Consider the following 115,054-nt stretch of genomic DNA (forward strand, 5'->3'; position numbering starts at 1 on the left):
CTGCATCATGTAGTTGGAGCGCACGATGGTCGTGTTGCGCCCCACGTTGCCGCCGCCCACATAGCCTTTTTCCAGGATGGCAATGTTCTTGATGCCGTGGTTCTTGGCCAGGTAGTAGGCGGTGGCCAGGCCGTGGCCGCCGCCGCCTACGATGATGACGTCGTAGCTCTTCTTGGGCTCGGGGTCGCGCCAGGCGCGCTCCCAGCTCTTGTGCCCACCCATCGCATGCTTGAGCAGCGACCAGATGGAATACTTTTCTCCCGTGCGTTCGATCACTGCCATCGCTTACATCCGCATGCGTTTGGCTTCGGGGTCAAACGGCGGGTCCATCTGCAGGCGTGCCTTGCGGCGCTCGCCCAGGATTTCAATTTCCAGGTCGATGCCGTCCTTCACCAGTTCGGTAGGGATGTAGCCCTGGGCCAGCGACTGGTCCACAAAATGGCCATAGCCGCCGGAGGTCACCCAGCCCACCACCTTGCCATCGGCCCAGATCGGCTCGTCGCCCATCACATCGCAGTCCAGCGCGTCCACCACCATGAAGATGCGGGTCTTCTTGGGGCCTTCCGTTTTTTCCTTCAGGGCTGCGGCCTTGCCGATGAAGTCAGGCTTGTCGAGTTTCACAAAGCGCTCCAGGCCGGCCTCGAAAGGTCCGTAGATGGGGCGGAACTCGCGGTACCAGGTGCCGAAGTTTTTCTCCAGGCGCATGCACAGCAGTGCGCGCATGCCAAAGGGCTTGATGCCAAGGTCGGCACCGGCTTCCAGGATGCTTTCGTACAGGCGGCGCTGGTATTCAGGGGCCACCCAGATCTCGTAGCCCAGGTCGCCGGTGTAGGTGACGCGGTTGACCTTGGCTTGCACCGTGGCCACTTCCATCTCGCGGTAGTCCATGAACTTGAAGGACTCGCCCGAGACATCGTCATCGGTCAGGCGCTGCAGCAGTTCGCGCGACTTGGGGCCGGCAATCGACAGGCCAATGAGCTTCATGCCGTAGGGCGTGATGCGCACGGAGCCGTCCTTGGGCAGGTGCTGCTCGAACCAGCGCATGTGGTAGACCTGCGCCTGCGACGAGCCCCACATCATGTAGCGGTTGTCTTCGGCTTTGGCGATGGTGAAGTCGCCAATGATCTTGCCGTTCTGGTTGAGCATGGGCGTGAGCATCAGGCGGCCGGTCTTGGGCATGGTGTTGGTCATCACCTGCAGCAGCCAGGCTTCCGCCCCGGGTCCTACGATTTCGTATTTGGCGAAGTTGGCGATCTCGGTCACACCCACGCCATTGCGTACGTTCTTAACCTCGGCCTTGATGGGCTCGAAGTCATTGGAGCGGTGGAAGGACACGATGTCTTTTGCCTCTGAGCCCTTGGGAGCAAACCACAGGGGCGTCTCCATACCCCAGGAGTCGCCCATGACCGCGCCCTGTTCGATGAACTTGTCGTACAGCGGCGTGGTCTGCAGCGGGCGTGCTGCGGGCAGCTCTTCGTTGGGGAAGCGGATACGGAAGCGGCGCGAATAGTTCTCGCGTACCTTGGCATTGGTGTAGGTGCGGGTGGCCCAGTCGCCATAGCGCGCCACGTCCATGCCCCAGATGTCAAAGCCGGGGTCGCCGTCCACCATCCAGTTGGAGAGTGCCAGGCCCACGCCGCCGCCCTGGCTAAATCCAGCCATCACGCCGCAGGCGCTCCAGAAGTTGGTGCGGCCCTGCACCGGCCCCACCAGCGGGTTGCCGTCGGGTGCGAAGGTGAAGGGGCCGTTGATGACGCGCTTGATGCCTGCGTTCTCCAGCGTGGGGAAGTGTTTGAAGGCAATTTCCAGTGAGGGCGCGATGCGGTCCAGGTCGGGCTGCAGCAACTCCTGGCCAAAGCTCCAAGGTGTGTTCTTGGGGCTCCAGGGTTTGCCAGCCTGTTCGTACACGCCCAGCACCATGCCCTTGCCTTCTTGGCGCAGATAGCTCTCGGCACCGAAGTCGATGACGTGGCCGATTTCCTTGCCGGTGCTCTTGTTGAACTCCACCACTTCGGGGATGTCGTCGGTCACCAGGTACATGTGTTCCATGGCCAGCACCGGCAGCTCGATGCCCACCATGCGGCCCACCTCGCGCGCCCACAGGCCGCCGGCGTTGACCACGTGCTCGCACTCGATCACGCCCTTGTTGGTGATGACGCGCCAGTGGCCGTCGGGCTTTTGCTCCAGGCTCTCGACCTTGGTTTGCACTTCAATCGTTGCTCCCCCCAGTCGCGCGGCCTTGGCGTAGGCATAGGTGGTGCCGCTGGGGTCCAGGTGGCCTTCGTTGGGGTCGAGCAGTGCGCCCAGGAAATATTTTTCTTCGATGAAGGGGAAGTAATTCTTGGCTTCCTTGACCGAGATGATTTCGGTCTCCATGCCGAGATAGCGGCCACGGGCTACCGTCATCTTCAGGAATTCCATGCGCTCGGGCGTGTCGGCCAGCATGATGCCGGGTGACTTATGCAGGCCGCAGCTCTGGCCGGAGATGCGCTCCAACTCTTCGTACAAGGCCACGGTGTAGCTTTGCAGCATGGCCACATTGGGGTCACCGTTGAGGGTGTGAAAGCCTCCTGCCGCATGCCAGGTGGAGCCGGAGGTGAGCTGGTCACGCTCCAGCAACATCACATCACTCCAACCCTTTTTTGTCAGGTGGTACAGGACCGAGCATCCCACCACGCCGCCACCAATCACTACTACTTGTGCTGTCGTCTTCACGTTCTTGTCCTTGTCTGAAATTTAAAAATCGGTGGGCGCGCCGCCCTCGGCTTTGCGCCTGGCCACAAAGGCATCGAGCTCTTCTTCGATCGCCGGGTCCATGGCCGGGCGCTCGTAAGCGGCCAGCTCTTTTTGCCAGACCGCATTGGCCTTCTGGTAGGCGGTGGGGCTGCCGCCCTCGCTCCAGGTCTCGAAGTTGCGCCAGTCGGAAATGATGGGCGAGTAGAACGCGGTCTCGAAGCGCTCCAGCGTGTGCGCCGTGCCAAAGTAATGGCCGCCGGGCTCCACATCGCGGATGGCATCCAGACCCAGGGCGGCCGGGCTGGTGTCCAGGGGGGTGAGGAACTCGGCCACCATTTGCAGCAGGTCGCAGTCCAGCACAAATTTTTCAAAGGAAGCCGTCAGGCCACCTTCGAGCCAACCGGCGCTGTGCATGATGAAGTTGCCGCCGCCCTGCGTCAAAGCCCAGAGCGAGAACACCGACTCATAGGCCGCCTGTGCGTCCACTGTGTTGGCGGCGTTCACATTGCTGGTGCGGTAGGGCACGCCGTACTTGCGGCAGAGCTGGCCACCGGCCAGCACGGCCTTCATGTACTCGGGCGTGCCGAAAGCGGGGGCGCCGGTCTTCATGTCCACATTGCTGGTGAAGCCGCCGTACACCACCGGCGCGCCAGGGCGCACCAGCTGGGTGAAGGCAATGCCGGCCAGGGCTTCGGCGTTCTGCTGCACCAGGGCACCGGCAATGGTCACGGGCGCCATGGCACCGGCCAGGGTGAAGGGCGTGAGCATCACGATCTGGTTGCGTGAGGACATCTCCATGATGCCCTGCAGCATGGGCGTGTCCAGGCGCCGCGGCGAGTTGCTGTTGATGATGGTGAACAGCGAGGGCTCAGCCTCGAACTGCTCGTGGCTGATGCCACGCGCAATGCGGGCAATCTCCATGCCGTCGCGGTTGCGCTCCTTGCCCAGGGAGTAGGCGTGAAAAGGCTTGTCGGTCAGCTTGGCAATGTCGGAGAGGCAGTCCAGGTGGCGGATGCTGGCGTGCAGGTCCACCGGCTCCACCGGATAGCCACCGGTGCAGCTGATGATGTCATAGCGCTGGGCCAGCTTGACCAGGTTGCGGAAGTCCTGCTGGTTGCCTGCGCGCCGACCGCCTTGCATGTCCGAGCAATTGGGCGGGCTGGCCACCTGGGCGAATGCCAGGTTCTTGCCACCGATGCGGATGTTGCGCTCGGGGTTGCGCGCATGCAGGGTGAATTCGGAGGGGCAGGTCTTGATCGTCTCCATGATCATGTTGCGGTCAAAACGCACGCGCTCCACGCCGTCTTTCACATCGGCACCGGCTTTTTTCAGGATGGCGCGGGCGCCCTCGTGCATGAAGTCAATGCCCATTTCTTCGAGCACGGTAAGCGAGGCGTTGTGGATGGATTCCAGCTCGTCTTCGGAGACCACCGGCGAGGGTGGGAAGCGGTGCTTCAGCGAGCGGTATTGGGTGGTGGAGAGGGCTGCGCGAACGGTGCCACTGCCGCGGCCACCCCGTCTGCGGGGACCGGCGGTGCGGCCTGTAACTTCATCTGACATTATTGGAGGTCTCCAGTGGCTTTTGAAACATCAAAAAACATTATCTGGCCAAAGGATTGTGAGGCTCGGATGATGTTTTTACGGCCAACGAGTGAGTTTTAGTCATGCGGTTTTAGCCATGTGTCCTGCATGCTATCTGGCGCAGGCACATCAGGCGTAAGGCGTGCCGTCCTTGTGCACAAATTGCCAGCTGCCATTGGCCTGCAGCAAGGCCTTCAAATCATCGTCCGGGTACTGGCCTTCGTCACCCGGCGTGCGGTCTCCCACCTCCAGATACAGCACGCTGTCCGAGGTTTCATTCACAAGCTGGTGGCCGTTGCCGCTATCTGCCTTGAAGCCCGCGCACATTCCCGGTGCCAGTGGTGTGGCACCGGCATCCGTCATCAGGGTCGGGTGGCCTTGCAGGATGTAGACAAACTCGTCCTGCTTGCTGTGGCAATGGCGCAGCGCCGAGATGGCACCCGGTGCCAGGCGCGTGAGGTTCACGCCGAAGTTGGACAGGCCAAACACATCGCCCAGCGCGCGCTTCTCACGGCCGGCCATGCGCGCAGCAAAGGGCTCGGGGTAGTTCGAGGGCTTGGTGCGCAGCGGAGCATCCAGGGCGTGGAGGGCGATGGGGTGAGTGGTCGGTGCCATGGGTTTACATACCTTCACAACGTTGCAGTAGTCGCCATTGTCAGGGGCGGCGTTGTATTTGCAAGCCGCCTTGGCTTTGACTCTATCAAGGATCCCATGAAATACAGCATTGTTGTCGCCTCCCTGCTGCTGGCCTTTGGCGCTGCCAGCGCCTTCGCTCAAACCACCACCGCCAATACCGTCCAGCGCGATGTCAACCAGCAGACGCGCATTGAGACAGGCCTGAAGGATGGCAGCCTCAACACCCGGGAGGCTGGCCGCCTGGAGAAGGAACAAAGCCAGATCGAGCGGCTGCAGGCCAAGGACTTGAAGGACGGCCGGCTGACACCGCGCGAGCGGGCCCGGTTGCAGCGGGCGCAGAACAGGGCCAGCACGGACATTCAGCAAGCCGAGACCAACAAGGCAAAGGGCAACCCGGAGTCCGCGTCATCCCAGCGTTTGCAGGCCGATGTGCAACGCAATGTGAACCAGGAAAAACGTGTGGAGCAGGGCGTGCAGACGGGTACCCTGACCAACCGCGAAGTCGGCACGCTGGAGCGTGGCCAGGCCCACGTGGACCGCAAGGAGTCCCGGGCGGCGCGCGATGGCCATGTGGGCAAACTGGAGCAGGCCGGCATCCAGCACAAGGAAGGCCAGCAAAGCGATGTGATATTCGACAGGAAGCACAACGCCAAAAACCGCAAGGGTTAGCAGGGCGTCTCAGGGCTCAAGCCATGGCAATCCGGTTGCGGCCATTGGCTTTGGCCTGGTAAAGCGCCGCGTCAGCGCGCGCCAGAATGGAATCAAAGCTGTCTGCGGCGTGCGCGTTGGTGGCGATGCCGATGCTCACGGTGCAGACTGGCAAATCATGGGGCTGCGCACAGGATTCGCAAATGCGTTGTGCCACCATCTCGGCTTCCTGCTGTGAGGTTTGCGGCAGCAGGGCCAGGAATTCTTCACCCCCAAAGCGGCCGAGCTGGTCCTGTTGCCGCAGGGAGGCATTGATCTTTCCCACAAACGCCACCAGCACCAGGTCACCTTGCTGGTGACCATACAGGTCGTTGATGCGTTTGAAATGGTCCAGGTCCATCATCAACAAGGCCATGCTGTGGCCGTGGCGCTTGCAGCGTGAGAGTTCGCTGTCACACAGCTTGTGCATATGGCGCCGCGTCAGCGCGTTGGTGAGCGGGTCATGGATGGCCAGTTGCTCCATTTCGGTCAGCAACCTCTCGGTGGTCATGAGGATGGCGCTGATGGAGAACAGCAAAATGGCGAAGGCGAAACTCGTGATGTAGACCAGGTTTTGAGGCGATGTGCTCAGTGTGTTGTAGTCGGGCTGTTCGGTGAAGGTGGTCACGAAGCGCATCAGCTGAATCACCGCCGTGATGCCCAGCACACCAGCCGTCAGCATGTTGCCAAAGGTTCTGGCAGGCTGCTGCAGGATGAACCGTGCATGTTGGCCAAACAGGATGGCCATGGCGATATTGGAGGTGCGCAGCCGTCCCTGGTAGCTGGGCTCGACCACAGTGAACCAAAGCTCCAGCACCAGGGCCAGCAACAGCAATACGGCAAACGGGGCAGGCCTGGGCGCGACACCAAAGAACCGCTGCGTTCCCCGGTACCCGATGTAGAGACCCAACAGCAACAGGAAGACGCTGAAGGGAATGCTCAGCACATCGGGCAAGCTGCCGCGCGCAGCAAACAGGCTGCCTCCCACGCAAAAGATCAGCATGGCGACCGACCAATCACCCAGTCCCTGAATGGAGGTGGGGTATTTGCGCTGCAGGATATAGAACACCAGAGCCATCAGGCCACTCATGGAGCCTGACAGAATGATGACGGTGCGGGGATCGATCAGGTTCATGGTCCAAAGCCGTTGCAGCCACGCATTGGACCTGTGATTGAAGCGGCCGGATATCCCCCATACGGGTGATATCCGGCCCGGACGCCTATTCCACTTCGGCGATCATCTCGATTTCAACGCAGCAACCCATGGGGATTTGCGCCACGCCAAAAGCACTGCGTGCGTGCGCGCCCTTGGCACCAAACACCTGGCCTATGAGTTCGCTGCAACCGTTGGTGACCAGGTGCTGCTCGGTGAAGTCGCCGGTGGAGTTCACCAGGGACATGAGCTTGACGATGCGGGTCACGCGGTTGAGGTCGCCTACGGCGGCATGCAGCGTGCCCAGCAGGTCAATGGCGATGGCGCGGGCGGCCGCCTGGCCTTCGGCTGTGGTGGTGTTCTTGCCGAGTTGGCCCACCCAGGGCTTGCCGTCCTTCTTGGCCACGTGGCCGCTCAGGAAAACCAGCTTGCCGGTCTGAACAAAGGGAACATAGGCCGCAGCCGGAATGGCCACCGGGGGCAGGGTGATGCCGAGCTCAGCCAGCTTGTCGTAAACGCTCATGGTGTGTGTCCTTTAGTTGTTGGATTGCGATTGGGTTTGAGAGAGCCCGCCGGGCAGGGATTGGCTTTGCGACTGCAGTCCCGAGAGGCCTTGCGTTTGCGTTTGGCCAAGTGCCATGGCGGGCATGCCGGGCATGGCATTTTCGCCCACTGGTGCCACTGTCACCCCCACATGCAAGGTGTGGCTGGCGCCGCCGTGGATGACACCGCGCAGGGGAGACACATCGCCAAAGTCGCGGCCGGTGGCCACTGTCACGTAGTCTTCCCCAGGCGCATGCCAGCCCCAGCGGTTGTTGGTAGGGTCAAAGTCGACCCAGCGCGCACCCTCGGGCAGGTCGGGCAGGTAGACGCTGACCCAGGCGTGCGAAGCATCACTGCCTACCAGTCGCGGCTGGCCTGCAGGGGGATGGGTGAGCACATAGCCACTGACGTAGCGGGCGGGCAGGCCCAGGGTGCGCAGGCACGCGATCATGATGTGCGAGAAGTCCTGGCACACGCCCTTGCGCTGGGCCAGCGCCTGCAGTGCCGGGGTGTTGATCTGGGTGCTTTGGCTCTCGTAGCTGAAGCCTTCATGGATGCGCCGCGTCAGGTCTATGCAGGCGTCCAGCAACGAAGCACCGGGCGTGAAGCTGCTGCGCGCAAAGGTGGCGAACTCCATGTGGCGCGGCACAAAGGGCGATGGGTAGACAAACTCGGAAGCTGCATCAAAACGGTTGCCGGCCTGGTAGCGAAACAGCTCGCGCACTTTCTCCCAGGGCAGCGGGCTGCTGACCAAGGGGCTGGCCTGTGTGGCGATCAGGCTGTGCGCCACCACCTCCAGCACAGAATGGGGCACTTGCAGCGAAAAGAAGCAATGGGCGTTGCCAAACACGTCGCGCAGCTTGCGCATTTGCGAAGGCACCGGGTTGACATGCAGGCTGTGGTCCAGCACCTGTTGCGTGGTGTGCTCGCACGGCTCCATATAGGCCATGTGCTGCGCGGTCTCCACGGCCGGGCGGTAGTGGTAGCTGGTTTCGTGGGTGACTTGCAGCAGCATCAGGAGCCCAGGCTTTGCTTGGTCTCACCCGAGTGGGTGAAGTAGGTGGTGCTGATTTCGTCGGAGACGTTGAAGGCGCTGGCGCGCAGGGTGCGCAAGAGCTCCAGCAGGGTCACAGGCTCCAGCAGTTCGCCACTGCGCTCCCAGTCGCTGGAAAAGTCCCAGCTGTCGGGGGCCGGCACCTTGAGCGACAGCGGGCAGAGCACACCGGCCGGGCTGCCCGCCAGCTTGGCCAGACGCCCGCGCAAGGTATGGGCCACCCAGGCCAGGGAGCGCGGGTTGTCCAGGTCCAGCACCACCAGGTCGGTGAGGGCGGCAATGTCGCGGCTTTGCTGGTATTGGGCGCGGAAGGTGATGGTGCTGTCAAAAAGGTCCAGCATGGCCTCAAAACCGCCGTCGCTCTCCAGGGTGCCCAGCTCCAGCGCACGCTCAAGGGCACCGGCCAGAAAGGCCAGGCGCTCCACGTGGCGGCCTATGCTGAGCAGGCGCCAGCCATCGTCGCGCGTCATGCGGTCGGTCTGCGCACCGGTGATGGCGGCCAGGTAGTCGCTGCTGGTCTTGAGCACACGCAGCGCGGCAGCCACTGAAAAATCACCGCGCGCGGTGTGCTCGCGGCAGCGGCTGAAGAGTTCGTCCTCGCAGCGCACGATCATGCTCCAGTGCTCTTGCGACAGGCGCTCGCGCACGGTGGATGCAGCCATCTTGAGGGCACGCAGGCTGTAGCCCACGCTGGTGGCGCCGTCGGTAGCACCCATGCTGGCCACCAGGGAGCGCTCAAACACGCGGCGTGCTTGCACGGCCGAGGGCACGCCCGGCAACACCAGGGTGTTGTTCACCGCCATGTGGGACAGCCACTGCTGCAGCGGCACCGAGGTCTGGTGCTCGCCGCCCAGGCATTCCAGTGTCAGGCGCGCCAGCCGAACCGAGTTTTCGGCGCGCTCGGTGTAGCGGCCCAGCCAATACAGGTTTTCTGCCGCTCGGCTGGTGACCAGGCGCTTGCGTTTGGTAGGCAGGCTGGCCTGGTGGGCCAGGGTGAGCAGGGGGCTGGTGTCGACTGCGCTTTCGCTCAGGGCCCAGACGTCGGCACTGCTGCCGCCGCGCTGCATGGAGGCGATGTCCACACTGGCTCCGGCAACGCGCGCCAGGCCACCGGGCAACACGCGCCAGCGCGGCTTGCCATCGGGCCCCCGTCCGTCGGATACCGCAAACACGCGCAGCACGGTGGAGCGCAAAGCCATGCGGCCGGGCAGGGCGGCGCTGCCGGGCTGCCAGGTGGGCATTTGCGACAGTGGCAAATAGGCTTGCACCGTGTGTTCCTCGCCCTGGCGCAGGATGCGGCCGGCCCAGGCGTCGAGCTCCATGCGGCTCAGGTGGCGGGCAATCACCGGGTCAAACGACTCGTGGATGGAGGAGCCAGGGTAGGTGGGCTTGAGCGTGTGGTCTGCCATATAAGGCAGAACCTCTTTCATGGCGCTTTGCTCGCCGCACCACCAGGTGGCCAGGGCGGGGAGCTTCAGCTCTTCGCCCAACACGTGCCGGGCCAGGGCCGGCAAAAAGCCCAGCAGCGCGGGTGACTCCAGAAAGGCTGAACCCGGTGCATTGGCCACCAGCACATTGCCGGCGCGAATGGCTTGCAGCAGGCCCGGCACGCCCAGGGTGGAGTCGGCGCGCAGCTCCAGCGGGTCCATGTACTGGTCATCCACCCGCTTGAGCAGGCCGTGGATGGGTACCAGGCCCTGCAGGGTCTTGAGGAACAGGCGCTCGTCCCGCACGATCAGGTCGCTGCCTTCAACCAGCGTGAGGCCCAGGTAGCGAGCCAGGTAGGCGTGCTCGAAATAGGTTTCGTTGTAGGGGCCGGGCGTCATCAGGGCGATGTGGGCGTCGGCACCGGCCGGGCTCAGGGCCTTGAGGCTTTCCATCAGTGCGCGATAGGTTTCTGCCAGGCGCTGCACCGGCATGCTCTGGAAGGCCTGCGGGAACTGGCGCGACACGGTGAGCCGGTTCTCCAGCAGGTAGCCCAATCCTGAGGGCGCCTGCGTGCGCTGGCCTACCAGCCACCACAGGCCGTCAGGCCCACGCGAAATGTCAAAGGCCGCCACATGCAAATGCACGCCGCCAGCGGGCACCACGCCATGCATGCTGCGCAGATAGCCGGGATGGCCCTGTACCAGCGCGCCCGGCAGCAGGCCCCGCTTCAAAAAGTTTTGCGGACCATAGACATCTGCCAGCACGGCTTCGAGCAGGCGCACGCGCTGCAGCACACCGGCCTCGATCTGGGTCCAGCTCTTGGCATCGACGATGAGTGGAAACAGGTCCAGTGACCAGGGCCGCTGCGGCCCTTCCTGGTCGGCATAGACGTTGTAGGTGACGCCGTTGTCGCGGATCTGGCGCTGCAGGCTGGCAAAGCGCTGGTCCATCTCCTGCGCCGTTTGCGCATCCGACTGCGCAAAGAATTGCTGCCAGTGGCCGCTGAGCACAGCGCCGGGCGCCACGCCATCGGCGACAGTGCCATCGGGCGCGCCGGCCTGTCCGCGCAACTCATCGTAATGTCCCGTCTCCGGCGTACATTCGCGCGCCCGGGCCGCCATGCTGGTGGCAGTCCGCGCTGGTTGGGCAGAGGAGGAGTCAGTGATGGCGTTCAAGGGTCACAGTATGCCAGTGGCCTGCAGGCGCAAAAGCCTAATCCAGGGGAAGTGTGTCGAAGCTGGCGTACACGCCCTTGATCCAGCTCTTCACGCGCTGGCGCTCCAGCAGGCCCAGCGCATCGTCACCCGTCTTGGTGTTGATGGAGGCCCAGAAACTGGCGTTCTGGCGGTCAATCTTGCGCATGCTGGCTTCGTGCAACTGGGCCAGGCTGATCACCTGGGCACCCATCTCGCGCGCCTTTTTAAGGGCCGCCGAGTCATCGAGCTGGGAGAAGTCGGTGCCGCGGCCCAGGTTCTTCACCACGATGTAGTTGGGTCCATTGCCGTAGGTGTTGAGCAGGCGGCCCAGCAGGTCGACTGTGTCCTTGCCGGCATCGGCCAGGTGCCAGAAATTGACGGTAATGCCCATCTCGGCCATCAGGGGGATGAGTTCGGAATCGCGAATCCAGCGCGACAGGGGTGCCGCCGTTTGGGCTGCCAGATCGACGATCACGCTGGGAGTCTGGCCGTCTTCGGTGGGGGTTTCGAATTCGCCCACGATCAGGTCCAGGCCTTCATACGTGTCCACCACCACGGGGGATGCGTAGTCGGCATAAAAACGGGTGAAGGAGGTGTGCGAGCGGTCGGTGTCAAAGCCGGTGAAGGGCTGGCCCTTGTCAATGAAGTACTGGGCCAGTACACGTGCGGCAACCGATTTGCCGACGCCGCCTTTTTCGCCGCCTATGAAATTGAGAGAGGGCATGGGGATTCCTGTGAATGCGGGGTAAGTGGGAAGCTTGGTTGCGGTTAGCAAGCAAGTACCGTGCAAGGTTAACCGGAAATGGCGCCAGGTTTGACAGGGTGGAGCCTGCAATCCGATACTTCGATCGGCGCGGCTTTCGCGCTTCGTACACCCAGGCAGACACCATGACCCGATTGATGCACCCGCCCCATCTATTACGCAACGATTTGGGTGGCACTGCCGCCGCAGGCCCTGGTGTGGCTTTGCTGAGCCTCTTGCACCTGAGCGATGCCCATGTGATGGACAGCGTGTCGCCCGCGCGTTGCGAGTGGATTGAACTGCTGGCCCATGACCCCTACTGGGCTGGCCTGTTGCACATGCACCGGCCGTATGAGGCACTCACGCACTGGGCACTGGCCGCCCATGTGGAACGCCTGCGTCGCCATCCCCTGGCGCCCTGGAGCCAGCGGGCCTATGACATGGCCCTGTGCACGGGTGACAACATCGACAACGCCCAGGCCAATGAGCTGCAGGCCTTTGTAAGCATTCTGGGCGGAGGGCGCACCGCCTTGTCGGCCCATGGCGGTGTCCATGAACCGGGGCTGGAACTGGGCGAAGGTGCCTGGCCTTTCTGGTGCCCGGAGGCCGGGGTGCCCGATCTGTGGAAGCCCAAGGGTTATCCGGTGGTACCCGGCTTCGTGGCGCGCTCCAGTGCCGAAGTGCACTCGGCAGGACTGGGCTTTGCCTGGGCCAGCGTTCCCGGCAACCACGACGTGATGCGCCAGGGCACAGCCCTGCCCAACCCGGCCATTGAAGCCCTTGCCGTGGGGGGCCGCAAGGCCTTGGCCGGACCCGCAGGTTTTCGGCCCATCGACCCGCAGGCACTGTATGTGCAGCAACCCGAGCAGTTCTCCACCGGTGTGTCGCGGCCGATTGCCGCATCCGCCCAGCGCCGTGCGGTGGACTTGTGTGAATGGATGGCGGCCCACCGGCAGGCCGGTGCAATGGGTTTTGGCCCATCGCATGTGACCGAGGGACGTGCTGACACCTTTATTGACACCGAACATGTGCGCCTCATTCTGTTGGATACCAACCACCCCGCGGGGGACTACCAGGGCAGCATAGGCGCAGCGCAAATCGCCTGGCTGGAAGCGCGTCTGGCCGAAGTGGAGCAGCAGCCCGGGCGCATTGCCGTGCTGGCCAGCCACCACGGCTCGGTGTCCTTGGTCAACACCCTGGGCGCGGACCCGGAGCGCCTGCAGGGTCAGGCGCTGACTGAAGCCGTGCACCGCCATCCCTGTGTGGTGGCCTGGCTGGTGGGGCACCGTCACTTGCACCGGGTCACGCCGCATCCCCACCCGGATGCACGGGGGCGGGGCTTTTGGGAGATCACCACCGCATCCATCATGGACTGGCCCGCGCAGACCCGGGCGGTGGAAATCCTGCGCCACACTGACGGCCAACTGGAAATTGTCTGCACTCTGCAGGACCACCACGCGGAAGCCGGGAGTCTGGCCGCCTTGCATGCCGAACTGGCACTGCGCTTTGCCGGCAGCGCGGCCCCGTACATGCAGGGAGCGGCCCACGACGGCAATGTGCGCCTGCTGTTACCGCCGTGAAAGCCTCACGGTTTACAGTGCGGGGGAAACTGAAACCATAAGCAAAACACCCCCATGCCCTTCAAGCTCAAACGATCCAGCCGGCGCTTTCTGACCATACTGGCGGTGCTCCCGCTCACCGTGGTCCTGCTGGCCTGGATCTATATGCAGGGCATGGCGCATCTGGAGGGCCACCCGCGCAGCTTTTTGCAAAGCCTGCAGTGGGCCACTGAAACCATCACCACCACTGGCTACGGTGCCGATAGCGCCTGGAGCCATCCGGTCATGGCGCTGTATGTGGTGCTGGTGCAGTTTGCCGGGCAGTTCCTGATCTTTCTGGTGTTCCCCATGGTGATCCTGCCGTATTTTGAAGAGCAGTTTGAAGTGCGCCTGCAGCACCAACTGCCTGCCATGGATGGCAAGGTACTGTTCTACCGCTATGGCCCGGCCATTGAATCGCTGCTGGACGAATTCAAGAGCAAGGGCACACCCTTTGTCATCCTGGAGGAAGACATGGAAGTGGCGCGCAATCTGCGTGACCGTGGTTTCGATGTGGTGTTTGGCAAGCTGGCCGATGACCCCTCCGTACTGGCCAACGTAGCCAAGGCCAACGCGGTGGTCGCCAATGCGGATGACCATGCCAATGCCACGTTCACGATGGTGGTCAGGGAACAGGGCTTTGCCGGGCCACTGTATGCGCTGGCCGATGACCCGCTGTACCGCTACCCCATGATCCAGATTGGCGCGACCGAAGTGTTTACCCCGGCCCATGTGCTGGGCGCGGCCCTGGCCTCCCAGGCCAGTACCCGCATCAGCCCGCCCGCCGAGGGCATGCATTTGCTGGGTACCAAGATTGGCATGGCCGAGTTCCGGGTGCGCGCCGAAAGTCCGCTGGCCGGCAAGCAGTTGGGCGAACTGCGCCTGCGTGAGCGCCATGGTGTCACCCTGATTGGTCAGTGGCTGGGGGGTGTTTTCACCACCACCAAAGGCCCGCTGACCCGGGTGGAACCGGGGGCCATCCTGGTGGCGGTGGGTGCACACGCCAACCTGGAAGTGGTGGAACGCATGGCCATGCCCATACGTCGCGCCGGGCCGATTGTGCTGGCCGGTTTTGGTGCGGTGGGCCAGAAGGTGGTGGAAATGCTGCAGGATGCAGGTGAAACCGTCACCGTGATAGACCGCCTGCCTGCCCCTGGGGTGGATCTGGTGGGCAGCGTGCTGGAGCGTTCCACCCTGGATCGGGCCAAGCTGCGCGAGGCCAGCGCCGTGGTGCTGGCGCTCAGCGACGACAGTGAATCGGTATTTGCCACGGCAGTGGTGCGCGATTACGCGCCCCAGGTCCCGCTGATTGTGCGCGTACAGCGCACCCGCAACACCGCCCGCATCTACCGCTCTGGCGCGGACTTCGCCATTTCGGTGGGGCAGGTGGCCGGCCAGATTCTGGCCTTTCAGTTGCTGGGTGAGCAGGTGCTGCAGGTGGAAAGCCGCATCAAGTTCATACGCCAGCCCGCCGGTGCCCTGGTAGGCTGCCACCCCTGGCGCAGTGAAGAACTGGACCGCACCGGTGCCAAGGTGATTGCTGTGGAACGGGGCAGCGAGATCCTTGTGGAGTTCAAGGATGATTTCCGTGTGCATACGGAAGACGCATTGTTTGTATGCGGATCGCTCAATAGCCTGGAGCGCTACCAGCGCGCTTTCAGAACCTGAGCCGTATTGCCAGGCCATGGATAGATTTGTGATGGTGTCTGTACAGAAATTTTCGAAAAGTGTTCGAAATTGGACAAAGCAGCGCGGTCTCCAAGTTCATTAGAACCATAGTTGGCAAGCCGTGGCGAGTAATTGCCGTGTGCAAGTCCCAGGCAAGGCTGGGTTCATCAAACTTTTGCCAACGGAGAAGCGCAACGCTTACACACCCATGACCACCCTATACAAGTTTGCAAATTACACCTTTGATGCACATGCCGGCCTGGTTTTTGACGGGCAACCGGTACACCTTCCCCCCAAGGAGAAGGGCCTGCTGCAAGCCCTTCTGATGGCGCGCGGTCAAATCGTGCGCAAGGAAGACCTGATGGTCAAGGTCTGGGGAACCAACGAAACCTCTGATGAAAGCATTTCCCGCACCGTGTACCGCCTGCGTGTTGCCATGCAGTCATCCGGCGGGCCGGAGGTGGTGGAGACGGTTTACAACTCGGGCTTCCGGATCACCGCCGTCGTGCGGGAGGCCACCATGAAGGAGTCCTCTTCACTTAACGCACTGACCCATTCCCTGCGTCCCAATGCCATTGCCGCCCTGATCAGTGCACGCGAATTTTTGGCCAGGCAATCTGCCGGAGACATTGAAGCAGCCGCCAATGCGGTACGTTTGGCCATCAGCCTGGACCCCTCGTATTCCGCGGCTTGGTCCACACTGGCTGAAATTCGCGTCACCCAAGCCGTACGTTCGCTGCGCCCACCCCGTGAGGCCGGTTGGTTGGCGAAGGAGGCCGCACAGACGGCGCTCAACATCGATCCGCAGTCTGCCTCTGCCCTTGCCATCCTGGGTTGGGTGCGTGTGATGATTGACCAGGACAGCGAACGCGGCATGGACGATTTGGACCGCGCCATTGCCATTGACCCGGACTACTGGGTTGCCAACCTGCTGCGGGGCTGGGCCTTGCAGGCGGCCGGGCGGCTGGAGGAGTCGGTGGTCATGATGCGTCGCACGCTGGAACTCAATTCGGTCAGCCACGCGGTGAATTCCATACTGGCCTTGTATCTGATGTATGCGGGCAGGAACGCGGAAGCGCTGGAATTGGCTCTGGACCTGGCAAAGATATTCCCGACCGTGGATAACTCCCAGGGTATTGCATCCATCCTTGCCTCGGTCAACAGCATGCACGATGAAGCGGTGGCTTTCGGCATGGAGGCAGTGGAGTTGTCGCCCCATACCCCGCTCATGCAGTGCCCGTTGGCCTCGGCCCTGGCGTTTGCCGGTCGCCATGACGAAGCGCGCGTGGTGCTCAAGGCGATTGAAGAGTCCACCTTGCCGCAGCCCTCGGCAGGAATGGCACCGGCCTACCTGGCCTTGGGCGACCGTAGTCGGGCCATTGCCTTGCTGCAGGATGCCAGCGAGCGCGGCATTCCCCAGTTTGCCTGGACCCGCAACGACCCGCGTCTGGCTCCCCTGCACGGCGATCCGGTGGTAGAGCGCATCTGGGCCCGGATCTGGACTGCTCAGCACGCGATTGCCTGAATGATTGGCTATTGGCCGCAGGTACGCAGTTGCTAATTCAGATCCAGTGCAGTGGCGCTGGCCCGGATGTGCAGCCAGCGTTGCAAGGCTGAATCGAGCAGGCGCACGTTTCCTGTGGAATAGAACTGCGCTGGCGCGACGTCCTGTCGATTGCCACCGGGTTCAGGCAGGCCCCGCAACGTGTGCGCAGCCTCCAGCAGGCGGCGCGTTTGCCGTGCGACCGGGGCACCACCCTCGAGCAACACCGTCTGCCCACCCACCATGCTTTGAAGTTCTGGCGCTGCAAAGGCGTAATGTGTACAGCCCAGGACCAGCGTGTCCATCTCCCCAGGTGCCTGTCCGAAGCGGCCCATGGCCCTCGTGAAATCACTACACAACGCCAGGGTTCTGGTGGTGTCCGAGCGCTCAATTGCGTCCGCCAGACCATCGCAGGGCTGCAGCACAAAGGTGGCCTTGCCATGCAGGCTCTCCAGCAGCCGGGCAAACTTTTCACTGTTCAGGGTGGCGCGCGTGGCCATCACACCCACCACACCGGTCTGGCTGTTGGCAGCAGCCGGTTTGAGAGCCGGCTCAATCCCGATGATGGGGAGCATGGGGTAGACCGCGCGCAGGGTGTGGATGGCCGCTGCCGTGGCCGTGTTGCAGGCCACCACCAGTGCCTTGATGCCGTGGCTGGCGACAAAAAAGTCTGCAATGGCGTGGGAGCGCCTCAGCACATGCGCGTCATCGCGCTCGCCATAGGGGGCGTGGCCGTTGTCGGCCACATAGACAAATCGCTCCTGCGGCAATTCGGCCTGCAGGGCGCGCAGCACGCTCAGGCCACCCACACCGCTGTCAAAGACACCGATGGGGCGGTCCTGGGCTGCGGACAGCTTCAAGGGCTTAGCGGGAAGTGACCGGGATGTTCTTGAACTCGCCGGTGGCAATCTTCTTTTGCCATTCGGCGGGTCCCGTGATGTGGGCGCTGGTGCCGCCCGCATCCACGGCCACGGTGACGGGCATGTCCACCACGTCAAATTCGTAAATCGCTTCCATGCCCAGATCGGCAAAGCCCACGACCCGGGCCTGCTTGATGGCCTTGCTGACCAGGTAGGCGGCACCGCCCACGGCCATCAGGTAGGCGCTCTTGTGTTTCTTGATGGCTTCAATGGCTACGGGCCCGCGCTCGGCCTTGCCCACCATGGAAATCAGGCCGGTTTGCGACAGCATCATCTCGGTGAATCCATCCATGCGGGTGGCGGTGGTGGGGCCGGCAGGGCCCACGGCCTCGCCGGCCACCGGGTCCACCGGGCCCACGTAATAGATCACGCGGTTGGTGAAATCCACCGGCAGCTTTTCTCCCTTGGCCAACATGCCCTGGATGCGCTTGTGCGCAGCGTCGCGGCCGGTCAGCATTTTGCCGTTGAGCAGCAGGGTCTGGCCGGGCGTCCAACTGGCCACTTCTTCCTTGGTGAGGGTGTTGAGGTCGACCTTCTTGCTCTTCACATAGTCAGGCGTCCAGTTGACGTTGGGCCACAGGTCCAGGCTGGGCGGGTCTAGGTAGACCGGGCCCGAGCCATCCATCACAAAGTGGGCGTGGCGGGTGGCCGCGCAGTTGGGAATCATGGCCACGGGCTTGCTGGCCGCATGCGTGGGGTACATCTTGATCTTGATGTCCAGCACCGTGGTCAGGCCACCCAGGCCCTGGGCGCCAATGCCGAGGGCATTGACCTTCTCGAACAACTCCAGGCGCAGCTTCTCCACGTTGTCCAGCTCCGCGCCGGATTGGGCTTTGGCCTGCAACTGGTACATGTCCAGGTCGTCCATCAGGCTTTCCTTGGCCATGAGCACCGCCTTTTCAGCGGTGCCGCCAATGCCGATGCCCAGCATGCCGGGTGGGCACCAGCCCGCGCCCATGGTGGGCACGGTTTTGAGCACCCAGTCCACCACCGAGTCGCCGGGGTTGAGCATGATCATCTTGCTCTTGTTCTCGCTGCCGCCGCCCTTGGCCGCCACGGTCACTTCCACGGTGTTGCCGGGCACGATCTCGGTGAAGATCACCGCCGGGGTGTTGTCTTTGGTGTTCTTGCGCAGGAACTCGGGGTCGGCCACCACGCTGGCGCGCAGGGTGTTGTCGGGGTGGTTGTAGCCCTGGCGCACGCCTTCGTTGATGGCGTCGTCCAGCGAGCCGGTGAAGCCTTCCCAGCGCACGTCCATGCCCACTTTGAGGAACACGTTGACGATGCCGGTGTCCTGGCAGATCGGGCGGTGGCCGGTGGCGCTCATCTTGCTGTTGGTCAGGATCTGGGCGATGGCGTCCTTGGCCGCAGCGCTTTGCTCACGCTCGTAGGCGCGGGCCAGGTGGGCGATGTAATCTGCGGGGTGGTAATAGCTGATGTACTGCAGGGCTGCGGCAACGGATTCGATCAGGTCGGCCTGACGGATGGAGGTGGTCATATGCGGTGTGGCGGAAGTAGTTTGGGGAGTGTGGGCTTGATCCAGCGCACAAGTTTAGCCAATCCGCCCCACGGCCAACTGACAAGCGCCGTTGCACGCCCCATCAGTCAGTGATGTGTAAGTGCGCGGCACCAACATCCGCCCAGTTTTTGAATCAACCGAGGAGACTTCTAATATGACCGCAACCACCGCCGGCGAAAGCACGCCTACACAACTCACCACCTACCTGCCCAGCGCCGAGTTCGTCAAGAACGCCGCCATCCCCAGCATGGACGCTTACAACGCCCTGGTGAAGGAAGCCGAAACCGATTACGAAGGCTACTGGGGCCGCCTGGCCAAGGAACTGCTGAGCTGGAAAGTGCCTTTCACCCAGGTGCTGGACGAAAGCGATGCGCCTTTCTTCAAGTGGTTTGCCGACGGCAAGTTGAACGCCTCCTACAACTGCCTGGACCGCAATGTCGAAAAAGGCCTGGGCGACAAGACCGCCATCATTTTTGAAGCCGACGGCGGCGAAGTCACCAAGATCACCTACAAGGCCCTGCTCGACAAGGTCTGCAGAATAGCCAACGGCCTGCGCGCCATGGGTGTCAAAAAGGGTGACCGCGTGGTCATCTACATCTCCATGTCCATCGACGGCGTGGCTGCCATGCAGGCCTGCGCCCGTATCGGCGCCACCCACTCCGTGGTGTTCGGTGGCTTCTCGGCCCAGTCTTTGCGCGACCGTGTGGAAGACACGGGTGCTGTTGCCATCATCACCGCCGACCACCAGGTGCGCGGCGGCAAGTTGCTGCCCCTCAAGTCCATTGTGGACGAGGCCCTGATCCTGGGTGGTTGCGACTCCATCAAGAACGTGCTGGTCGTCAAGCGCAGCGGCTCCGAGATTGCCATGACCGCTGGCCGCGATACCTGGATGGACGATGTGGTCAAGGGCCAGTCCACCACCTGCGAGCCAGAGTGGGTCGAAGCTGAACACCCCCTGTTCCTGCTCTACACCTCCGGCTCCACCGGCAAGCCCAAGGGCGTGCAGCACTCCACCGGCGGCTATCTGCTCCATGCAGCGCTCACCACCAAGTGGACGTTTGACCTGAAGGCCGACGATGTGTTCTGGTGCACGGCCGACATCGGCTGGGTCACCGGCCACACCTACATCACCTATGGCCCCCTGGCTCTGGGCGGCACCGAGATCGTGTTTGAAGGCGTGCCCACCTACCCGGACGCCGGCCGTTTCTGGAAGATGATCCAGGACCACAAGTGCACCGTGTTCTACACCGCACCCACGGCCATCCGTTCGCTGATCAAGGCCGCTGAAGCCAAGGATTCCGTGCACCCCAAGAGCTATGACCTGAGTTCCTTGCGCCTGCTCGGCTCGGTGGGCGAGCCCATCAACCCTGCAGCCTGGGAGTGGTACTACAAGCACGTGGGCGGCAGCAAGTGCCCCATCGTGGACACCTTCTGGCAGACCGAAACCGGTGGCCACATGATCACCCCCATGCCTGGCGCGACACCCATGATTCCTGGCTCCTGCACGCTGCCCTTCCCGGGCATCCAGGCAGCCATCGTGGACGAGACCGGCAAGGACGTGCCCAATGGCCAAGGCGGCATTCTGGTCGTCAAGAAGCCATGGCCTTCCATGATCCGCAACATCTGGGGCGACCCCGAGCGCTTCAAGAAGAGCTACTACCCCGATGACTTCAAGGGCAAGTACTACCTGGCTGGCGACGGCGCCATCCGCGACGAGAAGACCGGCTACTTCACCATCACCGGCCGTATCGATGACGTGCTCAATGTGTCCGGCCACCGCATGGGCACCATGGAAATCGAATCGGCCCTGGTGAGCTGTACCGACCTGGTGGCCGAAGCCGCCGTGGTGGGCCGCCCTGACGACACCACCGGTGAAGCCGTGTGTGCCTTCGTGGTGCTCAAGCGCTCCCTGCCCATGGGTGACGAGGCCAAGGCGATTGCCAAGCAACTGCGCGACCACGTGGGCAAGGAAATCGGACCGATCGCCAAGCCCAAGGACATCCGCTTTGGCGAGAACCTGCCCAAGACCCGTTCCGGCAAGATCATGCGCCGCCTGTTGCGTTCCATCGCCAAGGGCGAGGCCATCACCCAGGACACCTCCACCCTGGAAAACCCGGCCATCCTGGATCAGCTGGGTCAGGCTTACTGATCTGGCTTGGCGCCCAAAAAAAAACCGCCCTTGGGCGGTTTTTTTGTGTCTGTTTGGGGACTGGCTTATTTGGTTTCAACAACCTGCGTGGGTGTCGGAATGGGGCAGTTCTTTTGCGACATGTGATTGGCCAGGTTGACCTTGCGGTTGTCGGCCGCAGCAATGGCCTCATTGGCATTCATGTAGGTGCCGACAATTGAAGGCCAAAACAGCAGACGGGCAATGTTGCCGCCGGTAACGCCCTTGGCGCCGTCCGCCTCTTTCTTCATTTTTTCGGCATCAGCGTATTCGTTTTGCAATTGGGAACAGGTAAGCCCGGTGTCGCCCGGTTTGATCGCCTGCACCACGGTGGGCGAGGCGCAAGCGCCCAGCAACAAGGTGCCAAACAGGCAAGCGGCAAGATGTGTTTTCATGAAAGGACTCCAGAAATGTGCTGGCTGGCAGCATCGAAACAATGGAAGAAATTCCCCCTGTGGGTGAATCGGGACAATGCCCTGTGGGCGGCATTGCTCGCTCTTTGGGGCGAGGGCTTGATTGTTTCGACGAAGCCTTTGTGATGACACTCTGAGTGTCAGACAACGGACATTTGGGAAGAGCTGGCTGCGGTCGAAGCTTGGCAGGCTGCAAGAGTGCAGGCCGCTGGTGAAGGCCTATTGGCTCAATATCCAAGCCACCAGCTTTTTGGCTTCGGCTTCGTTGACCTGCGGGTTGGAGGGCATCTTCACCACACCCCAGACGCCACCACCGCCCTGCATTACTTTGGTGGCCAAACGTGCAGGTGCTGCCTTGTCACCCCGGTATTTGGTGGCCACGTCCTTGAAGGCCGGGCCCACCACCTTGCGGTCCACGTTGTGGCAGCTCATGCAGTTCCTGGCTGTGGCCAGCGCCAGGTCTGCCAGCACGGGTAAGGGCGCCAGCGTGCACGCAGCAGCCAGCAACAGCGGGGCACTAAAGTGCTTCATCAATATCTCTGGATTGGATTACAGTCGGACAATCCATTTTAGGGATGGTGTGACACCTTGCACCAGTGCAGGGTGTCGTTATGGGAGCCAAAAATGTACTTTGTCGGTTTGGGTTTGATTCTGATGCTTTTGAAGTTTCTGGAAATCGGCCCGGTAGCCAGCCTCTCCTGGATCTGGGTGCTGTCGCCGTTCGCAATGGCTGTGGCCTGGTGGGCTTGGGCGGACGCTTCGGGCTATACCAAGAAGCGCGCCATGGAGCGTGAAAACGAACGCAAGAATGCCCGGATTCTCAAGAGCCGCGAGAACATCGGCACGCTGGGAAAATCCCGGAAGCGTTGATGCAAACAGCTGCTCGCGCTGGCTCCTCTGCCTGGGGCGTTTGAGCAAATCCCGGGCATCGCTTTACTGATGCGCAGTGCCGTCCGTGCACAATGGCGGACATGTTGATACACCCCGAAATTAATCCCGTTGCCCTGCAAATCGGTCCTGTGGCTGTGCACTGGTATGGCCTGACCTATCTGGTGGCCTTTGGGCTGTTCCTGTTGCTGGCCCGGCTGCGCCTCAAGCACCCGCCCTATGTCAGCCTGACAGGCGATCGCGCCTGGAGCTACAAGGACATCGAAGACTTTCTGTTCATCGGCGTCATGGGCGTCGTGCTGGGCGGGCGCATTGGATACTGCCTGTTTTACAAGCCCGGTTACTACGCCAGCCACCCTTTGGAGATTCTTGCGGTGTGGCAGGGCGGCATGAGCTTTCATGGCGGCATGCTGGGCGTGGTGGCCGCCATGGTGTGGTTTGCGTACTCCCGCAAAAAGCCGTTCTGGCAGGTGGCAGACTTTGTGGCGCCCTGTGTGCCCACGGGACTGGCTTCGGGGCGCGTGGGCAACTTTATCAATGGCGAGTTGTGGGGTCGTGTGGCCGATCCTTCGCTGCCCTGGGCCATGGTATTCCGGGGTGCAGGGGACGCGCCGCGCCATCCCTCACAGGTCTACCAGTTCCTGATGGAGGGCTTGCTGCTTTTCGTGCTGCTGTGGTGGTATGCGCGCACCGCTCCGCAGCAGGGGCGGGTGGCTGCAGCCTTCCTGGCTGGGTATGGGGTGTTCCGCTTTATTGCCGAATTTTTCCGTGAGCCCGATGCCCATCTGGGCCTGTTGTCCTTGGGTATGAGCATGGGGCAGTGGTTGTGCGTTCCCATGGTTCTGGGTGGCGCTGCACTGTGGCTGTATTTCGGAAAGCAGCCCGCTGCAAGCCAGGGGCGGTGATGGACGCAGGTATTTCGGTAGCGCGGCTGGGCGGCGTGGCCACGGTGACCTTGAACAATCCGGACAAGCTCAACGCCATGTCGCGCGCGATGTGGCGCGAACTCAAGACGGCTTTTGTAGCCCTTCAGGTCGATGCCGACGTACGCTGTGTGCTGGTGCGCGGAGCCGGGGTCCACTTTTGCGCCGGGGGTGACATTGCCGAGTACCCCGGCTTCCGCTTTGACGAAGCCGCCTTGCGCCGCTTTCACGAAGAAGAGGTCTGGGGCGCGCTGTCGGCCATGCTGGATTGCGATGTGCCCGTGCTGGCCCAGATCAGCGGCGTCTGCATGGGCGCCGGTGTGGAGATAGCCAGCGCCTGCGACCTGCGTCTGGCCAGTACTGCAGCCACCTTTGGCGCGCCCATTGCCCGCTTGGGCTTTCCCATGGCGCCACGCGAAGCGGCCCTGGTGAGTGCCGCCGTGGGGGAGATGACGGCGCGCGCCATGCTGCTGGCTGCCGAAGTGTTTGCGGCCGCGCACATGGCACAGCAGGGCTTTCTGACCCACGTCGTGCCCGAAGCCGAACTGGAGCAGGCCAGCCAGTCACTTGTGAGGCGCATTGCCGGACTGTCTCCACAGGCGGCCCGTTTGAACAAGCAAACCCTCAGTGCCCTGAAGCAGGGTGTTGCCATTGAGCAGCCATACGGCTATGCCAGTAGCCCCGAGCACAAAGAAGGCATTGCCGCCTTTATCGCCAAGCGAAAGCCCCAGTTTTAGACACGCCATGACCCAGCCGAAAAGCATGCCCCCTGCAACACCCAACGCCAACCTGTTTGCCGCCTTGCGCGGTGGCTTTCCATCTGACCTGCGGAACGTCGCCGTAGAAACCGATAGTGGCCTGTACTACAGCTGGCAGGACCTGCTGGATGCCACGGCCATGCTGGCCAACATGCTGGATTCACTGGACTTGCCTGCAGGCGCCCGCATCGCCGTGCAGGTGGAAAAGTCGGTGGAGGCACTGGTGCTGTACCTGGCGACGCTGCGGGCCGGGCTGGTGTTCCTGCCCTTGAATACGGCCTACCAGAGTGCCGAGATGGCCTATTTCATTGCGGATGCCCAGCCGTCCGTGGTGGTGTGCACTGGGCGCAACTTTGGCTGGGTCAGCAAGCTGGCTTTTACTGCGGGCACCGCCTATGTCTTTACCCTGAATGAGGACCGCACCGGCTCCCTATTGGAGCGTGCTGCCAGGTTTGGCCGTGAGCATGCGGTGGCGGTGCGTGCGCCGGATGACCTTGCCGCCATCATCTACACCAGTGGCACCACGGGACGCAGCAAGGGTGCCATGCTGTCACATGGCAATTTGCTGAGCAATGCACAGGTGCTGCAAAAGGCCTGGGGTTGGCGCAGCGAAGTGCAGGGCGGTGACGTGCTGGTGCATGCCTTGCCCATCTTCCATGTGCACGGTCTGTTTGTGGCTATCCACGGCGCACTGCTGAACGGCAGCAAGATGATCTGGCTGGGCAAATTCGACCCCAAAGCGGCGCTGCAGGCTTTTGCGCATGCCACGGTTTTCATGGGTGTGCCCACCCTGTATGTGCGCTTGCTGGGCGAAGGTGGCTGGGGGGCAGAGGCGGTGCGCAGCATGCGCCTTTTTGTCTCCGGCTCTGCGCCCATGCTCATCGAGACTTTTCTGGATTGGCAGGCGCGCTCTGGCCACACCATTCTGGAGCGCTACGGCATGAGCGAAACCATCATGCTCACCTCCAACCCCTACTTCTCCCTGGATGGGGAACGCCGGGGCGGCACCGTGGGCCCCGCCTTGCCCGGTGTGCAGCTGCGCGTGGTGGGTGACGATGGGCTGGCGCTTGCTCCGGGTGAAATTGGCGGCATTCAGGTCAAGGGCCCGGGTGTGTTTCAAGGCTACTGGAACATGCCAGAGAAGACGGCCGAAGAATTCACGGCTGACGGCTTTTTCAGGACGGGGGATGTGGGCCACATGGATGCCCAAGGCTATGTGACCATTGTCGGGCGCAGCAAGGACCTCATCATCAGCGGCGGCTACAACGTCTACCCGGCTGAAGTGGAGGGCTATATCAACGCACTGCCCGGGGTGGCCGAAAGTGCGGTGGTGGGCGTGCCGGACCCGGACTTTGGTGAGGTGGGCGTTGCCGTGGTGATTGCCAGGCGTGGTTCCCAACTCGACCCCCAGGGAATTCTTGCGGCACTGAAGGCCACCTTGGCCAACTTCAAGGTGCCCAAGCGTTGCCATGTAGTGGCGGAATTGCCACGTAACGCCATGGGCAAGGTGCAAAAAAATCAGCTGCGTGCGCGTTACCTGACAACGTGAGGTCCGGGCTCTCGTCGGCTTGCCAATTGGCATGTGCCTGAACAGAAGAGCCAGCTGCTTTCGGGCGTATTATTCCTGCAGGGACACATTTTCTTCCATCGCAGGAGAGCAGAAATGCACACAGCACAGGTCATCCTGAAAAATTCCAAACCGGATGTTGCTGCGCTTGTGACTCTTGCCTCCATTGCGCCCCAACTTGTCTTGGCGTTTGGTTCCGTCGGTGCGCTCAGGGACTGGGCACCGACACTGGGCCAGTTGTTCAGAGACGCCCATGTTGCGGGCTGTTCCACCGCAGGCGAAATATCCAATGACGGCGTCGACGTTGACGGGCTTGTGGTCACGGCACTGAGATTCGACGCCTCGCATGTGGTTCAGGTCAGCACCGAACTCCAAGGCATGGACGATTCGCAGGCGGCCGGGCGCAGGCTGGCAGAGGGTCTGGTGCGCCAGGGTCTGCAAGCCATTCTTGTATTTGGGCAGGGCGTGCAGATCAATGGCAGTGCCGTGTTGTCCGGCATGACCGGGGTCGTAGGCGCTGGTGTGCCGATTACGGGCGGACTCGCCGGTGATGGCGGCGCTTTTGTGCAAACCTGGGTGCTTGATGATCTGGGCGCAAGCAGCACGCGGCTGGTTTGCATAGGCCTTTACGGTGAGCATGTTCGCTTCTCGCATGGCTCCTTCGGCGGCTGGTCGCCGTTCGGCCCAGCCCGCAAGGTCACCCGCTGTGACCACAATATTTTGTATGAACTGGACGGCGAATCCGCACTGGCGGTTTACAAGCGCTACCTGGGCGAGCATGCCCAGGGCCTGCCGGCTTCGGGCCTGTTGTTCCCGTTCGCCATGCTGGGACAAGACCACCATGAATTGGGATTGATCCGCACCATCCTTGGAGTCAATGAAGCCGACGGAAGCCTGACGCTGGCTGGCGACATTGACGCAGACGGGTATCTCAAACTGATGCATGCGAGTACCGATGCACTGGTGGCCGGCGCCGAGACTGCAGCCGAATTGGCGCAAACCATGCATGGTGCTGCTGGCCAGGGCCTGGCCCTCCTGGTGAGTTGTGTTGGGCGCAAACTGGTGATGGGTGGCCGGGTGGACGAAGAGGTGGAAGCGGTTGCCGATGTTTTTGGCTCCGGCACCACGCTTGCCGGCTTTTATTCTTATGGTGAAATCAGTCCGCTCAGTGCAGCGGCTGACTGCAAATTGCACAACCAGACCATGACCATCACCTATTTGTCCGAAGCCCTGTGAAGCTGGCGATGCTCCCCTTATGCACAAGTTACTAGCGCGTCAGATCAAACACGGCCTGGGCATTGACCCGGCTCGGTTCGAAGCAGTGCAGCAGGAGTTGGCTCTGCTGACACAGTACTCGGGCCTGACGCCAGACGCCAGGAAGGTGCTGGGTTCGCTGGCAACCTTTGTGCAGAGGGTGGATGAAGCCTATTTGCAGAATGACCGGGATCTGGACCTCAAGACCAGAAGCCTGGAACTCAGCTCCGTAGAACTCACCCAAAGCAACACCAGGCTGCGGGAAGAGCTTGCCAGCCGAACCCGTGCCATTGACTCCCTGCGCACCACGGCGATCGGCCTGATGGAGTTTGTCGATCTGGATGAAACGGGGGTGATGGACGACAACCTGGAAAGCCTGTCCGCCCTCATGGGTGAACTGGTCCGGCAAAAGGACGAAAGCCAGAAGGACCTGCACGCCGCACTGACTGACCTGGCGCATCAGAAGTTTGCACTGGACCAGCATGCCATTGTCAGCATTACCGATGTGCACGGCACCATCACCTATGCCAATGACAAGTTCTGTCAGATCAGCGGCTATACGCGCCCGGAACTTGTGGGGCAGTCGCACCGTCTGATCAAGTCCGATGTGCATCACCGGTCTTTTTACGCTGACATGTGGTCCACCATTTTGGCGGGCCGTGTCTGGCACGGAGAGGTCTGCAACCGCAACAAGGCCGGTGACTTGTACTGGGTCAACTCCACCTTGGTGCCTCTGCGGGATGATGCCGGCAATCCCACGTTCTTCATTGCGATGCGGACCGACATCACCGAGCGCAAGCAGATGGAGTCCAGCATCAAGGCGGCCGAAGCGCGTTTGCGGCGAATTACCAATACCGTTCCGGGTGCCGTGTTCCAGTGGCAGGCGGGCGCTGATTACGACCGGTTCACCTTTGTCAGCCCACGCGTGCAGCAAGTGCTTGGACTGGGTGTGCAGGCCCTCAGGGAGGATGCGTCCCTGGTCATGCAGCAGGTGCTGGAGGCTGACAGGGTTGCCATCAAGGACGGCTTGCGTGAAGCCTTGCGGGTTGCCAGCGCCTGGCGCGGGGAGTACCGGGTGCGCCTGCCCAACGGATCGATCCGCTGGATCCGTGCCGAAATCAATCCGGACCCCGACCGTGCCGCCGATGGCGCCGCTGTGTTTACCGGCATCTGGCAGGACGTGACCGAACGCAAGGAGGCCGATGCCCGCTTGCGCGAGGTCACCGAGAACGTTCCTGTGGCCATATTCCAGTACTACCTGGATCCGGCCGGTTACTTTGTCATCCCCTTCATGAGCCACGCCATCCACTCCATTTGCGGAGCCAGTGCCGAAGACGTGATGCGCGATTCGCGCCTTTTGGGTTCCTGTGTCCATCCGGATGATCTGGACCGGTTTGTGGGCATCCTGGCACCCGCCAGCGCCGAGGCACAAGCCCAGTCCATCGATTTCAGAATGGTGCACCAAGTCAGTGGCCAGACGGTTTGGGTCCACGGGCAGGCGGACGCGCGCCAGCTGCCCAATGGCACCTGGGTTTGGAATGGATACTTCACCGATGTGACAGCGGCCAAGGAAATTGCGGTGGAATTGCAGCGGGCCAAGGACCAGGCAGTGGCTGCCAGCCTGGCCAAGTCCGATTTTCTGGCGAACATGAGCCATGAAATACGCACCCCCATGAACGGGGTACTGGGTATGGCCGACTTGTTGCTGGACACCCAACTCGATCCCGAGCAGAGCGAATATGTCAGCGTGGTCAAAAGCTCTGCCGATGCCTTGCTGCGGGTGATCAATGACATTCTCGACTTCTCCAAGATCGAGGCCGGCAAGTTGGTCATCGAGCATATTCCCTACTCGTTGGCGCAAACGCTGGAAGACACCGTCAAAGTGGTGGCGCTGCGCGCGCGGGACAAGGGCCTGGAAATGCTGTGCGATATCGAGCCCGATGTGCCTGCAACCGTGATGGGCGACCCCGGCCGGCTGCGGCAGGTTCTGGTGAACCTGATTGGCAATGCCATCAAGTTCACCAAAGTCGGGACCATTCTTGTGCGTGCAGCCCTGCAAAGCCATGATGCACAGGGTTGCCTGTTGCACCTGTCGGTGACCGATTCGGGCATAGGCATCGCACCCGACAAACTGGGCTCCATTTTTGAAGCCTTTTCCCAGGAGGACAGCTCCACCACCCGTCGCTTCGGTGGCACCGGCCTGGGGCTGACGATTTCCGCACGCTTGGTCGATGCCATGGGCGGTCAGATTTGGGTGGAGAGCGAGCTCGGTCGCGGAAGCGTCTTTCACTTCACCATGCGTGTGGGGCTGGACCGCAGCCAAGCCGTGCTGCCGGCGTCCCAGATTTCGTTCGCAGGCTTGCGAATGCTCGTGGTCGATGACCTGGAAGTTCACCGGGATGTTATTGCCCGTGGTCTCAAGGCGGTGGGGGTGGTGGTTCACACCGCCGCATCGGGTGCATTGGCGCTGGAATGGCTGGAGCGGGAGTCGCTCACGGGCCAGCCATGCGATTTGATCGTGCTGGATGCACTGATGCCGGAAATGGACGGGTTTGAGCTGGCACAACGTATCGCCGCCTTGCCGAACTGTGCCGGCATTCCCAGGGTGATGCTGTCAAGTACCGGCGTGCGTAGCGATGCCGAGCGGGCACGTGAAGTGGGCATCGCAGCCTATGTCTCCAAACCGGTTGCGAACGGTGAACTGCACCGGGTACTGGCACGCAGCCTTCACCTGTTGAATGCCGCCGAGCCCAACGGTGACAGACTCTCTTCAACCAGGGCGGAGCAACGCAAACTGGCCGTCCTGTTGGTGGAGGACAACCCGATCAACCAGAAGCTTGCCATCACGCTTTTGGCGCGCTGGGGCCACGTAGTGACGGTTGCAGAAAATGGCCAGTTGGCGGTGGAGTTGGTGTCCACGCAGGCCTTTGATGTGGTGCTGATGGACATGATGATGCCTGTCATGGACGGCCTGGAAGCGACGCACCTGATTCGCGCACTGCCGGGAGCGGGAGCCAGCGTTCCCATCGTTGCCATGACGGCCAATGCCATGGAATCGGACCGCGAGCGCTGCCTGGCTGCGGGCATGAATGACTATATTTCAAAGCCCATCAAGGCGCAGGAACTTCAGGAACTGCTTCAGACCGTCGGAATGGGGGCAGGTGGCGTCGGCGCAGGTGCCAAAGCAGCGTATTCAGCGCAGGCCATGGGCCCGGGGCATTCAGCTTTTGACTACGACGCCGGGCTGAAGGCAATGGACCAGGAAATTCTTGAAATCATAGGCCAGGCGTTTTTGGACCAGTGGCCCGACGACTGCCTGAAAATCCGGAGCCATCTGCAGGCGGGTGACGCAATGCCCGTTTTCCATACGGCGCATGCCCTCAAGGGAACGCTGGCGATGTTTGGCGCTGATCCTGCGAGCCATCTGGCAGCCCACTTGGAGGGATTGGCCCAGAGGGGCGACCTTGCAGTGGTTGGCTCACTGCTCGAGCCCTTCGTTGCCGAGGTCGATTGCCTGCGTGCCGCCTTGAAGCGCAGCCTTGCTGCGTGAGAGCTCGGTCGAACGCAAATCGGACTAAGATGGAAGCCTAGATAAAGGGTTAAAACCAGTGCCGCAACAAGTGCTTATCGTCGATGACACCGAGATCAACCTGATTCTTTTCGGCGCCCTGGTGAAGAAGCTTGATGACTGCCGGGCCCAGGTCTTTGACGACTCCCGAAAGGCCCTGGCTTGGGTCACCGACAACGTGCCCGACCTGATCATCGTGGACTACATGATGCCCGACCTGGATGGTCTGGAGTTCATCCGGCTGGTGCGTGACATGCCGGGCCACAAGCTGGTGCCCATTCTCATGATCACGGCCAATGATCAAAAGGAAATCCGTTACCGTGCGCTGGATCTGGGCGCCAATGACTTTCTGACCAAACCCATTGACAAGGTGGAATTCCTGGCACGCGCCCGCAATATGCTCAGTCTCAACCAGGCGCGCAAGCACATGGCCGACCACGCGTCCTGGCTGTCGGGTGAGGTGCGCAAGGCCACCCAGGAGATTGTGAAGCGTGAGCGCGAAACCGTGTACCGCCTGGCCAAAGCTGCCGAATACCGCGATCCGGAAACCGGCGCCCACATTTTGCGAATGGCCAATTACTCCATGCTGATTGCCCGTGAGCTGGGCTTGTCTGTGGATGACCAGCAGCTGATTCTGGAGGCCGCGCCTATGCACGATATCGGCAAGGTGGGCATTGCTGACAGCATCCTGCTCAAGCCCGGGCGGCTGACTGCGCAGGAGTTCGACGTCATGAAGCAGCATGCGATGTTCGGCTATGAGCTGCTGCATGGCAGCTCCTCCAAGCTGCTGCAGGCGGCGGCTGAAATTGCCAAGGGCCACCATGAGAAGTTTGATGGCAGTGGCTACCCGAATGGCATCAAGGGGGAGGCCATCCCGATATTCAGCCGCATCGTGGCGGTGGCGGATGTCTTTGACGCACTGACCTCGGAGCGACCCTACAAGAAGGCCTGGGAAGTTGAGACGGCGGTGGACTTCCTGAATCTCGGTGCGGGCTCCCATTTTGATCCCGCTTGCGTCAAGGCATTTTTGAACGCCTGGGATGATGTCGAGTTGGTGCGCAACAAATACCAGGAAGATCCCCTGCAGGCGATCGAGTTGTGAAGTAGGTGTATGGTGGTGGCTTGATTTGAATCAAGCCCTGTCATGAAGCGCAGGGCACACTACGCCCCATGTCTTTTGCTACCTTGGATGCCCCTGCCGCACGCCCCCTGACTTCAGCGGCGCCCATGGTCGGCTCCGCACCCTTGAAGCCTTTGGCGCCGCACAGCGCCGACGCCCTGCATTTGCTGGATGATGCGCAGGAATGGAGTGCGTTTAGCCGCCCTTCCAGCCAGGGTCAGGAATGCTGGGAGTCCAGCGTGGTGGTTGAGGGCATGCACTGTGCCGCCTGCAGCTTTACCGTGGAAGATGCCATTGCCGCCGTACCCGGTGTGTTGCAGGTTCAGGTGAGCGCTGGCAGTCACCGCGCCAAGGTGGTCTGGAATGCCGCACGGGTCCGGCCGTCTGAATGGATGCAGGCGATCCAGTCGCGTGGTTACAGAGCCGTGCCGGCCAATGATGTCTTCGCCAGTGAACGCCGCCGCCTGGATGCTCGCCGGGCGCTGTGGCGCTGGTTGGTGGCGGGCCTGTGCATGATGCAGGTGATGATGTATGCCTACCCGGCCTATATCGCCCACCGCGGAGACCTGTCCGCCGAGATGGAGCAATTGCTGCGCTGGGCCTCCTGGGTGCTGTCGCTGCCGGTGATGCTGTTTTCCTGCGGGATTTTTTTCAGCAACGCCTGGCGCGATCTGCGACGCGGCAGCATCAGCATGGATTTGCCGGTGGCCATCGGGATTGGCATCACCTTTGCGGTCAGCAGCCTGGGCACCTTTTCGCCGGCTGGTGTCTTTGGCCGCGAGGTCTACTTCGACTCGCTCACCATGTTTGTGTTTTTTCTGCTGACCGGGCGCTGGCTGGAGTTGCGCCTGCGTGACCGTACGGCCGGTTCCCTCGAAGCGCTGATGAACCGGCTGCCCGACAGTATGGAGCGCCTGAATGCGCAGGGCGTGTTTGAGCGCGTGGCGGTCAGGCGCCTGGCGGTGGGCGACCTGGTGCGCGTGCATCCCGGTGAAGCCTTTGCTGCCGATGGCCTGGTGGAAAAAGGCGAAACACAGGTTGATGAGGCCTTGCTTACCGGTGAGTCGCATGCGCTCAAGCGGGGGCCCGGTGATGCAGTGGTTGCAGGCAGCCACAACCTGAGTGCCACCGTGCAGGTGCGTGTGCAGGGTCTGGGTGAGCAAACCCGCTACGCCCAGATCGTGGCCCTGATGCAAAGTGCCTCCACGACCAAGCCAGGCAGCGCCGCCTTGGCCGACCGCCTGGCCAAGCCTTTTTTGATCGCCGTGCTGTTGGCTGCAGGGCTGTCTTGTTTGTGGTGGTGGCAGACCGACCCCGAGCGCGCCCTGATGGTGGCGGTTGCCGTGCTGGTGGTGACCTGCCCTTGTGCCTTGTCGCTGGCCACACCGGCTGCCATGTTGGCGGCTGCCGGCAATCTGGCGCGCCAGGGTGTGCTGGTGCGCAATCTGCAGGCCTTGCAGGCGCTGTCCGAGGTGGATGTAGTGGTCTTTGACAAGACCGGGACCTTGACCCAGGACGCCATGGCGGTCGGTGCCGTGAACGTCCGCGACGGCGTCCCGGTGGCTCTGGCGCTGCAGATGGCCGCGGCGCTTGCTGGGCAGTCGCTGCATCCCGTGTCCCGGGCCTTGGCGACAGCGGCCAAACTTCCGCTGTATGCAGCGCCGGCGTGGCTGTGTGCGGGTGTGAGCGAGACTGCAGGCCGTGGCATTGCGGGCTTGGCGCAACCAGCACAGGCCGCAGCTATGCAGGCGCGCAGCCTGCGCCTGGGGTCAGCCGATTTTTGTGGTCTGCCCCACCTGGCATCCGACACCTTGCGGGTCCATTTAAGTGATGAGGTGGGATGGCTGGCAACTTTTGAAGTGCGCGAAGAGCTGCGCCCCCAAGCGGCACAAACGGTTGCTGCACTCGGTCAGGCAGGTGTACGGGCCTGTTTGCTGTCGGGCGATGGTGCGGACTCGGTGGCACGCATTGCGGCCCAGGTCGGTATCAAGGACGCCCGCGGGGGCCGTTCCCCGGCTGACAAGCTGACGGCACTACGCGCGCTGCAGGCGCAAGGACACAAGGTGGCGATGGTGGGCGACGGGTTGAATGACGGACCAGTGCTCGCCGGTGCCCATGTGTCGTTTGCCATTGGCCAGGCGGTCCCGTTGGCGCAGGCGCAATCGGACTTCGTGGTGCAGGGCGATGGACTGATGGCAGTGGCACACGCGGTCGTGTTGGCGCGCAAGACGATGGCCGTGGTGCGCCAGAATCTGTGGTGGGCCTTGCTCTACAACGCCGCTTGCGTGCCTTTGGCAGTTATGGGCCTGCTGCCTGCGTGGTTGGCAGGCCTGGGGATGGCTTGCAGCTCCCTGGTGGTGGTGGCTAATGCCTTGCGGCTGACCGGTCGCGCGCAGGCACGTAAAGGAATTTGATGGATATCCTGTATTTATTGATCCCCCTGTCTGTGGTGCTGGTGTTTTTCATCATTGGCGGGCTCTGGTGGGCCATCGAAAGAGGGCAGTTTGAAGACATAGAACGTGAAGGCGAGCGCATCCTGAAAGATTCATGAAAGGCTCGGGCGAGGTTCGGTTGTATTCTCGGTAATTAACAGTGTTTCTTGTGGGGCTTTGATTTGTGTCAACCCCGTTTGTTGCTCCGCACAAGACACTCCAGTCAAAGTAATTCATCAAGAGGTAACTATGGCATTTGCAAATCAGAAAGCCGAGCTATACAACGATACTGTTGTTCGGCAATTCGCCGTAATGACGGTAGTGTGGGGGGTCGTTGGCATGCTGGTTGGCGTGATCATCGCCGCCCAGTTGGCTTGGCCCGAGCTCAATCTCGGTATCCCATGGCTCACCTACGGTCGCCTGCGTCCCCTGCACACCAATGCAGTGATTTTTGCCTTTGGTGGCTGCGGACTCTTCTCCACCTGCTACTACGTTGTGCAGCGCACCTGCCAGGTTCGCATTTTCAGCGACAAGCTGGCGGCGTTTACCTTCTGGGGCTGGCAGTTGGTCATCCTTCTGGCTGCCATTTCACTGCCTCTGGGTTACACCTCCGGCAAGGAGTACGCCGAGCTGGAGTGGCCCATTGACATCCTGATCACACTGGTCTGGGTGGCTTTTGCCGTGGTGTTCTTTGGCACGGTGGGTACCCGCAAGGTGCGCCACATTTACGTGGCCAACTGGTTCTACGGTGCCTTCATCCTGGCTGTTGCCTTGCTGCACCTGGTCAATAGTGCAGAAATCCCGGTGGGTGCCATGAAGTCCTACTCGGCCTATGCCGGTGTGCAGGATGCCATGGTGCAATGGTGGTACGGCCACAATGCTGTGGGCTTCTTCCTGACTGCAGGCTTCCTGGGCATGATGTACTACTTCATCCCCAAGCAAGCTGGGCGCCCTGTATACAGCTACCGCCTGTCCATCGTCCACTTCTGGGCGCTGATCTTCACCTACATGTGGGCGGGTCCTCACCACCTCCACTACACCGCCTTGCCTGACTGGACCCAGTCGGTTGGTATGGTGTTCTCCCTGATCCTGCTGGCTCCCAGCTGGGGCGGCATGATCAACGGCGTGATGACCCTGTCTGGCGCCTGGCACAAGCTGCGCGATGACCCCATCCTGCGCTTCCTGATCGTGTCCCTGTCCTTCTACGGCATGTCGACCTTTGAAGGCCCGATGATGTCCATCAAGACCGTCAACGCCCTGAGCCACTACACCGACTGGACCGTGGGCCACGTGCACTCTGGCGCCTTGGGCTGGGTGGGTCTGGTGACCATGGGTTCCATGTACTACCTGATTCCCAAGCTGTTTGGCCAAAAGCAGATGTACAGCCTGAAGGCTGTTGAAGTCCACTTCTGGACCGCCACCATCGGCATCGTGATCTACATCGCCGCGATGTGGATTGCCGGTGTGATGCAGGGCCTGATGTGGCGTGCCATCAACCCCGATGGAACGCTGACCTACACCTTTGTTGAAAGCGTGAAGGCCACCTATCCCTTCTATGTGCTGCGTCTGCTGGGCGGTCTGCTGTACCTGACCGGCATGATCATCATGCTGTGGAACACATTGATGACTGCCACCAAGGGCCGCGCTGTGAGCGTGGAAGTGCCAACCGCAGTTGCCCACGCTTGAAGGAAAAACACACTATGTCCAACAACCATTCCAGTTTGTCGCACGAGAAGATCGAGACAAACAACTTCCTGATGATCGTCCTGATTCTCATCGTGCTGCTGTTTGGCGGCCTGGTGGAAATCGTGCCCCTCTTCTTCCAGAAGTCCACGACCGAACCCATCAAGGGTGTGCAGCCCTACACCGCACTGCAGCTGGCAGGCCGTGATATCTACACCCGTGAAGGTTGCTACAACTGCCACTCGCAGATGATTCGCCCCTTCCGCGCCGAAACCCTGCGCTATGGCCACTACTCGGTGGCTGGCGAGTCGGTCTATGACCACCCGTTCCAGTGGGGCAGCAAGCGCACCGGCCCGGACCTGGCCCGTGTGGGAGCCAAGTACAGCGATGAATGGCATCGCATCCACCTGACCAATCCGCGTGATGTGGTGCCTGAGTCCAATATGCCTGCCTACCCATGGCTGGCCAAAAACATGGTGGACGCCGATGTCATGCCGGCCCACATGGCTGGTCTGCGCAAGGTCGGTGTGCCTTACACCGACGAGCAAATTGCCAAGTCGGTGGAAGAGGTCAAGGGCAAGACCGAACAGGAAGCCGTGATCGCTTACTTGCAGTCTTTGGGCTTGGCCCTGAAATAAGGCGCTGGAGACCGATATGGAATTCGACGTCAACACCTTGCGTGCCATCGCGACCCTGGTCAGCTTTGGCGCATTTATTGGAATTGTGTGGTGGGCTTGGTCCAAGCGGCGCTCCGATGACTTTTCTGAAGCCGCCAATTTGCCCTTTCAGCAAGACTGATACACACCAACAGGATTCATCATGAGTGACTTTACAAGTAATTTTTGGTCCGTTTATGTGGCCGGAATTGTCATTATCTCCATATCAGCATGTGCATTGCTGCTGTGGTTTAGCGGCAAGGCCCGGGCCATGACGGCCAGCGACAACACCACCGGACACGTGTGGGACGGCGACCTGCGTGAAATGAACAACCCCCTGCCACGCTGGTGGGTGGGCCTGTTCATCATCACCATCCTGTTCGCTGCCGTGTACCTGTATCTGTACCCCGGTCTGGGTGGCTCTCCTGGCAGTTCGGGTTGGACCTCCAAGGGCCAGTTTGAAGCCGAAGTGGCCAAGGGCGATGCCGAAGTGGCTCCCATCTATGCCAAGTTCATGGCCATGAAGGTGGAAGACGTGTCCAAGGACCCGCAAGCCCACGCTATTGGTGAGCGTCTGTTCATGAACAACTGCTCGCAATGCCACGGCTCCGATGCGCACGGCGGCAAGGGCTTCCCCAACCTGACCGACAACGACTGGCTGCACGGCGGTACCCCCGAGAAGATCGTGGAAACGCTGCACAAGGGTCGTGTGGGCAATATGCCCCCCATGGCTGCCGCAGTCGGCACGTCGGATGATGTGAAGAACGTAGCCAACTATGTTCTCAGCCTGTCTGGCAGCCCGCACGATTCGGTGCGCGCCAATCTGGGCAAGGAAAAGTTCGGCGTATGTGCAGCGTGCCATGGTGCTGATGGCAAGGGCATGCAGGCCGTTGGTTCTGCCAACCTGACGGACAACATCTGGCTGCACGGCTACGGTGAGAACGCCATCATCGCCATGGTTGCCAACGGCAAGACCAACATCATGCCGGCTCAGGAAGGCAAATTGAGCGATGCACAGATTCACGTCTTGGCTTCCTACGTCTGGGGCCTGTCCAACAACGCTCCTGCCAAGCAGTAAACACGGTCTGTAAACGGGTTGTACCCCTGCAGGTTTTCGGGCAATGTCTCGAAGCTCTGCCGGGGTATTGCCTTTTTGGAGTCCCTACAAAGGAAATCACATGACGCAAAACACCCAGCCTACAGCTACCGAAGCACCCCAGCCCTGGTGGAAATTCGGCCATGTCTGGATGGTTTTTGGTGGCCCCGCCGTGGTGGTGGTGGCCAGCTTCGTGACCCTGTACCTGGCAGTGACCCGTCCGGATCCCGTGATGGACGAGAACTACTACCAAAAGGGTTTGGAGATTAACAAGACACTGGGCGGTACTCCGTCCAGCGCCGCCCCCGCCATGGCGGCACGAAACCATGCTGCCACTGGCGTTCCCAAGCCAGCAGAAGCTCCCTGACAGAAGTGCCTGGCGCCTGGCTTTGCGCAGGCGCTAGTTGCACACCTTGGGGTTCACGATGTCCTTGAGCTTGTCCGCGTTCAAGATGCGAACGTGACGTTGTTTGACCTCGACAATGCCGTCTTCCACAAACTTGGAAAAAGTGCGGCTCACGGTCTCCAACTTCAGCCCCAGGTAACTACCGATTTCTTCGCGCGTCATGCGCAGAATCAGCTCAGACTGCGAGAAGCCGCGCGCATGCAGGCGCTGTACCAGATTCAGCAAGAACGCAGCCAGCCGTTCTTCGGCGCGCATGCTCCCGAGCAACAACATCACGCCGTTCTCGCGCACGATCTCGCGGCTCATGATCTTGTGCACGTGGCGCTGCAGGGCGTTGACTTCACGCGACAGTTCTTCAATGCGGTCAAAGGGCATGACGCACACTTCGGCGTCTTCCAGTGCGATGGCATCGCAGGTGTGGTGGTCATGCACGATGCCGTCCAGACCCACAATTTCACCCGCCATCTGAAAACCAGTCACCTGGTCGCGCCCGTCTTCGGAAGCCACGCATGTCTTGAAAAATCCGGTGCGAATAGCATACAGGCTGGTGAACTTTTCGCCATTGCGAAAAAGCGTGGCGCCACGCTTGATCTTGCGGCGGTTGGCCACAACATCGTCGATACGCTCCAGCTCGATCGGACTCAGTCCCAAAGGCATGCACAGCTCGCGCAAATTGCAGTTTGAGCAAGCCACCTTGATGCTGTTGGAGTTCATTTCGATCACATTGCTGATCGGGGTAATGGCAATCGACGCATGTGCCACGTCTGGGTTGTGTGCCTTCATATGGTGTCTCGACGGTTGGTTGCCTGATTCAAATCAATTATCAACCCAAATGCTGAACGGACCCTGAATTCAATAGATTGATTCACATCAAACCCCAATAATGCCAGCTGGGGCACATTTGCAGAGACTGCCATGGAGTGCTTATGAATGCTGTTGTCTCCCCCGTTACCGATGAATTGCTGCGTCAATACGACGTCTCCGGTCCTCGTTACACCTCTTACCCGACGGCCGACCGATTTGTAGAAGCCTTCGTGGCCGACGACTATTCGCAGGCACTGCAACAGCGCCGTAGTGGCGCTGCCGCGCTCGCCCTGCCTTTGTCGCTGTACATACATATCCCGTTTTGCGAATCGCTGTGCTACTACTGCGCCTGCAACAAGATCATCACCAAGCACCACGAAAAAGCGGCGGAATATATCCGCTACCTCACCCGCGAAGTGGAACTGCACACCGCGTTGATTGGCACCGGCCAATCGGTCAGCCAGCTGCACTTTGGCGGCGGCAGTCCTACCTTCCTGAGTGACGATGAATTGCGCGGCCTGATGGCCATGCTCAAGCGCAACTTCAGCTTTGCACCCGGCGGCGAATACTCCATCGAGATTGACCCTCGCACCATCGATGAAAAGCGTCTGGATACGCTGGCTGAGTTGGGCTTTAACCGCCTGAGTTTTGGCGTGCAGGACTTCGACCCTGCAGTGCAAAAAGCCGTGCACCGTGTGCAACCCGCGGAACAGGTTTTTTCCCTCGTGGCTGCGGCCCGCGCACGGGGCTTTGAATCCATCAACGTGGATTTGATTTACGGCTTGCCCATGCAAAGCCCCGAGTCCTTTGACCGCACGTTGGCCCAGGTTGTTGAGCTCAAACCCGACCGCATTGCGCTCTATGCCTATGCCCACTTGCCCGAGCGCTTCAAGCCTCAGCGGCGCATCAACACCGTGGAGCTGCCTTCGGGCGGTGCCAAGATCTCGATGCTTTCTCGCTCACTGGCAGCCTTCATGGGGGCGGGGTATGTGTACGTGGGCATGGACCACTTCGCTCTGCCTGACGATGCCTTGGCTGTTGCCAAGCGCCAGGGCCGCCTGCACCGCAACTTCCAGGGCTACAGCACCCAGCCTGATTGCGACCTGATTGCCCTGGGCGTCTCCAGCATTGGCCGCATTGGCGCCACCTATAGCCAGAACGCCAAGACACTGGAAGAGTATTACGACGCTCTGGACCATGGCAACTTCCCGGTGGTGCGCGGCCTGGCGCTCACGCGTGACGACTTGGTGCGCCGCGCCGTCATCATGGCCCTGATGTGCCAGGGCCATGTGCAGTTTGAATCGATTGACCTGGCTTACCTGGTTGATTTCCGCAGTTACTTTGCCAAGGAAATGGAAGCGCTGCAGGCGCTGGCCGAACAAGGGCTTGTGGTGCTGGAAGACACCGGCATACAGGTCACCGCCAAGGGCTGGTTCTTTGTGCGTGCTGTGGCCATGGTGTTTGACCGCAATTTGCAAACCGACCGTACTCGGGCCAAGTTCTCCAAGATCCTTTAGCATCCCCGGATGCAATTTTCCTTGGGCGCTACTGCGCTGTTAATGGGCCTGGTCGGTGGCCCACACTGTGTGGCCATGTGTGGCGCGGCCTGTGCCGGGCTAGGGCAGGCGGCCGGCAGCCGCAAAAATTCCGCCATTCTTGGCTTTCAGTTGGGCCGCGTGCTGGGCTATTCCGCGCTGGGCGCTGTGGCTGCTGCCTCCATGCAGGGCCTGGGTTGGCTGACGGTCCAATCAACTGCCCTGCGCCCGGTCTGGTCCATGTTCCATGTGGCTGCTTTCCTTTTAGGGCTGGTGCTGCTGCTGCGCGCACAGCAGCCCGTCTGGCTGGAGCGGGCAGGGCGCAGCATCTGGGCCCGTGCCAAGGCGCTGGGCGCCGGTGCGGGCGGCGCGCCCGTGTTGCTGGGCACGCTCTGGGCTTTGCTGCCCTGTGGCCTGCTGTATTCCGCCGTGCTGGTCGCAGCCATGGCCGGAGGCCCTCTGGATGGTGCCATGGTGATGGCCCTGTTTGCCGTGGGCACCAGTGTCACCATGACGGCTGCGCCCTGGCTGTGGCTCAAGCTGCGCGGCAACAGCGTGGCCACCGGAGGCACAGGCAACTGGGGCGTTCGCCTGGCCGGTCTGGCGCTGGCAGCAAGTTCAGGCTGGGCCCTGTGGATGGGTTTGGTACACAACACCGCGCCTTGGTGCGTCACGCCCTGAAGCGCCTGCCTCCTGCGCCAGCCACAGGCCATGGTGTAATTTGGCCCGAACCGCCCCTATCCAAGCTCCGCATTGACTTCCTCGCCACTCTCCCACCGCCTGTCCGTTGCGCCCATGCTCGACTGGACAGACAAGCACTGCCGCTATTTTCACCGGCTGCTGAGCCGCCACGCCCTCCTGTACACCGAAATGGTGACTACCGGCGCGCTGTTGCATGGCGACGTGCCGCGCCACCTGCGCTTCAACGCCGAAGAACATGCCGTGGCCCTGCAACTGGGTGGCAGCGATACGGCCGATCTGGCGGCCTGCGCCAAGCTGGGCCAAGACTGGGGCTATGACGAGATCAACCTGAATTGCGGCTGCCCCTCCGAGCGGGTGCAGCGCGGTGCCTTTGGCGCCTGCCTGATGAATGAGGCCAGCTTGGTCGGCGACTGTGTGCGGGCCATGCTGGATGTAGTGGACATCCCTGTCACGGTGAAGCACCGCATTGGAATCGACAAAATCGAGAGCTATGACTTTGTGCGCGACTTTGTCGGCACGCTGTCAGACGCGGGTTGCCGGGTCTTCATCGTGCACGCGCGCAATGCCTGGCTCAAGGGTCTGTCACCAAAGGAAAACCGCGAAGTGCCGCCGCTGCGCTACGACCTGGTGCACCAACTCAAACGTGACTTCCCGCAGCTCACCATTTGCCTCAACGGTGGCGTCACCACCAGCGCACAGGTGGCCGAGCAACTGGCCCTGGTGGACGGCGTGATGCTGGGGCGCGAGGCCTACCACAACCCCTGGTGGCTATCCGAGTGGGACGCCGCCTTCTATGGCGAGCAGCCCACCGATCGCACGCGCGAGTTGGTGGAAGAACAGATGGTCGCCTATATGGAGCGGGAGGCCGCAGAGCACGGTACGTCCTGGTACAGCATTGCGCGCCATATGCTGGGCCTGCGCCATGGCCTGCCGGGTGCGCGCAAATGGCGCCAGATCTGGAGCGACCATCGGCTCAAAACCCTGCCAGCCCGGGAAGTTTGGGCCTTGGCGAAGCCTTAAGCCGCAGCTTCCAGCCCGTTGGCAAAGTGCTCGCGCATGCGGGCCACCGTGGCCTCTGCATCGCGGGCCGTCAGTGCGGCCATGATGGCGCGGTGCTCCTGCAAGGACTCCTGGATGCGCCCGGTCTTGAGCAGGGAGTTGTGGCGGTTGAGCTTCATCACCTTGCGCAGGTCGGCCACCATCTGGTCGCGCCAGCGGTTGTTGGCAATCTCCAGCAGGCGCATGTGAAATCGCTCATTCACCGCAAAGAAGGCGTCGGTGTTGGCCGGGCCGGGCTTGGCGGCTTTTTCCAGCTCGGCGTGCAGACTCATCAACTCAGTCAGTTCGGCATCCGTGCCTTTTGTTGCCACCACCCCGGCCGCGTCGCTCTCCAGCAGGCTCAGCAGGTGGTAGACATCGCTCAGGTCCTGGGTGGAGACCTCTGTCACATAAGCGCCGCGTCGCACCTTCATGGTCACCAGCCCCTCGGCGGCCAGCACTTTCAAAGCCTCCCGCAAGGGGGTGCGGCTGATGCCGTATTCCTCCGCAATCTTGAGCTCATCAATCCAGCTGCCGGGCTCGAGCTCACGCTGAAAAATGCGCTGGCGCAGCAACTCCGCCACCTCGACATAGAGCGCGCGGGGAGAGAGTGAGAGGCCGGTGCGGCCTTCGGACATCAAAGCGGACATGGACGGGAATTGTAAGCTGAGCGTCTGTTTTTGAATCAATAATTATAAATAATGTAAAATCTTAGCCAACTGGTTGCACGCCACGCCCCTGTTTTTGCAGGCGCAAGAGCGGCGCATACCGGGCCTCCAACCCTGTGCTACGGACCCCGCCATGACCGACAAGAAACCCGAATTTCAATCTGCAACCCTGGAAGCGTGGAACAAGGCGGCTGCCAAGTCGGCACCCGGCGGCAATGTCGAGGCGCTGAACTGGATCACCCCGGACGGCATTGCGGTCAAGCCCCTGTACACGGCGGCCGATACAGCCAACCTGGAACATGCCGACACCTTGCCCGGTTTTGAGCCCTACCTGCGTGGCCCGCAGGCCACCATGTATGCGGTGCGCCCCTGGACCATCCGCCAGTACGCCGGTTTCTCTACCGCTGAAGAGTCCAACGCTTTTTATCGCAAGGCGCTGGCCGCTGGCGGGCAGGGTGTGTCGGTGGCTTTTGATCTGGCCACCCACCGCGGCTACGACTCTGACCACCCCCGTGTGACCGGCGATGTCGGCAAAGCCGGTGTGGCCATCGATTCGGTGGAGGACATGAAGATCCTGTTTGACCAGATTCCGCTGGACAAGGTGTCGGTCTCCATGACCATGAACGGCGCGGTACTGCCGGTGCTGGCCGGCTATGTGGTGGCGGCAGAAGAGCAGGGCGTCTCGCAAGACAAACTCAGCGGCACCATCCAGAACGACATCCTCAAAGAGTTCATGGTGCGCAACACCTACATCTACCCGCCCGCACCCAGCATGCGCATCATTGGCGACATCATTGGCTACACGGCCAAGAACATGCCCAAGTTCAACTCGATCTCGATCTCGGGTTACCACATGCAGGAAGCCGGTGCCAACCAGGCACTCGAATTGGCCTTCACCCTGGCAGACGGCAAGGAGTATGTGAAGACCGCGATTGCCTCCGGCCTGGACGTGGACGAATTTGCCGGACGCCTGTCCTTCTTCTGGGCCATTGGCATGAACTTCTATCTGGAAGTGGCCAAGATGCGCGCGGCGCGCCTGCTGTGGTGCCGCATCATGAAGGGCTTTGACGCCAAGGCGCCCAAGAGCCTGATGCTGCGCACCCACTGCCAGACCAGCGGTTGGAGTCTCACCGAGCAGGACCCCTACAACAACGTGGTCCGCACCACCATCGAGGCCATGGCCGCCGTGTTTGGCGGCACGCAAAGTCTGCACACCAACAGCTTTGACGAAGCAATTGCCCTGCCCACCGAGTTCAGTTCGCGCATTGCCCGCAACACCCAGCTCATCATCCAGGAAGAAACCCACATCACCAATGTGATCGATCCCTGGGCTGGCAGCTACATGATGGAAAAGCTCACCCAGGACATGGCCGACGCCGCCTGGAAAATCATCGAGGAAGTCGAAGGCATGGGCGGCATGGTCAAGGCCGTGGACAGCGGCTGGGCCAAGCTCAAGATTGAAGCGGCTGCGGCGCAAAAGCAGGCGCGCATCGACTCCGGCCGCGATGTCATCGTCGGCGTGAACAAATACAAGCTCAAGACCGAGGACGCCATTGAGGCGCGTGACATCGACAACGTCGCAGTGCGCGATGGCCAGATCGCGCGTCTGAAAACGATTCGTGCCAGCCGCGATGCTGCCCGGGTCGACGCTGCCCTGGCTACCTTGAGCCAAGCCGCAGAGAGCGGCGAAGGCAATCTGCTGGACCTGTCCATCCAGGCCATGCGCCTGCGTGCCACCGTGGGCGAAGTGTCGGACGCGCTGGAAAAAGCCTTTGGCCGCCACCGCGCCGACACGCAAAAGGTAACCGGCGTGTACGCCGCCGCTTACGATAGTGCGCAAGGGGACACCATGGAATACTGGGAACAGCTCAAGAAGGACATCGCCGCCTTTGCCGAAAAAGAAGGTCGCCGCCCACGCGTGATGATCAGCAAGCTGGGCCAGGACGGGCACGACCGCGGTGCCAAAGTGGTGGCCACCGCTTTTGCCGACCTGGGCTATGACGTGGACATGGGTCCGCTGTTCCAGACCCCCGAGGAATGCGCCCGCCAGGCGATTGAAAACGACGTGCATGCCGTGGGCGTTTCCACACTGGCCGCAGGCCACAAGACCCTGGTGCCCGCCATCATTGCCGAGCTGAAAAAGCAGGGCGCCGACGACATCATCGTCTTCGTGGGCGGCGTGATTCCGCGCCAGGACTACGACTACCTGTACGCCGCCGGCGTGAAGGGCATTTACGGCCCCGGCACCCCCATCCCGGCCAGCGCGCGTGACGTGCTGGACCAGATCCAGAAGGCACTGGCTGCGGCCTGAGCGCTTCGATAGGAAGGGCCCGAGATTGGACGCCGCCTCTGCCACTGCGCTGCCCAAGCGGACAGCTGTGCACGCCCGTGACATTGTGGAAGCGCAAGGTCTGGCGCAAAGGCGCAGCCTGGCCAAGGCCATCACCTTGCTGGAGTCCACCCGCACCGACCACCGTGCGCAGGCGGACGAGCTGCTCACAGCCTTGCTGCCGCATAGCGGCAAATCGCTGCGCCTGGGTATCAGCGGCGTGCCCGGTGTGGGCAAGAGCACCTTTATCGAAGCCCTGGGCCTGTACCTGATTGACAAAGGCCACCGTGTGGCCGTGCTGGCGGTGGACCCCAGTAGTTCGGTATCGGGTGGTTCCATCCTGGGTGACAAGACGCGCATGGAGCAGCTCTCCATGCACGAGCGCGCCTACATTCGCCCCAGCCCCAGCAGCGGCACGCTCGGTGGTGTGGCTGAGAAAACCCGCGAGGCCATGCTGGTCTGCGAGGCCGCGGGCTTTGACATCGTGATTGTGGAAACCGTGGGCGTGGGACAAAGCGAGACGGCCGTGCAGGGCATGAGCGATATGTTTGTGCTGATGCAACTGCCCAATGCCGGTGACGACCTGCAGGCTATCAAAAAAGGTGTGATGGAGCTGGCCGATCTGGTGGTCATCAACAAGGCCGACATCGACGCCCATGCCGCGCTGCGGGCCGAGGCACAGATCACCTCCAGCCTGCGCCTGCTGGGCATCAGCGGCAATCCGCATGACCCGCACAGTGACCAGTACTGGCACCCGCAAGTCCTCAAGATCAGTGCCCTGCAAGGCCAAGGCCTGGACGCGTTCTGGGAGGCTGTCACCACCTTCCAGCGCCTGCAATCCGCCAATGGCCTGCTTGCCAGCCGCCGCCAGCACCAGGCCCTGGCCTGGATGTGGGAGCGCATAGACGCGGGCCTGAAGCAGCAATTCAAAAACAACCCCCTGGTGCGCGGGCAACTGCCCGCCATCACCGCTGCGGTGCAGTCCGGCCAGATGGCCGCCAGCACCGCAGCCCGCCATCTGCTGGCTGTGCTTGGCTCAAGCGCACCGGCAGCACCCGTTTAGACAAGCGACCATCAAGAAGGAAACCATGCACGATATCCTGGAACAACTCGAAGCCAAGCGCGAACTGGCACGCCTGGGTGGCGGCCAAAAGCGCATAGATGCACAGCACAACAAGGGCAAGCTCACGGCGCGTGAGCGCATCGAGGTACTGCTGGACGAAGGCACTTTTGAAGAGTGGGACATGTTTGTGGAACACCGCTGCGTGGACTTCGGCATGGCCGATACCAAGATCCCCGGGGACGGCGTGGTCACCGGCTACGGCATGATCAACGGACGCCTGGTGTTTGTGTTCAGCCAGGACTTCACCGTCTATGGTGGCGCCTTGTCTGAAACCCATGCGGAAAAAATCTGCAAGGTGATGGACCAGGCCATGAAGGTGGGTGCACCCGTCATTGGCCTGAACGACTCGGGCGGTGCGCGCATCCAGGAGGGTGTGGCGTCTCTAGGCGGCTATGCCGAAGTGTTCCAGCGCAATGTGATGGCCAGCGGCGTGATTCCGCAGATCAGCATGATCATGGGCCCCTCGGCCGGTGGTGCGGTGTATTCGCCCGCGCTGACCGACTTCATCTTCATGGTGAAAGACAGCTCCTACATGTTTGTGACCGGCCCCGAAGTGGTGAAGACGGTTACGCACGAAGAAGTGACCGCCGAAGAACTGGGCGGCGCCATCACCCACACCACCAAGAGCGGCGTGGCCGACCTGGCCTTTGAGAACGACGTGGAAGCGCTGCTGATGCTGCGCCGCCTCTACAACTACCTGCCGCTCTCCAACCGCGAGAAGGCCCCGGTGCGCAAGAGTGGCGACCCGATAGACCGCATGGACCTGAGCCTGGACACCCTGGTGCCTGACAACCCCAACAAGGCCTATGACATGAAAGAACTCATCGTCAAGACCGTGGACGATGGTGATTTCTTCGAGATCCAGCCCGAGTACGCCAAGAACATCCTGATCGGCTTTGCCCGCATGGACGGCCAGACCGTGGGCATTGTGGCCAACCAGCCTTTGGTGTTGGCCGGTTGCCTGGACATCAAGAGCAGCATCAAGGCCGCGCGCTTTGTGCGCTTTTGCGATGCCTTCAACATCCCCGTGATCACCTTTGTTGATGTGCCCGGCTTTATGCCCGGCACCAGCCAGGAATACGGCGGCATCATCAAGCACGGTGCCAAGTTGCTGTATGCGTATGCCGAGTGCACTGTCCCGAAGATCACCGTGATCACGCGCAAGGCCTACGGTGGCGCCTATGACGTGATGGCTTCCAAGCACCTGCGTGGGGACGTGAACATTGCCTGGCCCAATGCCGAAATCGCGGTGATGGGTGCCAAGGGCGCTGTTGAAATCATCTTCCGCGAAGACAAGGGCGACCCCGAGAAACTGGCCGCCAAGGAAGCCGAATACAAGGCCCGTTTTGCCAACCCGTTTGTGGCGGGCGCACGCGGCTTTATCGACGACGTGATCCTGCCGCATGAAACCCGCAAACGCATTTGCCGTTCCCTGGTGATGCTGAAAGACAAGAAGATCGAGAACCCGTGGCGCAAGCACGGGAACATTCCGCTGTGAATTGGCACACCCCCCGGCTTGCCCACTGCGTGTGGCCGCTTTCCCCCTTGCAGGGGGCAACACCAGTGGCCCGGCGAAGCCGGTTCCACGGTGTTCCTGAGTTGAAGGCATCGCGCTCCGGCGTCGACCTGAAAAATTGAATTGGAGCTTCTATGTTTACAAAAATACTGATTGCAAACCGTGGCGAGATCGCCTGCCGCGTCATCGTGACCGCCCGCAAGATGGGTATCAAGACCGTGGCCGTGTACTCAGACGCGGACCGCGACGCACGCCATGTGCTGCTGGCCGATGAGGCCGTGCACATCGGCCCCGCGCCCAGCCGCGAAAGCTATTTGCTGGCCGACAAAATCATTGCCGCCTGCAAGCAGACCGGTGCGCAGGCCGTGCACCCCGGCTATGGCTTTCTGAGCGAGAACGCTGCCTTCTCCAAGCGCTGCGAAGACGAAGGTATTGCCTTCATCGGACCCAAGCACTACTCCATTGGCGCCATGGGCGACAAGATCGAATCCAAGAAGCTGGCCGGTGCTGCTGGGGTGAACTGCATTCCCGGTGTCAACGACGCCATCGAAACCCCGGAGCGCGCGGTCGAAATTGCCAAGGGCATTGGCTACCCCGTCATGATCAAGGCCAGCGCCGGTGGTGGTGGCAAGGGCCTGCGCGTGGCCTTCAACGACAAGGAGGCTTTTGAAGGCTTTACCAGCTGCCGCAACGAGGCACGCAACAGCTTTGGCGATGACCGCGTGTTCATCGAAAAATTTGTGGAAGAGCCCCGCCACATCGAGATCCAGCTGATTGGCGATGCCCACGGCAATGTGCTGTATCTGAACGAGCGCGAATGCTCCATCCAGCGCCGCCACCAGAAGGTGATTGAAGAGGCGCCGTCGCCCTTCATCAGCGACGCCACCCGCAAGGCCATGGGTGAGCAGGCCGTGGCCCTGGCCAAGGCGGTGAAGTACCAGAGCGCCGGCACGGTGGAGTTTGTGGTGGGCAAGGACCAGAGCTTTTACTTCCTGGAAATGAACACCCGCCTGCAGGTGGAGCACCCCGTGACGGAAGCCATCACCGGTGTTGATCTGGTAGAACTGATGATCCGCGTGGCCGCTGGCGAAAAGCTGCCCATCACACAGGACCAGGTGCAGCGCAATGGCTGGGCCATGGAGTGCCGCATCAACGCCGAAGACCCGTTCCGCAGCTTCCTGCCTTCCACCGGTCGCCTGGTGCGCTTTGCACCCCCCGAGCAGACCATGTGGCAGGGTGACACCGAGCACCTGTATGGCGTGCGCGTGGACACCGGCGTGCAGGACGGCGGCGAGATCCCGATGTTCTACGACTCCATGATTGCCAAGCTCATCGTGCACGGACGGGACCGCCTGGACGCGATTGCCAAGATGCGCGAAGCCCTCAACGGCTTTGTGATCCGCGGTGTCTCCAGCAACATCCCGTTCCAGTCGGCGCTGTTGGCGCACCCCAAGTTTGTGTCGGGCGACTTCAATACCGGCTTTATTGCCGAGCACTACAGCAAGGGCTTTTTTGCCGAAGACGTGCCGCACGACGACGCCAGCTTCCTGGTGGCCCTGGCCGCCTTTGTGCGCCGCAAGTCGCGCGAGCGGGCGGCGGGTATCAGCGGGCAGTTGCCAGGCTACGCGGTGAACGCGGGCAAGGACTACGTGGTGGTCACCCTGGGTGCCGAGGGCAAGAATCTGTATACCCCGGTGCATGTGGACGAGTTCGAAGGCGGCCTCGGTTCAGCCCGCGTCAAGGTGGGTGCTGACAGCTATGAAATCCAGAGCCACTCGCGCCTGAATGACATCTGCATCCGTGGAATGGTCAACGGCCAGCCCTTCACTGCGCAAATCGAGCGCGGCACGCCCAAGAACCCGCTGGCGCTGCGCGTGCAGCACAACGGCACCCGCGTGGATGTGATGGTGATGTCTCCGCGCATGGCCGAGTTGCATGCCCTTATGCCTTTCAAGGCGCCGCCGGACCTGAGCCGCTTTGTGCTATCGCCCATGCCGGGCTTGTTGGTGGAAGTGGCCGTGGTGCCGGGGCAGAAGGTGCAGGCCGGTGAACGCGTGGCCGTGATCGAAGCCATGAAGATGGAAAACGTGCTGTTTGCCGCGGCTGATGGCGTGGTGGGCAAGGTTCTTGCTGGCAAGGGTGAGAGCCTGACGGTGGATCAGGCCATTGTGGAGTTTGTATAAATGAAACGTCCCTTTCAAGTGCTGGGCGTCCAGCAAATCGCCATTGGCGGGCCCGACAAAAAGCGCCTGCAAAAGCTGTGGGTGGACATGCTGGGCCTGGAAGTGACCGGCACCTTCCAGAGCGAAAAAGAGAATGTGGATGAAGACATCTGCGCCATTGGCGCGGGGCCCTTCAAGGTCGAGGTTGATCTGATGCAACCCATGGACCCCGACAAGAAGCCTGCAGTGCACGCCACACCGCTCAACCACATCGGCCTGTGGATTGACGACCTGCCCACCGCCGTGGAGTGGCTCACGGCGCAGGGCGTGCGTTTTGCGCCTGGTGGCATCCGCAAGGGCGCGGCGGGTTTTGACATCTGTTTTCTGCACCCCAAGGCCAGCGAGGAATTCCCGATAGCAGGCGAGGGCGTGCTGATCGAGATGGTGCAGGCGCCGCCGGAAGTGGTGAAGGCTTTTTCACAACTGGCCAACCCGGGGCGCAGCGTTTAATCGTTCAACCTGGTATCCAGCGCAGGCTCTGGCGCTCGCACCGGTCAACGGCGGTTTCAGTCCGCAGGCTTGCGCTTGGCGCGGGCCCGTTCCAGCACTGCTTCGATGATGGAACGCTTCTTGGCCAGCACAGCCGGGTCGGTGTGCTGGGAGTGTTCTGCAATGTCGGACACTTTTAGTGTGGCCTTGGCAAGCAGGCGCTGCTCCTGCTCCTGGACCTCGCGTGCCAGGCGCGCACTGCGCGCCTCATAGCGATCACGCGCCTGCTGGGCTTCTGGCGCTGACCAGGCCTGCCAGCCGGTGGCCTCGCCGCTCACGTTTTCCAGCAGGATGCAGTCCACCGGACATACCGGCAGGCACAGTTCACAGCCCGTGCAGTGGGCTTCTATGACAGTGTGCATGCGCTTGTTGGCGCCAAGAATGGCATCCACCGGGCAGGCCGCAATGCACAGGGTGCAGCCTATGCACCAGTCCTCGTCCACAAAGGCCACAGTGCGTGGGCCCTCGGCACCGAAGTCCGGGTCAATCGGCTTTACCGCGTGTCCGGTGATGGCAGCCAGACGCAGCACGCCCTCGGCGCCGCCGGGTGGGCACTGGTTGATATCCGCCGCCCCAATGGAAATTGCCTGGGCATAGCCCAGGCAATCCGGATAGCCGCAGCGCTTGCACTGCGTCTGGGGCAGGGCGTCATGGATGCGCCCAATCAGTGGGCTGGTCATGGCGCCCGCAAGCTTCACTGCTTGGCAGCAGTCACGCGTTTGGCAACCGGCTTTTTGGTGGCAACCGGCACGGCTTTGAGACCTGGCTGGGCGACAACCTTGGCGCTTGCCTTCACTTCGACGGACTTGGGAGCCGCCGTCTTCACCACCACTTGCTTGGCAACCGCAGCAGACTGCGTGTTATGGCTCAGGATGAAGGCCTTGACCACCGGATACACATGCTCGCGCCAGCGGCGGCCCGAGAAGATGCCGTAGTGGCCCGCACCCTTGGCTTCAAAGTGGGTTTGCTGGCTCTTGGGCACGCCACTGCAGATGTCGTGCACGGCGCGCGTCTGTCCGGAACCGGAGATATCGTCGAGTTCGCCTTCCACCGACAGCAAGGCGGTGGTCTTGATGTCGCCAGGGCGCACGCGCTCGGGCTTGCCTGCGGGGTTCTTTACGTCCCAGGTGCCACTGACCAGACTGAAGTCCTGGAACACCACGCGGATGGTTTCCAGGTAATAGTCAGCGTCCATGTCCAGCACGGCGTTGTACTCGTCATAAAACTTGCGGTGGGCGTCGGTGCTGGCGTCATCACCCTTGATCAGGTCCTTGAAGTAATCGTAGTGGCTGCGGGCATGGTGGTCGGGGTTCATGGCGACAAATCCGGTGTGCTGCAGGAAGCCCGGATAGACGCGACGACCGGCTCCGGGGAAACTGCTGGGCACGCGGTAGATCACATTGTTCTCAAACCAGCTGTGGCTCTTGTTCATGGCCAGGTTGTTGACGGCGGTGGGCGATTTGCGCGCGTCGATGGGGCCGCCCATCATGGTCATGGTCAAGGGGGTCTTCTCGCCGCGGCTGGCCATCAGGGAGACTGCAGCCAGCACAGGCACCGTGGGCTGGCAGACGCTCATCACATGGCAGTTGCCATAGATGCCCTGCACGTGGCGGATGAAGTCCTGCACATAGTTGACGTAGTCATCCAGGTGGAACTCGCCTTCGCTCATGGGGATCAGGCGGGCGTTTTTCCAGTCGGTGATGTAGACCTTGTGGTCTTTCAGCATGGTCTTGACCGTATCGCGCAGCAGGGTCGAGTAGTGGCCAGACAGAGGGGCCACGATCAGCACTGCAGGCTGGCCCTTGATCTTTGCCAGTGTTTCCGTGTCGTCGCTGAAGCGCTTGAAGCGGCGCAGCTCACAGAACGGCTTGGTGATCTCAATGCGCTCATGAATGGCCACATCCACGCCATCCACATCAATGGTGCGCAGGCCGAATTCGGGCTTCTCGTAATCCTTGCCCAGGCGGTGCATCAGTTCGTAGGTGGCAGACAGACGCTGCGAAAACGGGCTCTGACCGGCCAGTGAGAGCGGGTTGGAGTAAACCTTGGCGGCGGCCTGGGCCAGATCCGCAAAAGGTTCCATCAGGGAGCGTTGGGTTTCATAAAGCTGGTACAGCATGGATCACTCTCTTTGTAAAATGGTGCAGTGCAATATAACAGTTTGATTCAAGCTAAAGTGGGTCGCTTGCTCTAAGTATGCCGCGCAGGGCATTGCGGCTGTGCGTGCCAAAGTTTGCCATTGTTTCAGCTAGGGCAGCGTCGAGCCGGTTTCGCTCGGGACTATCGCGTTTGATGAGTTCCGACAAAAGGTTGCTTCCTGTTTCCCGGGCAGCAAGGTCAAAGCCCGCGTCGGCGGCAAAAGCCGCTGGCAAGGCCGCAGTCAGGGTTTGAGCCAGTGCGAGTGCGGCACGACTAGATTGCAGACTAACTACATCCCGCATGTAGCGCTCACTCCAGTCCGTGTAGCCCCGGTCTTTGTCTGTATTGCGCAGTGCCTTCTCCAATGCGGTTTCCTGCTTGTTGGCCGCCGCGCGCAGCAGCAACTCGCTCTGGTATTTTTCCACAACCAGGCAGCGATTGGAGCGTAGCTGGACCAGTTCGTCTTTCATGCCTGGCAGACCGACAAGAGCCAGTGCCTGGGCACTGAGCAGCTTGGTATTCGGCTCTCCGGGCACCAGGGCGGCCCGCAAAGGTTGTGTCAGGTCTTGCAGGTAGTGCAGTGACAGCCCGGCAAAGCGCCAGCCCCAATAGGCGTGCCCTGTTCGGAAAGCCAAGGCGGCCAGCGTAGAGAATTGGTGAAAGCGCAGCAGTATCAGGTTGCGCCGGACGGTCGGGATGCCCAGCTTCACCAGCCGGCTCTCGTGCATAAAGCCTGAATGGAAAGGGATGTGGGAATCCTGGGCGACGGCGGGGTTGCCGTAAGGCTGGGGGCCAAAACCGTAGACGCGGCCCCAGTCTGATGGACTGTCTTCAAACAGATGGATGTCCAACCCCAGGTCGGGTTCGCCTGTGGCGGTTGCAAGCACGGTCAGCGCCGCAACCAGTTCGCCCGACTTTAGCGCCCCATATCTGTAGCCGGATCCTGTGGCCTCGGTCTGGGTGCTGACTGCTGCAGAAGGCAGGCGTGTTCCCGATGTGGGGTTCCAGGGGTCGCTTTGGGTGTACAGCGCAAAGCGGCTGTCGGGTGCCACGCGCAGGGCCCGCAAGAAGGCCAGTCTGCGGGACTCATCTGACCGGCCGGGGTCGGCCTTGAAGGCGAGTTCTGCCGGGCGCGCCGGATACTTTTCGATGCTGGTCAAACCCCAAGCCTCCTGGCTGGCCAGCAAGGCTTCCAGGGTGTATTCCTCGGCACGTAAAAAAGCTTCCAGTGGCTCGACGGTGACGCTGGGCGCACTGGCCACCTCGGGCATGTTCTCAAAGGCCCGGTAGCTGGCCAGGCTGTGATTTTCCCAAGCCATGGCCTGCATGGTTGCCAGCCCTGCCAGCAGCAGGACCACGGAATGGAAAAATCGCGTCAAGGCAGCCTTACATCACTTTGGCGATGCAAGCGCAGACGTAGTCGATGTTTTTGCTGTTGAGCGCGGCAACGCACATGCGGCCGGTGTCGGTGCCGTACACACCAAACTCATTGCGCAGGCGCACCATCTGGTCCTTGGAGAGGCCTGAGTAGCTGAACATGCCGATCTGGGTGGTGATGAAGGACATGTCCTGCTGCACACCCGCGGCCTTCAGGCCGTCCACCAGCTTCTGGCGCATGGCCTTGATGCGCACGCGCATCTCGCCCAGTTCCTTTTCCCACAGGGCGCGCAGCTCGGGGTTGTTCAGCACGGCGGCCACCACGGCGCCACCATGGGTGGGCGGGTTGGAGTAGTTGGTGCGGATCACGATTTTCAGCTGGCTCAGCACGCGGCTGGCTTCTTCCTTGTCGGAGCACAAGACGGAGAGGCCACCCACACGTTCGCCGTAAAGGCTGAAGCTCTTGGAGAATGAGGTCGATACAAAGAAGTTCAGGCCAGCGGCCACAAACTTGCCGATCACCGCGCCGTCTTCCTGGATGCCGTAGCCAAAGCCCTGGTAAGCCATGTCCAGGAAGGGGGTGAGTTCTTTGGCTTTCACCACGGCAATCACCTGGTCCCACTGGGCGGGGCTGATGTCATAGCCGGTCGGGTTGTGGCAGCAGGCGTGCAGCACGATGATGGTGCCAGCAGCTGCGGCATTCAGGCTGGCCAGCATTGCATCAAAATTGACGCCGCGCTTGGCTGCGTCGTAGTAGGCGTAGGTATCGACCACAAAGCCCGCGTTGGTGAACAGGGCGCGGTGGTTTTCCCAGCTGGGGTCGGAAATCAGCACCTTGGCATTGGGGTTCAGGTGCTTCAAAAAGTCGGCACCAATCTTCAATCCGCCGGTGCCGCCAATGGCTTGCACGGTGGCCACGCGGCCAGAGCTTACCGGCTCGCTGTCGGCACCAAACACCAGGGTCTTGACGGCCGCGTCATAGGCGGCAATGCCGTCGATGGGCAGGTAGCCGCGGGCGGTGGGCTTGTCCATCATGGTCTTTTCGGTAGCCTGGACGCATTGCAGCAGGGGCAGCTTGCCGTTGTCGTCGAAATACACACCCACACCGAGGTTGACCTTGTTGGGGTTGGTGTCGGCGTTGAACTGTTCGTTCAGACCCAGGATGGGGTCGCGGGGGGCCATTTCGACGGCGGAGAAGAGAGACATGGACAGAACCTGTGGAGGAGTTAGGGAATACCCCGGATTTTACTTGCGTCTGGCCTTGACACATTTGGCCTTGAATTGGCGGGACTTGTAGGGATGGGCAACGCCGCCAGTGCTGAGCTGGTCTACAGTGCGTGTTTTGCCCTTGCGGATTTTTCGCCATGCCTGTTTCCAAGTCCGTTGCCCCTGTCGCTGCAGTTGCCGAGTCCGCAGACGCGGAACGTACCGGCACCTTTGTGCGCTACCCCGATTCGCCCTTTGAGCTGTACCAGCCGTACCCTCCAGCGGGCGACCAGCCCGAGGCCATCCGCCAGCTGGTGGAAGGCGTGAACGACGGCGAGGTGTTCCAGACGCTATTGGGCGTCACCGGCTCCGGCAAGACCTTCACCATGGCCAATGTCATCGCCCAGCTGGGCCGACCGGCCATTGTGTTTGCACCCAACAAGACCCTGGCTGCGCAGCTCTACAGCGAGTTCCGCGAGTTCTTCCCCAAGAACGCGGTCGAGTACTTCGTCAGCTACTACGACTACTACCAGCCCGAAGCCTATGTGCCCCAGCGCGACCTGTTCATCGAGAAGGACTCTGCCATCAACGAGCACATCGAGCAGATGCGCCTCTCTTGCACCAAGAGCGTGATGGAGAGGCGCGATGTGGTGATCGTGGCCACGGTATCGGCCATCTACGGCATCGGCCAGCCCGAGGCGTACCACAAGATGATCATGACGCTGCGCGTGGGCGACAAGCTGGGCCAACGCGACATGATCAGCCAGCTGGTGCGCATGCAGTACCAGCGCAATGACATCGACTTTTCGCGCGGAGCTTTTCGCGTGCGCGGCGACACCATCGACATCTTCCCGGCCGAGCACTCGGAGATGGCCATCCGCGTGGAGCTGTTTGATGACGAGATCGAAAGCCTGCAGCTGTTTGACCCGCTCACCGGCCGCATACGCCAGAAAATCCCGCGCTTTACCGTCTACCCCAGCAGCCACTACGTGACCCCGCGCGAGCAGGTGCTGGCCGCTGTGGAAACCATCAAGCTGGAGCTGGCGGATCGCCTCAAGGAATTTCTGTCCATGGGCAAGTTGGTGGAGGCGCAGCGCCTGGAGCAGCGCACCCGGTTTGATCTGGAAATGCTCAGCGAGGTGGGGCACTGCAAGGGCATCGAGAACTACTCGCGCCACCTGAGCGCCGCCTTGCCAGGCGAGCCCCCCGCCACCCTGACCGACTATCTACCCAAGGACGCGGTGATGTTCCTGGACGAGAGCCATGTGCTCATAGGCCAGTTTGGCGGCATGTACAACGGCGACAGGGCGCGCAAGACCACGCTGGTGGAATATGGCTTTCGCCTGCCCAGCGCGCTGGACAACCGGCCGCTGAAGTTCGATGAGTTCGAAGCCCGCATGCGCCAGGCCATCTTTGTCTCGGCCACCCCCGCGCAGTGGGAGAAGGACCATGCCGGACAGGTGGTGGAGCAGGTGGTGCGCCCCACCGGCCTGGTGGACCCCGAGGTGGAGGTGCGCCCGGCGACCAGCCAAGTGGATGATGTGCTGCAGGAAATCCGCATCCGCGTTGAGAAGAACGAGCGCGTGCTCATCACCACGCTGACCAAGCGCATGGCCGAACAGCTCACCGACTACCTGAGCGACAACGGCGTCAAGGTGCGCTACCTGCACAGCGATGTGGACACGGTGGAGCGGGTGGAAATTCTGCGCGACCTGCGCCTGGGCACGTTTGATGTGCTGGTGGGCATCAACCTCTTGCGCGAAGGCCTGGACATCCCCGAGGTCTCGCTGGTGGCCATTCTGGATGCGGACAAGGAGGGCTTTCTGCGCTCCGAGCGCTCGCTCATCCAGACCATAGGCCGTGCGGCCCGCAACCTGGAGGGCAGGGCGATTCTGTATGCCGACAAGATCACCGACTCCATGTCCCGCGCCATGGGCGAGACCGAGCGCCGCCGCGCCAAGCAGGTGGCCCACAACCTGGAGCGCGGCATCACGCCCCGGGCCATCGTCAAGAAGGTGCGCGACCTGATAGACGGTGTGTACAGCGAGAAGGCGGGCAAGGAAGCCGAGCGCCTGGAGCGCGACGCCGTGGCCCGCGCCCAGGTGGAAGATATGAGCGAAAAAGACGTGTCCCGTGAGATCAAGCGGCTGGAGAAGCTGATGATGGAACACGCACGCAACCTCGAATTCGAGAAGGCCGCCCGCGTGCGCGACCAGTTGCACATCCTCAAGGAACAGGCCTTTGGCGCGCCGGGTTCGGACAACCTGGCCATCCTGCCCATGCCTTCTAAATGAGCACTGAATCAGTCTGACCCTTTGATTTGGTCGGGATTGCGACTGGACAGTCTAGTTACCCGAGCAGAACGCTTGGTTTCTTGCTATACTTGAGCCAGTTAGTCAACCAAATGGACAAAGGAGTTCGCCATGCGTCTCACTACAAAAGGCCGTTTCGCCGTTACCGCCATGATCGATCTGGGCCTGCGCCAGGCCGGTGGGCCTGTGACCCTGGCCGCCATCAGCCAGCGCCAGCAGATTTCGCTGTCTTACCTGGAGCAGCTGTTTGGCAAGCTGCGCCGCCATGAGCTGGTGGAATCCACCCGCGGCCCGGGTGGCGGCTACACCCTGGCACGCAAGGCCAGCGACATCACCGTGGCCGACATCATCGTCTCGGTGGATGAACCGATTGACGCCACCCAGTGCGCAGGCAAGGAAAACTGCCTGGGCGAGGGCAACCGCTGCATGACCCACGATTTGTGGGCCTCACTGAATACGCGCATGGTCGAGTTCCTGGACTCGGTCACCCTGCAGAAGCTGGTCGACGAGCAACTGGCCAAGGGCCTGCAGATCGAAGACAAGCCCAGCGTCAAGCGTGCCATCTCGGCCATGCCGGCCGTCAAGCCCATCCGCATCAATGCGCCGAACTCGGTTTTTGCCTTGGGCAATGCCTTCTCAAAGAGCTGAAACCGTTCAGTGCTTGCACTGAGCCTTCCCCTATTTACCGTTAGTACCGAGCGATTCATGGACACCACGCCCCACTTCCCCATCTACATGGATTACAGCGCCACCAACCCCTGCGACGAGCGGGTGGTGGACGCCATGGTTCCCTGGTTGCGCAACCATTTTGGCAACCCCGCTTCCCGCAGCCACGCCTGGGGCTGGGAGGCCGAAGCCGCTGTCGAAAAAGCCCGCGAGCAGGTGGCAGCCCTGATCGGTGCCGACCCGCGTGAAATCGTCTGGACCTCAGGCGCCACCGAGTCCAACAACCTGGCCCTCAAGGGCGCTGCGCACTTCTACAAGACCCGCGGCAAGCACATCATCACCGTCAAGACCGAACACAAGGCCGTGCTGGACACCTGCCGCGAGTTGGAGCGCCAGGGCTTTGAGGTGACCTACCTGGACGTGCAAAGCGACGGCCTGGTGGACCTGGAAGCGTTTAAAGCGGCCATCCGCCCTGACACCATCCTGGCCAGCGTCATGTTTGTGAACAACGAGATTGGCGTCATCCAGGACATCGCTGCCCTGGGCACCATCTGCCGCGAGAAGGGCGTAATTTTCCATTCGGACGCAGCCCAAGCCACCGGCCGGGTTGACATCGACCTCACCACGCTGCCCGTGGACCTGATGAGCCTGACCTCGCACAAGACCTATGGCCCCAAGGGCATCGGTGCCTTGTTTGTGCGCCGCAAGCCGCGCATCCGCCTGGAAGCGCAAATGCACGGTGGCGGCCACGAGCGCGGCATGCGTTCGGGCACGCTGCCCACGCACCAGATTGTGGGCATGGGCGAGGCCTACCGCATTGCCAAGGCGGAGATGCACGAGGAAAACACGCGCATCCGTGCCCTGCACGACCGGATGCTCAATGGCCTCAAGGACGTGGAGCAGGTGTTCATCAACGGCCACACCGAAAAGCGTGTGCCGCACAACCTGAACATGAGCTTCAATTATGTGGAGGGCGAGTCCCTCATCATGGGTATCAAGGGCCTGGCGGTCAGCAGTGGTTCGGCCTGCACATCGGCAAGTCTGGAGCCCAGCTACGTGCTGCGCGCCCTGGGCCGCAGCGATGAGCTGGCGCACAGCAGCCTGCGCATGACGATTGGCCGCTGGACCACCGAAGCGGAAATCGACTACGCCGTGGACACCATCAAGAAGAACGTCGCCAAGCTGCGCGACCTGAGCCCTCTTTGGGATATGTACAAAGACGGCATCGACATAAGCACCATCCAATGGGCTGCTCACTAACCGCGTCGTCAAAATGACCCATGGCTTTGTCGCCCTTGCTTGTCGTGCTAAACGCACTGCCTTCGCAAGCGCTTCGCGCCCTGGGCCATTTGTGACTTAGCGGATACGTTTCGAATTTTTGGAAGTTGAAGAGGTAAACAAAATGGCTTACTCAGAAAAAGTTGTAGATCACTATGAAAACCCGCGCAACGTCGGCTCCTTTGACAAGAGCGACGAAGACGTAGGCACCGGCATGGTGGGTGCGCCCGCCTGCGGTGACGTGATGAAGCTGCAGATCAAGGTGAACCCCCTGACCGGCGTGATTGAAGACGCACGTTTCAAGACCTATGGCTGCGGCTCGGCTATTGCGTCCAGTTCCCTGGTGACCGAGTGGGTCAAGGGCAAAACCCTGGACCAGGCAGCGGCCCTGAAGAACAGCGAAATCGCCGAAGAGCTGGCTCTGCCTCCCGTTAAGATTCACTGCTCCATCCTGGCAGAAGACGCTATTAAAGCGGCCGTGGACGACTACAAAAAGAAACATTTGAACTGATATGGCCATCTCCTTGACCGAGGCCGCAGCACGCCACGTCACCCGTTACCTTGCCAAGCGTGGTAAGGGCGTGGGCGTGCGTCTGGGTGTCAAAACCACGGGCTGCTCCGGGCTGGCTTACCAGCTGGAATACGTGGACGAATTCGCCCCCGAAGACATGGTGTTTGAAGGCCATGGCGTCAAGGTGCTGGTGGACCCCAAGAGCCTGGCCTATATCGATGGCACCGAGCTCGACTTTGTGCGCGAGGGGTTGAACGAAGGCTTTCGCTTCAACAACCCCAATGAGCGGGACAAATGCGGCTGCGGTGAGTCGTTCCGCGTGTGAACCTGCAGGACGATGACTTTGAACTGTTCGGGCTGGACCGGCAGTTCGAACAGGACCGCGCCGCAGTGGATGCGCGCTGGAAAGACCTGCAACGCGAAGCCCACCCGGACAAGTTTGCAGCGCAGGGCGCAGCAGCACAGCGTGTTGCCATGCAATGGTCGGTGCGCATCAATGAGGCCTACCAGCGCCTGAAAGACCCGATCAAACGGGCCGCCTATCTGTGTGAGTTGGCGGGTTTTCCCATCAACGCCCACAGCAACACCGCCATGCCTGCAGGTTTCCTGATGCAGCAGATGGAGTGGCGCGAGGCACTCGACGATGCACGGGGGCTGGAGCCGCTGGAAGAGCTGGCGGAAACCGTGCAACACAGCAAAGAGCAGATGCTGTACCACTGCGCAGTGCTGCTTGATGATCAACAGGACTACGCTGCCGCAGTCGGTCTGGTGCGGACTTTGATGTTTATCGAAAAGTTCACCCAGGACCTGAACCGGCAGCTGGACCAATTCGCTTAGCTATTTGGCACAAAGAGACGATGGCGCTACTACAGATTTCCGAACCCGGCCAGTCCCCCAACCCGCATGAGCGGCGCATTGCGGTGGGCATTGACCTGGGAACCACCCATTCATTGGTAGCCTCGGTGCGCAATGGCGTGGCCGAGTGCCTGCCCGATGCAGAGGGGCGGGTGATCCTGCCCAGCGTGGTGCGCTACCTGGACGCGCAGCGCCGCCAGATTGGCTATGACGCGCTGGAAAACCAGGTGAATGATCCGGGCAACACGATTGCCTCGGTCAAGCGCCTGATGGGCCGTGGCCTCAAGGATGTGGCCCAAGCCGCCAAGCTGCCCTATGCGCTGGTGGACACGCCCGGCATGGTCAAGGTGCGCACCATCGCCGGTGAAAAGAGTCCGGTGGAAGTGAGCGCCGAAATCCTGGCCACCCTGCGCTTCCGTGCCGAAGACAGTTTCAATGACGACATCTTTGGCGCGGTGATCACCGTGCCCGCCTACTTTGACGACGCCCAGCGCCAGGCCACCAAGGACGCCGCGCAACTCGCCGGCCTCAACGTGCTGCGCCTGATCAACGAGCCCACCGCAGCGGCCATTGCCTATGGCCTGGACAACGCCGCGGAAGGCGTTTACGCCGTGTACGACCTGGGCGGCGGCACCTTTGATATCTCCATCCTGCGCCTCTCAGCCGGTGTGTTTGAAGTGCTGGCCGCCGGGGGCGATTCGGCCCTGGGCGGCGACGATTACGACCGCGCCCTGGCCGACTGGCTGCTGCAGGAAGCCGGCCTGACGATTGACTCCATGGAAGACCAGGCGCGCCTGATGGCCCATGCGCGGGAGTGCAAGGAAGCGCTGTCCTCTGAAGAGATCGTTACCGCCGAGGTGGAGCTTTCCACCGGCGCTATTGACGTGGCACTCAACCGCGAACAGTTTGAAGCCGCTACCATCGCACTGACCCAGCGCACCCTGCAAGCCATCAAAAAGGCCCTGCGCGATGCAGCACTTACCAAGGACGACATCAAGGGTGTGGTCATGGTGGGCGGCTCCACCCGCATGCCGCAGGTGCGCCGTGCGGTGGGCGAGTTCTTTGGCCAGGAGCCGCTGGTCAACCTGAACCCCGACGAGGTGGTGGCGCTGGGCGCTGCCATCCAGGCCAACCAACTGGCCGGCAACAACCCGGATGGCGATTTGCTGCTGCTGGATGTGATTCCGCTCTCGCTGGGCATTGAGACCATGGGTGGCCTGGTGGAGCGCATCGTGCCGCGCAACCAGACCATCCCCACCGCCATGGCGCAGGACTTCACCACCTACAAGGACGGCCAGACTGCGCTGGCCCTGCACGTGGTGCAAGGGGAGCGGGACCTGGTGGCCGACTGCCGCAGCCTGGCGCGCTTCGAGCTGCGCGGCATACCGCCTATGGCTGCCGGTGTGGCCCGCATCCGCGTCACCTTCACCGTGGATGCCGATGGCCTGCTCAACGTGGGCGCCAAGGAACAGGTGAGCGGCGTGGAAGCACGCATCGACGTCAAGCCCTCGTATGGCCTGAGCGACGAGCAGATCGCGCAAATGCTCAAGGACAGCTTCAGCACTGCTCAGCAGGACATGCAGGCCCGCGCCCTGGTGGAAGCCCGTGTGGACACCGACCGCCTGCTGCTGGCCACACGCAGCGCGCTGGCTGTGGATGGCGCGTTGCTGGACGCTACTGAGCGCGCTGCGATTGATGCGGCCATGCTGGCCGCCGAACAGTCCCTCGCCAGCCCGGATGCCGCCCACATTGAGGCCGTGGCCAAAGAGCTGGCACAAGCCACCGAGGCCTTTGCTGCCGCGCGCATGAACCACGGCATTGCACAGGCCCTGGCCGGCAAGAACATCGCAACCATTTAAGTCACCACCATGCCCATCATCAAAATCCTGCCGCACCCGGAATACTGTCCGCAGGGCCGCGACATCAACGCACCGGCTGGCACCTCGATCTGTGAAGCCTTGCTGGAAAACGGCATCAACATCGAGCACGCCTGCGACATGAGTTGCGCCTGCACCACCTGCCATGTGGTGGTGCGCGAGGGCTTCAACTCCCTCAACGAACTCGAAGAAACCGAAGAAGACCTGCTGGACCGTGCCTGGGGTCTGGAGCCCAATTCGCGCCTGAGCTGCCAGGCCATCCTGGCGCAAAAAGACCTGGTGGTGGAGATCCCCAAGTATTCCATCAACCACGCCAAAGAAAACCACTGATTTATCTTTTTGCCTGAGCGTGGGTTGGGGTGCTTCTGTCGTGCCTGCGTGTGGGTGCGCCGAAGGGGCAAGGGTGGGCTCCTCATGGTGGAGTACCACAAATCGTCGCCCACCCTCGCCCCTCCGGCTCATAGTGGCGTTGTTTCACTTGCCGAGAAATACCGAATTCCAATTGCCACATACCAGGTACTAATCGGGGCTCACGGTATTGAAACGCTGGCTCGCCCAAGGTCGCGTGGGAAGGGGCTATGCCGGGCGCCGATTTGCGGTACTCCGCCATGAGGTGCTCGGCATAGCCCCTTCCCGCGCAGCGCGAGAGATAAGCCTCACTTTGCGTTACATCGCAGGATGCATTGAAGTATTTGACTAGGGCAAAATAGACCGATGCGCCAAATTTTTCTGGATACCGAAACCACCGGCCTGTACGCTGATCAAGGCGACCGGGTGATTGAAATCGGTTGTGTCGAGCTGTTCAACCGCAAGCTCACCGGCAACAATCTGCATTTTTACCTGAACCCCGGACGCGACAGCCACGAAGAGGCCCTGCGCATCCACGGCCTGACCACAGAATTTTTGCGCGACAAGCCGAAGTTCGAGGCCGTGGCCGATGAGCTGCTGGCCTACATCCAGGACGCCGAAGTCATCATCCACAACGCCAGCTTTGACATCGGCTTTTTGAATGCCGAGCTCAAGCTGATTGGCAAGCCGCTGTTCAAGGAACATGTGACCAGCGTGGTCGACACCCTGGTCATGGCCAAAGAAATGTTCCCCGGCAAGCGCAACAACCTCGACTCGCTGTGCGACCGCCTGGGTGTGGACAACTCCGGACGCACCCTGCACGGCGCACTGCTTGACGCCGAACTGCTGGCCGATGTCTACATCAACATGACACGCGGCCAGGACGCCCTGCTCATGGATGTGGGCGAACAGCAGGAGCAGGGCGGCATCCCCGTGGAACGCGTGGACCTGTCCACCATTGACCTTATTGTGCTGAGCGCCAACCAGCAGGAGCTCGCAGCCCATGCCGAAGCCATGCAACAGATCGACAAAGCCAGTGGCGGCAAAGCTTTTTGGAAAGAAGCGGCCTGATTGAAAAGGCGGCGTGTTTTTCTGGTTATAATTTGAGGCTTCCTGAACAGCATTCAGGGCGATTAGCTCAGGGGTAGAGCACTGCATTCACACTGCAGGGGTCGCAAGTTCGAAACTTGCATCGCCCACCAGATCAAGGACTTGGCGTCACGCCAAGTCCTTTTTTTATTGCTGCTCCGACTTGCATTGCCAACGTAGAATGCAGCGCAAATCAATACGGCGCCCGAGTCGGGAAACAATATGCAAGAGCAGACAACCTACCCCGCACTCCTGGCGATCGAAACCATGCCTGCGCCTCTGTCGCAGAAGGCACCTTTGGCACCGGTCGATACAGCCCGCAAGTCAATCGGCTCCCGTGGCTTGGGGATTGCAGTCGCTGTCGTGTTGGTGCTGTGGGCGCTCACGCAGTGGTGGTGAACTGCCGCACCAGCGCAAGTCAAAGCCAGTAGCTATTTGTCCACGGAGGCCGACCAGCGGTCGCCCCAGCCTTTTTGCAGATCACGCCGGTCCCGCTTGGTGGGGCGTCCGCCTTCAATGGACAGCGCAGGCTCAGGGCTCAGGCGACGGCGCTCGGCAGTGGCCTCCCTGAGCTGTTTGCTCTCTTCGGTTTCTTCATACAGCAAGGCCGCCGCGGTGGCAGAGCCGCGCTGACCGCTCAAGCCCGTGACGTTAACAGTGCGCGGCACTTTGGCTTGCAGCAGCACGACGCTGTCGCCCACCCGGATCTCGCGCGAGGCTTTGACGTCGGCTCCATTGACTTGCACATGGCCCTTGTGCACCTCTTCCGTGGCCAGTGAGCGCGTCTTGTAAAAGCGCGCCGCCCACAGCCATTTGTCGATGCGAACCTTGTCCATGTGCTCAGCCGGTCATGTCTTCTATGACTGGCACCTCAGGTGTCAGCACCGGGCCGTGCCCGCTGAAGCGGTCCAGCACCACATACAGCACCGGCGTGATGAATAGCGTGATGGCTTGGGAGAAAACCAGTCCACCGACCACGGCCAGGCCCAGGGGCTGGCGCAGCTCGGCGCCGGCGCCTACGCCCAGCGCAATCGGCAGGGCGCCCATCAGGGCAGCCATGGTGGTCATCATGATGGGGCGAAACCGCATGATGCAGGCCTCGCGGATGGCCTGCTGCGGTGTCATGCCGTGGTGGCGCTGCGCGTCCAGCGCAAAGTCGATCATCATGATGGCGTTCTTCTTCACAATGCCGATCAGCAGCACGATGCCAATGGTGGCAATCAGCGTCAGGTCCTGGCCGAACAGCATCAGGGTGGCGAGCGCACCCACGGCGGCCGAAGGCAGGCCGGCCAAAATCGTCAGCGGGTGGATAAAGCTCTCGTACAGCACGCCCAGCAACACGTAAATCACCAGCAGGGCGGCGATGATCAGGATGGCCTGGCTGCTTTGCGAGCTCTTGAATACAGCGGCGTCACCACCGTAGCTGGTGATGATGGAGCCAGGCAGCTGGATGGCTTCACGCGCTGCATCAATGCGGGCCGTAGCGTCACCCAGAGCAGCGCCAGGTGCCAGGTTGAAGGACACGGTGACGGCCTGCAACTGGCCCACGTGGTTGATGGAGGTGGCGCCCACCGTGCGTTCCACGGTGGTGAAGGACGACAGTGGCACCAGTGCCCCGGTGTTGGCGCGCACAAAGACGGCGTTGAGCGCCAGTTCATCCTGCTTGAATTCGGGTGCCAGCTCCATGATCACCTTGTAGCTGTCGGTGGGCAGGTAGATGGTGGAAACCTGGCGCTCGCCAAAGGCGCTGAACAGGGCCGAGCGGATCGCGTCAATGGACACGCCCAGGGAATTGGCGCGGTCCCGGTCAATCTTGAGCTGGGCCTGCAGGGCGCGCAGCTGGGCGTCGCTGGTCACATCGCGGAACAGCGGGTCGGCACGCAGCTTGTCCTGCAGTTTGCTGGCCCAGCCATTGAGCTCGTCGGCCTTCACGCTTTGCAGGATGTACTGGAACTGCGCCTTGCTGGGCCGCCCACCCAACTGCAGGTTCTGCACCGGGCGCATGAAAACATTGATACCCGCCACCTCGCGCAGCTTCTTGCGCAACCCCTCGACTACCTGCTTCATGGGCTTGCGCTGGTTTTGGGGCTTGAGGGTGATGAACATGCGCCCGGTGTTGAGCGCACTGTTGCCGCCGTTAAACGAATTGACTGCCGCCACATTCGGGTCGGCCCGGAAGATGGTGGCTGCACGCTCCTGCAGGCGCACCATCTCGGCAAAGGAAATGTCTTCCGAGGCTTCGGTGGACACCTGGATCTGGCCGATGTCTTCCTCGGGAAAAAAGCCCTTGGGAATCACCATGAACAGCCAGGCGGTGGCGGCAAAGGTAGCAGCGGCCAGCAGCAGAATCAGCTTGCGATGGCCCAGCGACTTGTCCAGCAGCCGGGTGTAGCCAGCCAGCAGGTTGTCAAAGCCGCGTTCAAACAGCTTGACCACATAGCCGGGAGGCTTTTTGTGTGCATCATCGGTGAGGAAGCGGCTGGCCAGCATGGGCACCAGGGTCAGCGACACAAAGGCCGACACCACAATCGACAGGCCCACCACCACCGCAAACTCGTGGAACAAGAGGCCAATCACGCCGGGCATGAAGAAGATCGGGATGAACACCGCAATCAGCGAGGACGAGATGGAGAGGATCGTGAAGCCCACCTCGCGCGCGCCGCGCAGGGCGGCCTGGAAGGGTTCCTCGCCGTTTTCGACGTGGCGCATGATGTTCTCCAGCACCACGATGGCATCGTCCACGACCAGGCCCACGGCCAAGGTGAGGCCTAGCAGGGAGATATTGTCCAGACTGTAGTTCAGGCCCCAGAGCAGCGCCACGGCACCAATCAGGGAAACAGGGAGGGACAGCGTGGGGATGACGGTGGCCACAAAGCGGCGCAGGAACAAAAAGATCACCAGCACCACCAGCACAATGGTGCCTGCCAAAGTCAGGGTCACATCGTGCAGGGCTTCGCGCACCGAGACCGAGCGGTCATTGATGGGGGTGAGCGACACCGACTGCGGCATCTGGCTTTGCAGAGCGGGCAGGGCAGAGCGGATGGCGTCCACCACGCGCACGGTATTGGCGCCGGGTTGGCGCAATATGGCCAGGGTGATGGAAGCCTCGCCGTTGAAGGTGGCCGCACTCTTGAAGGTCTCTACACTGTCTTCCACGCTGGCCACATCTTTGAGCCGCACCGGGTTGCCAGCACGCATGGCGACAATCAGGTTGGCATAGGCCTGTGCATTTTGCAGTTGCTTGTTGGCCTGCACGACCAGGGTTTGCTGTGGGCCGTCCAGTGTGCCCACCGGTGTGTTGACGTTGGCCCCGCGCAGGGCGGCGCTCAGTTCGTCGAGCCCAAGGTTGGCGGCCGTCAACGCCGCAGGCTTCACGCGCACGCGGATGGCAAAGCGTTTGGAGCCAAACACATTCACCTGGGCCACACCATCCAGAATGGACAAGGTGGGTGATATCAGGTGTTCCGCATAGTCCTGCAGGTCAGAGGGCGCCAGTGAGGGCGAACGCATGGAGATCAGCAGCACCGGGGCGTCGGCCGGATTCACCTTGCGGTAGGACGGTGTTTCCGTCATGTCGGTAGGCAGTGCGCGCTGGGCCCGCAAGAGCGCGGCCTGCACGTCAACGGCCGCCGCGTCAATGCTGCGGCCTTCGTCAAACTCGAGGGTCAGCGAGGTGCTGCCCAGGATGCTGGTGGAGCTGATGGTTTTGAGGCCCGGCACGGTCTGAAACTGCTTCTCCAGCGGCAGGGCCACGGCGCTGGCCATGGTTTCGGGGTTGGCGCCGGCAAAGTTGGCAGACACGTTGATCACTGGCGTGTCGTAGCTGGGCAGGGCCGCCACCGGAATGCTGCGGTAGCCAATCACACCCGCCAGCACAATGGCCAGGTTCAGCAGCACCGTCATCACAGGACGGCGTATGAACAGCTCCGAGATATTCATGGCTTGCTGGTTCCAGAGGCTTGCGACGCGGCGGCCTTGCTGGCGTCTGCCGCTGCAGTGCCGGATGCAGCAGCAGCGGGCGCTTTGGCACGCTCTACCAAGGGGCTGCCAGGCCGCACATTCTGTTTGCCGTCCATCACCACTATGTCGCCGGGCTGTATGCCGGTTACGGCTGCTTCAGTGCCCTCGGCATACACCACCTTGATGGGCTGCAGCCGTGCTTTGCCATCGTCCAGCACATACACAATGGTGCCGCGCGTGCCTTGCACCACGGCCGCTTGCGGGATGGTGGTGGCGTCTGCCAGGGTAGTCACGGTTTGCGAGATGTCCACATACGCGCCGGGCCATAGCTTGCCTTCCTTGTTGGCAAATACGGCTCTGGCCTGCACCGTTCCGGAGCTGGCCGTGACGCTGTTGTCCACAAACTGCAGTCGCCCCTTGAAGCTGCCGCCGCCGTCGGCCAGCTTGGCCGTGACCGGCGCACCTCCAGCCTTGAGGGCCGCCAGGGCATCGGGCAGATTGCGCTGCGGGATGCTGAAGGCAATGGCAATCGGGTCGAGCTGGGTAATCGTCACCAGCGAAGTGGTGTTGGCCTGCACCAGGCTGCCCACCGACACATTCACCACACCAGCCCGACCTGAGATGGGCGCTGTGATGCGGTCAAAGGACAGGCTGACTTTGCTGGCATCAATGGCGGCCTGGTCTGCCACCGTGCTGGCCGAGGTGGACTCCACCAGCGTCTGGGCCGTGTCCACCGCGCCTTGCGAAATAAAGTTCTGCGCAAACAGTTGCTTGGCCCGCTCAAATTGCCGCTTGGCATCGGCCACAGCGGCCTGGTCTTTCACCAACTGGGCGCGTGCCTTGGCCAGGTTGGCCTCGTCGGTACGGGAGTCCAGCGTAATCAGCAACTGCCCGGCCTTCACAAACTGTCCATCTGAAAAATGCAGCTTGGCCACCGTGCTGGTGACCTGGGAGCGCAGGTCCACGCTGGTCAGCGGCGTGACGATGCCATTGCCCTGCAGGTTGACCGGGAAGTCCCTCTTTTGCGCTTTGACGGTGGTGACGGTGACGGGTTGCAAGGGGGCAGAGGCTGTGGCTGCCGGGGCGCTAGCGGCGGCCGTCGGTGCACTGGCAGGTGCTGCCGTCTCTGTTTTGCCTGAACAGGCTCCCAAGAGCAAAGCTGACATGACGCAGAGCGTGGGGAGCGTAGTACGGGCAATTGATTTCATGGTTTCAAATCATAGGGCCGCAAGATGAAGCAAATCTGTTTCAAGGCGGCCGTGGGTAAAGCTGGCGTAAAAGCGTGAGAACCGGCGCCTAGGCTTTGGCACCCAGCGCCAGCGCAGCCGTACGGCTGGCTGCCAGCACCTGAGGATCGACCGTGTCCAGCGTATTCCAGCCAAGCAGATGCTGCTGTGTCACGTTGCACAGGGCGGTGATCCACTCCGGGTCATCGTTCAGGCAGGGGATGTAGTGAAAAGTCTGGCCGCCGGCGTGCAGGAAGGCCTCGCGCGCTTCCATATTGATTTCTTCCAGCGTCTCCAGGCAGTCGCTGGTGAAGCCCGGGCAGATCAGGTCCACGCGCTTCACACCGGCTTTGCCCATGGCAATCAGGGTAGGCTCGGTGTAGGGCTCCAGCCATTTGGCCCGGCCCAAGCGGGACTGGAAGGTGACCTGGCACTGGTCTTTGGACAGGCCCAGCTTTTCGGTCAGCAGACGGGCGGTCTTGAAGCACTCGCAGTGGTAGGGGTCGCCCAGGTGCAGGCTGCGCTCTGGGATGCCATGAAAGCTCATCACCAGTTTGTCGGGCAGGCCATTCTTTTTCCAATGCCGCAGCACGCTGGCGGCCAGGGCGGAAATGTAGTCGGGGTGGTCGTGGTAGTGGTTGATGAAGCGCAGCTCAGGCAGCGCGCGTGTTTTTTGCGCCCACTGGTAAACCGCATCAAACACGCTGGCCGTGGTGGTGGCCGAATACTGCGGGTAGGCCGGCACTACCAATACACGGGTCACGCCATCGGCCTTCAGAGCATCGAGTTGCGAGGCAATCGAGGTGCTGCCGTAGCGCATGGCCCAGCGCACCTTCACATGGTGGTTGCGCTGGCCCAGCCAGCCTTGCAGCAGTTTGGCCTGCTTCTCGGTCCAGACCTTGAGCGGGGAGCCTTCGGGTGTCCAGATGCTGGCGTACTTGGCGGCTGACTTGGCCGGGCGAAAGCGCAGGATGATGCCATGCAGGATCAGCAACCACAGCAGGCGTGGAATCTCCACCACGCGCTGATCGCTCAAAAATTCGGCCAGGTAGCGGCGCACCGCCTTGGTTGTGGGTTCATCGGGCGTACCCAGGTTGCACAGCAGCACGGCCGTGCGCGGCACCTGGCCATGTTGGAAGGGAGGTTCGGGAGAGAAGGGCATGGGGTATTCTCCCGCACCTATGCTCGATATTTCACGCATCCAGGCAATAACCTTGGACCTGGACGATACCCTCTGGCCGATTTGGCCAACCATTGAAGTGGCCGAGCTGCGTCTGCAGGAGTGGCTGAGGGCCAAGGCTCCGCGCACCTCTGCGCTTTTCGCCAGTCCGCACACGCGCATGGCTCTGCGCGAACAGGCGCAGACCGGTTGGCCAGACCAGCACCACGACTTGAGCTTCATGCGCCGCGAGATGATCCGCCTGGGCCTGCAGCAAAGTGCCGAAGACCAGGACCTGGCGGGCCCCGCCTTTGGTGTCTTTTTTGACGCCCGCCAGCAGGTCACCCTGTTCGAGGATGTCGTACCCGCTCTGGCACTTCTGTCGGCACGCTGGCCGGTGCTGGCCCTGTCGAATGGCAATGCGGATGTGCACCGCGTGGGCATAGGCCAATACTTCTGTGGTTCAGTCAGCGCGCGTGAGGTCGGTGTGGGCAAGCCGGATGTGCGAATTTTTCAGGCTGCGGCCCAAAGCCTGCAACTCGATGCAGATCAGATCCTGCATGTGGGTGATGACGAAAGCCTGGACGTGTTGGGGGCGCTGGACGCTGGTATGCAAACCGCCTGGGTCAACCGCAGCGACAAACTCTGGGGCTACCCGGCGCAGCCGCATGCCACCGTGGTCAGCATGGCCGAGCTGTGCGCAGTGCTGGGCGCTGTGGCTGCGGCCTGACTACGGTTTGGGTTGCAGCGTCAGCGTGCTGTCGGTGTGGGCATGGATATCGGCCGCACCCAGGCGTTGGCGCGCGTACAGGCCTTGCGCAAAGCGCTCGGCCTGGTCGCTGTAGTGGCGGTCAAACAGCACGCCGCTTTGCCCGACCGGGTTGATGCCCAAGGACTTGTCGGGGGCGCCAAAGTCGATCACCCGGCGGGTGGACGGGCCAAAGGTCACAGCCCAGGGCGCAGGGCCTATGGCCTGTGACAGGTTGTTGGGTGTCTCGCGTCCACCGGGCACGGCAAAGGGGCCCACGTCGAACAACCGGTCCAGCGGCTTTTGCTGCCCCAGCGGATGCCTGTGGGTCAGGGTGTGGGTGTTGGCCCAGGTCCAGTCGATCAGGCTGGTGCCGTACAGGCCCATCATGTGCTTGAGCGTGTTGCTCCAGGCCACGCGCACCGTCTCAAAGTGGCTTTCCTTCTGGGGCGTCTTGATGTTGTTCCACCAGGGTGAGTGGACGTCGGCCACCAGCCGGGGCAGGGCGTGGTCCAGTGCCGGTGTGCCCAGCAGGTTCTGGAATTGCAGTTCGCCCAGCTCATCTTCAAAAACGGCCTTGGACAGCTCATAGCTGAGCTGGCTGAACAGGCTGGCTGCCACGCTGTTGGGTTCATAGCAGCCGTCCCACTTCTGCAGGGGTTCCATGAAGGCGCGGTCATTGGGGTCGGTGGCCACCCGGTCAATCATGGGCAGGAGCAACTTGAGGACGCGCTTGGGGTAGTCGTTGCAGACGTCGAGCTGCAGCCGGGTTGTCAGCTCCGGGGTCCATTTGCTTTTGCCATCCTGGAGCAAGTCGTCCAGCCGCTTGGCGCGGTCGGGCAACAGGTAGTAGCCGGGTACGGGTACCACGCTGGCTGGCTGCTGGTTGGCAGAGACGATGTAGCCACGGGCGGGGTTCTCTTCCTGCGGATTGAAGCTGAAGTTGTAGAAGCCGCCCTTCTCGGCTTCTCCCTTGCTGGCGTCCAGAATGAACAGGGGGTTTGCACCCTCGGGGCGCTGCGGCAGCTTGGCTGCGGCCCACCAGGCAATGTCGCCGCTGGTGTTGGCCCACAGGATGTTGAGCCCCGGTGCGTGAACCATTTCAGCTGCGGCGCGGGCCTTGTCGCGTGTGTCGGCGCGGTTGAGCTGGTAGAGCGCCTCTTCGATGGGGTTGTCGGTCTCCAGAAAGGCCCACCACATGGCAATCGGCGTGTTGCCATAGTTCTGGTGAAAGGCGTCGGTCACGATGGGGCCATGCGGGCCGGTGCGCAAGGGCAGCACCACGTCGGCCGCACCTTTGACCTTGATGGTGTCGTTCGTCACTTGCAGGTCTACCCACTGGTCCTGGTGCCAGACCTGCCCCGGGTTGGCGGGGTTGGCTTTCTCGGCAATCAGGTCAATGTCATCGTTTTCAAACATGGTCACGCTCCAGCCGAAGCGGGTGTTGTGACCCAGCAAGGCCAGCGGGTTGAGTGCGTTGAAGTGCCCATACAGCTCAAAGCCCGGCGCCCGCAGGTGGGCTTCGTACCAGGTGGCCGGTACCGAGAAGCCAATGTGGGGGTCACCCGCCAGTATCGGCTTGCCACTTTGCGTGCGCTGGCCCGAAACAACCCAGGCGTTGCTGCCCTGAAACTCGCCCATGCCGGCTGACCGCAGGGCCTGGCGGCTGACTTGTGCGAGCTGGTTCAAGCCCTCCCAGTCCTGCGTGCTCAGAGCCACTGCCTTGCCACTGGATGTACCTGCGGGCGCGCTGCCGGGGCTTGCCAGTGCCGTGTCCAGGCTTCTGAGCCCGCCCTCGGGGTGAGGCTCGGTGTCAAACACGCCCAGATACTGGGGCCCCAGCTTGTCGCGGACAAAGGTCATCAAGGGTTCGGTCTTGAAGGCGGCTGCAAAGCTGTAGGCCAGGTAGCCGCTCACGGCCGCCGCGTCCTCAGGGGTGAAGGGCCGCTTGCGGATGCCCAGCGCATCAAACTCCATGGGTGCGGGGTGCGTGGCCTGAAACTGGTTGACGCCGTCCAGATAGGCCAGCAGGGCACGGCTGGCCGGGCTTTGCGGGGCCAGGCGTGCCACCATGGTCTTGGCGTGTTCGCGCAGGCGCAGGGTGCGAAACAGCTTGTCGCTATCGAGCAGCCTGGGGCCAAACACTTCGGCCAATTCCCCATTGGCCAGGCGGCGCGCCATCTCCATTTGGAACAGGCGGTCCTGTGCGTGCACATAGCCCAGGGCGCGGTACAGGTCGGCCTCGTTGTCGGCGTGGATGTGCGGCACGCCGCGTTCGTCATACTGCACCGTGACGGTCGCACTCAGGCGTTCCAGGGACATGGTTCCCTCGCGCACCGGCAGCTTGGTATGCACGTACCAGGCAGCACCCGCCGCCAGGGCGAGCAGTAGAGCCAATAGGGTGGCTGCAATCACGAGGCTGGTTTTTTTCATTCTTTTATCCGTGGGTACTGCCACAGTCTAGCGCGGGTACATACCTGTTAGGCAAGCGCCAGGGCCGCAGATTTGCCACTCTGCACTGCCCCTTCCAGGGTGGCCGGGTAGGGGCCGTCCACATAGTCACCACAGGCCAGCAGGCCCGGGGCTATGTGCTGCGCCGGGCGCTGCAGGCCGGGTGTGCAGGCAAAGGTGGCGCGCTTTTCCAGTACGGTTTGTACCAGCACGGGGGACGAGCCACGCAGCAGGCCGCCAAGATGCGCCTGGGCCTGCTGCAGGACCTTGCCCTGAAGCACGGCGCGCTCGTCCGTGCTGGCGCTGACCACAAAGGCCAACAGCCCCGCCGGGCCGTCCAGTTGGCCGCGGTCAAACACAAACTGCGCCGGGCATTCGGCGCTGCTGCGCAGTGCCAGCATGGGCTGGGGCAGGCGCGTGCTGCCCGCTTGCAGGTAGACGGTGGCTATGCCTTCGTGTTGCAGTTGGCTGGCTGTTAAAGCCCAGGCCTGCAGGGCGGGAGCTGCCTCGCCACGGGCCTGGCCCAGCAACTGGCTGGCCACTGAGGGTGAGGTAGCCCAGAGCACAGCGTCAAACGCCTCATCATTCACCCGCCACTGCGAAGGTGCCTGCGCTGGCGAAAGTAGCTCCAATTGCTCCACGCGGCAGCCCGGGCGCAGGCTGGCACCGCGCTGGCCCAGCCAGGCGGCAGCCGCATCGGGGAACAGGGCGGATAGATCGGTGCGGGGCAGCAGCAGGTTGGAGCTGCCGCGCCCGCTCAGCAACGAATCCTTGAGCACACGCAAAAACACCTGGCCGCTGGAGCGCTCGGGCGGGGTGTTCAGCGCGGAGACGCACAATGGCTCTATCAGTGTTTGAATGACCTTGGGTGCCAGGCCCCGGCACAGATCGGTCACGGTGGTGGCAGTTGCGCAGCGAAAGCCGGCCATCTGCCAGCTGCTGGTGGTGCGCAGCAGCGACCACTTGTCGGCTACGCTCCAGCCACGCGCGCTCCAGATGCCGCCCAGCACGTCCAGCGGCATGGGCCAGTCTGGCAACTGCAGGCCCAGGCCATCAGGAAAGAGCAGGGTCAGCGGCAGGCGCAGCAGCGCTTGCTTTGGGTCCACTCCCACCGTGCGCATCAGCGCCAGCGTGTCGGCATAGGCACCAATCAGGATGTGCTGGCCGTTGTCCAGCAGCACAGCGCTGCCATCGGGCAGGGTGGTGGGCATGGCGCGTGCGCGGCCGCCCCAGGTGCGGGTGGCTTCAAATACCGTGACCCGGTGTCCGGCCTCGGTGGCCGTCACCGCAGCGGCCATGCCGGCCCAGCCGCCACCCACCACGGCGACCTGCAGGGCCTTCACATGGTGCCCAGGGCTTGGACCTTCCAGGCCAGCCAGAGCTTGCGCAGCGGCGTGAGCCGGGTGCGCTGGTGCAGCACCTGGAACTGGTCGGCTTCTATCTCGCGCAGCAGGGTGCGGTAGATGCTGGCCATCATCAGTCCGGGCTTCTGGGCACGCCGGTCGGCCGCTGGCAGCAGGGCCAGCGCCTGGTCGTACAGGCCATGTGCGCGCTTGGCCTGGAACTGCATGAGCGCAGTGAAACGCTCCGAGTAGCCGCGCTTCAAAATTTCGTGGGCCTTGACATCGAACTGCTGCAGCTCGCTCACCGGCAGGTAGATGCGTCCGCGCAACGCGTCTTCGCCCACGTCACGGATGATGTTGGTGAGCTGCAGGGCCTGGCCCAGGGTGTGGGCATATTCGGTGGTGGCCGCTTCGGTCTGGCCAAAGATGCGGGCTGCGACTTCACCCACCACACCGGCCACCAGGTGGCAGTAGCGCTGCAGGTTGGGGTAGTCCAGGTAGCGGGTTTGCTCCAGATCCATCTGGCAGCCGTCGATCACGGCTTGCAGGTGGCGTGCCTCTATGCCGTAGTTGCTGGTGTGCGGCATGAGGGCCTTCATTACCGGGTGGCTGGGCTGGCCGGCAAAAGCCTGGGCCACTTCGGTCTTCCACCAGGCCAGTTTGGTGGCGGCCACTCCCGCGTCCACCATCTCGTCCACCACGTCATCGACTTCGCGGCAAAAGGCATAGAAGGCGGTGATAGCGGCGCGCCTTGGCGCAGGCAGAAACAGGAAGGCGTAATAAAAGCTGCTGCCGGAGGCCACGGCTTTTTGCTGTACGTATTGTTCGGGGGTCATGCGGCTATTGTCCCATTCGCAGGTGCATGGTTTCTACATCCACAAGGCGCGCCAAAGCATCACCGCAAAGTCCATGCTGCGCAAGGTGGGGCGCTGGCGCAGGGTGGCGTAGTGCAGTGCCTCGATCTTGTCCAGAATGCGCAGACCTCCTTGCACCACCAAACGCAATTCCCATCCAGCGCGTCCTGGCACCGCATGCACCAGCGGCGCGCCCTGGGCCATGAGGGCGCGGGCTTCGCGCACGCACTGCGCCACCATGCGCGTGGCCTCTGGCGTTTGTTTGAGTGCCAGCAGATCGGCCTGTGCCACGCCGTGCTCTGTGCGCATGGCCTCGGTGAAGTAAAAGCGTCCGCGCGGGATGTCCACACTGGGGTCTTGCCAGAAGTTGATGAGTTGCAGGGCGGTGCAGATAGCGTCGCTTTGCTGCAGGGACTGCGCATCGCTCACTCCGTACAGGTGCAGCAGCAGGCGGCCAATGGGGTTGGCGGAGCGGCGGCAATAGTCGCGCAGCTCGGCTTCGTCCCGGTAGGCGCTCTGGTCCCGGGTCTTTTCGATGTCCTGCTGGAACGCATCCAGCAAATCGAGCAGCAGCTGCAGTGGCAGTTTGTGGCTGTCCATGGTTCTGCGAACTGCAGTGAATACGCCAGCCCAGCGCGGATCCGCCAGCCCTGCGCCCTTGGGTCCGACTACATCCAGCAGTTGCTGGCGGTAGTCGGACAGGGCCTGTAGCCGCTCGCTCGCTGTGGCATCGCCCTCGTCGGCAATGTCGTCGGCGGTGCGTGCAAAGTGGTAGATCGCTGCAATGGGTGCGCGCAGGTGCGCAGGGCACAGCACGGAGGCCACCGGAAAGTTTTCGTAATGTCCGATGCGTGTGTCGGCAGAGCTGCTGTTCATGCCCCGATTTTGCCCTGCGCCTTGACACCGGTCAGGGCTTACAATAAATTACTAACCTGCCGGTCATTAAACTGATCGCAGCCCTCCCTTCCGCATTTTTACCTCCCGGGTCGTCCTATGTATTTCAAGCCTGTATTCCGCTGTTTGTTGCTGTCGGCAACCGTGGGCGTTTTCTCTGCCTGCACACCTGCCGCACCCCCCGAAGAGCCTGTGCGCGCGGTCAAGGTGCTGACGGTGGGTGCCGGCACGCAGCAGACCAGCGCGGAATATTCTGGCGAGGTGCTGGCGCGCGTGGAATCACGTCTGGGTTTTCGGGTGGCAGGAAAAATCATCCGCCGCCCGGTCGAGCTGGGTCAGCGCGTCAAGGCGGGTCAGGTGCTGGCGCAGCTGGACCCGCAGGATTACAAGCTGTCGGAAGCGGCAGCCCGCGCCCAGTTGGCCGCGGCAGCCACCAACCGCGATCTGGCAGCGGCTGACTTCAAGCGTTACAAGGATTTGAAGGACCAGAATTTCATCAGCAGCGCGGAGCTGGAGCGCCGCGACAGCACCCGCAAGGCGGCGCAAGCCCAGTTTGACCAGGCCCAGGCGCAGCTCAGTGGCCAGGGCAACCAGGCGGCTTACACCACCTTGGTGGCCGACGTTTCCGGCGTGGTGACGGCAGTGGATGCCGAGGTGGGCCAGGTGGTGGCTGCCGGTACGCCGGTGGTGCGCATTGCGCAGGACGGTGCGCGCGATGTGCTGTTTTCCGTGCCCGAAGACAAGGTGCAGGCCCTGCGCGTGGGCTCTGCGGCTCAGGTCAAGGCATGGGCCAGCCAGACCACGGTGCAGGCCAAACTGCGCGAAGTTGCAGCCAGTGCCGACCCGGTCACCCGCACCTACGCGGTGCGCGCAGCGCTGGATGCCAAGGATGATTTGCCCTTGGGCTCCACCGTGTCGGTCACGCCTGCCGCTCTGGCGCATGGCGACCAGGCCGTGGTCAAGTTGCCCACCAGCGCCATCTTCCGCGATGGCAATGCCAGCGCCGTGTGGGTTCTGGATACCGCGAACATGACGGTAAAGCTGACCCCGGTGGAGATTGCCACGGCCGACGGCAACGAGGTGGTGCTGCGCAGCGGCCTCCAACCCGGCATGCAGGTCGTGTCTGCCGGCGTGCACGTGCTGTCGCCGGGGCAAAAAGTGTCCCTCTACCAGCCCGCCCGCGCCGATACCGCAGCCGCTCCTTCTCTTGCTGCCGCCTCTGCGGCACAGAAGTGAGTCGCGCATGAGCACGGACAACGCAAGCAAGGGCTTCAACCTCTCCAAGTGGGCGCTGGACCACGGGCCCCTCACGCGCTACCTGATGGTGGTGCTGATGGTGCTGGGCATTGCCGCCTACTTCCAGCTCGGCCAGGACGAAGACCCGCCCTTTACCTTCCGGGCCATGGTGGTGCAAACCTACTGGCCGGGTGCCACCGCCCAGCAGGTGGCCGAGCAGGTCACCGACAAGCTGGAAAAGACGCTGCAGGAAGTGCCCTATGCGGACAAGATCCGCAGCTACTCCAAGCCCGGGGTGTCGCAAATCACGCTGGAGCTCAAAGACTCCTCCAAGCCCAGCGAGGTGTCCAACGTCTGGTACACCGTGCGCAAGAAGATTGGCGACATGCGGGGCACCCTGCCCGCCGGCGTGCAGGGCCCGTTCTTCAACGATGACTTTGGCGACGTCTATGGGGTGATCTATTCCCTGGAGGGCGACGGTTTTAATTACGCCGAGCTCAAGACCTTTGCCGACGCCGCCCGACTGGAGCTGCTGCGCGTGCCCGACGTGGCCAAGGTGGCGCTGTTTGGCGACCAGGACGAAAAGGTCTTTGTCGAAATTTCGCAAAAGCGTCTGGCCCAGCTCGGGCTGGACCTGAACCAGGTGCTTTCGCAATTGAGCCAGCAAAACGCGGTGGAGAGCGCAGGCGCCGTGCAGACGCCGCTGGACGTGGTGCAGGTGCGGGTGGGTGGCCAGTTCAAGGCGCTGGAGCAGTTGCGCGCCATGCCGATTCGCGGCAGTTCGGGCAAGCAGTTCCGGCTGGGGGACCTGGCCGAGATTCGCCAGGCCACTATCGACCCGCCAAGTGTGAAGGTGCGCCACCATGGCAAAGAAGTGATTGCCCTGGGGGTGTCCATGACCAAGGGCGGCGACATCATTGCCCTGGGCAAGTCCTTGCAAAAAGCCTTTGCCAAGATAGAGAAAAATCTGCCAGCCGGCGTGACCCTCTCCAAGGTGCAGGACCAGCCCCGCGCGGTGGCCAGTTCGGTGGGCGAATTTGTGGCCACGCTGATGGAGGCGGTGGTGATTGTGCTGGTGGTCAGCTTTGTGGCTTTGGGCCTGCACAAGCGCCCCGGGCAGCAACCGCTGTGGAAACGCTATTACGTGGACATGCGCCCGGGGCTGGTGGTGGGCATCACCATTCCGCTGGTGCTGGCGGTCACGTTTCTGGCCATGAACTACTTTGGCATCGGCCTGCACAAGATCTCTTTGGGCTCGCTCATCATCGCCCTGGGCCTGCTGGTGGATGACGCCATCATTGCGGTGGAGATGATGGTGCGCAAGATGGAGGAGGGCTACGACAAGGTGCGCGCGGCCACTTTTGCCTACGAAGTCACCGCCATGCCCATGCTGACTGGCACGCTGATCACCGCAGCCGGCTTCCTGCCCATTGGCTTGGCCAAGTCGGTTACCGGCGAATACACCTTTGCCATCTTTGCGGTGACGGTGATTGCGCTGGTGCTGAGCTGGGTTGTGTCCGTCTACTTCGTGCCCTACCTGGGCACGGTACTGCTCAAAATCAAGCCGCACCAGTTCCACCCCGATGGCGCGGCCGGTGGCGGCGTGGATCAGCACGAGCACTTTGATACCCCGTTTTATGTGGGCTTTCGCAAGGTCCTGAACTGGTGTTTGGCACACCGCTGGATGACCATAGGCGCCACCGTGCTGGTGTTTGCGCTGGGTATTGTCGGCATGGGCCAAGTGCAGCAGCAGTTCTTCCCGGACTCCAGCCGGCCCGAAGTGCTGGTGGATGCCTGGTTCCCTGAAGGCACCTCCTTTGCGGCCAACGAGGAAGTGGCCACGCGCATCGAGGCGCGGCTGCTGCGGGAAGAGGGCGTAACCAATGTGACGACCTGGATAGGCTCCGGACTGCCGCGCTTTTACCTGTCGCTCAACCAGATCTTTCCGCAGAGCAATGTGTCGCAGTTCATGCTGATCTCCAAGGACCAGGCGTCCCGCGAGCGGCTCAAGAACAAGCTCCCTATCATCCTGGCGCAGGAGTTCCCGGAGGTGCGTGGCCGCGTGCAGGTGCTGCCCAATGGCCCGCCGGTGGAATACCCGGTGCAGTTCCGTGTGGTGGGGCCCGACCCGGTGCTGCTGCGCGGCTTTGCCGACTCCGTCAAGGAGGCCATGCGCGCCAGCCCCAACACCCGTGGCGTGAACGACAACTGGCATGAGTCCATCAAGGTGATTCGCCTGGAGGTGGACCAGGCCAAGGCCCGTGCCCTGGGCGTGACCAGCCAGTCGATCGCCCAGGCCTCGCGCACCATCCTGGCGGGCAGCACCGTGGGCCAATTCCAGGAAGGCGACAAGCTGATCGACATCGTGCTGCGCCAGCCGCTGGCCGAGCGCAATGCCATCACCGACATCGGCGACGCCTATCTTCCAACGGCCTCGGGCAAGTCGATCCCGCTGCTGCAAATTGCCAAGCCGGTGTTCACCTGGGAGCCCGGCGTGCTGTGGCGCGAGAACCGCGACTACGCCATCACCGTGCAAAGCGATATCGTGGCCAGCCTGCAGGGCGCAACTGTCACGGCCGAGCTGCAACCGGTGCTGGACACAATCAGCGCCCAGTGGCCCGCCGGTTACCGCATTGAGGTGGCGGGTGCGGTGGAGCAAAGCTCCAAGGGTTCGGACTCGATTGTGGTGGGCGTGCCCATCATGCTGTTCATCACCTTCACCCTGCTGATGCTGCAACTGCACAGCTTCAGCCGCGCCATGCTGGTGTTTTTGACCGGCCCGCTGGGCATTGCCGGAGTGGCCGCTTCGCTGCTGCTGTTTGGCCGCCCGTTTGGCTTTGTGGCGCTGTTGGGGGTGATTGCCCTGATGGGCATGATCCAGCGCAATTCGGTCATTCTGATTGACCAGATCGAGCAGGACCGCGCCGCCGGCGTGGCGCCCTGGGATGCGATTGTGGAGTCCACCGTGCGCCGTCTGCGCCCGATTGTGCTCACCGCTGCGGCTGCCGTGCTGGCCATGATTCCGCTGTCGCGCTCGGTTTTCTGGGGCCCCATGGCGGTTGCCATCATGGGCGGGCTCACGGTGGCCACGGTGCTCACCCTGCTGGCTTTGCCCGCGATGTACGCGGCGTGGTTCAGGATTCGCAGGGACAGCCCGGCGGACGGGTTAAACTAGCGGGCTTACCGATTTGACAGACCCTTTTTTGCGCGGGTGGCGAAATTGGTAGACGCACCAGGTTTAGGTCCTGACGCTGGCAACAGTGTGGGGGTTCGAGTCCCCCCCCGCGCACCACCTTGAAGAGACAAGCGAAGCAGCACGCCCCTGGCAGACCAGGGGCCCTGTTTCCAACCCATATTAGGAGAGAAGACCATGGCAGTTACTGTTGAAACCCTGGAAAAGCTGGAACGCAAGATCACGCTGACGCTGCCTGTGGGCACCATCCAGTCCGAAGTCGAAACCCGCCTGCGCAAGCTCGCACGCACCGTCAAGATGGACGGCTTCCGTCCCGGCAAGGTTCCCATGAACGTGGTGAGCCAGCGCTATGGCTACTCCGTGCACTACGAAGTGATGAACGACAAGGTGGGCGAGGCTTTTGCCACTGCCGCCAACGAAGCCAAGTTGCGCGTGGCCGGCCAGCCCCGCATTTCCGAGTCGGAAACCTCGCCCGAAGGCCAAATGGCTTTTGATGCGATCTTTGAAGTGTTCCCCGAAGTCAAAATCGGCGACCTGACCACCGCCGAAGTCGAAAAGCTCAGCACCGAAGTGACTGACGCCGCCATCGACAAGACTGTAGACATCCTGCGCAAGCAGCGCCGCACCTTCGCCCAGCGCGCCCAAGACGCCGCGGCACAAGACACCGACCGCGTGACTGTGGACTTCGAAGGCAAGATCGACGGCGAACCCTTTGCCGGTGGCAAGGCCGCTGACTTCCAGTTCATCTTGGGCGACGGCCAGATGCTGAAAGAATTTGAAGAAGCCACCCGTGGCATGAAGTCTGGCGAAAGCAAGACCTTCCCTCTGGCCTTCCCCGCCGACTACCACGGCCAGGACGTGGCTGGCAAGACCGCCGACTTCCTGGTCACGGTCAAGAAGATCGAAGCCGCCCACCTGCCTGATGTGGACGCGGCCTTGGCCAAGTCCCTCGGCATTGCCGACGCCACCGTCGAAGGCCTGCGCGCCGACATAGCCAAGAACCTGCAGCGCGAAGTCAAGTACCGCCTGCTCAACCGCAACAAGCAAGCCGTGATGGACGCGCTGATTTCCAAGGCCGAACTCGATTTGCCCAAGTCCAGCGTGCAAGCCGAGCTGGACCGCATGGTGGAAGGCGCCCGCGCCGACCTGAAGCAGCGCGGCATCAAGGACGCTGACAAGGCACCGATTCCTGACGACATCTTCCGCCCCCAAGCCGAGCGCCGCGTGCGCCTGGGCCTGGTGGTGGCTGAGCTGGTGCGTTCCAACGAGCTGGCAGCCAAGGCCGAGCAGATCAAGGCCCACATCGACGAGCTGGCCGCCAGCTACGAGAAGCCCGCTGACGTGGTGCGCTGGTACTACGGCGACAACCGCCGCATGGCCGAAGTCGAAGCCATCGTGATTGAAAACAATGTCACCGAGTTCGTGCTGTCCAAGGCCAAAGTGACCGAGAAGTCGGTGTCGTTTGACGACCTGATGGCGCAGAACTGATCCTTCCGCTACTCTGGTAAATGGGGCTTGTGCGGGGCTTGCAGTTCCGCACAGAAGCCCCATTTGCTTTTTGGCAGAAGTTTTTGGTTACAGTAGGAATACCCTTTTTGGAGTCGCTATGAATGTGAAATATGCAGCGCCAGGCGCTTTGGACATACAGGGCCTGGGCATGGTGCCCATGGTCATCGAGCAATCGGGCCGCGGAGAGCGCTCCTACGATATTTACTCGCGACTGCTCAAGGAGCGTGTGATTTTCCTGGTCGGCCCGGTCAATGACCAGACGGCCAACCTGGTGGTGGCGCAGCTGTTGTTCCTGGAGAGTGAAAACCCCGACAAGGACATTTCGTTCTACATCAACTCGCCCGGTGGTTCGGTCAGCGCCGGCATGGCGATTTTTGACACCATGAACTTCATCAAGCCCGACGTGTCCACCCTGTGCACCGGCATGGCTGCCAGCATGGGCGCCTTCCTGCTGACGGCAGGCGCCAAGGGCAAGCGTTTTTCGCTGCCCAATTCCAAGATCATGATTCACCAGCCCTCGGGTGGCAGCCAAGGTCAGGCGACTGAAATTGAAATCGCCGCACGTGAAATTTTGAAGACGCGTGAGCAGATGAACCGGATCATGGCCGAGTTGACCGGGCAGACCTACGAAAAAGTTGCCCTGGACACCGAACGCGACTACTACATGACGGCCAATGAGGCCAAGGACTACGGTGTGGTCGACCAGGTGATTGCCAAGCGCCCCTGAACGGATTGAGGGGGCCTTGGGGCCCCCGTTTCAACGGTGCCTGTGCGTGATCAGGCACCGTTTTTTATTTGGTTATCATCCGCGTAACTAGTTGTTAAAGGGCAGTGAGCACATGGCCGAGAAAAAAGGCACTTCCAGCGAAAAAACCCTGTACTGCTCTTTTTGCGGCAAAAGCCAGCACGAAGTGAAGAAGCTGATCGCCGGGCCGTCGGTGTTCGTCTGCGACGAATGCATTGAACTCTGCAACGAGATCATCCGTGACGAGTTGCCTGCAACCACCCAGACCAAGGACGCCAAGAGCGACCTGCCCACACCGGCAGAAATCAAGGCCAATCTGGACAATTACGTGATTGGTCAGGAACCCGCCAAGCGCACCCTGGCAGTGGCGGTGTACAACCACTACAAACGCCTGCGCCACAAGGACAAGGCCAAGAAAGACGAGGTGGAGCTGGCCAAGAGCAACATCCTGTTGATCGGCCCCACCGGTTCCGGCAAGACCCTGCTGGCGCAAACCTTGGCCCGCATGCTGGACGTGCCCTTTGTCATGGCCGATGCCACCACCCTGACCGAAGCCGGTTATGTGGGTGAAGACGTGGAAAACATCGTCCTGAAGCTGCTGCAAAGCTGCAACTACGAAGTCGAGCGCGCCCAGCGCGGCATTGTCTACATTGACGAGATTGACAAGATTTCCCGCAAGTCCGACAACCCCTCCATCACCCGTGACGTCTCGGGCGAGGGCGTGCAGCAGGCATTGCTCAAGCTCATCGAAGGCACCATGGCCAGCGTGCCGCCCCAGGGCGGGCGCAAGCACCCCAACCAGGACTTTGTGCAGATCGACACCACCAACATCCTGTTCATCTGTGGCGGTGCGTTCTCGGGTCTGGAAAAGGTCATTGAGAACCGTACCCAGTCCTCGGGCATTGGCTTTGGCGCCAGCGTCAAGAGCAAGGCGCAACGCAGCCTGACCGAGGTGTTCAAGGACGTGGAACCGGAAGACCTGATCAAGTTCGGCCTCATCCCCGAACTGGTGGGCCGTATGCCGGTGGTTGCCACCCTGGCTGAACTGACCGAAGACGCGCTGGTGCAAATCCTGACCGAGCCCAAGAATGCCCTGGTCAAGCAATACGCCAAGCTGTTGGCCATGGAAGGCGCAGAGCTGGAAATCCGGCCCTCGGCTCTGAAAGCCATTGCCAAGCGTGCCCTGGCCCGAAAGACCGGTGCACGCGGACTGCGCTCGATCCTGGAGCAGTCCCTGATTGACACCATGTACGACCTGCCCAATGTGGCCAATGTCGAAAAAGTCGTGGTGGACGAGTCCACCATCGAAGAAAACAAGCCACCATTGCTGGTGTACCGCGAAGCGGCCAAGAAAGCCTAGGTGTGAACCATGCCCCAAAGCCCTCAAATGCGGGGTCTTTGGGTGCAATTCACAGGGCTCGGGTGGATGCCCCGATTTGATAATGGGGCACTTGAATTAACTCCCGAGCGAACCATGTATAGCTGGTTATAAAGAGGTTTACCAATGTCTGGCCACACTCCCTTACCTTCCGACCCCATCGATCTGCCCCTGCTGCCCCTGCGGGATGTGGTGGTCTTCCCGCATATGGTGATCCCCCTGTTTGTGGGACGTCCCAAGAGTATCAAGGCCCTGGAAGCCGCCATGGAAGCCGAGCGGCGCATCATGCTGGTGGCCCAAAAGGCCGCAGCCAAGGATGACCCGCTGGTCTCCGACATGTTTGACATGGGCTGTGTCTCCACCATCCTGCAAATGCTCAAGCTGCCCGACGGCACCGTGAAGGTGCTGGTGGAAGGCCATCAGCGTGCCAGCGTCAACCGCATCGAAGAGGGTGAGTCCCACTTCACGGCCAATGTGTCGCCGATCGAAATGGGTGAGAGTGCGGAAGAAAAAGTGCGCGGCAAAAGCAGCGAAATTGAAGCCCTGCGCCGCGCCGTGATGCAGCAGTTTGACCAGTACGTCAAACTCAACAAGAAGATTCCGCCCGAGATTCTTACCTCCATCTCCAGCATTGACGATGCCGGCCGCCTGGCCGACACCATTGCCGCGCACCTGCCTTTGAAGCTCGATGCCAAGCAGGCCGTGCTCAGCCTGTCGGGCGTCAAGGAGCGCCTGGAAAACCTGTTCGAGCAGATCGAGCGCGAAGTCGACATCCTGAATGTGGACAAAAAAATCCGTGGCCGTGTGAAGCGCCAGATGGAAAAGAACCAGCGCGATTTTTATCTGAACGAGCAGGTCAAGGCCATCCAGAAGGAGCTAGGCGAGGGCGAAGACGGCGCCGACATCGAAGAGATCGAGAAAAAGATCAAGGCTGCCAAGATGCCCAAGGAGGCTCTCAAGAAGGCCGAGGCTGAGTTCAAGAAGCTCAAGCTGATGTCTCCCATGTCGGCAGAAGCCACCGTGGTGCGCAACTACATCGACGTGCTGACCGGCCTGCCCTGGACTGCCAAGACCAAGATCAAGCACAACCTGGCCCATGCAGAAGCCGTGCTCAACGAAGACCACTACGGCTTGGACAAGGTCAAGGACCGCATCCTGGAATATCTTGCTGTGCAACAGCGCGTGGACAAGGTCAAGGCGCCCATCCTGTGCCTGGTAGGCCCTCCGGGCGCGGGCAAGACCTCGCTCGGTCAATCCATTGCCAAGGCCACGGGGCGCAAGTACGTGCGCATGGCCCTGGGCGGCATGCGTGACGAGGCTGAAATTCGTGGCCACCGCCGCACCTACATCGGCGCCATGCCGGGCAAGGTGCTGCAAAGCCTGTCCAAGGTGGGCACGCGCAATCCGCTGTTCCTGCTCGATGAGATCGACAAACTCGGCACCGACTTTCGTGGTGACCCCAGCAGCGCGCTGCTGGAGGTGCTGGACCCGGAGCAGAACCACAAGTTTGGCGACCATTATGTCGAGGTCGATTACGACCTGAGCGACGTGATGTTTGTGGCCACCTCCAACTCCATGAACATCCCGGCGGCCCTCTTGGACCGCATGGAAGTAATTCGCCTGTCCGGTTACACCGAAGACGAAAAGACCAACATTGCCATCACCTACCTGCTGCCCAAGCAGATGAAGAACAACGGCGTCAAGGAGTCGGAACTCACGGTTTCTGAAGACGCCGTGCGCGACATCGTGCGCTACTACACCCGCGAAGCCGGTGTGCGTGCGCTGGAACGCGACCTGTCCAAGATCTGCCGCAAGGTGGTTAAGGGCCTGTTGCTCAAGAAACTGGTGGGCCAGGTGCAGGTCACTGCCGACAACCTGAACGACTACCTGGGTGTGCGCAAGTACACCTATGGCCGTGCGGAACAGCAAAACCAGGTGGGCCAAGTGTGTGGCTTGGCATGGACCGAGGTGGGCGGCGATTTGCTGACCATCGAGGCCGCGCTGACACCGGGAAAGGGTGTCATCACCCGTACCGGCTCGCTGGGCGACGTGATGAAGGAATCGGTGGAAGCGGCCCGTACCGTGGTGCGCAGCCGGGCCCGCCGACTGGGCATCAAGGATGAGACCTTCGAGAAGAAGGACATTCACATCCACGTGCCGGACGGCGCTACACCGAAGGACGGCCCCAGCGCGGGTGCGGCCATGACCACCGCCTTTGTATCGGCACTCACCGGCATCCCGGTGCGTGGCGATGTGGCCATGACGGGTGAGATCACCCTGCGTGGTGAAGTCACGGAAATTGGTGGCCTGAAAGAGAAGCTGCTGGCTGCCTTGCGCGGCGGCATCAAGACCGTGCTGATTCCGGAAGCCAATGCCAAGGACCTGCAGGACATCCCCGAGAACGTGAAGAACGGTCTGGAGATCGTGCCGGTACGCTGGATTGACCAGGTGCTGGACCTGGCTCTGGAGACCAAACCGGTTCCGCTGCCAGATGACGAGCCTGCGGCTGCCGCGGTTGCCGTAGTCAAGGTGGATGGTGTCCAGGAGTCGGTGAAGCATTGAGTCCGGGAGTAGCGTCGATTTTTTTGCTGCAGTGTTTTAAACGGGTAAAAAAGCGCGCTATAATTCGAGGCTTGAAACGCGGGAATAGCTCAGTTGGTAGAGCGCAACCTTGCCAAGGTTGAGGTCGAGAGTTCGAGACTCTTTTCCCGCTCCAGATTCCGAAAAGGGAAGCTTCCGCTTCCCTTTTTCTTTAGACGAAGAATCAAGAGATAACCGGCGCGATAGCAAATCGGTTATGCCCTGGATTGCAAATCCAGTTAGCCCGGTTCGACTCCGGGTCGCGCCTCCAGAAATTCTGGATCATGAAAGCCCCGTCATTGTTCGATGACGGGGCTTTTTTGTTCCACAATAGGTCGTGTGCCCGAGTGGTGAAATAGGTAGACACATCGGACTTAAAATCCGCCGCTTCGTGAATAACGGGCGTACCGGTTCGATTCCGGTCTCGGGCACCAAATGCACAACTACACTGAACGCCATGCCACGCTATAACGCCCCGTTTGAGATACATGTTCATGGTCAGGTGCTGTTACGCGCAGATATTGGCTTTGAGCAGGTCCAGGAGTCCCTCAAACCCATGTGGAAGTATGCTGGCTGCCGCTCCCTTGCCGACGGCGCCAACAGTTCCTATGAGGACGAGCCGGGCATCAAGTTCGATGCCGAAGAACACGTGCTGCAGATGTGCTGGACGGTGGCGGGCGATGATGATTTTCGCCAGACGCTCGATGAGGTCTGCATGAACCTCAATGAAATTGCCGACACCGGCGCAGCCATCGAAGTCACCTTTTACGACGCCGATTTCGACAACGAGGATGCCCCCGCCAACGCCGAATCGCGTGACGACTTTGTCATGCTGTTTGTAGGCCCCAATCCTGCGGCCATCATGCAGGTGCAGCGAGACCTCCTGGTGCAGGACATGATCAGCATGATGGAGCGCCATTTTGACGGCTCCGAACTCGGTGGCGTGGTGGCCGAAGTGGACAAACTGTTTGCACAGCGCTTTGATGCACTGGTGCACTCTCTTGAAATTGGCAAGCCGCCCCGTGGGTCGGGTGGAAATCACGGTGGCGGACATGGCGGGGGACGCAAACCGCGCCATTTGCACTGAGATCCGGGTCTGCTATGTTAAAAAAAATTACGGTTCAGCAACTGCAGTTGGGCATGCACCTGAAGGAGTTTTGTGGCTCCTGGATGGAGCATCCTTTTTGGCGCACGGGCTTTGTCCTGAACGACCCCAAAGACCTCGCCAGCATTCTTGCCAGCAGCATCAAGGAGGTCTGGATTGATTGCGACAAGGGCCTTGATGTGCCTACTGGTGAAGCCTCGGTATCGGAGGCCGAGTCCGACGCGGAAGTCGAGGCCGCCCTGGAGCAGGTGGTGCTGGAGCGACGCAATGTCACACCCCTGAGCACGGCCCAGGAAATTGCGCACGCCACCAAGATTTGCTCACAGGGCAAGCGCGCCGTAATCTCCATGTTCGAAGAAGCCCGCATGGGCAAGACGGTGGATACCGGTGGCGCACAAAAGCTGGTGGAGGAAATCACCGATTCGGTGGCCCGCAACCCCAGTGCGCTGATCAGCCTGGCCCGGCTCAAGACGGTGGATGACTACACCTACATGCATTCGGTGGCGGTCTGCGCCATGATGGTCGCCTTGGCCAAACAGCTCAAGCTCGATGAGCAGCAGACGCGTGTGGCCGGCCTGGCCGGCCTGATGCATGACCTGGGCAAGGCCATGATTCCCATGGAGATTCTGAACAAGCCCGGCAAGCTGACAGATGCCGAGTTCGATATCGTCAAGCGGCACCCTTCCGAGGGGCACCGCATGCTGCTGACAGGCACGAACGTGGATCCCGTGGTGCTGGATGTCTGTTTGCATCACCATGAAAAGACCGATGGCTCCGGCTACCCGGAAGGCCTCAAGGACGCGGACATCAGCCTGTTTGCCAAGATGGGTGCCGTCTGCGACGTCTATGACGCCATCACATCCAACCGGCCCTACAAGCCGGGCTGGGACCCGGCAGAGTCTTTGCGCCGCATGGCCGAGTGGGCCAAGGGCCACTTTGACATGCAGGTGTTCCAGGCGTTTGTGAAGAGCATGGGCATCTACCCCATCGGCAGCCTGGTGCGGCTGAGCTCCGGGCGATTGGGCGTGGTGGTGGAGCAGACGGGCAAGTCTCTGACGTCTCCCACCGTGAAGGTGTTTTTCTCCACCAAGTCGGATATGCGGATTGTTCCCGAATTGGTGGATCTCTCACGCCCGGGCGTGACGGACAAGATCATCAGCCGGGAAGATCCCGCCAAGTGGCGCTTCCATGACCTCAACGAACTGTGGTCAGGCATTTCTGCCTGAGCAAGCCGGCAGCGGCTGCGTCCTAGCAGCCGCGCGTGACGGGCATCTCTACAGGCTGGGCTGAAGGCGCGTATTTGCCCAGCTCGAGCTTGGCGATGGCATTGCGGTGCACTTCGTCCGGACCATCGGCAAAGCGCAGGGTGCGCGCACAGGTATAGAGGTAGGCCAGCGGAAAGTCCTCGCTCATGCCGGCCGCACCAAAGGCCTGTATGGCCCAGTCAATCACCTCGCAGGCCATATTGGGCGCCACGACCTTGATCATGGCGATTTCGTTGCGTGCAAACTTGTTGCCCGCCATGTCCATCATCCAGGCAGCCTTCAGGGTCAGCAGGCGCGCCATGTCAATTTTGCAGCGTGCCTCGGCAATGCGCTCCTGTGTCACGGTCTGGGCTGCGATGGGTTTGCCAAAGGCCACACGCGCCGATGTGCGCTTGCACATGAGTTCCAGTGCCCGCTCAGCCAGGCCGATCAGGCGCATGCAATGGTGAATGCGTCCGGGCCCCAGGCGGCCTTGCGCGATTTCAAAACCGCGCCCTTCACCCAGCAGCAGATTGCCCACCGGCACGCGCACATTCTCGAACGCCACCTCCATGTGGCCGTGCGGCGCGTCGTCGTAGCCAAACACGCTCAAGGGGCGCACAACGGTCACGCCCGGTGTGCTGGCAGGCACCAGCAGCATGCTTTGCTGGGAATGGCGTGCGGCGTCCGGGTCGGTCTTGCCCATGACGATGTAGATGGCGCAGCGCGGGTCACCCGCACCGGAGGTCCACCACTTGCGGCCATTGACGATGTAGTCGTCGCCCTGGCGCTCCATGCGGGTTTCGATATTGGTGGCATCGCTGGAGGCAACCGCCGGCTCGGTCATTGCAAAGGCCGAGCGGATCTCTCCGGCCAGCAGGGGTTTGAGCCACTGGCGCTTGTTTTCCTCGGAGCCATAGCGGGCAATGGTTTCCATGTTGCCGGTGTCGGGCGCCGAGCAGTTGAAGACTTCGCTGGCCCAGGGCACACGCCCCATGATCTCGGCCAGCGGGGCGTATTCCTGGTTGGTCAGCCCCGCGCCCTCAAACCCGGCTGCCTGCGCGCTGTCCACGGGCAGGAACAGGTTCCACAGACCGGCAGCCTGCGCCTGGGTCTTCAAGACTTCGATGACCTGCAGGGGCGTCCAGCGCTTGCCTGCCGCGGTGTTGGCGGCAATCTCCGCCTGGTATCGGCTTTCGGCCGGGTAAATGTGTGATTCCATGAACTGTTGCAGGCGGGCCTGCAGCGCCTTGGTTTTGGGCGAATAGTCAAAGTCCATCGTGTCTCCAGTGGGTAGGCGATTTGTGATCGGGCAGGGCGTTCAAAGCCGTTGGGCAAAGGCCCAGGCCAACTGCGCCAGCGGCCTGGCGCCAGCGGCCGAACGCACGGCCTGTGCACTCGAGGCGGTGCCCGCCTCCACGCGCTTGGCAATGCCCTGCAGGATGGCTGCGATACGAAACAGGTTGTAGGCCATGTAGAAGCTCCAGTCCTGCTGCAACTGCTCAGGCCTGGCCAGGCCGGTGCGTTCGCAATAGCGCCGGATGTAGTCTTCCTCCGAGGGGATGCCGAGTGCCGCCAAGTCCAGGCCACCGATGCCGCGAAACAGGCCTGCGGGAATGTGCCAGGCCATGCAGTGGTAACTGAAGTCGGCCAGCGGGTGGCCCAGGGTGGACAGTTCCCAGTCCAGCACGGCCACCACCCGGGGCTCTGTCGCATCGAACATCAGGTTGTCGAGCCGGTAGTCGCCATGAACAATGCACACCAGGCGGTCATCGCGCGCCATGGCCGGTATGTGCTGCGGCAACCAGGCCATCAGGTGGTCCATCTCGGGAATGGCCTGGGTGATGGATGCCTGGTACTGGCGGCTCCAGCGCCCGATCTGGCGCTCGAAGTAATTGCCCGGCTTGCCATAGCTCCCCAAGCCTTGGGCTTTGAAGTCCACACTATGCAGCGCGGCGATGACGCGGTTGCATTCGTCGTAAATGGCCGCGCGTTCTGCGTTTGCCATGCCCGGCAGCGCCGGGTCCCAGAGCACACGCCCCTCCACATACTCCATCAGGTAGAAGGCGCGCCCCACCACGGACTCGTCTTCACAGAGGCAAATCATTTTCGGTACCGGCACGGCGGTATGGGCCAGGCCGCTCATCACGGCGTATTCACGCTCCACGGCGTGGGCGGAAGGCAGCAATTGCGCCACCGGCCCGGGCTTACAGCGCATCACATAGCTGCCCGATGGGGTGCTCAGCTTGTAGGTCGGGTTGGACTGGCCACCCTTGAACATCTCCACCTGCACCTGCCCCTCAAACTGCGGCACATGGCTGGTCAGCCAGGCGCTGAGCGCGGCCACATCCAGTGCGTGCTGACCGGTGGCTGCGCGCGTTCCCGCAAAGTCGTCAAAGTCGCTCATGGTGCTTGGGACATTCAATGGTCGGTTTCTGCGATACGCAGCAGGGTGGCACGGTCGCGGATGACCAGTCCGCCGGGCTCTATGCGAATGGCATCTTCGCGTTCCATGCTCTTGAGCTCCTGGTTTACCCGCTGGCGCGATGCGCCCAGCAGTTGCGCCAGTTCTTCCTGGGCCAGCTGCAGGCCGATACGTATCTCGCTGGCGTCACTGAGCGATGGCACGCCGTAGCTGCGCACCAGATGCAACAGCTGCTTGGCCAGCCGCGCCCGCAGGGGCAGGGTGTTGAGGTCTTCCACCAGACCGTAGAGTTGGCGGATGCGCCGTGCATGCAGGCGCAGCAAGGCCTCGTAGAGTTCCGCATGCAGGGCCAGTATCTTCTTGAAATCCGCCTTGGCCACGCACAACAGGGTGGCGTCGCCGTGGGCATAGACGTCATGCGTGCGGCGGTCGCCATCAAAGATGGCTACGTCGCCAAACCAGATACCGGGCTCCACATAGGTCAGGGTGATCTGCTTGCCCGAGAGCGAAGTGGAGCTGACCCGCACGGCACCTTTGGCACAGGCCAGCCATTCTTCGGGCGGCTCGCCGCGGGCTGCAATCAGCGCGCCATCAGCATAACGCTTGACGTAGGCACAGCGAATGATGTCGTGCCGCAGCGAAGGCGACAGGGAGGAAAACCAGCGCCCTGCATTGATGGCTGCGCGTTCCTCAACAGTAAGAATGGGTTCGTCCATGGCCTGCATTGTCGGCTGCTCCAGGCAGCTTTGAACATTCCTGTGTCGCCGTGGCGTCAGAGCCTGTGCGGCTTTTGGGGGAAGCGCACCATTGCCAAAATTTGCATTCCGGTTTTTCGCCAAGGTCACTGCAAGCTGCAATACACTGGGCAAACCCCCAAAGGAAGGTGCGTCTGCCTGTGCCAAAATGCAAAGCAACTATGAAGCTCAACCGTAAACCCGTTTTTTGGGGCGTCTTTGCCGCCTTGCTGCTGGCATCAACCTGCAGCAGTGCCCTCACACTGGGCCGTGTTCGTGGAGCGGCAATCCTGGGCAAGCCATTGGACGTGTCAGTGCTGGTGCAAGCCACGGCAGAAGAGGATGTTTCTTCCAGTTGTTTTGAGGCCGACGTGCACTACGGCGACAGCCCGATCGAGCGCAGCCGCATTGTCCTGACTGTCCAGCCAGGCACGCAAGCAGGCGCGCACGTGGTGCGGATTACTTCCAGTGCCAGTATCGATGAAGCCTTGGTGCGGTTGACATTGCGGGCTGTTTGCAGTCCCAGGGCATCCCGGCAATACACCCTGCTGTCGGACGTTGTCAGTGAAGTGGCCGGCGCAGCAACTGCTTCAAGGGCTGCTGCGCGCCCTGAAACATCAGGCGCCCAGACTGCAGTGGCCCCCGCCGCGGCAACCCCTGTTGTTGCTGCCCCCATTCCCTCGGTTGGTCTGCCGGTGGCGGCCAAAGCCAAGGCGCCCGCAAAACCGCCAGCAATGCCGGTATTGAAACTGTCCCAGCCCCCAGCCAAGGCCAACAACGCGATCAATGCGGCAGTGCTGGAAGACCTGCAAAGGCGGGTCGATGAAATCGCCAAATGGCAAGCTGGCAGCACCAGTGCCGAGGACATGCTCAAAAGTGAAGCGCGTGCCAAAGCCCTGGAATCGGACATCATGGGCTTGAAAGCGGTGACGGCCAAGAACCAGCAAAACATCCAGATGGTTGCGGCCGCTGTTGAAAGCAGCACATCGCAAAACTATGACCGGAGCCTGGTTTACGGCTTGGGGGCACTGCTGCTTGCCTGCGTCGCCGCCCTGGCTTACGTCGCGCTGCGTGTGCGCTCTGGCGGGTTTTCCGCTGCACCTTGGTGGTCGGCAGAAGCCGCGCATCATGAAGCTGCTTTGCCTGTTGTTGCGGCCCGTTCCACGGCGCCAGGCTCACTGGGTAGCTCCAATCCATCCGTGGCTGCTGCGTTGGATTCAGCTCCCACTTCGCTTGCCGAGCGAGTCACCACAGGGCCAGCAGGTATTGAACCTATGGCAGGCACTTCGGTCGCTGCAACCCTATCCATGAACATCGCAGCTGCGGCCGCCGCAGCTGAGCCAGCTTCGGCACACCAACCGGTGACCGCCGGGCGCCCGGCTCGACCAGATTTTGCCCCCAGTGCTCCGGGCAACATGAAGTCGATCAACACCAAGGAAATGCTGGACGTGCGGCAGCAGGCCGAGTTCTTCATGGCGCTGGGCCAGCATGATGAGGCCGTGCGTTTGCTGGAGTCCAGTATCCGTGGCAGCGCTGACAGCAATCCGCTGGTACTGCTGGACCTGTTGAAAATACTCCATACCCTGAGCCGACGCTCGGATTTCGAGCGCTACCGCGAAGAGTTCAATGCCCAGTTCACCGGACGCATTCCGAACTACGCCAACTTCCAGATGGAAGGAAACGGGCTGGATACCTACGACGAGATTTGCCACCAGATCGTCGTGCTGTGGCCTACCGAATACACCATCGACTACATAGAGCAGTGCCTGGTGCGCCTGCCGGAAGATGACCCGGAGCAAGGCATTGACCTCGAAGCCTTCAAGGACCTGCTGCTCTTGTACGGTGTGCTCAAACGCCTGGATCAGGCCTACGATTCGGACTTGGCGCCCTTCAGCGCTTCACGCCCCGACCAACAGGCACTTTCGCAGTCGGCTTCCTTGAATGCAGGACTGACTGCACCTTTGCCTGTCAGTGCCGGTGGCTATGGCGCTGCGACCGCGCCCATGGACCTCGACCTGGACCTTGACCTGGATTTGAATTTGGACGTGGGCCCTGATGTCCAGAAGCCGGCCGAGCATGACAACCTGATCGACTTCGATATGTCGGCCTACATGGCGCACAAAAAGCCCGACTGATCTGCAAGACCAGACGGGGCTCAGCGTCGTACCTGCAGCGCCCCGGGGTTGACAATATGGGTGGGCGTCCCCTTGATGAAATTCACCACATTGTCAAAGGCCTGGCCAAAATACTCTTCGTAATTGTTCTGCTCCACGTAGCCGATATGGGGCGTGCAAATGCAGTTTTCCAGACGCAGCAGCGCGTGCCCCTGGAGTATGGGTTCGGTCTCGAAGACGTCCACCGCTGCAATGCCAGGGCGGCCCCGGTTCAAGGCGCCGATCAAGGCGTCCGGTTCAATCAACTCGGCCCGTGAGGTATTCACCAGAATCGCGCTGGGCTTCATCAAGGCCAGATCAGCGCCCGTGACAATGTGCTGGGTTGCCACATTCAGTCGCAAATGCAGTGACACCACATCAGCGGACGCAAAAAAGATCTCGCGACTTGGCGCGGCCAGACAGCCATCCACCGCCGCAGCAGCCCTTGAGGCCTCGCTTCCCCACACGACAACATGCATGCCAAAGGCGCGGGCGTAACCAGCAACCAGTTTGCCAATGCGTCCATAGCCCCAGATGCCCAGGGTCTTGCCAGCCAGCGTGGTTCCGATGCCGAAATTGGGGGGCATGGAGCCGGCTTTCAGGCCTGCTTGTTGCCAGGCGCCGTGTTTCAGGTTGCCGATGTAATGTGGCAACCTGCGCATGGCCGCCATCAACAGGGCCCAGGTCAACTCGGCGGGGGCCACGGCTGAACCCACCCCTTCCGACACGGCAATACCGCGCTCGGTGCAGGCTTGCAGGTCAATGTGGCTACCAGCGCGACCGGTCTGTGAAATCAGCTTCAGCTTGGGCAGCTTCTCAATGAGTTGGCGATTGATGTGCGTGCGTTCGCGGATCAACACCAGGATGTCGGCGTCTTTCAGGCGCACCGACAACTGGCCCAGCCCCTTGACCGTGTTGGTGTAGACCTTGGCCTGGTAAGGCTGCAGCTTGCTGGCGCATTCCAACTTGCGGACCGCGTCCTGGTAATCATCAAGAATCACAATATTCATAGGCCCAATTGTGCCTTGCCTCGAAGGGCATCCAAGAAGCTGCGCGGAGGCAGACGCGCTACCATGCGCATCCCACACCCTATTCAATGAAGGAACCTTATGCCTATCTCCATGTCATCGGCCAGTCTGCCCGTCTTCCAAACCATGCTCGGCAACCTGAGCCACATGCTGGACAAGGCCCAAGCTTTTGTGGATGCCAAAGGCTGTGACCCGGTGGCCCTTACGCAGTATCGGTTGGCACCCGACATGTTGCCTTTCACTCGGCAGGTGTTGATTGCCTGTGATGCGGCCAAGAACGGGGTGGCGCGCCTATCCGGTGTGGAAGCGCCCAAGTTTGCAGACGATGAGCAGACTCTGGCCGAGTTGAAGGCGCGCATCGCCAAGACGCTGGCCTATCTGGCCACCGTTCCAGCACAAACACTGGACGGCACCGAAGCAAAGGACATTACGTTTCCGGTTGGAAAGGACTCCGTGCGCACCATGCAAGGTGAGGCTTACCTGAAGCAGTGGGTGCTGCCCAATATGTTCTTTCACATCGTCACTGCCTACAACATCCTGCGCCACAACGGCGTGGATCTGGGCAAGAAGGACTACCTGCTCGGCGCTGCCGCCTGAGCGGCAGGGTGCCGGGTATGCCGGGCTTTAGTGCAGCGCAGCTTCGCGCTCTACCAGCCGGTCCAGCTCGGCACACACGTCGGCCATGCGGCCAGAGATCACCAGTCTGCCGGTGCTGGTACGTGGCATGCCGGTTTCCACCACACGCAAAACGCGCAGCGGCATGACCTTTTCGGCGCTTAGCCGACTGGCCGTTGCCCCCGCGTTGCCAGTGCGTGCCACTGTCAGCAAGGGCGAGTAAGCGACGCTGGGCCGCACATGGCTGCGCACCATGCGCGCTGGTGCCGCCAGCAGGGGAGTGGAGCTGCCTTGCATAAGGCGTTGAATGCCAAGCACGAGCTTGTGCTGTAAAACCAGAGCGATGTTCATAGATGTTCTGCCTGACGGGAATGTATGGAGGGTCTTACATGAGCATGGTGTTGCGGATCAAGCCGACTGCCAGGCCTTCAATTTCAAAGGGTTCGCCGGGCTCGACCACGATGGTCTGGTAGTCCGGGTTTTCAGGATGCAACTCGATCAGGTGCTTGTTTCTGCGGAAGCGCTTGACGGTGACTTCGTCACCCAGGCGGGCCACGATGATCTGGCCGTTTTTGGCATCTTTGGTAGCCTGCACAGCCAGCAGGTCGCCATCCATGATGCCGGCGTCCCGCATGGACATGCCGCGTACTTTGAGCAGGTAGTCCGGCTGCCTTTGGAACAGGCTGTTTTCCACGTAGTAGGTACGGTCCACATGCTCCTGGGCGAGAATGGGCGAGCCTGCAGCAACGCGGCCAATCAGCGGCAGGGCCAATTGGGCGAAGCCCTGCAAGGGCATGGAGAACTGCTTGCTACGGGACTCGTTGATGGAGCGCAGGGCGTCGCTCTTGAGGCGGATACCGCGCGAGGTGCCACTGACCAGCTCGATAACGCCCTTGCGTGCCAGGGCTTGCAGATGTTCTTCGGCCGCGTTCGCGGATTTGAAGCCGAGCTCGGTGGCGATTTCTGCGCGGGTGGGAGGGGAGCCGGTGCTGGCAATGGCACTTTGGATGAGATCCAGAATCTGCTGTTGTCTGGCAGTGAGTTTGGGGCTTTCGAGCATTCTGACTCCTTTGGCGTGAGGTGAAACCGGCTGTGGGTCTGTACACACTGTTTTCCCATCCAGTAACTGTATTTTTAACCAGTTTTTAAACTTTGACAAGAGAGAGTGAGTGAAATGCTGAAAAAAGTTGTTTTCCTGGGTATGGGCGGGACGATTGCCGGCACCGCGCAAAGCGCTGGCGACAACGTGGGCTACACCGCTGCACAGGTGGGTGTTGCGGCCTTGCTGGCCGGGGTGCCCGGTTTGCAGCAGGTTCTGGGCGACTGCCAGGCCGAGTCCGAGCAGGTCTGCCAGATCGACAGCAAAGACCTGGCGCACGCCGATTGGCAGGCCTTGCTGGACCGCGTGACGCATTACCTGGCTCAGCCGGAAGTTGCCGGTCTGGTAGTCACCCACGGCACGGACACGCTGGAAGAAACAGCCTTCTTTTTGTCGCAGGCGGTACCCGCCGCCCTGCTGGCCCACAAGCCCGTGGTGCTGACCTGTGCCATGCGGCCCGCGAGTTCTCTCACGCCGGATGGTCCTGCCAATATGGCTGACGCGGTGTCGGTGTCGCTGTGCCCGGGCGCGCGTGGCGTGCTGGTGGTCTGCGCAGGAAAAATCCATGGCGCAGCCCAAGTGCAGAAGGTGCATCCTTACCGTGTGGATGCCTTTGACTCCGGCGAAGCCGGGCCGGTAGGGCTGGTGGAGGAGGGCCGGGTGCGCCTGCTGGCCAATTGGCCGGGAGTCGACGTGGAGCGCTCACCCGTGGACAGTGCCGCACTGCAGGCGCAGGGCTGGCCGCGTGTGGAAATCGTCACCAGCCATGCTGGTGCCAGCGGGGCCGTGGTGCGCGCCTTGTTGGGGGCAACTGCGGCTCAGCCGCCCTTGCGCGGCATCGTTGTTGCCGGTACCGGCAACGGCACGGTGCACAAGGATATGGAGGTGGCACTGCAGGAAGCGCAGGCGCAGGGTGTGCGCGTGGTGCGTGTCAGCCGCTGTGCCTATGGCCAGGTGGTGGGGGGCTCGGCCTCAGCGCGCTCCGGCGCCTTTGTCGCCATGGAGTGGTCGGCCGTGAAGGCACGCATTGCGCTGATGCTGCAGATTGCAGTAGCATAAAAAAAGGCCGCAACTGCGACCTTTTTGTGTGCGTGACAGAGGCTTACTTCGCCAGTGCCTCAAACACGCGGGCCGTGATGGCGTCCACATCACCCATGCCGCTGATGGCGCGGTACTTGGGGGCGGAGGCGGCGTCTTTGGCAGCCCAGTCCGAGTAGTACTGCACCAGTGGGCGGGTTTGCGCGCTGTACACATCCAGGCGCTTCTTGACGGTTTCTTCCTTGTCGTCTTCGCGCTGGATCAGCGGCTCGCCTGTGATGTCGTCCACGCCTTCCACTTTGGGTGGGTTGAACTTGACGTGGTAAGTGCGGCCCGAGGCGGCATGCGAGCGGCGACCGCTCATGCGTTCGATGATGGCTTCAAAGGGCACATCAATTTCCAGCACGTAGTCCAGTTGCACACCGGCTGCCTTCATGGCGTCGGCTTGCGGAATGGTGCGGGGAAATCCATCGAACAGGAAACCGTTGGCGCAGTCGGCCTGCGTCAGGCGTTCCTTGACCAGGTTGATGATGAGCTCATCGCTCACCAGTCCGCCTGAAGCCATCACGGCCTTGGCTTCCAGACCCAATGGGGAGCCAGCCTTGACTGCTGCGCGCAACATGTCTCCGGTGGAAATTTGCGGAATGCCGTACTTCTGGCAAATGAATGTGGCTTGTGTGCCCTTGCCAGCGCCGGGTGCGCCCAACAGAATCAGTCTCATGGAACCCCTCTTTTTTGTCTAAACAGTTTGTGTTTCACAGGCATGACGCCCGTGCTTTTGCATGCAAATTACTCGTTGAGAATAGCATGGCAGGCCTGTTGGCTAACTTACAGAGCCACGCCGCCCGGCAGCTATGCGGCGAAGGTTTTGCGCACCCGCTCCAGGTCTTCCGGCGTGTCTACTCCGGCGCCCGGGGCCGTGTTGCTGGTATGCACTGCAATCTGGTAACCGTGCCACAGCGCGCGCAATTGCTCCAGGGCTTCGGTGACTTCTATGGGTGCCTGGGCCAGGGTGGGGAAACGGCGCAAAAAGCCCGCCCGGTAGGAGTAAATTCCGATGTGGCGCAAGGGCGCCGGTTGGGCCAAGGCGTGTAGCCCTTCGGCAAAGCCATCGCGCCACCAGGCAATGGGGGCGCGGCTGAAATACAGGGCCATGCCGGCCGCGTTCAACACCACCTTCACCACGTTCGGGTTCTTGAAGTCCTGCACCGAGTCAATGGCATGCGCGGCCGTGCCCATGCTGGCGCCGGGCTGGCTGCGCAACAGGTCGGCCACCGCCTGCACCAGGGCAGGGTCAATCAGCGGCTCGTCTCCCTGCACATTCACCACGATGTCTTCGTCGTTCAGCCCCAGGATGTCGCAGGCTTCGGCCAGCCGGTCACTGCCCGACGCATGGTCCACCCGGGTCAGCACGGCCTGCACGCCAAAGCGCTCGCAAGCCTGCACGATGCTGGCGTCGTCAGCGGCCACCACAATGCGCGCGGGTTGCGCCAGCCCCTGTGCGACGCGTTGCGCCACGCGCACCACCATGGGTATGCCGGCGATGTCGGCCAGGGGTTTGTTGGGCAGGCGGGTAGAAGCCAGCCGGGCCGGGATCAGGACAGTGAACGACATGGGCGCTTACAGGCCCAGCTCGGTGTCGGTCAGAGTGCGCGCTTCGGTCTCCAGCAGAATCGGTATGCCGTCGCGCACCGGGTAGGCCAGGCGCGCCGAGCGGGAGATCAGCTCCTGCTTCTCGCGGTCATATTCAAGCTTGCCCTTGGTGACGGGGCAGACGATCAGTTCAAGCAGTTTGGTGTCCATGGGGGGATGATAACTTTGCCGCCAGGACCGCACCCAGCATCTGGTCCAGCGCGTCCAGAAAAGCCGGCTCCAGCGTTTGTACCAAGGGCACGGCCAGGGCTTGGGGCCAGACCTTCCACAGCTTGGCTGCATCCTTCTCGGTGCACAGCACCTGGTGGCCGCGCAGCTCTGCCGTATCCAGCGTTGAAAAATCAAAATGGTCGGGCAGGGCCAGGGTCTTGTCCAGGCGCAGCCCCAGGGCGCGCAAGGCGCTGAAAAAATTCCCGGGCCTGGCAATACCGGCCAAGGCCAGCAAGGGCGGCTGCAGCGTGTTCAATGCCCTGCCTTGCCCATCGCTGGCAAGCGCCTGTTCTGCCAGCTTGCGTTGCGCCCGGAAGCCAGCAAAGGCCGCAGTGGCACCGGTGTGCAAAACCAGCAGGCGGTCATTGCGCTGGCCCACCGTGGCCAAGGCGGTGCGCGGCCAGGGCTCCCGCAGGGGGCCGCTGGGCAGCAGCCAGCCGTTGCCGGTGCCGCGGTCATCAAACACGCAGACTTCCAGGTCGCGGTACAGCGGGTAGTGCTGCAGGCCGTCATCACAAACAATGACCTGTGTTTTGGGGTAAGCCGCCAGCAGCGCACGGGCGGCCGCATGCCGGTCAGCGGCCACAAACACCGGGGCCTGGGTGGCCCGTGCAATCAGCAGGGGTTCGTCACCCACCAGGGTTGCATCACTGTCGGGCGTGACTTGGCACACGGCGTTGTCAGACCGCCCAAAGCCGCGTGACACCACGCCCACTACCATCCCCTTGCTTTGCAGGTGCTGCACGATGCCCATGGTGGTCGGGGTTTTGCCGGCGCCGCCTGCGATGGCATTGCCCACCACAATGACAGCGCAATCCACCCGGCGGGCCTTGAGCACACCCGTCTGGTAGAGCCAGCGCCGCACTTGCAGCAAGGCGGCATAGATCAGTGCGATGGGTAGCAGCAGCACGGCCAACGGGCCCCGGCGCTCCCAGGCTTGCATCAGTCCTTGGCCCTGCGTGTGCTTCAAGCCAATACCTCGGGCAGGGCCTTACTGCGCCGCCTGCGAAGACGACTGGGTGGCAAAGGTAATCTGGTTCAGGCCGACGCGGCGTGCGGCCTCCATGACGGTGACCACCGACTGGTGCTTGGCGCTGGCATCCGCACTGATCACCACCACAGTCTCCTTGGCGCCCTTGGTTGCTTCCGTGAGCGCGGCCGCCAGGGTTTCCAGGCTGCGGCCTTGCAGCACAGAGTGGTTGACGCTGAAATTACCGTCCGCCCCCACTGCCACGATCAGTTCCTTGGGGTAATCGCGCTGGGCATCGGTATCGGCCACGGGCAGGGTGACCTGCATCTCGGTGAACTTGCTGTAGGTGGTGGACAGCATCAGAAAAATCAGCACCACCAGCAACACGTCAATGAACGGAATCAGGTTGATTTCCGGCTCGTCATTTCTTCGGCGGCTAAAGTGCATGGCTCTTGCTCGGGTGGTGGACGGTTACTTGCGCAGTGACTTGATGTGGCGCGCCAGGCGGTCCGCATCCACTTCCAGCACCAGCAGGTACTCGTCCACGCGGCCACGGAAGTAGCGCCAGAAAATCAGCGAGGGGATGGCCACGATCAGGCCGAACGCCGTGTTGTACAGGGCAATCGAAATGCCGTGCGCCAACTGCGCCGGGTTGCCGCCGCCCGAACTGCCGGGTGCTTGCGAGCCAAAGATTTCAATCATGCCCACCACCGTGCCAAACAAGCCCATCAGGGGTGCGGCCGAAGCAATGGTTCCCAGCGCGCTGAGGTAGTGCTCCAGCTTGTGCGCCACCTGGCGGCCCACGTTTTCCATGCTGGCACGCAAGTCTTCTTCACTGATTTGCGGCTCGGTGTTGACGGCGCGCAGGCCACTGGCCAGCACCTTGCCCAGAGCGGAATTCTTTTCCAGTTGGGCAATCACGTCGGCGGCTGGAATGCCTTTGCGGGTTACCCCAATGACTTCTTCCAGCAAACGCGGCGGTATGACTTTGCTGGACTTGAGGCTGATGAAGCGTTCAATGACGATGGCCAGAGCGAGAATAGAGCATGCGATCAGAGGCCAAATAGGCCAGCCTGCGGCTTGTATGATGGAAAGCAAAAGTCCCCTCCGTGCGAATGATTTGTGCGTGTGATTATGGCCTAGTCGGTGCAGGCATCAGCGCACAGATTGTGTGGATAACTTTGTGCAAAAGTCGGTGTGCCACCACCCGCGAGCCGCACAGGTCCAGCGTTTTGACACTTTGATGACATTTGCAGCAGAAAAATTCCCAATGAAATCAATGCACTTAGACACAGACTCATGGCTGTCCAAGGGGTCCACCCCGCCCAAGCGCCCAACCGGCATTTTGTGGAGCTTTTATATGCGTCCAAATGTAAGTGCCGCCCATCTATTGCCAGGACTTCACCGTGGTTGAAACAGGCACTCTTGCAACGCAGCCACGCGTCTGGCCCGTAGGCGCCCTGTGCCGCGCCATTGCCGATGCGCTGGAATCGCGCTTCAACCCGGTGGCCGTGGCCGGTGAGATCACCGGCTTTTCGCGTGCGGCCAGCGGCCACTGCTACTTCTCGCTCAAGGATGCCAGCGGCCAGTTGCGCTGCGCCATGTTCCGCCGCGCCGCCAGTCTGCTGGACTTTGTGCCGCGTGATGGCGAAAAGGTCGAAGTGCGCGGCCGCCTGGGCGTGTACGAGCCGCGCGGCGAACTGCAGCTGATTGTGGAAAGCCTGACCCGGGCAGGGCAGGGCAGTCTGTTTGAGCAGTTCCTGTTGCTCAAGGCCCGGCTGGAAGCCCAGGGCCTGTTTGATGCGGCACGCAAGCGGCCCCTGCCCACCATGCCGCGCAGCATTGGCGTGGTGACCTCGTTGGGGGCGGCCGCCTTGCACGATGTGGTGAGCGCGCTGCAGCGCCGCGTACCGCACATCCCGGTGCTGCTTTCACCTGCCAGCGTGCAAGGCGAGGGCGCGCCACGTGAACTGGTGCAGGCCCTCAAGGCCCTGTACGCGCTGGCAGAAGACGCCTCCAGCCCAAGGCCCATAGACGTCATCCTGCTGGTGCGGGGGGGCGGCTCCATGGAAGACCTGTGGGCCTTCAATGACGAACAGCTGGCACACACCATTGCCAGCAGCCCGGTGCCCATCATCAGCGGCGTGGGCCATGAGACCGATTTCACCATCGCCGACTTTGTGGCCGACCTGCGTGCCCCCACGCCCACGGCGGCAGCCGAGCTGGTCAGTGCCAGCACCGAGTCTTACCAGCGCGCGCTGCAAGACACCGAGGCCCGCCTGCGCCTGTCCCTTACCCGCTACCTGCAGCGCGAGGCCCAGCAGGTGGACCACCTAGCCGCACGCATTGGCCGCCCCACACTGGCCATGGCGCGCCAGCGCGCGCAGCTGGCCACCCTGCAGCAATCCATGTCGCATGCCTTGCGCGCCGATGTGCAAAGGCGCCAGAGCACGCTGGCCATGCTGCAGCAGAACTTTCCCCGCGCCACGCAGCAGGCATTGCAGCGCCTGCACGAGTCGTGTGGCCGCAGCGAGTTGCGCCTCAAGGCGCTGGACCCGGCACGCGTCCTGCAGCGTGGCTACGCCTGGCTGACTCAGGAGGACGGCCACCCCGTCACCGGCATCAAACAGGTACGAACAGGGCAACATCTGGTGGCAACCCTGGCCGATGGTGCGGTTGATCTGCAGGTACAGGGCAAGCGTGCAAATTAATTCCTACAATGCACCAGTCGCGAAATTGACCAACTAACCACCAACCCTAGAGGAATCCATGGAACACACCCTGCCCCCCCTGCCTTACGCCATTGACGCGCTGGCCCCTGCCTACTCCAAAGAGACTTTGGAATTCCACCACGGCAAGCACCACAACGCCTATGTGGTGAACCTCAACAACCTGCAAAAGGGCACCGAATTCGAAGCCCTGACGCTGGAAGAAATCATCAAGAAGTCCAGCGGCGGCATCTACAACAACTCCGCCCAGATCTGGAACCACACCTTCTTCTGGAACGGCATGAAGCCCGCCGGTGGCGGCGAACCCACTGGCGCCCTGGCAACCGCCATCACTGCCAAGTGGGGCAGCTACGCCGCCTTCAAGGAAGCCTTCGTCAAGTCGGCTGTGGGCAACTTCGGCTCCGGCTGGACCTGGCTGGTGAAGAAGCCTGACGGCTCTGTGGACATCGTCAACACCGGCGCTGCCGGCACGCCCCTGACCACTGCCGACAAGGCCCTGCTCACGGTTGACGTGTGGGAACATGCGTACTACATTGACTACCGCAATCTGCGTCAAAAGTATGTCGAAACCTTTTTCGACAAGCTGGTGAACTGGGGCTTTGCAGAAGCCAACTTCGCCTAAGCCGCAAACAAGACCATTGCAATGCGGGCCACGGCCTGTGCTGCAAAATCGGGCCTGAAGATTGTCTTCAGGCCTTTTTTTATTGGGGGAGTGTTGTCATGGCTTCTATCGGTTCCATCGCGCTGTCGGGCATGAACGCGGCGCAAACCCAGCTCAACGCCTCTGCCAACAACGTGGCCAATGCCCAGACCGAGGGCTACAAGCGCCAGGAGGTGCTGCAAACCCCGCAGGGCGAAGGCGGTGTGTCGGCCAGCGTGGTGGCCTCCAAGCAAAGCGGCCCGGCGCTGGAGACAGATCTGGTCAACCAACTCCAGGCCAAGAACGCCTTTTTGGCCAATCTGGCTGTCTTCAAAACCGGCAACGCCATGGCTGGTGCCCTGCTGGACACCAAAGCCTGACGTAACTGATTCAAAGCACGTGGCTGGCCGCCACCGTGGCCTGCTGCAGCCACACATCGGCGAGTTCGTGCTCGGCGCCGTCGGCCGTGGTGTAACTCGACACCAGACCGTGCAGATTGCCGTTTTCCGCCACGTAGCCGGTAGTGGCCTTGAGGTTGAAGGAAACGATTCCCATGTCAGCCAGGCCGTGCAGTTCGCCTGCCTGGCTCACACCGTCGCCATTGGCATCACGCCAGACCTTCAGCTCCCTGAACATGGCGTCCTGCGCGTCGATCTTGCCGTCGTGGTTGGCATCGAACTGCGCCAGGGCCGCAAAGCCGTTGGCCGCGTGCGTGCCGTTGGCCAGCAGCGTGCCCTGGCCAAACAGCTCGGCGCCGTTGGCAATCCGGCCGTCCTGGTTGGTGTCGCGCACCAGCAGGCCGTCACCGCTGCTGACCCAGGCGCTCTGCCTGGCCACACCGGTGTTGGCCACATCAAACAGCACGCCATGCGCCAGGTCCACGGTTTGCACGCCGTCGCCATTGAGGTCCAGCACCAGCGGGGTTGCCGCGCGCTTGGCCGCCTCTGAAGTCAGCATGACGCTGGCCTGGTTCAGAGCCAGGTCCGTGTTTACCGTGTTGGCCGTTGCGGTGTTGGTAAACACCAGTGTTGCGGTGCTGCTGGTGGGAGTGAAGGTGAAACTGTGCAGGGTCGTGGTGGCCGAGGTTTGTACATAGGTGTCCGAGGCCATTTGCGTGCCCGCATTCCAGACGCTGCCGTCTCTCACCTCGGCCAGCATGGTGTGCTGGCCCACTGCGCCAATTTCCCCCAGTTCATACTGAACTGTGTAGCTTTTGCCCACCAGCAAATTTTTGAGCACTTGGTAGGCGCTACCTCCCGCGGCAGCATTGCTGCCATTGAAATCGATGTTGTCACTCAGGTAAACCACACTGGAGACGCCTTGGTTGAAGGACCAGCCCGCAGCATTGCCGGTAATGCTGGCGTTGACCAGCCTTTCAAAGGGAGCAGACACCGCCAGCCCAAGGGCGCTGGACGCGGTACCTTCATTGCCCGCTGCGTCCATCACAGCAGCCGTGTAGCTGTGCGCGCTGCCATCGATGAGGGTAGGAGTGGAAAAGAGCCAGCTGGTTCCTTCCACCGTCGCCATGCCAATCAAGATGCCTGCGTCAAAAATGCGCACCACATCATTGTTGCCAATGGCGCCAGACAGTCGGCCGTTCAACACCGGCGTGGCGTCGTCCGTCGTGGTGCCGCTGCCAAAAGTACCATCCGAACCGGTGCCGGCGTTCCCGGTGTAGCTGGCGATGCTTGCGGTCTGCGTGGGCGCCACCGTGTCCAGCGTGAAGCTGTAACTGGTGGGTGCGCTGACGTTGCCTATGGCATCGGTCTGTTTGACCTGCACGGTATGTGCGCCCTGGCTGGTGGGCGCCACATAGTTCGCGCTGAAGGCCCCGCCATCTACGCTGTATTGCGCACCCAGGTAGCCCACTCAACCCTCATAAATCCATTTACCCTGCGCGGCAGAAAACACAAAGTCGGCTGTGGCAAGTCTGCCGATCGGAAGGGAAGCGTCCAGGTTGGTATTGTTGGTGTCGACCTGGTAGTAATAGGAGGCATGGTTTTGCATGTGGACCCGTACACCGTCTGTGCTGGTTGTTGGCAGGATCACATGGGTTGAATAGTTGCCATCTGATGAATCCCACACCAAATCGCCAGTCTGTACCGGGATGGTTCCGGTGTTTCCATTTGTGCGAGGGTCTAGGCGGTTGCCGTATTGGCTCTCCGCGCGCAAATAGACTTCGGGCTTGAGGTCGGCTTTGGCGCTGGTGACTTCTGCCTCGGCAATCTGCGCCTGCGCCCGCAGCTTGATGACGCCGGGGTTGTGTGCCTGGGCATGCTCCAGCAGTTCCTGTGCGCTGGCGGCAATGGCCTGGGGCGTGCTGAGGCTGGCTGAAAGGTCTCGGGCTTGCAGGCTATGGCCCAGCAGCTGATTCAGTCGCCCCAGGGCGCTTTGCTCTTGTGCCTGCGCGGTGGAGAGGTCGGCCTCGGTTTGCTGGGCGCGCCCCAGCAAGAGGGTCAGGTCGCTTTGGGGTGAGACACCGCCGGCGATGCGCCGGTTGATCTGGTCCTGCAAGGTCCTGTGGGCCTTCAGGCTTTTTTCATAGGCCTGGCGCTTGAGCAGTGCGCCATACCAGTCTGCATAGAACTGCAGCACCCGCAAGGCCAGGTCCTGGCGTACGCTGTCCAGCGAGGCCTGGCTGGCGACCACACCGGCCTGGGCCCGGTCCAGTCCGGCAGTCAGCCGCCCACCGGTCCACAAGGGTTGTTGCAAACGCAGGGTGGTGACGCTCTTGTCGCCGTAGGCGGGATAGTTGGGGTCGGCGTGGCTGGCGTCTACCTGTTCAAAGCCAATGGAGGGAGTGGGATAGAACTGCCATTTGGCGCCTTCCACCGCCTCTTTGGCGGAATCACCCAGCGCCCGTTGTGAGCGCATGGAAGGATGGGTAGTGAGTACGCCGTCAATGAGTTGGGGCAGCGATTGGGCATGCAGTGCGGGCTGCACCAACCACAGTGCAGTGGTGAGCAACTGGACTCCCCGAAGATTCATGCCGCCCTCTCCTGTATTTTCTTGCTTGGGAACAGACCGTGGCCGTGTCCTGCGAGCAAGCGCTTTCAATCAATTTGTATTCTCATTCGAACATTTAATTTACAGCCTGGTCCCTGAATAGGCAAGCGGACAGGTGGAAAAAAAAGGACGCACCAACCCAAGCCCCGGCAGGCGGGGCAGGCGGCGGTATCAGGTCTGGGGGCTTTGGGTGAGGTAGCTCAGCACCAGCTTGTCTTGCGGTGTGAGGCTCTTGAAGGCCAGGCCCACGAAATAGGCCTCTTCGTTGGTGGCACGGTTGTTGTGGCAAATGGCGGCAGTCAGGCACAGATCCTGCGGTGCTTTGTCCACCATGACCGACAGGGCCAGTTGCACGCTGGTGCCCAAGGCCGCGACCTGCGTGCTGGCCTTGACCATGGCGCCGCTGGTGCTGAGGTCAATCAGTGTGGCGTCCTGCGCCCCGGGGGTGCCGCCATCCGCAGGCACGATGACCTTGGTGGGCCAGGAACATTGGATGCGCATGCTTTGGCGCACCAGCCGCGCGTCCACCTGGGCGGGATACGACAGCAGCGCATAGGCAAAGGGCTTCTCGAAGGTTTGCAGGACCTTGGTGAGAAAGGAGTACTCGTATTGCCCGGTAAAACCCCGCACCACACAGACCTCACCTTCTTCGAGTTCGGTTTTGGCCCCATCGGCACCGAGTGGGCCCACCATCACGCCCTTGCCCTCGATGGCGCCAAAGTATTGCGATTCCTTTTTTGAGGCGCCCTCGACGATGCGCCGGGTCTGCATGGCCATGCCGGGTTTGAGCCCGAGCGAGCGCAGGGGCAGGCGGTTGACGTTTTCAGCGTCTTTGGCGGCGGGATCCATCGCTTAGTTCGTTTCCTTGGGCAGTGCTGTGAGCCACTGGACTATGGTGTCTGCCATGGGTGCCACGGCGGCCGGGTCCTTTATGGCACCAGCGAGCACATGCTGCCCTTTGCTTTGGCTGTAGTCAACCGGTTCCAGTGATTTGCGGCTTGAGCCCAGGCGGGTGAAGGCGGCCAGTGTTTCGGCGGGCTCCACCGTCTCATCGCGTACGCTGTACAGCATGAGTACCGGGGTCTTGAAAAGGGACAGGTCGCTCTCGCGCACATTCTTGACAAGGGCCATCATGGGGAAAATGGCCTTGGTCGGGTAGCTGGGAGTCCAGGCCATGGCTTCCTGTTCGTTCTCCGGCGTGAAGCTTCGGGTGGGGCCCTGGATCCACAGTGCCACCTTTTGTCCCCAAGGCATGTTGACGATGTCAGCGCGCTTGTCCTTGGGGCCAAAATTGGGTGAAACAAACACATAAGCGTTGACCTTGTTGGCCTCAGCCGAGGTGCCCAGCCAGGTCGCCAGCGTGCCTCCGGTGGAGCAGCCTATGACCAGCACCCGCTCGCCCAGGGTCTGCCCGATGCGAACGGCCTCCAGGGTGTCTGCCATCCAGTCCTGCACACGGGCCTCACCCATGGCGGATGGGTCGGCGCGGCCATGCCCCGTCAGGCGGGTGTAGAACACATTGGCACCCAGCTGCCGGGCCACGGTCTCTGTGAGGGGGGCAGTCTCCAGGCGGCTGGCCGAGAAGCCGTGCAGGTAGACCACCGCCCAGGGCGTGCGCTGCGCGGCTGCACCAGCCCATACGATGCCCTTGGCGTTGCCGGGCTTGAGGTCGGCAAAGGCGGCCTCGCTGGTCTGGAGCCAGTGGTCCAGCTGTGCAATGTCCTGAGGGGGGAGCGGGCGGGCGGTGGGCATGGCGGCTCCAAAGTCATTGCGTGGGCCAAGCCACCAGGCGACAGCCAGCAAGAGCAGCAAGGCAAGCAGGCCCTGCAGTACCCGGCGCCAGGGCGAGGCGGTTGCGGTGGCCTCGAAGGCATTGGGCGGGTAGGAGGACATCAGTTGGGCGCAGGGGAATTGGCTAAGATGGTACACCGGCAGGTCTGTTTGGGTGCTGCCATCCACATACAAGAGGTGTTCCATGAAGCAGCAGAGTTTTGCAGGCCGTGCGTTGGGGTATGGCAGTGCCTTGATGGTCTTGCTGCTGTGTGGCTGTGCGAAGGTGAATGATGTGGGCCTGCTGCTGGTTTCCAGCAGCGAGTACGCATTCCTGTCGGTCAACGGCCAGATGCTGGGCGGGACCGTGACGCTGGTGCCGGACCGCACGGGCCGGGTGTCTTTTGCCGCTGATGAAACTGTCAAAAAAAACGCCACCATCACGACCTGCAGCGGCGGCATGCGCTACACCGCCACCTATTCTGCCGAAGTTGATTTACATTGCAACGAGGGCACGCAAGTGGTTCTGAAAACCACCTTGATCAGCGAAACTCGGGGCTACGGCTACGGCAGCACACCCCAGGGCCCGGTGAGCTTTGCCTTTGGCATGCCCGAGGCCGATGCCTACGCCTTCATGGGGCGCGCAGCGCCTGAAGTGCCAGCGCAGACTCCTTGACCAGGGCGGGCCCGCGGTAAATCAGGCCCGTGTAGATCTGCACCACGTCGGCACCGGCCCGGATTTTGGAGACTGCATCGGCAGCGCTCAGGATGCCGCCCACGCCGATGATGGGAAAGCCCTTGCCCAGCGCGGCACGCATCTGCGCAATGACCTGGTTGCTCATTTCCAATACAGGCGCACCCGAGAGACCGCCTGTTTCTTCCGCGTGCGGCAGGCCCCGGACAGCGTCACGACTCAGCGTGGTGTTGGTGGCGATCACGCCCCAGGCGTTGTTGACCTGTCCATTGCTGTCTGTGCCATAGCGCTTGAGGGTGGCGGCAATTACTTCAATCTGTGCGGCATCCAGGTCTGGTGCGATCTTCAGGAAGATGGGCTTGCGGCTGCCATGGCGCTGGGCCAGCAGTTCGCGCCGCTCGGCAATGGCACCCAGCAGGGCGTCCAGGGCCGCATCGCCTTGCAGGGAGCGCAGGTTCTTGGTGTTGGGGCTGCTGATGTTGACGGTGATGTAGTCGGCGTGCGGGTAGACACCGTCCAGGCAGCGCAGGTAGTCTGAGGTGGCGTCCTCGATGGGGGTGGCGGCGTTCTTGCCGATGTTCAGGCCCAAGAGCAGGGAGGGGCTGGCTTCGCGGCGCAGGGCGGACTGCTGCACATTGCGCACAAAGGCGTCCAGTCCGTGGTTGTTGAAGCCCAGTCGGTTGATCAGCGCATTGGCCTTGGGCAGGCGGAATATGCGCGGCTTGGGGTTGCCGTCCTGCGGCAAGGGGGTGACGGTACCCACCTCCACAAAGCCAAAGCCCAGGGCGCCCAGGCCGTCGATGCAGCGGGCATTTTTGTCCAGGCCTGCGGCCAGGCCCACGCGGTTGGGGAAGCGCAGGCCTGCGAGCTCTGTCGGGTCCTCTACACGTGCCGTGCGGTAGCCCATGGACAGGGCATTGCCCTGGGTGGCGGCCAGGCTGGAGAGGGTGAGGTCGTGGGCGGTTTCGGGGTCCAGCGCAAACAAAAAGGGGCGCGCCAGGCTGTAGGGGACAAGAGCCATTGATAATTCCTGCAATATTTTTTAACTACCCTGATTTTCCGCCATGAATACCACTGCCAGTCCAAGCCCCGCAATCGCCGCATCCACCACGCCTTTGACGCAGGACGAGCTCAAAACTCTGGTGGGCCAGGCCGCCCTGCAATACGTGGTGCCGGGCGAGATCGTGGGCGTGGGCACGGGCTCCACGGTGAACAAGTTCATTGACGCGCTGGCCAGCATCAAGGACCAGATCCGGGGCGCGGTTTCCAGTTCGGTGGCCAGCACCGAGCGCCTGCAGGCCCTGGGCATTACCGTGTTTGACTCCAACGAAGTGGAGCGCCTGTCGGTCTACATCGACGGCGCTGACGAGATCGATGCCCACGGCAACATGGTCAAGGGAGGAGGCGCGGCCCTGACGCGCGAGAAAATTGTGGCCGCGCAGTCAGACCGCTTTGTCTGCATTGCCGACGAGAGCAAGCTGGTGCAGACCTTGGGCCAGTTTCCGCTGCCGGTGGAAGTGATCCCCATGGCCACGCGCCGCGTGATCCAGCAATTTGCGGCCAAGGGCGGTGTGGGCACCATCCGTCTGAAGAACGGCCAACCGCTGGTCACCGACAACGGCCAGTACATCATTGACGTCACCGGCCTGCAGATTGCCGACCCGCTGGCCTTTGAGGCCGAAGTCAGCCAGTGGCCCGGTGTGGTGACGGTGGGTGTGTTTGCCTTCCAGCGCGCCCAAGTCTGCCTGTTGGGCACCGCCAGCGGCGTGAAGACCCTGAACTTCTAATACTCAGAACTGGATGCCGGCCGGGTTGGAGGGAGCGGGTGCCGATGGCTCAGGCCGTGTTTCAGGCCGCTCTTCGGCTTTGGCTGTTGCGGGCTTTTCCAACGACACCAGCGGTGAGGCCGAGGCCTGCCGGTAGCCCGAGGGCAGCATGGAAGTCTTGGGGTAGCCCGCTGCGTCGAGGTACTGGGTCCACTCCACATCGGTATAGCCCTTGATGCGCTGGCCGCCAACGGTCAGGAAGGGCAGTGCCGCTTCGCCGCTGATGCGCTTGAGTGCGGCAATGTCTTCCGAGGTGGTGACACTGCGCTCCGAAAAAGGAATGCCACGGCTGCTCAGCATGGCGCGCCCCGTACTGCAGGGGACGCAGTCGGGGCCGCTATACAGGGTGACCGGGTAGCGCGTAGCCACCTGGCGCAGCTCGAACGGCAAAGAGGCTGCCGATGCTGCAGCGGCACCGCCTGTGCCGGTGGCAGCGATCTTGCCCTGGTCGGCACTGACGGGCGGCTTGTCGGAGAAAGTGACGCGCCCGTCAGGCCCGACGATGCGGTACACCATTTGTGCCTGCGCCGAAGCGGCGACCAGCAAGAGTGCACAGACAGCGGCTTGGCTGGCAGCTTTGGTCAGATCCAACAGATTCATATGCATGCTCCCGAGATAGTTGCCACAGTTTATGCTGACATGCCCTGGTGCCGCAGCAAGGCGTCCAGATTGGGCTCGCGGCCGCGGAAAGCCTTGAAGGATTCCATGGCCGGACGGCTGCCGCCGGCTTCCAGAATGGACTGGCGGTAACGGGCGCCGGTTTCCACGCTGGGTGTACCGTCCGCTGCTGCGGTTTCTTCAAAGGCAGCATAGGCATCGGCGCTGAGCACCTCGGCCCATTTGTAGCTGTAGTAGCCCGCCGCGTAGCCGCCGGCAAAGATGTGGCTGAAGGTGTGCGGCGTGCGGCTCCAGGCCGGAGACGACACCACCGCCACTTCCTTGCGCACTGCGGCCAGCAGGGGCATGAAGTCCTGTGCCGGGTCATGCGCGCTGTGCAGCAGCATGTCAAACAGCGAGAACTCGATCTGGCGCAGGGTCTGCAGGCCGCTCTGGAAATTGCGTGCGGCCAGCATCTTGTCAAACAGTTCGCGGGGCAGGGGCGCGCCGGTTTCCACGTGTGACGTCATGTGCTGCAGCACGCTCCACTCCCAGCAGAAGTTCTCCATGAACTGGCTGGGCAGCTCCACCGCGTCCCACTCCACGCCGCTGATGCCCGAGACATCGTGCTCGCTGACCTGGGTGAGCATGTGGTGCAGGCCGTGGCCGAATTCGTGGAACAGGGTGGTGACGTCATCGTGCGTGAGCAGGGCTGGCCGGCCATCCACACCGTCGGCAAAGTTGCACACCAGGTGCGCCACCGGGGTTTGCAGGGCTCCGGTGTCGGGGCGCTGCCAGCGGCCGCGCACATCATCCATCCAGGCGCCGCCGCGTTTGCCGGTGCGTGCACTCGGGTCCAGGTAGAACTGGCCTATGAGCTGGCCCGCGCGCTCAATGCGGTAGAAGTGCACGCCGGGGTTCCAGACCGGGGCCTGGTCGGGGTGGATGGCCACGTCGAACAGGGTCTCCACAATCTTGAACAGGCCGGCCAGCACCTTGGGCGCGGTGAAGTACTGTTTGACTTCCTGCTCGCTGAAGGCGTAGCGCGCCTCCTTGAGCTTTTCGCTGATAAAAGGCAGGTCCCAGGGCTGTGGGTCAGAGATACCCAGGTGATCGCGGGCGAAGGCGCGCAGGTCGGCCAGGTCTTTTTCGGCAAAGGGCTTGGCACGCGCGGCCAGGTCGCGCAAAAAGGTGGTGACGGCTTCGGGTGACTGCGCCATCTTGGGCACCAGGGAGACTTGGGCAAAGTTGTCGTAACCCAGCAGTTGTGCTTCTTCCTGGCGCAGGGCCAGGATGTCGCGGATCAGGGCGCTGTTGTCAAACTTGCGCGACTCCGGGGCGGCCTGGTCGGAGCTGCGGGTGACATAGGCGCGGTACATGATTTCGCGCAGGGCGCTGCTCTTGGCAAACTGCATCACCGGCAGGTAGCAGGGCATCTTCAGGCTGAGCTTGAAGTAGCCGGGTTTGCCGTCTGCCTGGGCCGCCGCCTGGGCGGTGTGCTTCACATCTTCGGGGATGCCGTCTACTTCAGCCTCGGAGGCGTAGTAGGCAAAGGCGTCGGTGGCGTCCAGCGTGTTTTCGCTGAACTTCTGGCTGAGCGCGGCCTGCTTTTCCTGGATCTCGGCGAAGCGGGTGCGGGCCGTGCCGCTCAGGTCGGCGCCACCGAGCACGAAGTTGCGCATGGCGTTTTTGTGGGCCTGGCGCTGCTCGGTGTTGAGCTGGCCCACGTCCATGGCTTTGTACTTGGCGTACAGGCGCTCATCGGCGCCCAGGCGGGTCCAGAACTCGGTGACACGGGGCAGGGCGGCGTTGTAGGCAGCACGCAGCTCCGTGGAGTCTGCCACGCTGTTGAGGTGGTTGACGGCACCCCAGGCCATGCCGAGCTTTTCGGTTGCGACATCGAGCACGCGTGCAACCGCCGTCCACTCGGCCGGGAAACTGTCCGCGGTGACAGTGGCCAGCGCGCCTTCGGCCTGTTCCAGCAAAGCATCAATGGCCTCTGGCACATGCTCGGGGTGGATCTGGTCGAAGAGGGGCAGGGTGTCAAAACGCAGCAGTGGATTCATGGGGCCTAAAGGGGGGTTGTTGCAAAGAAATTGCTTGGGTATGTATTTGGGGACGGGGCCGTGCTTATGCAAGGCCCTGGGCTGCGGCTTCGCGCTCGGCCGCTTCCACCGTATTGACCAGCAGCATGGCAATGGTCATGGGGCCGACACCACCGGG

101 protein-coding genes and 5 tRNA genes (2 of these 106 cut by a window edge) are annotated in these 115,054 nt (G+C 61.9%); 59 read left to right on the top strand and 47 right to left on the bottom strand.

Features of this window, described 5'->3' with window-relative positions; all coding sequences use genetic code 11:
* The 4 genes from DIC66_RS00275 to DIC66_RS00290 form a co-directional block, all read right to left on the bottom strand.
* Window positions 1-282, bottom strand: the 5' end (the start) of a protein-coding gene (locus tag DIC66_RS00275; protein WP_117172923.1) for a sarcosine oxidase subunit beta family protein. It extends 996 nt beyond the left edge of the window; only the first 282 of its 1,278 coding nucleotides appear in the window; its start codon is at window positions 280-282; its stop codon lies off the left edge, out of view.
* A gap of 3 nt (window positions 283-285) precedes the next feature.
* Window positions 286-2,715, bottom strand: a complete 2,430-nt coding sequence (locus tag DIC66_RS00280) for a GcvT family protein (protein WP_117172925.1) — start codon at window positions 2,713-2,715, stop codon at window positions 286-288.
* Between the two features lie 21 nt (window positions 2,716-2,736).
* Window positions 2,737-4,296: a trimethylamine methyltransferase family protein gene (locus tag DIC66_RS00285; RefSeq protein WP_117172927.1), complete on the bottom strand. Its 1,560-nt coding sequence runs from the start codon at window positions 4,294-4,296 to the stop codon at window positions 2,737-2,739.
* Window positions 4,297-4,446: 150 nt separating this feature from the next.
* Window positions 4,447-4,932 carry a cupin domain-containing protein gene (locus DIC66_RS00290; RefSeq protein WP_117172929.1) on the bottom strand — a complete coding sequence of 162 codons (486 nt, stop codon included), beginning with the start codon at window positions 4,930-4,932 and terminating at the stop codon, window positions 4,447-4,449.
* Between the two features lie 96 nt (window positions 4,933-5,028).
* On the opposite strand from DIC66_RS00290, the gene DIC66_RS00295 reads away from it, so the two are divergent.
* The gene (locus DIC66_RS00295; protein WP_117172931.1) at window positions 5,029-5,622 is read left to right on the top strand and encodes a hypothetical protein; all 594 of its coding nucleotides are present in this window, start codon (window positions 5,029-5,031) and stop codon (window positions 5,620-5,622) included.
* 16 nt (window positions 5,623-5,638) lie between these two features.
* Here the strand turns inward: DIC66_RS00295 and DIC66_RS00300 are convergent, their stop codons facing one another.
* The 5 genes from DIC66_RS00300 to DIC66_RS00320 all read right to left on the bottom strand — a co-directional run bounded on the left by DIC66_RS00300 (window position 5,639) and on the right by DIC66_RS00320 (window position 11,738).
* On the bottom strand, window positions 5,639-6,775 hold the full coding sequence (locus tag DIC66_RS00300) for a GGDEF domain-containing protein (RefSeq protein ID WP_117172933.1): 1,137 nt from the start codon (window positions 6,773-6,775) through the stop codon (window positions 5,639-5,641).
* A gap of 85 nt (window positions 6,776-6,860) precedes the next feature.
* A complete protein-coding gene (locus DIC66_RS00305; RefSeq protein ID WP_117172935.1) occupies window positions 6,861-7,316 on the bottom strand; it encodes a RidA family protein in 456 nt (151 codons plus the stop codon).
* 12 nt (window positions 7,317-7,328) lie between these two features.
* Complete coding sequence (locus tag DIC66_RS00310; RefSeq protein ID WP_117172937.1) at window positions 7,329-8,351, bottom strand: transglutaminase family protein; 1,023 nt, start codon at window positions 8,349-8,351, stop codon at window positions 7,329-7,331.
* Window positions 8,351-10,939, bottom strand: a complete 2,589-nt coding sequence (locus tag DIC66_RS00315) for a circularly permuted type 2 ATP-grasp protein (RefSeq protein WP_117174059.1) — start codon at window positions 10,937-10,939, stop codon at window positions 8,351-8,353. Before DIC66_RS00315 ends, DIC66_RS00310 begins: the two co-directional genes overlap by 1 nt.
* Window positions 10,940-11,030: 91 nt before the next feature.
* Entirely contained in the window at window positions 11,031-11,738 is a 708-nt protein-coding gene (locus DIC66_RS00320) for a P-loop NTPase family protein (RefSeq protein WP_117172939.1), read from the bottom strand.
* A 164-nt stretch (window positions 11,739-11,902) separates the two neighbouring features.
* Between DIC66_RS00320 and DIC66_RS00325 the strand changes: the two genes are divergently transcribed.
* From DIC66_RS00325 to DIC66_RS00335, 3 genes are all read left to right on the top strand, one after another.
* Entirely contained in the window at window positions 11,903-13,336 is a 1,434-nt protein-coding gene (locus tag DIC66_RS00325; RefSeq protein WP_147321211.1) for a metallophosphoesterase family protein, read from the top strand.
* 54 nt (window positions 13,337-13,390) lie between these two features.
* On the top strand, window positions 13,391-15,022 hold the full coding sequence (locus tag DIC66_RS00330; RefSeq protein WP_117172943.1) for a potassium channel family protein: 1,632 nt from the start codon (window positions 13,391-13,393) through the stop codon (window positions 15,020-15,022).
* Between the two features lie 208 nt (window positions 15,023-15,230).
* Window positions 15,231-16,547: a winged helix-turn-helix domain-containing protein gene (locus tag DIC66_RS00335; RefSeq protein WP_117172945.1), complete on the top strand. Its 1,317-nt coding sequence runs from the start codon at window positions 15,231-15,233 to the stop codon at window positions 16,545-16,547.
* A 32-nt stretch (window positions 16,548-16,579) separates the two neighbouring features.
* Here the strand turns inward: DIC66_RS00335 and murI are convergent, their stop codons facing one another.
* Both murI and DIC66_RS00345 read right to left on the bottom strand, forming a co-directional pair.
* Window positions 16,580-17,419, bottom strand: coding sequence for a glutamate racemase (gene murI, locus DIC66_RS00340; RefSeq protein WP_117174061.1), 840 nt, complete (start codon window positions 17,417-17,419; stop codon window positions 16,580-16,582).
* A 10-nt stretch (window positions 17,420-17,429) separates the two neighbouring features.
* Window positions 17,430-18,983 carry a fumarate hydratase gene (locus DIC66_RS00345; protein ID WP_117172947.1) on the bottom strand — a complete coding sequence of 518 codons (1,554 nt, stop codon included), beginning with the start codon at window positions 18,981-18,983 and terminating at the stop codon, window positions 17,430-17,432.
* A 175-nt stretch (window positions 18,984-19,158) separates the two neighbouring features.
* Here DIC66_RS00345 and acs point away from each other — a divergent pair, with 175 nt between their 5' ends.
* A complete protein-coding gene (acs, locus tag DIC66_RS00350) occupies window positions 19,159-21,153 on the top strand; it encodes an acetate--CoA ligase (protein WP_117172949.1) in 1,995 nt (664 codons plus the stop codon).
* A gap of 65 nt (window positions 21,154-21,218) precedes the next feature.
* Here the strand turns inward: acs and DIC66_RS00355 are convergent, their stop codons facing one another.
* Entirely contained in the window at window positions 21,219-21,566 is a 348-nt protein-coding gene (locus tag DIC66_RS00355; RefSeq protein ID WP_199534634.1) for a hypothetical protein, read from the bottom strand.
* Between the two features lie 237 nt (window positions 21,567-21,803).
* Complete coding sequence (locus DIC66_RS00360; RefSeq protein WP_117172951.1) at window positions 21,804-22,115, bottom strand: c-type cytochrome; 312 nt, start codon at window positions 22,113-22,115, stop codon at window positions 21,804-21,806.
* Between the two features lie 93 nt (window positions 22,116-22,208).
* Between DIC66_RS00360 and DIC66_RS00365 the strand changes: the two genes are divergently transcribed.
* The 14 genes from DIC66_RS00365 (at window position 22,209) to DIC66_RS00430 (ending at window position 37,896) form a co-directional block, all read left to right on the top strand.
* Window positions 22,209-22,454 carry a TIGR04438 family Trp-rich protein gene (locus tag DIC66_RS00365; RefSeq protein WP_117172953.1) on the top strand — a complete coding sequence of 82 codons (246 nt, stop codon included), beginning with the start codon at window positions 22,209-22,211 and terminating at the stop codon, window positions 22,452-22,454.
* 101 nt (window positions 22,455-22,555) lie between these two features.
* Window positions 22,556-23,377: a prolipoprotein diacylglyceryl transferase gene (lgt, locus tag DIC66_RS00370; protein WP_117174063.1), complete on the top strand. Its 822-nt coding sequence runs from the start codon at window positions 22,556-22,558 to the stop codon at window positions 23,375-23,377.
* Window positions 23,377-24,132, top strand: coding sequence for an enoyl-CoA hydratase/isomerase family protein (locus DIC66_RS00375; protein ID WP_117172955.1), 756 nt, complete (start codon window positions 23,377-23,379; stop codon window positions 24,130-24,132). The genes lgt and DIC66_RS00375 overlap by 1 nt, the downstream gene beginning before the upstream one ends.
* Before the next feature lie 7 nt (window positions 24,133-24,139).
* Window positions 24,140-25,702 (top strand): malonate--CoA ligase, encoded by a 1,563-nt coding sequence (locus tag DIC66_RS00380; protein WP_233505732.1) that lies wholly within the window; start codon window positions 24,140-24,142, stop codon window positions 25,700-25,702.
* Between the two features lie 114 nt (window positions 25,703-25,816).
* Window positions 25,817-26,956 (top strand): FIST signal transduction protein, encoded by a 1,140-nt coding sequence (locus DIC66_RS00385; protein WP_117172957.1) that lies wholly within the window; start codon window positions 25,817-25,819, stop codon window positions 26,954-26,956.
* 19 nt (window positions 26,957-26,975) lie between these two features.
* Window positions 26,976-30,524 carry a hybrid sensor histidine kinase/response regulator gene (locus DIC66_RS00390; protein ID WP_117172959.1) on the top strand — a complete coding sequence of 1,183 codons (3,549 nt, stop codon included), beginning with the start codon at window positions 26,976-26,978 and terminating at the stop codon, window positions 30,522-30,524.
* Between the two features lie 58 nt (window positions 30,525-30,582).
* Window positions 30,583-31,644, top strand: a complete 1,062-nt coding sequence (locus tag DIC66_RS00395; protein ID WP_117172961.1) for an HD-GYP domain-containing protein — start codon at window positions 30,583-30,585, stop codon at window positions 31,642-31,644.
* 68 nt (window positions 31,645-31,712) lie between these two features.
* The gene (locus DIC66_RS00400) at window positions 31,713-34,076 is read left to right on the top strand and encodes a heavy metal translocating P-type ATPase (protein WP_117172963.1); all 2,364 of its coding nucleotides are present in this window, start codon (window positions 31,713-31,715) and stop codon (window positions 34,074-34,076) included.
* Complete coding sequence (gene ccoS, locus DIC66_RS00405) at window positions 34,076-34,213, top strand: cbb3-type cytochrome oxidase assembly protein CcoS (protein ID WP_117174067.1); 138 nt, start codon at window positions 34,076-34,078, stop codon at window positions 34,211-34,213. Before DIC66_RS00400 ends, ccoS begins: the two co-directional genes overlap by 1 nt.
* Before the next feature lie 130 nt (window positions 34,214-34,343).
* Window positions 34,344-35,780 (top strand): cytochrome-c oxidase, cbb3-type subunit I, encoded by a 1,437-nt coding sequence (gene ccoN, locus DIC66_RS00410; RefSeq protein WP_117172965.1) that lies wholly within the window; start codon window positions 34,344-34,346, stop codon window positions 35,778-35,780.
* Window positions 35,781-35,794: 14 nt separating this feature from the next.
* The gene (ccoO, locus tag DIC66_RS00415) at window positions 35,795-36,415 is read left to right on the top strand and encodes a cytochrome-c oxidase, cbb3-type subunit II (protein ID WP_117172967.1); all 621 of its coding nucleotides are present in this window, start codon (window positions 35,795-35,797) and stop codon (window positions 36,413-36,415) included.
* Between the two features lie 16 nt (window positions 36,416-36,431).
* Window positions 36,432-36,575: a cbb3-type cytochrome oxidase subunit 3 gene (locus DIC66_RS00420; protein WP_117172969.1), complete on the top strand. Its 144-nt coding sequence runs from the start codon at window positions 36,432-36,434 to the stop codon at window positions 36,573-36,575.
* 21 nt (window positions 36,576-36,596) lie between these two features.
* Window positions 36,597-37,511 carry a cytochrome-c oxidase, cbb3-type subunit III gene (gene ccoP / locus DIC66_RS00425; RefSeq protein ID WP_117172971.1) on the top strand — a complete coding sequence of 305 codons (915 nt, stop codon included), beginning with the start codon at window positions 36,597-36,599 and terminating at the stop codon, window positions 37,509-37,511.
* 100 nt (window positions 37,512-37,611) lie between these two features.
* On the top strand, window positions 37,612-37,896 hold the full coding sequence (locus tag DIC66_RS00430) for a FixH family protein (protein ID WP_117172973.1): 285 nt from the start codon (window positions 37,612-37,614) through the stop codon (window positions 37,894-37,896).
* Window positions 37,897-37,929: 33 nt separating this feature from the next.
* Here DIC66_RS00430 and fnr read toward each other — a convergent pair whose 3' ends face one another.
* Window positions 37,930-38,649, bottom strand: coding sequence for a fumarate/nitrate reduction transcriptional regulator Fnr (gene fnr, locus DIC66_RS00435; protein ID WP_117174069.1), 720 nt, complete (start codon window positions 38,647-38,649; stop codon window positions 37,930-37,932).
* 212 nt (window positions 38,650-38,861) lie between these two features.
* On the opposite strand from fnr, the gene hemN reads away from it, so the two are divergent.
* The 3 genes from hemN to dusA all read left to right on the top strand — a co-directional run bounded on the left by hemN (window position 38,862) and on the right by dusA (window position 41,996).
* Entirely contained in the window at window positions 38,862-40,256 is a 1,395-nt protein-coding gene (hemN, locus tag DIC66_RS00440; protein ID WP_117172975.1) for an oxygen-independent coproporphyrinogen III oxidase, read from the top strand.
* 9 nt (window positions 40,257-40,265) lie between these two features.
* A complete protein-coding gene (locus DIC66_RS00445) occupies window positions 40,266-40,955 on the top strand; it encodes a sulfite exporter TauE/SafE family protein (RefSeq protein WP_117172977.1) in 690 nt (229 codons plus the stop codon).
* Window positions 40,956-41,027: 72 nt separating this feature from the next.
* On the top strand, window positions 41,028-41,996 hold the full coding sequence (dusA, locus tag DIC66_RS00450) for a tRNA dihydrouridine(20/20a) synthase DusA (protein WP_275405190.1): 969 nt from the start codon (window positions 41,028-41,030) through the stop codon (window positions 41,994-41,996).
* Here dusA and DIC66_RS00455 read toward each other — a convergent pair.
* Window positions 41,993-42,664 (bottom strand): GntR family transcriptional regulator, encoded by a 672-nt coding sequence (locus tag DIC66_RS00455; protein WP_233505733.1) that lies wholly within the window; start codon window positions 42,662-42,664, stop codon window positions 41,993-41,995. The genes dusA and DIC66_RS00455 overlap by 4 nt on opposite strands.
* 151 nt (window positions 42,665-42,815) lie before the next feature.
* Between DIC66_RS00455 and scpA the strand changes: the two genes are divergently transcribed.
* The 5 genes from scpA to DIC66_RS00480 all read left to right on the top strand — a co-directional run bounded on the left by scpA (window position 42,816) and on the right by DIC66_RS00480 (window position 50,322).
* Window positions 42,816-44,993 (top strand): methylmalonyl-CoA mutase, encoded by a 2,178-nt coding sequence (scpA, locus tag DIC66_RS00460; RefSeq protein WP_117174072.1) that lies wholly within the window; start codon window positions 42,816-42,818, stop codon window positions 44,991-44,993.
* Window positions 44,994-45,018: 25 nt separating this feature from the next.
* On the top strand, window positions 45,019-46,074 hold the full coding sequence (gene meaB / locus DIC66_RS00465) for a methylmalonyl Co-A mutase-associated GTPase MeaB (protein ID WP_420820467.1): 1,056 nt from the start codon (window positions 45,019-45,021) through the stop codon (window positions 46,072-46,074).
* 25 nt (window positions 46,075-46,099) lie between these two features.
* Window positions 46,100-47,632, top strand: a complete 1,533-nt coding sequence (locus tag DIC66_RS00470) for an acyl-CoA carboxylase subunit beta (RefSeq protein ID WP_117172981.1) — start codon at window positions 46,100-46,102, stop codon at window positions 47,630-47,632.
* 152 nt (window positions 47,633-47,784) lie between these two features.
* Window positions 47,785-49,833, top strand: a complete 2,049-nt coding sequence (locus tag DIC66_RS00475; RefSeq protein ID WP_117172983.1) for an acetyl-CoA carboxylase biotin carboxylase subunit — start codon at window positions 47,785-47,787, stop codon at window positions 49,831-49,833.
* Window positions 49,834-50,322, top strand: coding sequence for a VOC family protein (locus tag DIC66_RS00480; RefSeq protein WP_117172985.1), 489 nt, complete (start codon window positions 49,834-49,836; stop codon window positions 50,320-50,322).
* A 56-nt stretch (window positions 50,323-50,378) separates the two neighbouring features.
* On the opposite strand, the gene rsxB is transcribed toward DIC66_RS00480, so the two are convergent.
* The 4 genes from rsxB to DIC66_RS00500 are packed head-to-tail and all read right to left on the bottom strand — an operon-like array spanning window position 50,379 to window position 55,083.
* Window positions 50,379-51,041 carry an electron transport complex subunit RsxB gene (gene rsxB, locus DIC66_RS00485; protein WP_117174076.1) on the bottom strand — a complete coding sequence of 221 codons (663 nt, stop codon included), beginning with the start codon at window positions 51,039-51,041 and terminating at the stop codon, window positions 50,379-50,381.
* Window positions 51,042-51,055: 14 nt separating this feature from the next.
* Complete coding sequence (locus DIC66_RS00490; RefSeq protein WP_117172987.1) at window positions 51,056-52,480, bottom strand: polyhydroxyalkanoate depolymerase; 1,425 nt, start codon at window positions 52,478-52,480, stop codon at window positions 51,056-51,058.
* A gap of 52 nt (window positions 52,481-52,532) precedes the next feature.
* Window positions 52,533-53,879: a phospholipase C/P1 nuclease family protein gene (locus DIC66_RS00495; RefSeq protein ID WP_117172989.1), complete on the bottom strand. Its 1,347-nt coding sequence runs from the start codon at window positions 53,877-53,879 to the stop codon at window positions 52,533-52,535.
* Window positions 53,880-53,886: 7 nt separating this feature from the next.
* Entirely contained in the window at window positions 53,887-55,083 is a 1,197-nt protein-coding gene (locus tag DIC66_RS00500) for an amino acid aminotransferase (protein WP_117172991.1), read from the bottom strand.
* Window positions 55,084-55,241: 158 nt separating this feature from the next.
* Here DIC66_RS00500 and uvrB point away from each other — a divergent pair, with 158 nt between their 5' ends.
* The 11 genes from uvrB to DIC66_RS23040 all read left to right on the top strand — a co-directional run bounded on the left by uvrB (window position 55,242) and on the right by DIC66_RS23040 (window position 64,418).
* A complete protein-coding gene (uvrB, locus tag DIC66_RS00505) occupies window positions 55,242-57,377 on the top strand; it encodes an excinuclease ABC subunit UvrB (RefSeq protein ID WP_117172993.1) in 2,136 nt (711 codons plus the stop codon).
* 129 nt (window positions 57,378-57,506) lie between these two features.
* Window positions 57,507-58,043 (top strand): Fe-S cluster assembly transcriptional regulator IscR, encoded by a 537-nt coding sequence (gene iscR, locus DIC66_RS00510; protein ID WP_117172995.1) that lies wholly within the window; start codon window positions 57,507-57,509, stop codon window positions 58,041-58,043.
* A 57-nt stretch (window positions 58,044-58,100) separates the two neighbouring features.
* A complete protein-coding gene (locus DIC66_RS00515) occupies window positions 58,101-59,321 on the top strand; it encodes an IscS subfamily cysteine desulfurase (RefSeq protein ID WP_117172997.1) in 1,221 nt (406 codons plus the stop codon).
* 142 nt (window positions 59,322-59,463) lie between these two features.
* Window positions 59,464-59,850 carry a Fe-S cluster assembly scaffold IscU gene (gene iscU / locus DIC66_RS00520; protein ID WP_117172999.1) on the top strand — a complete coding sequence of 129 codons (387 nt, stop codon included), beginning with the start codon at window positions 59,464-59,466 and terminating at the stop codon, window positions 59,848-59,850.
* A gap of 1 nt (window position 59,851) precedes the next feature.
* Window positions 59,852-60,175 (top strand): iron-sulfur cluster assembly protein IscA, encoded by a 324-nt coding sequence (iscA, locus tag DIC66_RS00525; RefSeq protein ID WP_117173001.1) that lies wholly within the window; start codon window positions 59,852-59,854, stop codon window positions 60,173-60,175.
* Entirely contained in the window at window positions 60,172-60,687 is a 516-nt protein-coding gene (hscB, locus tag DIC66_RS00530; RefSeq protein ID WP_117173003.1) for a Fe-S protein assembly co-chaperone HscB, read from the top strand. Before iscA ends, hscB begins: the two co-directional genes overlap by 4 nt.
* Before the next feature lie 20 nt (window positions 60,688-60,707).
* Window positions 60,708-62,564, top strand: a complete 1,857-nt coding sequence (hscA, locus tag DIC66_RS00535) for a Fe-S protein assembly chaperone HscA (protein ID WP_117173005.1) — start codon at window positions 60,708-60,710, stop codon at window positions 62,562-62,564.
* A 9-nt stretch (window positions 62,565-62,573) separates the two neighbouring features.
* Window positions 62,574-62,912, top strand: coding sequence for an ISC system 2Fe-2S type ferredoxin (gene fdx, locus DIC66_RS00540; protein WP_117173007.1), 339 nt, complete (start codon window positions 62,574-62,576; stop codon window positions 62,910-62,912).
* A 384-nt stretch (window positions 62,913-63,296) separates the two neighbouring features.
* Window positions 63,297-64,001, top strand: coding sequence for a DNA polymerase III subunit epsilon (gene dnaQ, locus DIC66_RS00545; protein ID WP_117173009.1), 705 nt, complete (start codon window positions 63,297-63,299; stop codon window positions 63,999-64,001).
* 56 nt (window positions 64,002-64,057) lie between these two features.
* Window positions 64,058-64,132: transfer RNA gene (locus DIC66_RS00550), tRNA-Val, on the top strand.
* Between the two features lie 109 nt (window positions 64,133-64,241).
* Window positions 64,242-64,418 (top strand): hypothetical protein, encoded by a 177-nt coding sequence (locus tag DIC66_RS23040; RefSeq protein ID WP_158558812.1) that lies wholly within the window; start codon window positions 64,242-64,244, stop codon window positions 64,416-64,418.
* A 32-nt stretch (window positions 64,419-64,450) separates the two neighbouring features.
* Here DIC66_RS23040 and DIC66_RS00555 read toward each other — a convergent pair whose 3' ends face one another.
* The 4 genes from DIC66_RS00555 to hemH all read right to left on the bottom strand — a co-directional run bounded on the left by DIC66_RS00555 (window position 64,451) and on the right by hemH (window position 70,367).
* A complete protein-coding gene (locus DIC66_RS00555) occupies window positions 64,451-64,855 on the bottom strand; it encodes an RNA-binding S4 domain-containing protein (protein ID WP_117173011.1) in 405 nt (134 codons plus the stop codon).
* Window positions 64,856-64,859: 4 nt separating this feature from the next.
* Window positions 64,860-67,958, bottom strand: coding sequence for an efflux RND transporter permease subunit (locus DIC66_RS00560; RefSeq protein ID WP_117173013.1), 3,099 nt, complete (start codon window positions 67,956-67,958; stop codon window positions 64,860-64,862).
* Window positions 67,955-69,037 (bottom strand): efflux RND transporter periplasmic adaptor subunit, encoded by a 1,083-nt coding sequence (locus tag DIC66_RS00565; protein ID WP_158558813.1) that lies wholly within the window; start codon window positions 69,035-69,037, stop codon window positions 67,955-67,957. The genes DIC66_RS00560 and DIC66_RS00565 overlap by 4 nt, the downstream gene beginning before the upstream one ends.
* A 238-nt stretch (window positions 69,038-69,275) precedes the next feature.
* Entirely contained in the window at window positions 69,276-70,367 is a 1,092-nt protein-coding gene (gene hemH, locus DIC66_RS00570) for a ferrochelatase (RefSeq protein WP_117173017.1), read from the bottom strand.
* A gap of 19 nt (window positions 70,368-70,386) precedes the next feature.
* Here hemH and DIC66_RS00575 point away from each other — a divergent pair, with 19 nt between their 5' ends.
* Entirely contained in the window at window positions 70,387-71,094 is a 708-nt protein-coding gene (locus DIC66_RS00575) for an HAD family hydrolase (RefSeq protein WP_117173019.1), read from the top strand.
* Here DIC66_RS00575 and DIC66_RS00580 read toward each other — a convergent pair whose 3' ends face one another.
* The 4 genes from DIC66_RS00580 to hpnC are packed head-to-tail and all read right to left on the bottom strand — an operon-like array spanning window position 71,095 to window position 76,636.
* Window positions 71,095-73,545, bottom strand: coding sequence for a penicillin acylase family protein (locus DIC66_RS00580; protein ID WP_117173021.1), 2,451 nt, complete (start codon window positions 73,543-73,545; stop codon window positions 71,095-71,097). It lies immediately after the preceding gene.
* Window positions 73,546-73,592: 47 nt separating this feature from the next.
* Complete coding sequence (gene hpnE / locus DIC66_RS00585; protein WP_117174078.1) at window positions 73,593-74,897, bottom strand: hydroxysqualene dehydroxylase HpnE; 1,305 nt, start codon at window positions 74,895-74,897, stop codon at window positions 73,593-73,595.
* 5 nt (window positions 74,898-74,902) lie between these two features.
* Entirely contained in the window at window positions 74,903-75,742 is an 840-nt protein-coding gene (gene hpnD, locus DIC66_RS00590; protein WP_117173023.1) for a presqualene diphosphate synthase HpnD, read from the bottom strand.
* Between the two features lie 33 nt (window positions 75,743-75,775).
* Window positions 75,776-76,636, bottom strand: coding sequence for a squalene synthase HpnC (gene hpnC / locus DIC66_RS00595; protein WP_117173025.1), 861 nt, complete (start codon window positions 76,634-76,636; stop codon window positions 75,776-75,778).
* Between the two features lie 117 nt (window positions 76,637-76,753).
* Between hpnC and DIC66_RS00600 the strand changes: the two genes are divergently transcribed.
* The 12 genes from DIC66_RS00600 to DIC66_RS00655 all read left to right on the top strand — a co-directional run bounded on the left by DIC66_RS00600 (window position 76,754) and on the right by DIC66_RS00655 (window position 89,626).
* The gene (locus DIC66_RS00600) at window positions 76,754-77,890 is read left to right on the top strand and encodes an efflux RND transporter periplasmic adaptor subunit (RefSeq protein WP_117173027.1); all 1,137 of its coding nucleotides are present in this window, start codon (window positions 76,754-76,756) and stop codon (window positions 77,888-77,890) included.
* Window positions 77,891-77,897: 7 nt separating this feature from the next.
* Window positions 77,898-81,065, top strand: a complete 3,168-nt coding sequence (locus DIC66_RS00605) for an efflux RND transporter permease subunit (protein ID WP_117173029.1) — start codon at window positions 77,898-77,900, stop codon at window positions 81,063-81,065.
* 30 nt (window positions 81,066-81,095) lie between these two features.
* Window positions 81,096-81,182 (top strand) — tRNA-Leu (locus tag DIC66_RS00610).
* 78 nt (window positions 81,183-81,260) lie between these two features.
* Window positions 81,261-82,571 carry a trigger factor gene (tig, locus tag DIC66_RS00615; RefSeq protein WP_117173031.1) on the top strand — a complete coding sequence of 437 codons (1,311 nt, stop codon included), beginning with the start codon at window positions 81,261-81,263 and terminating at the stop codon, window positions 82,569-82,571.
* Window positions 82,572-82,689: 118 nt separating this feature from the next.
* Entirely contained in the window at window positions 82,690-83,319 is a 630-nt protein-coding gene (clpP, locus tag DIC66_RS00620) for an ATP-dependent Clp endopeptidase proteolytic subunit ClpP (protein ID WP_117173033.1), read from the top strand.
* 112 nt (window positions 83,320-83,431) lie between these two features.
* The gene (clpX, locus tag DIC66_RS00625; RefSeq protein ID WP_117173035.1) at window positions 83,432-84,697 is read left to right on the top strand and encodes an ATP-dependent Clp protease ATP-binding subunit ClpX; all 1,266 of its coding nucleotides are present in this window, start codon (window positions 83,432-83,434) and stop codon (window positions 84,695-84,697) included.
* Window positions 84,698-84,841: 144 nt separating this feature from the next.
* Entirely contained in the window at window positions 84,842-87,277 is a 2,436-nt protein-coding gene (gene lon / locus DIC66_RS00630) for an endopeptidase La (protein ID WP_117173037.1), read from the top strand.
* Window positions 87,278-87,355: 78 nt separating this feature from the next.
* Window positions 87,356-87,431, top strand: a tRNA-Gly gene (locus tag DIC66_RS00635).
* 61 nt (window positions 87,432-87,492) lie between these two features.
* Window positions 87,493-87,566: transfer RNA gene (locus tag DIC66_RS00640), tRNA-Cys, on the top strand.
* A 70-nt stretch (window positions 87,567-87,636) separates the two neighbouring features.
* A tRNA-Leu gene (locus DIC66_RS00645) sits at window positions 87,637-87,729 on the top strand.
* 23 nt (window positions 87,730-87,752) lie between these two features.
* Window positions 87,753-88,382, top strand: coding sequence for a DUF6806 family protein (locus DIC66_RS00650; protein WP_117173039.1), 630 nt, complete (start codon window positions 87,753-87,755; stop codon window positions 88,380-88,382).
* A 14-nt stretch (window positions 88,383-88,396) separates the two neighbouring features.
* Window positions 88,397-89,626, top strand: coding sequence for an HD-GYP domain-containing protein (locus DIC66_RS00655; protein ID WP_117173041.1), 1,230 nt, complete (start codon window positions 88,397-88,399; stop codon window positions 89,624-89,626).
* A gap of 22 nt (window positions 89,627-89,648) precedes the next feature.
* Here DIC66_RS00655 and DIC66_RS00660 read toward each other — a convergent pair whose 3' ends face one another.
* The 3 genes from DIC66_RS00660 to DIC66_RS00670 are packed head-to-tail and all read right to left on the bottom strand — an operon-like array spanning window position 89,649 to window position 92,785.
* A complete protein-coding gene (locus DIC66_RS00660) occupies window positions 89,649-90,923 on the bottom strand; it encodes an acyl-CoA dehydrogenase family protein (protein WP_117173043.1) in 1,275 nt (424 codons plus the stop codon).
* A 42-nt stretch (window positions 90,924-90,965) separates the two neighbouring features.
* Window positions 90,966-92,051: a phosphotransferase gene (locus DIC66_RS00665; protein WP_117173045.1), complete on the bottom strand. Its 1,086-nt coding sequence runs from the start codon at window positions 92,049-92,051 to the stop codon at window positions 90,966-90,968.
* Window positions 92,052-92,065: 14 nt separating this feature from the next.
* Window positions 92,066-92,785, bottom strand: coding sequence for a Crp/Fnr family transcriptional regulator (locus tag DIC66_RS00670; RefSeq protein WP_117174080.1), 720 nt, complete (start codon window positions 92,783-92,785; stop codon window positions 92,066-92,068).
* Window positions 92,786-92,985: 200 nt separating this feature from the next.
* Between DIC66_RS00670 and DIC66_RS00675 the strand changes: the two genes are divergently transcribed.
* On the top strand, window positions 92,986-94,938 hold the full coding sequence (locus tag DIC66_RS00675; RefSeq protein WP_117173047.1) for a type IV pilus assembly protein FimV: 1,953 nt from the start codon (window positions 92,986-92,988) through the stop codon (window positions 94,936-94,938).
* Between the two features lie 20 nt (window positions 94,939-94,958).
* Here DIC66_RS00675 and DIC66_RS00680 read toward each other — a convergent pair whose 3' ends face one another.
* Window positions 94,959-95,966: a D-2-hydroxyacid dehydrogenase family protein gene (locus DIC66_RS00680; RefSeq protein WP_117173049.1), complete on the bottom strand. Its 1,008-nt coding sequence runs from the start codon at window positions 95,964-95,966 to the stop codon at window positions 94,959-94,961.
* Window positions 95,967-96,065: 99 nt separating this feature from the next.
* Here DIC66_RS00680 and DIC66_RS00685 point away from each other — a divergent pair, with 99 nt between their 5' ends.
* Window positions 96,066-96,581, top strand: coding sequence for a DUF1993 domain-containing protein (locus DIC66_RS00685; protein WP_117173051.1), 516 nt, complete (start codon window positions 96,066-96,068; stop codon window positions 96,579-96,581).
* A gap of 27 nt (window positions 96,582-96,608) precedes the next feature.
* Here the strand turns inward: DIC66_RS00685 and DIC66_RS00690 are convergent, their stop codons facing one another.
* Window positions 96,609-96,950, bottom strand: a complete 342-nt coding sequence (locus DIC66_RS00690) for a hypothetical protein (protein ID WP_233505734.1) — start codon at window positions 96,948-96,950, stop codon at window positions 96,609-96,611.
* 34 nt (window positions 96,951-96,984) lie between these two features.
* A complete protein-coding gene (lexA, locus tag DIC66_RS00695) occupies window positions 96,985-97,659 on the bottom strand; it encodes a transcriptional repressor LexA (protein WP_117173055.1) in 675 nt (224 codons plus the stop codon).
* A 114-nt stretch (window positions 97,660-97,773) separates the two neighbouring features.
* On the opposite strand from lexA, the gene DIC66_RS00700 reads away from it, so the two are divergent.
* On the top strand, window positions 97,774-98,757 hold the full coding sequence (locus DIC66_RS00700) for an asparaginase (protein ID WP_117173057.1): 984 nt from the start codon (window positions 97,774-97,776) through the stop codon (window positions 98,755-98,757).
* Window positions 98,758-98,800: 43 nt separating this feature from the next.
* On the opposite strand, the gene adk is transcribed toward DIC66_RS00700, so the two are convergent.
* The 6 genes from adk to DIC66_RS00730 all read right to left on the bottom strand — a co-directional run bounded on the left by adk (window position 98,801) and on the right by DIC66_RS00730 (window position 102,667).
* A complete protein-coding gene (adk, locus tag DIC66_RS00705; protein WP_117173059.1) occupies window positions 98,801-99,457 on the bottom strand; it encodes an adenylate kinase in 657 nt (218 codons plus the stop codon).
* Between the two features lie 131 nt (window positions 99,458-99,588).
* Window positions 99,589-100,350: a 3-deoxy-manno-octulosonate cytidylyltransferase gene (kdsB, locus tag DIC66_RS00710; protein ID WP_117173061.1), complete on the bottom strand. Its 762-nt coding sequence runs from the start codon at window positions 100,348-100,350 to the stop codon at window positions 99,589-99,591.
* Between the two features lie 6 nt (window positions 100,351-100,356).
* The gene (locus DIC66_RS00715) at window positions 100,357-100,539 is read right to left on the bottom strand and encodes a Trm112 family protein (protein WP_117173063.1); all 183 of its coding nucleotides are present in this window, start codon (window positions 100,537-100,539) and stop codon (window positions 100,357-100,359) included.
* Window positions 100,520-101,542: a tetraacyldisaccharide 4'-kinase gene (gene lpxK, locus DIC66_RS00720; protein WP_117173065.1), complete on the bottom strand. Its 1,023-nt coding sequence runs from the start codon at window positions 101,540-101,542 to the stop codon at window positions 100,520-100,522. The genes DIC66_RS00715 and lpxK overlap by 20 nt, the downstream gene beginning before the upstream one ends.
* Window positions 101,543-101,590: 48 nt before the next feature.
* Window positions 101,591-102,016, bottom strand: a complete 426-nt coding sequence (locus DIC66_RS00725) for an ExbD/TolR family protein (protein WP_117173067.1) — start codon at window positions 102,014-102,016, stop codon at window positions 101,591-101,593.
* 24 nt (window positions 102,017-102,040) lie between these two features.
* A complete protein-coding gene (locus tag DIC66_RS00730) occupies window positions 102,041-102,667 on the bottom strand; it encodes a MotA/TolQ/ExbB proton channel family protein (protein WP_117173069.1) in 627 nt (208 codons plus the stop codon).
* A gap of 308 nt (window positions 102,668-102,975) precedes the next feature.
* Between DIC66_RS00730 and xseA the strand changes: the two genes are divergently transcribed.
* From xseA to DIC66_RS00745, 3 genes are all read left to right on the top strand, one after another.
* A complete protein-coding gene (gene xseA, locus DIC66_RS00735) occupies window positions 102,976-104,280 on the top strand; it encodes an exodeoxyribonuclease VII large subunit (RefSeq protein WP_117174081.1) in 1,305 nt (434 codons plus the stop codon).
* Window positions 104,281-104,338: 58 nt separating this feature from the next.
* The gene (locus DIC66_RS00740; RefSeq protein ID WP_117173070.1) at window positions 104,339-104,920 is read left to right on the top strand and encodes a superoxide dismutase; all 582 of its coding nucleotides are present in this window, start codon (window positions 104,339-104,341) and stop codon (window positions 104,918-104,920) included.
* Between the two features lie 98 nt (window positions 104,921-105,018).
* Window positions 105,019-105,318, top strand: a complete 300-nt coding sequence (locus DIC66_RS00745; protein WP_117173072.1) for a flagellar basal body protein — start codon at window positions 105,019-105,021, stop codon at window positions 105,316-105,318.
* Between the two features lie 10 nt (window positions 105,319-105,328).
* Here DIC66_RS00745 and DIC66_RS00750 read toward each other — a convergent pair whose 3' ends face one another.
* The 4 genes from DIC66_RS00750 to DIC66_RS00765 all read right to left on the bottom strand — a co-directional run bounded on the left by DIC66_RS00750 (window position 105,329) and on the right by DIC66_RS00765 (window position 109,837).
* Complete coding sequence (locus tag DIC66_RS00750) at window positions 105,329-106,807, bottom strand: autotransporter outer membrane beta-barrel domain-containing protein (RefSeq protein WP_117173074.1); 1,479 nt, start codon at window positions 106,805-106,807, stop codon at window positions 105,329-105,331.
* Window positions 106,808-107,926 carry a TolC family protein gene (locus tag DIC66_RS00755; protein WP_117173076.1) on the bottom strand — a complete coding sequence of 373 codons (1,119 nt, stop codon included), beginning with the start codon at window positions 107,924-107,926 and terminating at the stop codon, window positions 106,808-106,810.
* A gap of 189 nt (window positions 107,927-108,115) precedes the next feature.
* A complete protein-coding gene (locus DIC66_RS00760) occupies window positions 108,116-108,793 on the bottom strand; it encodes a PilZ domain-containing protein (protein ID WP_117173078.1) in 678 nt (225 codons plus the stop codon).
* Between the two features lie 3 nt (window positions 108,794-108,796).
* Window positions 108,797-109,837, bottom strand: coding sequence for an alpha/beta hydrolase (locus tag DIC66_RS00765; protein WP_158558814.1), 1,041 nt, complete (start codon window positions 109,835-109,837; stop codon window positions 108,797-108,799).
* Between the two features lie 82 nt (window positions 109,838-109,919).
* On the opposite strand from DIC66_RS00765, the gene DIC66_RS23045 reads away from it, so the two are divergent.
* Entirely contained in the window at window positions 109,920-110,390 is a 471-nt protein-coding gene (locus DIC66_RS23045; protein WP_158558815.1) for a hypothetical protein, read from the top strand.
* Here DIC66_RS23045 and DIC66_RS00775 read toward each other — a convergent pair.
* The gene (locus DIC66_RS00775; protein WP_117173084.1) at window positions 110,347-111,429 is read right to left on the bottom strand and encodes a quinone-dependent dihydroorotate dehydrogenase; all 1,083 of its coding nucleotides are present in this window, start codon (window positions 111,427-111,429) and stop codon (window positions 110,347-110,349) included. The two genes, DIC66_RS23045 and DIC66_RS00775, sit on opposite strands and share 44 nt — an antisense overlap.
* A gap of 43 nt (window positions 111,430-111,472) precedes the next feature.
* Between DIC66_RS00775 and rpiA the strand changes: the two genes are divergently transcribed.
* A complete protein-coding gene (gene rpiA / locus DIC66_RS00780; protein WP_117173086.1) occupies window positions 111,473-112,195 on the top strand; it encodes a ribose-5-phosphate isomerase RpiA in 723 nt (240 codons plus the stop codon).
* 3 nt (window positions 112,196-112,198) lie between these two features.
* Here rpiA and DIC66_RS00785 read toward each other — a convergent pair whose 3' ends face one another.
* The 3 genes from DIC66_RS00785 to folD form a co-directional block, all read right to left on the bottom strand.
* Complete coding sequence (locus DIC66_RS00785) at window positions 112,199-112,834, bottom strand: glutaredoxin family protein (protein ID WP_117173088.1); 636 nt, start codon at window positions 112,832-112,834, stop codon at window positions 112,199-112,201.
* A 29-nt stretch (window positions 112,835-112,863) separates the two neighbouring features.
* A complete protein-coding gene (locus DIC66_RS00790; protein WP_117173090.1) occupies window positions 112,864-114,897 on the bottom strand; it encodes a M3 family metallopeptidase in 2,034 nt (677 codons plus the stop codon).
* A 64-nt stretch (window positions 114,898-114,961) separates the two neighbouring features.
* Window positions 114,962-115,054 carry the final stretch of a bifunctional methylenetetrahydrofolate dehydrogenase/methenyltetrahydrofolate cyclohydrolase FolD gene (folD, locus tag DIC66_RS00795; RefSeq protein ID WP_117173092.1) on the bottom strand. Its footprint extends 789 nt past the window's final position, so the window shows 93 of its 882 coding nt (coding positions 790-882); its start codon lies beyond the right edge, outside the window — the gene reads right to left on this strand; it ends in the stop codon at window positions 114,962-114,964.

It is taken from the genome of Rhodoferax lacus (assembly GCF_003415675.1).
Taxonomy (GTDB): Bacteria; Pseudomonadota; Gammaproteobacteria; order Burkholderiales; family Burkholderiaceae_C; genus Allorhodoferax; species Allorhodoferax lacus.

Coding starts and splice junctions, on each gene's coding strand:
- ccoS (WP_117174067.1), top strand. CDS start 34,076: ATGGATATCCTGTATTTATTGATCCCCCTGTCTGTGGTGCTGGTGTTT.
- rpiA (WP_117173086.1), top strand. CDS start 111,473: ATGAATACCACTGCCAGTCCAAGCCCCGCAATCGCCGCATCCACCACG.
- DIC66_RS00650 (WP_117173039.1), top strand. CDS start 87,753: ATGCCACGCTATAACGCCCCGTTTGAGATACATGTTCATGGTCAGGTG.
- DIC66_RS00660 (WP_117173043.1), bottom strand. CDS start 90,923: ATGGACTTTGACTATTCGCCCAAAACCAAGGCGCTGCAGGCCCGCCTG.
- DIC66_RS00500 (WP_117172991.1), bottom strand. CDS start 55,083: ATGTCTCTCTTCTCCGCCGTCGAAATGGCCCCCCGCGACCCCATCCTG.
- DIC66_RS00775 (WP_117173084.1), bottom strand. CDS start 111,429: ATGGCTCTTGTCCCCTACAGCCTGGCGCGCCCCTTTTTGTTTGCGCTG.
- DIC66_RS00755 (WP_117173076.1), bottom strand. CDS start 107,926: ATGAATCTTCGGGGAGTCCAGTTGCTCACCACTGCACTGTGGTTGGTG.
- DIC66_RS00480 (WP_117172985.1), top strand. CDS start 49,834: ATGAAACGTCCCTTTCAAGTGCTGGGCGTCCAGCAAATCGCCATTGGC.
- DIC66_RS00455 (WP_233505733.1), bottom strand. CDS start 42,664: ATGTCCGCTTTGATGTCCGAAGGCCGCACCGGCCTCTCACTCTCTCCC.
- DIC66_RS00680 (WP_117173049.1), bottom strand. CDS start 95,966: ATGAATATTGTGATTCTTGATGATTACCAGGACGCGGTCCGCAAGTTG.
- DIC66_RS00740 (WP_117173070.1), top strand. CDS start 104,339: ATGGAACACACCCTGCCCCCCCTGCCTTACGCCATTGACGCGCTGGCC.
- DIC66_RS00725 (WP_117173067.1), bottom strand. CDS start 102,016: ATGCACTTTAGCCGCCGAAGAAATGACGAGCCGGAAATCAACCTGATT.
- DIC66_RS00765 (WP_158558814.1), bottom strand. CDS start 109,837: ATGTCCTCCTACCCGCCCAATGCCTTCGAGGCCACCGCAACCGCCTCG.
- DIC66_RS00285 (WP_117172927.1), bottom strand. CDS start 4,296: ATGTCAGATGAAGTTACAGGCCGCACCGCCGGTCCCCGCAGACGGGGT.
- DIC66_RS00360 (WP_117172951.1), bottom strand. CDS start 22,115: ATGAAGCACTTTAGTGCCCCGCTGTTGCTGGCTGCTGCGTGCACGCTG.
- DIC66_RS00380 (WP_233505732.1), top strand. CDS start 24,140: ATGACCCAGCCGAAAAGCATGCCCCCTGCAACACCCAACGCCAACCTG.
- DIC66_RS00515 (WP_117172997.1), top strand. CDS start 58,101: ATGGACACCACGCCCCACTTCCCCATCTACATGGATTACAGCGCCACC.
- DIC66_RS00295 (WP_117172931.1), top strand. CDS start 5,029: ATGAAATACAGCATTGTTGTCGCCTCCCTGCTGCTGGCCTTTGGCGCT.
- clpX (WP_117173035.1), top strand. CDS start 83,432: ATGGCCGAGAAAAAAGGCACTTCCAGCGAAAAAACCCTGTACTGCTCT.
- hpnC (WP_117173025.1), bottom strand. CDS start 76,636: ATGAACAGCAGCTCTGCCGACACACGCATCGGACATTACGAAAACTTT.
- DIC66_RS00365 (WP_117172953.1), top strand. CDS start 22,209: ATGTACTTTGTCGGTTTGGGTTTGATTCTGATGCTTTTGAAGTTTCTG.
- lon (WP_117173037.1), top strand. CDS start 84,842: ATGTCTGGCCACACTCCCTTACCTTCCGACCCCATCGATCTGCCCCTG.
- acs (WP_117172949.1), top strand. CDS start 19,159: ATGACCGCAACCACCGCCGGCGAAAGCACGCCTACACAACTCACCACC.
- DIC66_RS00345 (WP_117172947.1), bottom strand. CDS start 18,983: ATGACCACCTCCATCCGTCAGGCCGACCTGATCGAATCCGTTGCCGCA.
- DIC66_RS00785 (WP_117173088.1), bottom strand. CDS start 112,834: ATGAATCTGTTGGATCTGACCAAAGCTGCCAGCCAAGCCGCTGTCTGT.
- DIC66_RS00580 (WP_117173021.1), bottom strand. CDS start 73,545: ATGAAAAAAACCAGCCTCGTGATTGCAGCCACCCTATTGGCTCTACTG.
- DIC66_RS00490 (WP_117172987.1), bottom strand. CDS start 52,480: ATGCTGTACCAGCTTTATGAAACCCAACGCTCCCTGATGGAACCTTTT.
- DIC66_RS00390 (WP_117172959.1), top strand. CDS start 26,976: ATGCACAAGTTACTAGCGCGTCAGATCAAACACGGCCTGGGCATTGAC.
- DIC66_RS00400 (WP_117172963.1), top strand. CDS start 31,713: ATGTCTTTTGCTACCTTGGATGCCCCTGCCGCACGCCCCCTGACTTCA.
- hscA (WP_117173005.1), top strand. CDS start 60,708: ATGGCGCTACTACAGATTTCCGAACCCGGCCAGTCCCCCAACCCGCAT.
- ccoO (WP_117172967.1), top strand. CDS start 35,795: ATGTCCAACAACCATTCCAGTTTGTCGCACGAGAAGATCGAGACAAAC.
- DIC66_RS00325 (WP_147321211.1), top strand. CDS start 11,903: ATGACCCGATTGATGCACCCGCCCCATCTATTACGCAACGATTTGGGT.
- DIC66_RS00385 (WP_117172957.1), top strand. CDS start 25,817: ATGCACACAGCACAGGTCATCCTGAAAAATTCCAAACCGGATGTTGCT.
- kdsB (WP_117173061.1), bottom strand. CDS start 100,350: ATGTCGTTCACTGTCCTGATCCCGGCCCGGCTGGCTTCTACCCGCCTG.
- rsxB (WP_117174076.1), bottom strand. CDS start 51,041: ATGACCAGCCCACTGATTGGGCGCATCCATGACGCCCTGCCCCAGACG.
- DIC66_RS00430 (WP_117172973.1), top strand. CDS start 37,612: ATGACGCAAAACACCCAGCCTACAGCTACCGAAGCACCCCAGCCCTGG.
- ccoP (WP_117172971.1), top strand. CDS start 36,597: ATGAGTGACTTTACAAGTAATTTTTGGTCCGTTTATGTGGCCGGAATT.
- adk (WP_117173059.1), bottom strand. CDS start 99,457: ATGAGACTGATTCTGTTGGGCGCACCCGGCGCTGGCAAGGGCACACAA.
- tig (WP_117173031.1), top strand. CDS start 81,261: ATGGCAGTTACTGTTGAAACCCTGGAAAAGCTGGAACGCAAGATCACG.
- DIC66_RS00355 (WP_199534634.1), bottom strand. CDS start 21,566: ATGAAAACACATCTTGCCGCTTGCCTGTTTGGCACCTTGTTGCTGGGC.
- iscU (WP_117172999.1), top strand. CDS start 59,464: ATGGCTTACTCAGAAAAAGTTGTAGATCACTATGAAAACCCGCGCAAC.
- DIC66_RS00605 (WP_117173029.1), top strand. CDS start 77,898: ATGAGCACGGACAACGCAAGCAAGGGCTTCAACCTCTCCAAGTGGGCG.
- DIC66_RS00470 (WP_117172981.1), top strand. CDS start 46,100: ATGCACGATATCCTGGAACAACTCGAAGCCAAGCGCGAACTGGCACGC.
- ccoN (WP_117172965.1), top strand. CDS start 34,344: ATGGCATTTGCAAATCAGAAAGCCGAGCTATACAACGATACTGTTGTT.
- DIC66_RS00475 (WP_117172983.1), top strand. CDS start 47,785: ATGTTTACAAAAATACTGATTGCAAACCGTGGCGAGATCGCCTGCCGC.
- hpnD (WP_117173023.1), bottom strand. CDS start 75,742: ATGACCCCCGAACAATACGTACAGCAAAAAGCCGTGGCCTCCGGCAGC.
- DIC66_RS23040 (WP_158558812.1), top strand. CDS start 64,242: ATGCAAGAGCAGACAACCTACCCCGCACTCCTGGCGATCGAAACCATG.
- DIC66_RS00745 (WP_117173072.1), top strand. CDS start 105,019: ATGGCTTCTATCGGTTCCATCGCGCTGTCGGGCATGAACGCGGCGCAA.
- DIC66_RS00290 (WP_117172929.1), bottom strand. CDS start 4,932: ATGGCACCGACCACTCACCCCATCGCCCTCCACGCCCTGGATGCTCCG.
- DIC66_RS00715 (WP_117173063.1), bottom strand. CDS start 100,539: ATGGACACCAAACTGCTTGAACTGATCGTCTGCCCCGTCACCAAGGGC.
- scpA (WP_117174072.1), top strand. CDS start 42,816: ATGACCGACAAGAAACCCGAATTTCAATCTGCAACCCTGGAAGCGTGG.
- DIC66_RS00685 (WP_117173051.1), top strand. CDS start 96,066: ATGCCTATCTCCATGTCATCGGCCAGTCTGCCCGTCTTCCAAACCATG.
- DIC66_RS00655 (WP_117173041.1), top strand. CDS start 88,397: ATGTTAAAAAAAATTACGGTTCAGCAACTGCAGTTGGGCATGCACCTG.
- iscR (WP_117172995.1), top strand. CDS start 57,507: ATGCGTCTCACTACAAAAGGCCGTTTCGCCGTTACCGCCATGATCGAT.
- DIC66_RS23045 (WP_158558815.1), top strand. CDS start 109,920: ATGAAGCAGCAGAGTTTTGCAGGCCGTGCGTTGGGGTATGGCAGTGCC.
- DIC66_RS00675 (WP_117173047.1), top strand. CDS start 92,986: ATGAAGCTCAACCGTAAACCCGTTTTTTGGGGCGTCTTTGCCGCCTTG.
- DIC66_RS00555 (WP_117173011.1), bottom strand. CDS start 64,855: ATGGACAAGGTTCGCATCGACAAATGGCTGTGGGCGGCGCGCTTTTAC.
- DIC66_RS00445 (WP_117172977.1), top strand. CDS start 40,266: ATGCAATTTTCCTTGGGCGCTACTGCGCTGTTAATGGGCCTGGTCGGT.
- DIC66_RS00315 (WP_117174059.1), bottom strand. CDS start 10,939: ATGGCGGCCCGGGCGCGCGAATGTACGCCGGAGACGGGACATTACGAT.
- DIC66_RS00305 (WP_117172935.1), bottom strand. CDS start 7,316: ATGAGCGTTTACGACAAGCTGGCTGAGCTCGGCATCACCCTGCCCCCG.
- DIC66_RS00375 (WP_117172955.1), top strand. CDS start 23,377: ATGGACGCAGGTATTTCGGTAGCGCGGCTGGGCGGCGTGGCCACGGTG.
- DIC66_RS00420 (WP_117172969.1), top strand. CDS start 36,432: ATGGAATTCGACGTCAACACCTTGCGTGCCATCGCGACCCTGGTCAGC.
- DIC66_RS00790 (WP_117173090.1), bottom strand. CDS start 114,897: ATGAATCCACTGCTGCGTTTTGACACCCTGCCCCTCTTCGACCAGATC.
- lgt (WP_117174063.1), top strand. CDS start 22,556: ATGTTGATACACCCCGAAATTAATCCCGTTGCCCTGCAAATCGGTCCT.
- hemH (WP_117173017.1), bottom strand. CDS start 70,367: ATGCCCTTCTCTCCCGAACCTCCCTTCCAACATGGCCAGGTGCCGCGC.
- DIC66_RS00575 (WP_117173019.1), top strand. CDS start 70,387: ATGCTCGATATTTCACGCATCCAGGCAATAACCTTGGACCTGGACGAT.
- DIC66_RS00760 (WP_117173078.1), bottom strand. CDS start 108,793: ATGGATCCCGCCGCCAAAGACGCTGAAAACGTCAACCGCCTGCCCCTG.
- DIC66_RS00665 (WP_117173045.1), bottom strand. CDS start 92,051: ATGAGCGACTTTGACGACTTTGCGGGAACGCGCGCAGCCACCGGTCAG.
- DIC66_RS00670 (WP_117174080.1), bottom strand. CDS start 92,785: ATGGACGAACCCATTCTTACTGTTGAGGAACGCGCAGCCATCAATGCA.
- fnr (WP_117174069.1), bottom strand. CDS start 38,649: ATGAACTCCAACAGCATCAAGGTGGCTTGCTCAAACTGCAATTTGCGC.
- DIC66_RS00690 (WP_233505734.1), bottom strand. CDS start 96,950: ATGAACATCGCTCTGGTTTTACAGCACAAGCTCGTGCTTGGCATTCAA.
- DIC66_RS00310 (WP_117172937.1), bottom strand. CDS start 8,351: ATGCTGCTGCAAGTCACCCACGAAACCAGCTACCACTACCGCCCGGCC.
- DIC66_RS00335 (WP_117172945.1), top strand. CDS start 15,231: ATGACCACCCTATACAAGTTTGCAAATTACACCTTTGATGCACATGCC.
- DIC66_RS00320 (WP_117172939.1), bottom strand. CDS start 11,738: ATGCCCTCTCTCAATTTCATAGGCGGCGAAAAAGGCGGCGTCGGCAAA.
- DIC66_RS00300 (WP_117172933.1), bottom strand. CDS start 6,775: ATGAACCTGATCGATCCCCGCACCGTCATCATTCTGTCAGGCTCCATG.
- dnaQ (WP_117173009.1), top strand. CDS start 63,297: ATGCGCCAAATTTTTCTGGATACCGAAACCACCGGCCTGTACGCTGAT.
- DIC66_RS00560 (WP_117173013.1), bottom strand. CDS start 67,958: ATGAATATCTCGGAGCTGTTCATACGCCGTCCTGTGATGACGGTGCTG.
- DIC66_RS00700 (WP_117173057.1), top strand. CDS start 97,774: ATGCTGAAAAAAGTTGTTTTCCTGGGTATGGGCGGGACGATTGCCGGC.
- DIC66_RS00330 (WP_117172943.1), top strand. CDS start 13,391: ATGCCCTTCAAGCTCAAACGATCCAGCCGGCGCTTTCTGACCATACTG.
- DIC66_RS00600 (WP_117173027.1), top strand. CDS start 76,754: ATGTATTTCAAGCCTGTATTCCGCTGTTTGTTGCTGTCGGCAACCGTG.
- lpxK (WP_117173065.1), bottom strand. CDS start 101,542: ATGCAAGCCTGGGAGCGCCGGGGCCCGTTGGCCGTGCTGCTGCTACCC.
- iscA (WP_117173001.1), top strand. CDS start 59,852: ATGGCCATCTCCTTGACCGAGGCCGCAGCACGCCACGTCACCCGTTAC.
- lexA (WP_117173055.1), bottom strand. CDS start 97,659: ATGCTCGAAAGCCCCAAACTCACTGCCAGACAACAGCAGATTCTGGAT.
- fdx (WP_117173007.1), top strand. CDS start 62,574: ATGCCCATCATCAAAATCCTGCCGCACCCGGAATACTGTCCGCAGGGC.
- uvrB (WP_117172993.1), top strand. CDS start 55,242: ATGCCTGTTTCCAAGTCCGTTGCCCCTGTCGCTGCAGTTGCCGAGTCC.
- clpP (WP_117173033.1), top strand. CDS start 82,690: ATGAATGTGAAATATGCAGCGCCAGGCGCTTTGGACATACAGGGCCTG.
- hemN (WP_117172975.1), top strand. CDS start 38,862: ATGAATGCTGTTGTCTCCCCCGTTACCGATGAATTGCTGCGTCAATAC.